This is a genomic window from Dokdonia sp. Dokd-P16, from assembly GCF_003095655.1.
Taxonomy (GTDB): Bacteria; Bacteroidota; Bacteroidia; order Flavobacteriales; family Flavobacteriaceae; genus Dokdonia.
Genome location: NZ_CP029151.1, coordinates 3,341,697 through 3,457,039 on the forward strand (window position 1 = coordinate 3,341,697; position 115,343 = coordinate 3,457,039).

Below are 115,343 nucleotides of genomic sequence, written 5' to 3' on the forward strand. Positions count from 1 at the left end.
GGAATCTGTGCGTACCATATGGATACATGGTACAATAGAAATCTCAGTCATAATCATAGCAGGTTGCGCAGGCATGGTACTAGGTAATTCAATTTTATTTCCTAAAACATACACACGCCTAGAATCATTTAAAAGAGGAATGAAAAATGGTCTCAAAATAGTAGTAAGTACTATACCTCTTTTTGTGATAGCAGGCTTTCTAGAAGGGTTTGTAACAAGACACACAGAAATGCCAGACTGGCTTGCTATTGTAATCATCGCAAGCTCTCTCGCTTTAATCATATTTTATTACGTGTACTACCCTATTAAAAAACATAAAGAAGAAGCTACTAGACTAGCGCTTGTTCCTAATCTTGAAAATTTATAATTAATGACCTTAACTAAACTAGTGGAATTTAGAAAACAGCGTGAGCTAGGCCAGATCATAAGTGATACATTCACCTTTTTACGCCGCAATGCAAAACCACTTCTTAATGTACTTGTGCGCACGTGTGCTATCCCTTTTATTCTCCTCATAGTTGCTGTAGGATTCTATACCAACGCTACGGCAGGCGCAAATTTCTTAACAAGTTTTGGTGATGGATCAGATATGAGCAGCTTCTTCATCTCGGTTGCATGCCTTGCCATTGTAGGTATTATATACAACTCAATGCTTTATGGAAGCGTTTCTGAATATATAAAAGCTTACATCGCTGGAGGTGACGTTCCAGATCCTACTACTGTAGTAGCTACTATTAAGTCAAAAACTGGAACCTTTTTAGGTCTAGGCTTTTCAAACTTATTAATCATACTAGTTGTAGCATTAGTTCCTGTAGGACTAGGTGGTGCCATATTTGCAACAGGATCTGAGGCGGTAGGTGTCTTGGTTGTCATACTAGCTATCTTTCCATTACTTTATGTGTATGTAAAGCTTAGTGTCATCTTTCCTGCACTTATAGACAAGAATCTTAGTATAAAGGAAGCTATAAAAGAGAGTTCAAGCTTGATTAAAAATGAATGGTGGATGACGTTTATAACGCTTATCATCATTGGTTTTTTAATTGGGGTAATTGGCTTTGTTTTTCAAGTTCCCGTGGTTATTTATACGCTTATTAAGACCATAACAAGTGTGCAATCTGGCTCTATGGGTGATCCAGCAGCACTTTTTGATAATGTTTATCTTGTGTTGCAGGTTCTTGCATCTGCAATGAACTATATCTTATACACTATACTCGCTATCTCTACAAACTTCATTTATTTTAACCTTAACGAGCGCAAAAATCAAACGGGAAGTCTTGATCAGATAAACAATATAGGCAGCACTAATGCGTAAACTGTGGTTGCTATGTATGCTGTTTCTATGTTCGCTTTGCGCGAAAGCTACCGCTATACAACAAACTCAAGAAGAAACTACTACAGAGGAAGTCGTTGAAGAGGAAGTAATCTATCCCGAAAACACCTATCATGATCCTCGTGGTATTCTTACTTATGATAATGGAACAGTAACACCGCTTCCCATCTCTGAAAATAGTCTTGATGAGTACAAACAAGACGACGAATTTAATTACAAAGAAGCGACTCCAGAAGATACCTGGTGGTCACGTTTCAAAAGAAAAATTGATGATCTATATAACGCTTTCATACGCTGGCTTACTGGTGGTAACGAAGCAACAGGTGTCTGGGCAGTCATAGTAGAACTTCTACCCTACTTATTAATTGTAGGTTTACTCGTATTCTTTGTATGGCTATTTATGAAAATAGATAGCGGTTCCTTATTAATGGAAAAAATAAAAGCTCCTGAAACGTTACTCTCAGATGATGAGGAGCTCATCCAGCGACCAGACCTTGATCAATTAATAGAACAGGCTATTGCTGCTGGTAATTACAGATTAGCTGTGCGTTTTTATTATCTACGTGTACTTCAGAAAATGAGTACTCAAGATCTTATAGATTGGCAAGTACAGAAAACAAATCATGACTATTTATTCGAAATAGAAGACCTAAACTTAAGAAACCAGTTCAGAAAAGTGACAGATATTTACGACTATATCTGGTATGGAAATTTTGAGGTCGATGAGACCGCTTTCGCGAAAGCAAAAACATCTTTCACCCAAATAAATAATCAGCTATGAGCAATAAATTTAAAGTAATTGCCGGTGTGCTGCTACTTGCTCTTGCACTCGTTATTTATATGGAGTCAAGTACTAAGGAAGATATAAACTGGTATCCAAGTTATACGAAGACAGATAAAATCCCTTACGGTACATACGTTTTACACGATCTGCTTGAAAATAACTGGCAAAAAGATAAGTTTAAGGAAGTACGTATACCTCCTTATGAGTTTATGTCAGATAGCACGGATGCGCGTGGTACTTATTTATTTGTAAATGATTACATCCTCTTTAGTGAAGATGAATCACTCAAACTTTTATCATGGGTAAGTGAGGGTAATACTTTATTTATTGCAGCAAGAGGTATAGGCGAGACTATACTAGATACCTTATCTCTAGAAACTGATCTTTATTATGATTATGATAATTTTGAGCGCAAGCCTCTTGTAAACCTTGTAAATCCAAGTTTACGAAGAGCAGCTCCGTATTATCATGATGTAGAGACCACTGCTGGCTTTTTTGAAGAGGTAGATACCACAAATACGGTTGCCCTAGGAGAATTTGGCCTTATGGTTAATAAAGACACCATAACTGTAGCAGAACCTAGAATAAATTTTGTGAAGCAGGATTTTGGTAAAGGTGAGATTATCATCCATCTTATGCCTGAGACGTTTACTAACTATTTTATACTGAGAGGGGATAATTACACATACACAAAAAATGCGCTCTCCTATCTCGATCAGGATGATGTACTATACTGGGATAATCACTATAAAAATGGTAAAACTATTTATACGAGTCCGCTGTATATATTTTTTCAAAATAGATATTTAAAGTGGGCATATTACATCTTGCTCATAGGTGCCTTTTTGTGGGTAGTTTTTGAAGGAAGACGCAAGCAACGAGCCATCCCTATTATAAAACCACTACCTAACCAGACGCTCACATTTACAAAGACTATTGCCGGCATGTATCTTGACAAGAAAGATCACAAGAGCATCGTAAGTCATCAAATAAGTCATTTCCTAGAATTCATACGCAGTAATTATGCTCTAGACACTAATGTAATAAGTGAAGGTTTTATCAATAAGCTAGCATCTAAAAGTGGCAACACACTAGAGCAAACTAAATTACTGATTAATTATATGGTGGGTTTAAGAGCTAAACAAATCATAAGTCAGGAAGAATTATTAGAACTTAATAAACGTATAGAAGCATTTAAAAATCAAAAATAATGGACGATATCACACCACAAGATCCAGAAAATACAACAGAAGGAATCACTAATGCTACTCCTACTCCATCGCAAGATGTAAATCAAGCAGAAGAAGGAATTGCGTTTACTAATAGAATTCCATTAGAAGAACTACGCAACGCCGCCGAAGCAATACGAGCAGAGCTTGGTAAAATTATTATTGGGCAACACGAATTTATAGAGCTCCTCATTGTTGCTTTACTTTCTGATGGTCACGTACTCATAGAAGGAGTTCCTGGTATTGCAAAGACAGTAACGGCAAAGTTATTTGCAAGGACTCTAGACACACAGTTTGGACGTATACAGTTTACGCCAGATCTGATGCCAAGTGATGTATTAGGAACTTCTATTCTTAATATGAAAACGAGCGAATTCGAATTCAAAAAAGGCCCTATATTTTCAAACATCGTCCTTATTGATGAGATTAACCGTGCACCAGCCAAGACGCAAGCTGCACTTTTTGAATCTATGGAAGAACGCCAGATTACTATAGATGGCACAAAATATACCATGGAACCTCCTTTTATGGTACTTGCAACTCAAAACCCAGTAGAGCAAGAAGGAACATACGCTCTACCAGAAGCACAGCTAGACCGTTTTCTATTTAAGATTAAAGTAGATTACCCTACACTAGAACAAGAAGTTGCCATACTGCAGAGTCATCATGATCGTAAAGGTGGCGCTCCACAGAAAGGTATTAAGGCGGTACTTAATCCAGCTAAGCTTGCAGATTTTAGAAAGCAAACACAAGAAGTCCTTATAGAAGAAAAGATTTTAAACTACGTCGCAGAGATTGTTGTAAAATCTAGAACGCATCCACATTTATACCTAGGAGGTTCTCCTCGAGCATCACTAGCAATCATGAACGCTTCAAAAGCATTTGCTGCTATTTCGGGTAGAGACTTTGTGATTCCAGAAGATGTAAAACGTGCAGTTATACCAGTAATGCGTCACCGTTTAATACTCTCTCCAGAGCGTGAAATGGAAGGAATGACCACAGAACAAGTTATCGATATGATTGTTCAATCTGTAGAAATACCAAGATAGTATTGGCTATTATAAGATTTATAAAAGGTTTTTTTGTTCACCAGCGTTTGTTTTATGCACTGGGAGTTATCGGTGTGCTTTATTTGATTTCCTACTGGTTTAATGGCCTCTTTGGAATTACTAATATCTTATTGCTTTTACTGGTGCTCGCATTTTTTGTGGATGCATTAGTTCTTTTTCGCGCAAGCGGAAAAATAAAAGGTGTGAGAGAGCTACCAGAAAAATTCTCAAATAGTGATGCAAACGAGCTTCCTGTCATCCTTGAGAATAAATATCCGTTTGCAGTTACCCTTGATATTATAGATGAAATACCAGAACAGTTTCAAAAACGTGATTTTAGTAAAGTAATTGAGATACCAGCACGAGAGACAAGGTCATTTTCATATTCCTTACGTCCTACAGAGCGTGGAGAGTATACCTTTGGGCATCTTAATGTGTACGTGAGTACCAAGCTTAAACTTGTAAAACGTCGCTACCGCTTTGAGAAAGACCAGATGGTAAAGGTGTATCCATCTTTTATACAGATGAAAAAGTATGCATTTCTTGCCCTAGACAATAGACTTACTATGCACGGCATGAAAAAAATACGCCGTCTAGGACATACGATGGAGTTTGAGCAAATTAAAGATTACGTCCCTGGTGATGATGCTCGTACCATTAACTGGAAAGCAACTGCAAAACGCGCTAGCCTGATGGTAAATCAGTTTCAAGACGAGAAGTCACAACCTGTATATGCACTCATAGACGCTAGCCGCGTGATGAAGATGCCTTTTAAAGGATTGACACTTTTAGACTATGCAATTAATAGTACGCTAGCATTTTCTAATATTGCCTTAAAGAAAAAAGACAAAGTGGGCATGCTCACCTTTGCAGAGTCTATTAAAAATCACCTTCCTGCGAGTAGTAAGAAAACTCACTTGCAGACTATTCTAGAGGTGCTTTACAATATAGATACTAGGTTTTTAGATAGTGATTACGGTGCGTTATACAACCAAGTAAAACGTAAAATCACCCAGCGTAGCTTACTATTATTGTATACTAATTTTGAGCACATAACAGCACTTGAAAGACAGTTACCTTATTTAAAAGCGCTTTCGCGAAAACATGTCTTGGTGGTTATCTTTTTCCAAAACACAGAACTTGACCAGCTCATTGCAACACCTGCCGAAACACTTCCCGAGGTGTATCATAAAACGATTGCCCAAAAAGCAGATCTTGATAAAAAAGTAATGGTTGCACGACTTGAACAATACGGTATTCAAACCATATTAACTAAGCCAGATGACCTTACAGTAAATACTATTAATAAATATCTAGAGATTAAAGCAAGAGGCCTATTATAATCTGCCGATTTTTGCATTAGAATTCGGATAGACGAAGTCTTCTATATATATTTGTCCCTTAACTAAAATCACAACAAATGTCGTTGTCACCACTTCAAGCCATCTCACCTATTGATGGTCGTTATGCCTCAAAAACAGAAACTTTAGCTCCTTTCTTTTCTGAAGCCGCACTTATCAAATACAGAGTAAAAGTAGAAGTAGAATATTTTATCGCCTTGTGTGAGCTACCACTTCCGCAACTTGAAGATGTAGATAAAAGTGTCTTTACCGCTTTGCGCGAAATTTACCAAGACTTCACTACAGAAGACGCGCAGGCCATAAAAGACATTGAGAAAGTAACAAACCACGATGTAAAAGCGGTAGAATACTTTATCAAAGAAAAATTTGATGCACTTGACCTTGCATCTTACAAGGAGTTTATCCACTTTGGGTTAACATCTCAAGATATTAATAATACTGCAATCCCGATGTCTCTTAAGGACGCGATGAATCAAGTATACATTCCAGAATTATTGGAGGTTGTAGATCATCTTAAGCAGCTTGTAGATGAGTGGGCAAACATTCCTTTACTAGCTCGTACACACGGACAACCTGCTTCTCCTACTCGACTAGGAAAAGAAATTGAGGTTTTTGTAGTACGTATAGAAGAGCAACTTAATTTATTAAATGATATTCCTAGTGCTGCAAAGTTTGGTGGTGCTACAGGAAACTTCAATGCACATAAAGTAGCATATCCATCTATAGATTGGAGAGCATTTGGTAAATCATTTGTACATGACACGCTAAAAATGCACCACTCCTTTCCTACTACGCAAATAGAGCACTATGATCACATGGCTGCATTATTTGATGGACTTAAGCGTATTAATACGATTTTAATAGATCTTGATCGTGATTTCTGGACCTATGTATCTATGGATTACTTCAAGCAGAAAATTAAAGCTGGAGAAGTAGGTTCTAGCGCCATGCCGCATAAAGTGAACCCAATTGACTTTGAAAACAGTGAAGGGAACTTAGGTATTGCAAACGCTATTTTTGAGCACCTTTCTGCAAAGCTTCCTATCTCAAGACTACAAAGAGATCTTACGGATAGTACGGTATTAAGAAACATAGGTGTTCCATTAGGACATACATTAATAGGATTACGTTCTACCGTAAAAGGATTGAACAAACTATTAATAAACGAAGAAAAAATCGCTGCCGATCTTGAGAATAACTGGGCTGTAGTAGCTGAGGCTATCCAGACTATTTTAAGAAGAGAAGGATATCCTAATCCTTATGAAGCACTTAAAGCACTTACTAGAGTAAACAGTAAGATTACAAAGAAGTCTATGGCTGAGTTTGTGGATACACTTGAGGTAAGCGCGGCAATTAAGAAAGAATTAAAAGCAATTACTCCTCAAAATTATACTGGGATATAGTAGTTCGCTTTCGCGAAAGCGTTATAAAATTACAAAAGGGATGAGCACAATGCTTATCCCTTTTTTTTATGTATCAGGAAAATCGCAACTATACTATAAACCAAAGTACCGTAGAGACAATAAGTCCTACGATTGCGATAATTGAAGTCATGACTGTCCATGACTTAAATGTTTCTTTCTCTGTTAAACCTAGGTATTGCTTTACAAGCCAGAAGCCACTGTCATTTACATGAGAAAATATACTAGCACCTGAAGCTATTGCAATCACAAGTACTGCTAGCTGTGGCGCACTAGTTTCTGTTAGTCCTAACAACGGAGCTGTTATTCCAGCAGCTGTAATCATAGCAACCGTTGCACTACCTTGTAACACTCTTACAATAGCCGCAACGAGAAAACCGAAAACCACAGGAGGAAAGAAGTCTCCACTTAAACTTTCGGCAATCATTGTGCCTGCACCCGTATCTATCAATATTTGTTTAAAAGCTCCACCAGCACCCGTTAGTAAAATAATAACTCCAGCTGGATAGAGAGATTTTGTAGAAATATCAAGAAGCTCATCTCTAGTAAATCCTTTCTTAATTCCTAAGAAGTACCAAGCAACTACATTTGCAATGATGAGTGCCACAAATGGATGACCTAGTAAATCTGCTCCAAAAATGAGCCAACTAGGTAAAGTTCCTTCATCAAATAGCGGACTATTAAGTACGGTATTACACACGATTAAGAAAATAGGAATCGCAATTATAAGTAAAATGGTGCCGGCACTTGGTGCATTTGCGGGTACTTCCATTTCGGTCACCATATCTTCTGGTGATGTGATGTGCATTCTATTTGATAAATATCTTGCAAGCAACGGCCCAGCAATAACTGCAGCAGGTAAGCCAGCTAAAAATCCGAATATTATAACATAGCCAAGATCGGCACCTAAAATTTCGGCTACAGCAATAGGTCCTGGTGTAGGTGGTATGAAAGTATGCGTGATTGCTAATCCCGCAAGCAGCGGAATAGCATAGAGCAGTAAGGATTTTCCCGTTTTCTTCTGGAGTGCATATACGATTGGCATTAAAATGATAAATGCTACATCAAAAAATACAGGAATAGCCACAAAGAAACCTGTGAGCATGATTGCCCAAGGAGATTTATCTATTCCAAATTTCTTAAGTAAAGATTCTGCTAGTCGTTGTGCTCCACCTGAGCGCTCTAAAATGGCACCAAATAAAGCTCCTAATCCTACAACAGTAGCAACAAAACCTAGCGTTCCTCCCATTCCGTTTTTTACAGAATCGAGTATAGATTTCGGTTCCATACCAGCAACAACGCCCACAACGACACAAGTAATTAGTAATGCTAGAAATGCTTGTATCTTTAGTCGTAAAATAAGAAACAATAGCACTGAAATCCCCAGTATAACTGCCGCTAGTAATTGATAATCCATAAACCTATTGTTCTATAATTTGTTGTATTTTTCTAATGATGTCTTCTTTTGCTAAGGTCGCTTCCACATGAACACCATAATGGGGTACTTCTAGTGTATCAAACTGCGATTGCAGTAATGAAGGATCAAAGAAATGATTCTTTCTTGAAGCTAGGCGTTTGCTCAGTGCTTCAAAATTTGCATCAAGATAGATAAAGTTTTGTTTTGCTTTCGCGAAAGCAGATTCAGAAAATAGACGTTCTCTATAAACCTCCTTAAGTGCAGAGCAAGCAAGTACCGCTCCTTTATCACTTGACCACTGCTGTATCTCTAGTGCTAGACTATCGAGCCACGGCCATCTGTCGTCATCTTGCAATGGTGTGCCAGATGCCATTTTATCAACATTAGTTTGAGGATGAAAATCATCTGCATCATAAAATGGAATCTTTAATTGCTCTGATAACATCTTACCTATCGTACTTTTTCCGCAACCGGAAACGCCCATAACTATGTATACATTCTTCATTAAAATAAGGTATTTACTCCACCGCTTGCGCTATGAGGAATGTGCAGATTGATTCCTAATGCTGGATTGAGCTTCTCTATAAAGTATGCAGATAGTAATGTAGACTCGACCTCTACATTCTGATGAATAAAAAAGTGAACTTTACGCAAACCTAGACTCACCCAATACGTTAACCGCTCCACCCAAGCGTCTAGCCGAGCATAGTCGCTAGGATGATTTGCTCCTACATATCGTATAAAAGCCTCTCCATTTGTAAGACGCATATGCATAATATCGCGACGCCCAGCGGTATCTACGAGCACATTTGCCATGTTGCGTTCTTCAAGTAAAAGATAAAGACGCTCTGCCACTTCTGGATTGTTAAACCAATCTGTATGACGAAACTCTAAAGCAATAGGGAGATCTTCTGGCCAGTGATTTACAAAATTATCAACCCTGTCAAAATCTTTAGGCTGGAAGTTGTTATGCATTTGTAAAAACACAGTACCAAGCTTTTCCTTAAGGATTGTTGCGTGTTCTACATACTCTGGAATAAAGTCTTGTGAATCTATAAGCCGCTTGCGATGGCTTATCATATTTGTGATTTTAGGAAAGAATTTAAAACCCTCTGGAACCTTATCATACCACTTCTGAAATTGCTCCTTCGGAAATAACCTATAAAACGTAGCGTTAAGCTCTATACTATTAAACTGGCTTGCGTAATAACCGAGCTCATCTTTCGTACCTCTAGGATAAAAGCCTTTAAGCTCTGCTTTATTCCACTTTGCGCAACCTACGTAGACTTGTAATTCTTTGTTTTCCGCTTGCGCGAATGCATTTTCAATAACACCCCTAGTATCAGGATGATCAGGAGGTAATGTAAAATCAATTAACTCTGGTTGCTCAACTACGCCAAATTTCATAAACTCTATTTTGTGTAGCTAAGATAAGGTTACTGATGGAATTGAGGAGAAGACATCGAGATATGACTTTTAATACAAACCGCATTATTTATAGCATACACAAAAAAGCCGATTCATAATTTTATGAATCGGCTTTTTTTATTTTACGCTTTCGCGAAAACGGGCTATTATTTAATATATACTGTCTTTTTATTTACAAACTCCTGAATACCGTCTATGGAAAGTTCGCGTCCATATCCTGAAATTTTTGTTCCCCCAAAAGGAAGATTAGGATTACTCTTTACCATATCATTTACAAACACAGCTCCATCCTCAAACTGCGGAATCAATGTTTCCATACGTTCTTGACTCTCTGTAAAAATGGATACTCCTAGGCCAAAATCAGATTGGTTTACGAGATTTAATGCCTCCTCGTCAGATTTAAATGTAGTAACTCCTATTACAGGCCCGAAGGTTTCTTCTTTAAATATTGTCATCTCTGGTGTTACTCCCGTGACAATTGTTGGCTCAAAATAAGCTTTCTGTCTGTGACCACCTATTAGGACTTTTGCACCTTCGGCAATGGATTTATTGAGTTGATCTTCTAGCTCTTCGGCGAGGTCTTCACGTGCCATCACTCCTATGTAGGTATCTTCTTCCATAGGGTCACCAGATTTTAATTCTGTTACCGCTTTCGCGAAAGCTTCTAAAAACTTGTTTTCAATACTTTCATGAATTATAAGTCTCTTCCCAGCGATACAACTCTGCCCCGTATTTTGAAAGCGCGCTTGCACACACGTTTGTACCGTTTCCTCAAAATTACAATCATCAAAAACTACTAGAGCATTACTACCTCCTAACTCAAGAACAGATTTTTTAATCTCGCTTGCTGCTGTGCTTGCTACGGCAGCTCCTGCAGGCTTACTACCTGTAAGCGTTATTGCCTTAATACGAGAATCTCGGACGATATTTTCAATACGCTCACTACCTACCGCCATGTTTTGAAAACACCCCTTAGGAAGTCCTGCACGTTCAAATACTTTTTGAATATTTTCTGCACTTTGCATTACATTACTTGCATGCTTCAACACACCTATATTACCTGCCATAAGTGCTGGAGCAATGAATCTAAACACTTGCCAGAATGGGTAATTCCATGGCATTACAGCAAGTACAACTCCTATAGGTTCATATCGCACATAACTTTTTGAAGCATCTGTTTTTATCTCCTTAGGTGCTAGTTGTGATGGTGCATTTTCTGCATAATATTCACATACCCAGGCACACTTTTCTACTTCGGCAATGGCTTGAGAGATAGGTTTACCCATTTCCTTAGTCATCATCTCTGCATATTCGTGAGCATTTTTTCTTAGTTCTTTTGCTACATTATTAAGGTGTTGTGAGCGCTCTGCAAAAGTGGTATTGCGCCAAGAGAGAAACGTTTGTTGTGCATTTTCAATTTTGTTTTCTATCTCTTCTAAGTTAAGTGCTTTAATCTTGGCCACTTCAATTCCATCGTACGGATTTGTAGATACTATATTCATAGGTCATTTTTTTATAAAGTTAATACGCGTGTACTGTTTAATGAGAAAGCTTAAGAGCATTTTAACTCCCTTGTACTAAAAGGTCTTAACAAAATGTGAATTGATAAGGTTTTAAGAATAAATGCAGGAAAGAGCAGTATTTTTAGATAACCAATCAAAACTATGTCCTTACAAAATACAAAAACGTCTGTTACCGAAGCATTTCAAGATGCTGTAAGCAATTTTATCGATCAGCTACCACAAATAGCAATGGGTATTCTTATTGTCGTCTTGGGAATTTTAATTGCTGGGTGGATAGGTAGATTTGCTAGAAGAAGAATTTCTGCTAGAACTGAGGATCCTCTAATGAGTAAGTTTTTAGGTACGGCTATTAGATATACATTTATTATTATAGCTATAATGCTTGCACTGAGAGCTGCAGGTCTAGGCGGTATTGCTGCTGGAATCCTAACAGCAGCCGGAGCGAGTGCAGTTGTTCTAGGATTTGCTTTTAAAGATATAGGAGAAAATTTTATTGCAGGAATTATACTTGCCTTTAATAGACCCTTTGATGTTGATGATACTGTTGAGATAGGATCAAACTTTGGTAAAGTAAAAACTTTAGATCTTAGATACACAAAGTTAAAAACCTTTGATGGTAAAGACGTTTACATCCCCAATAGTGATGTACTTACTGAACCTGTTACAAATTATACAGAAGATGGCTTCTTTAGATGGGATTTTATAATCGGGATTGCATATGAGGATAATATAGAAGGAGCAAAAGAAACAGTATTACGAGCGCTAGCTAATGAACCTAACGTAATTAATGATGAGATACATGAAAACTTTGTCATTGAAGATGAACTTGCTACAAGTACAGTAAATTTAAAAGTATTCTTTTGGGTAGATACTAAAGACTTTAGAAAACAAGCTTTGATTACAAAAGGGAATGTAGTTCGCAATGTAAAAGAAGCACTAGAAGATGCTGGGTATTATATGCCTGCAGATATACAAGAAATTAAACTTTATGGCGGCGTGAAAGAATTTCCGCTTAGCCTTCGTCAGCAAGCTGACAAATAATAACTATCTTAATTAAAAATAAATACTATGGAAGTAATATTTGAATACCACGACGTAACTGCAAGTGCAGAATTAGAAGCTTTCGCGAAAGCGGAATTGAAAAAGTTAAGTGATAAATATCAATTTGCACATAGAGCAGATGTTTTTTTTAAAACTGAAAATACATCAAGTGATCAAACTGGAAAAATAGCTGGAGTACAAATAAGTATGCCTGGTCCAAGGTTGTTTGCCGAACATAGCTCTGATGATTTTTACCCATCACTAAAGGAAGCTATAGGTGAAGTAGAACGCCAACTTAGAAAAAAGAAAGAAAAAATGCAGTCTCACCACTAATATTAATCACCATGCCAACTGATATGACACTAGCAACAGATAATAATGAATTAATAGTAATATACTCTTCTGAATCAAGTATTGGGAAACAAACACTTGGTTATGCAAAAAGTAGCGATGCAAAACTCAATTTAATCAATATTGCAGAAGCAGGACTTACTGGAACGCAGTGGAGTGAAGTGGCAGATTTACTCGGTGCGAGCATAGACGAACTAGTTTCTAAAGACCATCCAGATGTAGATGACTTTGCTAAAGATGCAACAATGAGTGATGATCACTGGATTAAGTTTATACAGAATAATCCAAACGCTATTCAAAACCCTATATTAATACAGGGTAAACGAGCAAAGCAAATCACGACACCGTCGCAAGCTATGCAATTTATCGACGTTGACTCTGCCGGTCTTGAAAAACACAATGTAGGTGATAAACCAGAAATATCATCTAATACTGATGGTGAACACCAAGTAAATTAAATAAAATTAGTACAAATATAAAGAGCCACATATTTTATATGTGGCTCTTTTTTTATTAAAAACGTTTAAACTATTCTCCTTTAAAAGTATCTTCATTAAAGTCTCCATTAAAGGTGAAAGACTCTTGTTTTTTTCTTGAACGTTTTTTTGTTTCTTCTCCTTGTAAGTCTTCGGGAAGTTTATCAACATCTCCACCATAATATCCTACTGCTATACAAGTAGCTATATGGTAATTATCTGGGACGTTAAACTCAGACATTGCTTTCTTATAATTGACACCTGCCATTTGATGCAATGCTATGCCCATGTGCTGTGCTTGCGCAGATACGTTACCCATAAAAAGACCTAAGTCATGTAAGGCATGAAAACTCTCTTTATCATCATCATTAGTTTTTTTGTATCCACCTAGAAATAATGCCTGAGCATTTTTTGCCCATGATTGATTGAACTCATCAAGGCAACTAAAAATACGATCAAAAGCAGGAGTACCTTTTATTCCCCATATAATCAACCAGGGTTGTAGATTATTAGAACTAGCAGCCCATCTACCAGCTTCAAACATAGTACGCAGTTCCTCTTCTTTTATCACATCGCTAGAAAAAACCCTTGGACTCCATCTAGTTGCTAAAATTGGTAGTATTTCAAATTCAGTATTTGCTTTTTTCATAACTCTTTTTTTTACAAAAATATTTTTATGAATCAATATAGCTCACTTATTTAATAATAATTAACAAATACCAAAATTAAATTTAGACTATCGCAACAATTAAGGATTTCATTAACAATAATGTAATAAATGCTGTGATTTTTTATCACAAATACTAGAATCTTTACTTTGTGTTAAGTTTGTGATAATAAGGCGTTAATAATTGCTAAATCCCTTGAATAAGACATATATATTGGTATTTTTGCGGCTTGAATATTGTCAAAACAAATACTTTATTATGAAAAAAATTTCACTTGCTATAGTTGCCCTTGTTGGAATGCAATTAGCATCAAATGCACAAGAAACACTTGATACTCCTACAAACGACTTTAATAAGTGGTCTGTTGAGCTTACTGGTGGTGTAAACAAACCTGTAAGACCAGTTGCTTCTGGATTTTACTCAAACACTCCTTCTCTTTATACTGTAACTGGTGGAGCGAGATACATGTTCAACGAAAAATTTGGACTTAAAGGAGGTGTTGCTTACAACAGCTTCAAAAATGATGATGATAGCCGCGAATTTGATACTGCACTTTACAACTTTTCTTTAGAAGGTGTTGTAAACGCTGGTAATATTCTTGGTTTTAGAGAGTGGACAGATACTTTTAATGTACTTGTACATGGAGGTATGGGATATTCTGCACTAACAACTGACGCTCCTGCTGTTGAAAGAGATTTCGGCGATGCAGATCAAATGTTAAGCTTTATGGTTGGTGTAACTCCACAAATTAAACTTTCAAACAGAATCGCACTTGTTGCTGATCTTACTGCTGTAGGTAACGTACGTCAAGACTTAACTTTCAATGGTACTCCAGCTGGAGGAACTAGAGGATTTGATGGTTTTTATGTAAATGCTACTGCAGGTATTAACATATACTTAGGTAAAGCTGAGAAGCATGCAGATTTCTATTCTAGTGCAAACACTACAAAAGAAGAACTTGCAGACTTACAAAACCGTCTTACTAAAGTAGAGACTGATCTTATCGATACTGATCAAGATGGTGTTGCTGATTACTTAGATCGTGAGCCTAACACAATTTCTGGTGTAGCTGTAAACACTAAAGGTATCGCTGTAGACAAAAATGGAAATGGAGTTCCTGATGAATTAGAATCTTCTTTAGATGTACGTTACGCTAAGAAAGGTGATATCGTTACAACTCAACCAGAAATGAAAACTGGTGGAGACGTTATCAAGAAACTTATCAATGAAGGGTACGTAAATGTATACTTCCAGTTCAATAGCACTAAGCCTGAAACTTATAGCTTAGAGTCAATTAACTACCTAATCAAGTACATGTCTGAGAATTCAGGTGCATCTGCTCAATTAGTTGGATATGCTGACGAAATTGGAAATACATCTTCTAACCAAGGTCTTTCTGAAAGAAGAGCTCAAAAAGTAAAAGATATCATGGTAGCTGCAGGAATTTCTGCTAGCCGTCTTACTGCAACTGGAAACGGTGAAGATGCATCTGTAGATAAAAATTCTGCTCCTGCACGTCAGTTAGTACGTAGAGTTACTTTTAAACTTAACTAGTCGCAAGATTATTTTAAGTGTTAATTGCAGAGCCTCCGATTTATCGGGGGCTTTGCTCGTTAATAAAGTATTGAGAAGTTATGGTATATCAATTGCTAAGCGTCTAATCATTGCTTAACTTTAAATAAAAACAAAGTGTTATGAATGATAGACCAAACGATATTAAAAGGATTAGACCGGAAATACCTAAGGCAAGAGTACATGACCAAATGAGTAGTGAAGAGCGCTTTCAGAATGCTACGCTTAGACCCATCGTAAAGCTTCAAAATCCGCTACTTATAGAAGTATTTAAGTCATACATTATAAAGAGAAAGAATGTCTTTCATAATTTGAGTTTAGAAAAACGACTACTGTATATTGAAAATGCAGTAAATAAGGATATGAAATTTCGTAATAGTGTGCGAGGTATGATTGTAGGTCACTTTACTGTAGATGAATATCTACAATATAATATAGATTCCTCGGCTTACAATAAACGTATCGCCAACTTAATAAGGGAACGCCTCATAAGTCAAGTTCAACTCTTTGACAAACCTAAAGAAACAATAGACATCTTATAGTTATGCAAATACCAACAGACGTACCTAAACCGCAAAATAATAGCCCTATAGATCCTTCATCACCTATAGAGCTATTAATATTTATAGTACTACCAGTCCTGTTGATTATTGTTTACTTCGTAAACAGAAAAAGGGTCAAAAATAAAAACCAGCAGAAATAAAACTAGAGTAATGATTCCCCATTGAGATCGGTAGTCAGCACATCACTCATATAATCAAAAAATGGTCTCAGTAACCTAAAGTGACTCAAGGCTATCTTTGTGAAATCTGGAGAAGTAATTTCTTTATCAGTAAAATTCTTCCTTACTACAAAGTTCTTAAGCCTGATTAAATCAATATTTGGATCATTTACGTCAAAACCTCTAGGTGCTGTCTTGACAGGATTCCATGCATCAAAGGAACCTCCAAACGCTTTCGCGAAAGCGGTATCAGAAAGAATCTCACGTATCTCACTAGCATCCATTTGAAATTCTGTGCGTATACGTTTTAAATCGGCTGGTTCTGGATTGAAAAAACCGCCTGCTATTGCAGATTTATTACCAGGCTCAATTCTTAAATAATATCCACCTCGACGGTGTGCTCCTACTCTACTAAAACTTGCAGAACGATGCACATTATAAGGAGTTTTGTCATTACTAAACCTCACATCCCTATTAATACGAAAGACCTTGAGTTTCTCAATTTCGTCAGTCTCATTAAGTCCATCTACTATAGATGCATAAACTTGCTTTAAGGCTTTCTCACTAGCCTGATAATCTTTCTTGTGCTCTGTCATCCAATCACGTGTATTATTCTCTCGTAAGGATTCTAGAAAAGATAAAGTAGATTGAGGTATCGAAGTAGTCATATATTGTTTTTGCTGAATTACTAAATTAGTTATCTAATAGTAGAGTTGCAATCCTTTACCTTAAGTAAGGGATGCATTATCAAATGTAATGGCATTAAAAAACCATCACATAAATGTGATGGTTTTAATATTGTCAATTTGATAATAAATTATGCATGTTGTAAATCATGCTTTCCCTCTTTAATTTCCTCAATCAACTTTGCATTAAATGCTGGTAAATCATCTGGATTTCTACTTGTTACTAACGCTTCATCAACTACAACCTCCTTATCGACCCACAGAGCTCCTGCATTTTCTAAGTCAGTTTTAATACTATTAAATGAAGTCATTGTTCTTCCTTTTACCACATCTGCCTCAATTAATAATTGTGGTGCGTGGCAAATTGCTGCTACTGGCTTACTTTGCTTGAAAAAGTCTCTAATAAAGATGAGCGCGTCATCATTACGTCTTAATTTATCAGGATTGATAACTCCTCCTGGTAACATTAGTGCATTATAATCCTTTGCACTTACATTATCTAATGTATCTGTTACATCATAAGAATTAGACCAATTTCCATCTGCCCATCCTTTTATAGTTCCAGCTTTCTCACTTATTATATCTACAGTGAATCCTTCGGCTTTCATTGCCTCCATTGGTGATTTTAACTCACTTTCTTCAAATCCGTCTGTTGCTAATATTGCTACTCTCTTATTCATAATCTTTCTATCTTTTAGTTATACAATTAATTATGATACAAAGATACTAGGACACTCTAACTGCGGCCGTTAAAGAGATTATAACAAAAACAAGCTTTGGGTTAAACCTTTATTAATACAATGGACAATCTGTTAAGATTGTTAAATCTGGACATTTTGAAGTAATAATCCGCTGGCTTGAGCAATTCTTGTCAATTTAATATCATTGCTAGCGTCTAGCGTTTTCTTGAAGAAATCTAAATCCACATTACCCTCGCCTATATCAAAAAGCATTCCCATCATTAATCTTATTTGATGCCTCTTAAAACCTTTACCGCTTACGCGAAAGGCAAAACTTTCCTTAGGAAAAAAATTTGCCGTATATAAATCATTGGGCACTATAACAGATGAAGATATATTACCAATAGTCTTTGTTTCTGGGTTAGGCTTATAAGTATATGACCTAAAGTCATGTTCTCCTTCAAATAATCGCGCAGCCTCTTTCATCAACTCAATATCAAGTGATCCAGCGATATTAATCATATATGGAGCAGCAAATGGATGATTTTTTTCTCCGTAAGAAAATAGATAAACATACTCCTTAGCTATAGGAGCATCCATCACATTAAATTTCTTATCTACTTGTGTTATCTCGAGACACCTAATATCTTGAGGTAAATTATCATTAAGGAGCTTGAGAAATCCTTCCTCAGGGAGCGGACTATCATTTAAAAACAACTCAACATAAGCCACATTTGCCGAAACCTTTGCGTCTGTTCTTCCAGAAGCGAGGAATTTAAAGTTTTTACGATCTAATACATATGAAAAAGTGCGTTCCATCATACGTTCTACAGTAAGAACATCTGGCTGTTTCTGCCAGCCATGATAACGAAATCCTAGGTATTGAATCTTAAGAAGGTAATAAAAGCGCTTATCAAACATTCTTCAAAAGTAATTGCCTTACACCAATTAAAGTTTGATAATTAAAAAATAATTGTAAATTAAAACACAATTAATCAAAAACCAATCTCTATGACGACTTCTCAAAAACCCTCCACGCTATTTTGGGTAATAGCAATTGTATTACTCCTATGGAATTTTATGGGAGCAAGTGCTTTTATAGTAGACAATTTCTTTACAGATACACTCACCGGCACTTATAATGAGGAGCAAATGGCTGCTATAAGTTCAACACCTATATGGTCAAAAATATTATACGGCATTTCGACAATAGGGGGTCTCCTTGCTGCTATATTATTGATTACTAGAAGAACAAAAGCTGTTCAAGTATATGCTATATCTCTTATAGCTGTAATTATACATACAGTATACAATATAGGTTTTGCAAGCGCTATGGAACTTTTTGGCGTGGGCGAAGGACTCATATTTCCACTCGTCATTATTGTACTTGCGATTTTTGAATATTGGTGGAGTCGTTATAGCGCATCAAAAGGATGGCTCAAGTAAGCTCCAGCGCACATCATTTGAAGAGCTATCACAATTAATGCGGTAGCTCTTTTTGTTTGTTATGGATTCACAATCAGTATTTTTAACTTATGAAGCATATCAATGGATTTTTAGCTACGCCACCACTTTGGACACAAACAGCATTTGGCCTTTCCCAGTTTGAAATGCCTAGCATTAATCTTTCAACATTCATTGCGCAGCCTATTCCTTCTAAACTTAGATTAGGCCATCAAATTGAATTTATATTCAAACAACTCTTAGACCACACAGAGCGCTACACAGTGCTAGCACACAATATTCAGATTTTAAGAGGTAAGAACACTATTGGAGAATTAGATTTTATAGTAGAAGACCGCTTTCGCGAAAGCAAAAAAATCCACATTGAACTTACCTACAAATTCTATATTCTGGATGACACGATTAAAGAGCCTATACATAGACTTATAGGACCCAATAGAAAAGACAGTTTTTTTACCAAAATGGAAAAAACGAGAGATAAACAGTTACCTCTTATTTTTACTCCAGAAGGTCGATCTACTCTCTCAACAATTAATATTAATCCTGACGAATTAGAGCAACAAACCTATTTTCTTGCGCAGCTCTTTAAACCTTACGGCAAGTTATCAACTATTATTGAGCCACTTAACGAGCAGTGTATTGTTGGATATTGGATACGTATGGAAGATTTCAACAACTGTGATTTTAAGCGATACTCTTTTTATATAGCACTCAAAAATGAGTGGCTGCATGAGCCCCATCTAGATAGAGATTACATAGACCATAAAAATGTACTTAAACTCATAGTTGATAAACATATCGATAAAAGAGCACCGCTATTATGGGTCAAAAAGGAAAATAATATGCTAGAAAAATGCTTTGTAGTTTGGTGGTAAAATTGCTAATTCTTAAGTTTAAAGGAGTCTTAGAGTGCAATTTATAAACAGTCAACTTTCAGTATAAATTATAGTTACTAGAAAAGTGAATTTTTATAATTTGGAATTAAAACAATTCATATTGAAAAAATACCCTTTCGACCCTTCCGTAAAACATCAACTTATTATAGCCTTAGGCATGGCTTTATGGATTTTTACATTTCTATATTTTACGGAGCCACTTGATGTTTCTCAGTTACATGATAGTGAACGTCTATTTATCTTATCACTTTACGGTCTTCTGGGCGCACTTTGCTATGTTACCATACTTCCATTTCAATACTGGCTATTTAAAAAAACTAAAAACCAATGGTTACTCATTAACGAGATTAGTTTTTTTCTTGTGTTTGTTATTTGGTCATTTGTCGTAATGCGTAGTTTTTACATGTATGTAGTAGTACGTGGCGAACCTAATCCATACTCTCTTTACTACTATCTAACTTCTATTTTTCTTCCATCAGTTCTTACTATTTTCCCTATAGTTCTTATAGGACGTTTTGGTTTTGGAAAGTATAAACAAAAGCAGATTGAAGAGCAAAAAATAGAAATAAAAGGTGATGGTAATTATGAAGGAATCAGGTTATTCCCATCAGATTTAATAGCATTAGAAGCGTCAGATAATTATGTAGAAATTCATTTTCAAGACAATGGTGCATATAGAAAACAATTAATTAGAGCTCGATTATCTCACCTAGAAAAATCACTGCCTAGTATGATGAGAACGCATCGCTCTTATTTGATAAATCCATCGCATTTTTTATCCTATAAAACAGAAACTGGTAAGTTAGGTCTCGTTCTCTCGCATGAAATCTTTATACCCGTGTCTAAAACTTTTGCACTTAGCACAAAAGAAGCCTTAAATTTTACCACAAACTAAGGACATCTCACCCCAAAGCACTGTATTTATTGAGTTTGTTGATTTTGTAATTCTAGATTTGTCTCATCAAGTATTTAGAATTAATCTTTAAAATCATCTATTATGAAAACACTTATCACACTTTCAGTAGCCGTTTTTTTTCTTTTTTCAGCTTTCGCGAAAGCGCAATCTACTCAAACGTGCAACTGCGTGAAGGAACTCTCTTTTATTAATGAACAAATAAAGGAAATGACTTCATTTAAGAAACAAATGAAAGGAGATAAACTCTCAGAATACACAACCACCATAAAAAAATTAGAGCGAGAAGTAACTGAACAAATGAATGTGACAGATTGCTTTTCTAAGCTCAACACGCTACTATCTGTTGTAAAGGACAAACATGCTCACATACGCCATATGAAGCCTGTAATCACCTCCGAAATGGTAGATGAGAATGTAGCATTGAACCGTTTTCGCGAAAGCGAACTATTTAAGAATCATCCTAAGACCAGTACAAGTATTGAAGAGCTTATCGCAACATTATCTGAGAAGTCTTTTGAAAGTCTAGAAGGTATTTATGAAAGAAAAGATTCTATGACCGTAGGCGTTATTAAGAAAGGTGATGCTTATGAAGGAGTTGTACTTACCTCTAGTAATAAAGGCTGGATTCCTGGGCAAATCGCTTACAGAATTACTCCAAATGGCGAAAATATGTATGATGTACTTACAAGCGATATTCCAGGCGGTAAGTTAAGATATGTGAGAGGTTTATTACATTCTAATGGACGTCTATGGCATCTTAAAAAAGAAGCAACAAATATGATTTCTGAGGTAAAGCAAGACCAAGCCGACTGGGAATTTAAACAACTTACGCCAGACACGCAGTATGTATATATGGGTACTTTTTCTAATAACGAAGAAAAAGTAAGTGCTTACAAGAAATTTTATGAAGAAACAAAAGATAAGTTTACTGCAAAAAATATTATCGTAGATCTACGTGATAATTCTGGAGGTAATTCTAAATATTCAGATCCATTTTATAAAATATTTAAAAAGAACAAAATGAATGTTTATGTTGTTACAAACTTCTGGTGTGGAAGTAATGGTGAGCAATTTACTCTAAAATTAAAAGGATTAAAAAACGCAAAACATCTAGGACAGAGAACTTATGGAGCTCTTGCTTATGGTTCTAATTATGGAAATCTAATTGAATCACCATCTGGTCATTTTGCAATATACCCTACAGATATGAATTTTCATAAATTTATCAATTATGAATATGTAGGTGTACAACCAGAAATCAAATTAAGTTTTGATAAGAACTGGATTACTCAAACCTTAGAAATTATAGCAAATAACAACTAATTAAGTGTGATAGCTGGTCAACTGGAGAAGTAGTATTGTTGCTACTTCTCCATTGATTTTTTATTTATGTCTGGAGATAAGAGTTTTCTCTACGTCACGTAAATGGAAACCTTTTGCTTGTAATAACACCATGATGTGAAAAAGAAGATCTGCACTTTCATTTAAGAATAAGTGATCATTATCATCCTTTGCTTCTATTACAACCTCTACTGCTTCTTCTCCTACTTTTTGAGCTACCTTATTGATACCGCTATTAAAAAGTGATGCTATATATGAGTCCGCGTTGTCCTTATTATTCCAACGATCTTCTATAATTTCTTCTAGCTCGGTTAAAAAACTGAAGTTACTTTTATTGCGCTCTCCCCAGCAGGTATCTGTTCCTTTGTGACACGTAGGTCCTTGTGGTGTTACCTGGATAAGCAGTGCATCATTATCACAATCGTTCTTAATGTTATCTAGCAATAAGTAATTTTTAGTCTCCTCTCCCTTTGTCCATAGACGTTGTTTAGAGCGACTAAAGAATGTTACTTTATTTGTAGCAATTGTTTTCTCATAAGCTTCATTATTCATAAAACCTAGCATCAAGACATTCTTAGTTCTTGAATCTTGAATGATTGCTGGTACGAGACCATTCTCGTATTTTTTAAAATCTATTTCCATTACTTTTTTTTATGAACGAGTGTTATGATCTCATCGCTATTCCTTGCGAAGTTAACTCTTGTTTTAAATCTGTTATTTCTATTTCTTTAAAGTGAAACACACTTGCCGCTAGTGCTGCGTCTGCTTTACCTTCTATAAAAGTATCTGCAAAGTGTTGCATGTTTCCCGCACCACCACTTGCGATAATCGGTATATTTAAACTTTCAGAAAGTCTTGCTAGTGCTTCATTTGCAAATCCGTCTTTTGTACCATCATTATCCATTGAGGTAAATAAGATTTCTCCTGCTCCACGAGTTTCTACCTCTTTTGCCCAATCAAAAAGATTTAGTTCTGTAGGTACTTTACCGCCTACTAAATGTACTATCCACTCGCCATCTATAAACTTTGCATCTATAGCTACTACGATACACTGAGAACCAAATTTTGCTACTAATTCATTTATTAATTCTGGTCTTTTTACGGCACTAGAATTAATAGAAACTTTATCTGCTCCATTTTGTAATAAGATATCTACATCTTCTACAGATGAGATTCCTCCTCCCACTGTAAATGGGATATTTACTTGTGAAGCTACTCGCAATACTAGGTCTGCAAGGGTCTTACGACGTTCTTCTGTTGCAGATATATCTAGAAAAACAAGCTCATCTGCACCAGTGTTAGAGTACAGCTTTGCAAGCTCTACTGGATCACCAGCATCGCGCAAGTTTACAAAGTTAGTTCCTTTTACAGTTCTACCATTTTTAATATCAAGACAAGGGATAATTCGTTTTGTAATCACGCGGAACGTCTAAAAGATTAGTATTTAAGGATGCAAATTTAAATAAAAGTGCCGCTACTACCCCACAAAATGAAAACTGCTTTTCCAAACTCTGCCAATTATTACCTCATATTCACAAAGTCATATTAAATGTATAATAATGCGGTGTTAAGTAATGCATTACCATCTACAATATCAATTACTTTTAAATTCTAAACATAAAATTTTAAATTATGATTAAGATCATAGGAGTAATAGCGCTTGTTGCAGGAGCAATAATGCTAGTGCTAGGCGTTATGGGAATATTTGGAAGTTTGAGTACAGGGATGAGCCCGTGGGCATTTACTATACTTGGTGTAGTATTTTTCTTTGCAGGGATCTCATTACTTAAACATAGAAAAGATACTGATACTATTGCATCTGAAAAATGAACAAAGCAAAAAATGGTGTAAATTAGTACTTAAAAAACAACCATTATGACAGTACGACCATTCCATCTTGCTATTCCTGTAGATAACGTAGAGAAAGCCAGAGTTTTTTATAGAGATATATTAAATCTACCTGAGGGCCGCAGCAGCGATCACTGGGTAGATTTTAATTTTTTTGGACACCAGCTAGTGATTCATTATAAAGAAAAATCAATAGTAGATGAAGTTCACAATGAGGTGGATGGTAAAGCTGTGCCTGTTCCTCATTTTGGAGTGGTTTTAGAATGGAATCAATTTCAAAAATTTGCTGAGGAAATTGCACCCCACGTTACTTTTGTAATAGCTCCTTATACTCGCTTTGAAGGACTTGTAGGAGAACAGTCAACTATGTTTTTTTATGACCCTTGCGGTAATGCATTAGAATTTAAAGCCTTTAAAGATGATTCTCAAATCTTTGCAACATAATATATGCAATCAATAAAACCTGGATTACTTAGACAAGCCTTTGTTATTTTCCTAATTATACTATTAGGATGGCTTATTTTTAAAGAAATGGCAACCTATCTCTCAGGAGTATTGGGAGCAATCACGCTATTTGTACTAATGCGCAAATGGCAGGGCTATCTTGTAAAAAAACGTAAGTGGAATCCAGGTGTCGCAGCCGGATTGTTAATGACGGCTTCTTTTCTTGTAATCCTTCTCCCTATCGCTGGACTTGTACTTATGCTTACTTCTAAAATAAGTAAGGCTGTAGAAAACAGCGGAAAAGTTATAGATATCGTAAAAACGGAATTATCATCTTTAGAGGCTAGATTTGGGATGGATCTCGCTAGTTCGATAGATACAAGCTCCATTACAGAATGGGTTAGTAATAATCTTCAAGGCCTCGTAGGAAGTACGTTTAATATCTTTATCGCTATAGGAATCATGTACTTTATGCTTTACTATATGCTCACTAATAGAAGAACATTTAGAGAGTCTCTGTTAGAATATATACCTCTTGGCGATAAAAACTTAAAATTAATAGGAAAAGACAGTGTAGATCTTGTAAAGTCTAATGCAATCGGGATACCGCTAGTAGCGCTCTTGCAAGGCGCTGTAGCGCTTATAGGTTTCTTAATTTTAGGTGTAGAAGATCCTTTTTTCTGGTTTGCCATAGTAACCGTTGGTTCTATGATACCCTTTGTAGGTACCGCCTTAGGAATTATACCCGTTTGTATTATCTTATACGCGGCTGGTGATGTTTGGCAGTCTATTGTACTTGCCTTGTACGGTATTATCGTCGTGGGATCTACAGATAATTTATTTAGGCTAGTGATACAGAAACGACTTGCAGATGTACATCCGCTAGTAACAATTATTGGAGTCATTGTAGGTGTCCCTCTTTTCGGTTTTATCGGTTTGATTTTTGGACCTATAGTAGTTAGTATTTTTCTACTTATCGTTAAGATTTATAAGCATGAATATGGCAAAGAGATTTCTAATAAAGAAACCGAAGTACTTTAAAAAGCTGTAAATAGGATGGTTACGCTTTCGCGAAAGCGTGATTAAGATCATTCTTTGGGTTTTATTCAAAATTCCTATCTTTCACTTCCCAAAGCAAACCATCATTACATGCAAATATTAGGCATAGACATAGGCGGAACCGGAATTAAAGGAGTTCCCGTAGATCTTGAAAATCAAGAATATCTAGGAGAACGTTTTAGAATAGAAACACCGCGTCCCGCAAAACCCAAGGCTATTGCAAAGTGTGTGCAAGAACTTGTCAAGCATTTTAATTGGACAGGTCCCATAGGTGTAGGTTTTCCTACAGTAGTGGTTGATGGTAAAGCCATGGCTTACGGCAACATGCATAAAAGCTGGCAAGGTGTTCAAATAGACGAGCTTTTTACAGAAAAAACAGGACTTCCATGCTCTGCTATAAATGATGCAGATGCAGCCGGCCTTGCAGAAGTAAGATATGGTGCCGGAAAAGATCTAAAGGGCCTTGTAGCGGTAATAACCGTAGGAACGGGAATAGGTTCTGGGTTATTTTATAATGGCCAACTCATCCCTAATTTTGAATTAGGTCGTATACCTTACAAGAAAAAACCTATTGAGCAATATGCAGCAAACTCTGTGCGCAAAGCAGAAGAGTTGACCTACAAAGAATGGGCAGAGCGTTTCAATTTTTTTCTTAAAAATGTAGAGTTAATGTGCACTCCTAACCACTACATCATAGGTGGTGGCATAAGCAAGCATATGGGAGAATTTGAGAAATATCTTACTACAGACATACCTATTGTCGCTGCCAAAACCAAAAACCATGCTGGTATCATAGGTGCAGCTTGTGGGTATCTTGATAAAATAGCACGCAAGTAACTTCAATAGCCATTTTCTAGTAGATTATTCTCAGTTTACACTTCGCACGTGCTAGCACGATTTCTTTTGTTTACTTTTAAAGCGTAACAACTTTAAATCAACCAAAAGAATGCGTTTATTACTTACACTTACTACCCTACTATTAAGTTGTCTTAATGCACTTGCTCAAACTGGCAGTGTAGATATGGATTACTACCTTCCTAAAGATGTAACTTATAATCAATCCATCCCTACGCCAGAAAGCATTATAGGCTATACTCCTGGAGAGTGGCATGTAAGCCACGATAAACTTTCTGAGTACATGCGCACACTAGCAGCTGCTAGTGATAGAATTACAATAGAAAACAGAGCTAAAACTTTTGAGGGACGCCCTATTCTTTTACTTACAATTACTTCTCCTAGCAATCATAACAACATAGAAGCCATACGCGCAGAGCACGTAAAACTTACAGAAAACGGTAGCAGTTCTTTAAATACTAGTGATATGCCTATTGTAGTATACCAAGGACTTTCTATACATGGTAATGAGCCTTCTGGAGCAAATGCTGGACTTGTAGCTGCCTACTATCTTGCCGCTGCACAAGGCCCTAAAATTGATGATTTACTTAAAAACACAGTCATCCTTTTTGATCCTTCCTTTAATCCTGACGGTTTACAACGCTTTGCATACTGGGCAAACACCAATAAGAGTATAAACATCAATCCTGATCCACAAGATCGTGAATATAATGAGGTATGGCCTGGCGGACGTACAAACCACTACTGGTTTGACATGAACCGCGACTGGCTTCCTGTACAACTTCCAGAATCTCGTGCTCGCATCAATACCTTCCACAATTGGTATCCTAATATACTTACAGATCACCACGAGATGGGATCTAACAGCAGCTTCTTTTTTCAACCAGGTATACAATCACGTACGCATCCACTTACTCCTGCTTTAAATCAAGAACTCACAAAACAAATAGGAAACTATCACGCTGCAGCACTAGATAAAATAGGTAGCTTCTACTATACAGAAGAAAGCTTTGATGATTTTTACTATGGAAAAGGATCTACGTTTCCAGATATTAATGGAGGTATTGGGATTCTTTTTGAACAAGGAAGTAGCCGCGGTCACGCTCAAGAAACAGACAATGGATTACTAGAATTTAAATTTACCATACGCAATCAGTTTACTGCTATCTTATCCACATTAGAAGCAGCTCAAGGAATGCGCTCAAAATTACTAGACTATCAGCGCGATTTCTTTAATAACGCTCGAGGCGAAAAAGCCAATGGTGCCTACGTTTTCGGGAGTGAGAAAGATGCTAGTAGCTCTTACCACCTTGCCGAAATACTAAAACGTCATAAAATTAAAGTGCATGAAGTAGCTAAAGATTTTACCGAAGGTAATAGCAAATTCAAAAAAGGAATGAGCTATATGGTTCCAAAAAATCAGAGACAAAGCCGCCTTATAAAAGCAATGTTTGAAAAACGAACTACATTTCAAGACAGCTTGTTTTATGATATTAGCGCTTGGTCTTTCCCACTAGCTTTTGGTGTAGACTTCTCAGAAAACGCATCTTTAAATAATGCTGGAAATGAGATTCAAGAGTTATCTATGAAGCCAACGCCAACCGTAGCTTCAAGTACCTATGCATATTTGATGGAATGGCATGACTACTATACTCCTAAGGCACTTAACAGTATCTTAAATAAAGGAATAAGAGCAAAAGTTGGTATGGAGCAATTCAGCTTAGAAGGTGCTACTTATGATTATGGAACTATTATGATTCCTGTGCAAAATCAATCATTGAATCCGCAAGAGTTAAATGCCTTTGTAAATGAGGTAGCTCAAGATGCTCATGTAACCATCAAAGCTGTAAGCACCGGACTTACGCAAGGAATAGATCTGGGTAGTAATCAGTTTAGAGTGCTTAAGCCTGCAAAAGTTGCCATTATTGTAGGAGAAGGCATCAACCCGTACGATGCAGGAGAAATCTGGCATCTCTTTGATACACGTTATAATATGCGTATCACAAAACTCGACACTAAGAGTTTAGGACGCACAGACCTCTCTCAATACACAGATATCATTCTACCTAATCTTTGGGGAAGCGCTATAGATAAAGGCACTACAGAAGATATTAAACAGTGGGTACGTGATGGTGGTACACTTATAGGTTATAAAAATGTAGCCAACTGGTTCAAGGGTAACAAAATGCTGAATATTTCTTTTGAGGAAACAAAAAATCCTGCTAAGAATGTGAGCTTTGAGCAGCGCAGAGATTTTAGCGGTGCCCAGGTCATAGGAGGAGCCATCTTTGAAGCAAAGCAAGATAGATCTCATCCTATTAACTTTGGATATACAGGAGATAAAGTTTCCTTGTTTAGAAACACTACTATTTTTGTGAAAGCAGATTCTACTAGTTATAAAAATCCAATACAATACACAAAATCACCATTACAAGCAGGTTACATTTCAAAAATCAACTTAAAAGCAATCCCAGAAACTAGACCTTTTGTACATCAAAGTACTGGACGTGGAGAGGTGATTTTATTTACAGATAATACAAACTTTAGAGCATTCTGGTATGGTACCAATAAATTATTAATGAACGCTATCTTCTTTGGTAGCGAGATGTAATCGTAATATTTAATTTATTTTAAAACATATCAGTAATCAAAATGAAAATAGATCTTTCTAATAAAACCTCTACCCAACTTCGCTCTAATCTTAACTTGATTACAGTGATTATTGTTGCCTTGCTTATCGTGATATCATTTCTTATTGGTATCTCGATTTACGGGATTACTACAAGAGAAGACTCAAATTCTTTTATAGGTACACTAGTAGTTGGTATTTCTTGCTTAGGTACAGTACCATTGCAGTTTATTATGAGAAAGGCTATCAAAAAAGAATTGAAATCAAGAGGAGAGATTGTTTAAACGTTACGCTTTCGCGAAAGCGTACTCAATTCAATTATTTTTATAACTTTACACATAGTATGATATTATTCACAACATATACATTCATCTCGTGTGCAACGCTGCGCCAGACTTGATATGTTGTCACTATATGATTATAAAGAGTAACAATACAAAAGAGTCCGGCCACCACGCTGGACTCTTTACTTTTATGGTCTAGCGTAGGTCTTTACCATCTAATCTACTATTTATGAAAACACTACTACGCAACTATACAAATACTTTTAAAGGGCTATCTAGAGAAATCTGGTGGCTATCGCTCATCACATTGATAAACAGAGCGGGTGCGATGGTGATTCCTTTTCTTTCTATTTATTTAAATAAAGATCTCCATTTTAGTCTACCAGATGTTGCATGGATCATGACATCTTATGGTCTTGGGTCTTTTGCAGGAGCATGGCTAGGCGGTAAATTATGTGATGTTATAGGTTATTATAAAGTCATCCTTGTTAGTTTAATTTTTACCGGAATAAACTTTTTATGGGTATTGCACGTTGAGACTTTCTGGATAATGTGTTTCTCATTTTTTATCCTCATGGCACTAGCAGATATGGGGCGTCCTGCATTTTTTGTAGCGCTTAGTGCCTACTCAAAACCAGAAAATAAAACACGTTCGCTTACACTAATACGACTTGCTATTAATCTAGGTTTTTCTGTAGGGCCCGCTGTGGGAGGAATTCTCATTGCTACCGCAGGATATGATGCACTATTCTATGTAGACGGCTTGACGTGTCTCTTTGCTGCAATCTTGATGACTCAAGTATTAAATCCTAAAAAGACGAAGGAACTTGATAAAGAGGTCATGATTGAAAACCCTAAAAAACCTTTACTTGACACGCCTTATGTGCTGTTTCTCGTTGCGCTTGCACTATTTGGGATTGTCTTTGTACAATACTTTTCGACAGTGCCATTATATTATAAAGATGAATATAAGCTTGGTGAGGATGCCATAGGACTCATTCTTGCTCTTAACGGTATTTTGATTGTAGTGTTTGAAATGCCACTCATCGCCTGGATGGAAAAGAAAAACCTCTCTAACGTACAAAGCACCATCTTGGGATTACTCATGACAGGTGCTAGTTTTGTGTTATTACTATGGGAAACATGGGTAGGTATTATAGTCATTGGGATGATTATCGCAACCTTCGGGGAGATGATTTCTTTTCCATTTAGTAATAAATTTGCTTTAGATCGCTCAAAGTTAGGTAGACAAGGTGCTTACATGGGTGTTTACAGCATGTCATTTTCGGTAGCGCATATTTTTGGGCACAATAGTGGTATGCAAATCACAGAAGCATTTGGTTTTCAAACAACGTGGATATTTTTAATAGGACTCACGCTTATCGCTTGGCTATTGTTATATATTGTTAAGCGCATGCTTGCAAATGAAACACCGCCAGAACCTGTATCTTTAACTTCAAAATAAGATTTATGAGAATTATTATTATCATTTTAAGTGCACTCTTGGTACAAGCATGCAATACTAATAAAGACGATCAAAACTCATTACAAGATCATATTACAAATGAAAATAACGCTTTCGCGAAAGCGCAACCTGTATTAGATACATCTAGGTACAACGTAGCTTTCTTAATTATGGATGGCACTTTTAATACGGAACTCACGGCGCCTTTTGATATTTTCCAGCACACGATTTACAGAGATAGCATTAAAGCGATGAATGTATTTACAGTTGCAAATACACTGGATCCTATTAAAACATTTGAAGATATGTACCTCCTACCCGATTTTGATTACACGCAAGAAGATACGCCTAAGATCGACATCTTAGTTATCCCTAGCGCAGAGCATCACCTAGATACAGATCTAGATGATGAGACGATGATTTCTTTTGTTCAAAAAGTAGATAAGGAAGCACTCTTTATGACTTCTCATTGTGATGGTGCTTTTGTGCTTGCAAAGGCTGGACTTCTCAATGATAAAGTCTCCACTACTTTCCCGAGTGATATAGATAAAATGAGAGCTAAGTTTCCAGCGCTTGATATTAGAAAAGAAACCCTATTTGTTCACGATGGAAAATACATTACCTCTGCTGGTGGTGCCAAAAGTTTTGAGGCAGCACTCTACCTTACAGAGCATTTATATGGTGCAGAAATAGCACGTTCACTAGCAGGTGGATTAGTGATAGACTGGAATCTCGATACCGTCCCACACACGATTATTCACTAAAAAAGAGCTATGAAAGAACAAAATATTAATACTATTATTTTTGATCTAGGCGGTGTACTTATAGACTGGAGTCCAGAATACGTTTATCTCAAAGAATTTAGAGGAGATCGAGCAAAAATGAATTGGTTTCTTAATCACGTGTGCGCATGGGATTGGAATGTTAATCAAGACGCTGGCTATTCTCTAGAGAAAGCTACTCAAGAACGTATTGCAATGTTTCCAGAATATGAAAGGCTCATAAAAATGTATTATGGTCGATGGGAAGAAATGCTAGGTTTTACTCATGAGGGTACACTACAAATTCTTAAAGAACTTATAGATAATCCCGACTATAGAGTGCTTGCGCTTACTAACTGGAGTGGAGAGACCTTTCCTATTGCGCTTAAAAAATTTCCTTGGTTGCAATGGTTTGAAGGAATTCTAGTCTCTGGTGATGAGGGAACTCGCAAACCTTTTAGAGATATCTATGATCTTATGCTAGATCGTTATAAAATTGAGCCGTCTCAAGCTATATTTATAGATGATAGTCTTAAAAATGTTCAAGGCTGTGAGGTATCAGGAATAACAGGCATTCATTTTACAGATGCACAAACACTTGCGGTCCAACTTAGATCAAAAGGAGTACACGTAACACTATTAGAAAAATAACTATTACATATGATTAAAATATATCACAATCCTCGCTGCTCAAAGAGCAGACAAGGTCTAGCATTGCTAGAAGAGTCCGGAAAAGAATTTGAAGTAATAAAATATCTTGATAATCCTCTCTATGAAACAGCGCTTACGTCTCTTATTGATATGCTTGATATAGCTCCTAAGGAACTCGTAAGAAAAGGCGAATCTATCTGGAAAAAAAACTATAAAGGAAAAGAACTTAGTGATACAGAAGTTATAGCCGCTATGTCTCAACATCCTAAATTAATAGAGCGTCCCATTGTAGTTCTCGGAAAAAAGGCCGTTATTGGACGACCTCTAGAAAATATAGAAAAGCTCTTGAGCTTATAATTTTAAAAATAAATAATATGAAAATAATTATCGCATTAGTACTCTTTGCCTTTGTTGGAATATCAAATGTTCAAGCACAAAGTCCAAGCTTGAGTGCTGTAAATAAAGAAAAAGTAAGTGAGATTGACATGCTTACACAGAAACTCAATCTTAGCTCAGAACAAGTAGCAAATATTTCTAAAACTATAAAAGCATTTAAATCTACAGAAGATAGACTTAGAGCTGGAGGTCTTAGCGCAGCAGATAAGCAAGAAGAACTTGCTAAACTTGCCAAGCGTAAAGACGGTAACATGCAAACGTTTTTAACTAAAGAGCAATATGCTATATACAGCAGTCTCATAAAACAGTAATAAAAAACTACCTCATAATAACATCCAGATGTTCAGGCATCTGGATGTTCTGTTTTACAACAGCTTGTCATCATCATATCTGGAAAGCTAGGATATACATTATTGTTACGTATAATTATGTTATCTTGACTCACTTATAAAAACAAAATGACTCTGTGAGTCCCAATCCCTTTAAAATTATAGGCGTAGGCGCCACTTTCTCCCCTAACCTCAAAGCAAACTTGTACGAGGCTGCTAGACTATGTATTCATTTTAATGCAACGTTAGTAGTGATTCACGTAGGTGATCATACAGATGAGAAACATCACTCTTTTAAAAAGTTACTCACTAGCTTTCATGAAGAAGGTCTTGAATCTGAAATAGTATTTAAGCCTGGAGATCCTGTTAAGGTGATGATAGAAGCTGCTAGTACATTAAAAATTGATTTACTCATTGTGGGTGCGCTACAAAGAGAAAATCTTGTCAATTACTACTTAGGTTCTATCGCTAGAAAAATAACCCGTGGAGCTTCATGCTCTGTACTTTTACTTATCAATCCCTCTGTAACTCGTATTCCATGTAAACATGTGGTAGTAAATGGGCTTGAAGATCCAAAAACAGAACAAACTATAACCACTGCATTTTATGTTGCTCACGGTCTGAGTGCAGATAAAATGACCATCGTAGAAGAAATTACTGAGAGTGAAATTCACGTAAATGTAGATGACGACAACTCACTGCGCCGAGCAAATATTGCTAAGGAAAAACTGCGTAGACGAGAGGAAAGCAGAGTACAGCAAATTATAAATAAAGTTCCTCAAGAAATACAGCAACGTGTAGATGCACGGTCACAAGCCATTTTCGGAAAACGAGGATACTCCATCGGTCATTATGCAGAGGTCGTAAGAGCAGATTTATTAATCATGAATGCCCCATCAAAAACATCATTTTGGGATCGTTTATTTCCACATGATATTGAGCATATTCTCACAGAACTCCCTACAGATGTATTAATTGTACGATGAGTCCAAAAGAGAATTCTATAAATAATTTTTTTAAAACGCTTCCGCGAAATATTTTTTCAGGCTTCGTGGTAAGTCTTATTGCACTACCATTAGGTCTAGGTCTTGCTATGGCTAGTGAGGCTCCACCTATCTCAGGAATTATCACTGCTGTTGTAGGAGGAATATTAGTATCCATACTTGGCGGTAGTAATGTAACTATCACAGGACCCGGAAATGGTCTTGTGGGAGTAGTACTTATAGCAATTACAGCTTTAGGGTTGGAAAGCACATATGCTGCTATTATTTGCTCTGGAGGACTACTTATGTTATTAGGTTTTCTTCGTATGGGAAAACTAGCAGATTTCTTTCCCTCTTCTGCCATACAAGGGATGCTAGCCGCCATCGGTCTTATTATCCTAGGAAAGCAATTCCACATCATGCTGGGTAATAAAATTACTCGTGACGGGAGCATTGACTATCTACTGGAAATCCCAAATTCAATTATTGGCGTTTTCAGCTACACAGATACAGGACTCATCTTTGCTGCTATATTTGGCGTAGGCAGTCTTGCAATCATGATTTTTTATGGAAAAATCAGAAACAAATATTTACAACTCGTTCCTGCACCTATGTGGATTGTGTTGCTTTCTATAGGTTTTAGTTACTATTATGAATTGGTGCTAGGTTTACCTAACCCTATTGCTCAAGAATATATGATTAGTGGTATCCCAGCACTAGGAGATATCGTAGCTGACTTGAAAAAACCAGATTTCAATCCAGTTGGGACTTTTACCTTCTGGACTAGTGTCTTGTCACTTACCCTCATCGCAAGTATAGAATCGTTGCTTAGTATCAAAGCAGTAGATAAGCTTGATCCTCTCAAACGTAGATCAAATATTAATCGTGACTTAAAAGCCTTAGGTCTTGCGACTGTAGGCTCAGGGTTTTTAGGTGGTCTTAACGTAGTTACTGTAATTGCTAGAAGTTCTGTAAATGTAAATAATGGAGGTACTAATAGAAGTGCCAACTTTAGCCACGCTACATTCTTAGTCATTTTTATTGCACTATTTAGTACACAACTTACGCGTATTCCCTTACCAGCTTTAATGGCTATTCTTGTGTATACTGGATATAAACTTGCATCGCCTGTAGTTGTAAGAAAGATGTTTACTATTGGTAAGGAGCAAGTACTTATTTTCTTTGTTACGCTATTAACTACTTTGTTTGTAGATCTTATATCTGGTATTCTAGCAGGTATTGTCATCACATTTGTCATTCATATTCTTTTAAATAAAAGCACAGGGCTATTTCTTAGAAACATGTTTAAGCCTAACGTGTTGATGTTTCAAGAAACGGGAGACAAAGGAGGGAGTAACTATTATGTGAGTGTAAAACACTTTTGCACTTTTTTAAACTTTTACAAACTCAAACAAAAGCTCGAAGCTATTCCCGAGAGTCAAGATGTGGTGGTAGATTTTTCAAAATGTAGCTTTGTAGATCATACAGTCATGGAGAATCTTCACGACTTTCAAGAAGTATTCAGTAAAAAAGGCGGGCACTTTGAGGTTGTAGGTCTCGATATGCATGATACAGACTCTGCTCATCCTTTTGCACTGCGCAAGATGATAACAGTGCCTAAAATGTTTACAAAGAGTAAAACTAAACGCCAAGTATCGCTTGAAGAGCTTGCCCAAAGCTACAATCTAGAATATCATCCAGAAAAAAATGAAGATGTTCATGAGCTTACAGATTTTCTTTATTTCCAAACAAAACATATAAATCACTCATATAACGAGTTTAAGGATAATGATAATGTGCTGCATCTCTTTGATATCATTTACTCCGAAGGAGAATTTATTGCACAAGGAACCGTACGCTCAACTATGATTACGATAGACTTGCCTACTCCTATTCCGTCATTTACAATAGATAAAGAAGGATTTTTAGAGAAGTTTTATGCGATAACAGGTTGGAATGACATTAACATCGATGGCCATACAGATTTTTCTAATCGATTCTTTTTATTAGGAGAAAACGAGTACGCCATTAAGAGTTTCTTTTCTAATGAGCTTATTCATTTCTTAGAAAGTAATCCTTACTACCATATAGAATCAAAAGGAGATCAGCTGCTTATCTTTAATAAAGAGCGACCAGCAACTATTAAAGAAATTAAAGCGTTGCTAGATTATGCTAGAAGATTACAGCAAGTTATCCATAATATTACTGGAGAACTTGTAGCGGTTATTTAAAACAACAAAGCCATCCCGTCAGGATGGCTTTGTTGTTTTATAAAGTATACTGCTTACGCATCTTTATGCATAAAAGATTGTTTTGCAAGTAATACCTCTTCTGTTTCTACATGCTCATCATCCGGTACACAGCAATCTACTGGACATACTGCAGCACATTGTGGCTCGTCATGAAAACCTTTACACTCCGTACACTTATCTGGAATGATATAATAAATCTCATCACTCACAGGTTGTTGTGCTTCATTTGCATCTACTTCTTTACCGTTAGGTAAGATCACATTTCCTTCTAGGTCTGTTCCATCTGCATAGCGCCAGTCATCTGCACCTTCATAAATGGCAGTGTTAGGACACTCAGGCTCGCAAGCTCCACAGTTTATACATTCGTCTGTTATGATAATTGCCATAGTTTTCTTTTTGGGTAACTTTGCACAAAAATAACGCCTAGACACCGATTTGCCAAAACCTATGACGCTTCAACTACGAATTAACGCTTTTATTGAGCTAGGAAAATTTTTAAGTCAGTTTACACGTGACTCCATTACCCAGAAAGAGGGAGTATTACATAACGATCTCTTCTTTGACGGAATGCAGCATCAATTTAAATTAGCCAGTGAAAATAACGGCTGGTTTACTAAAGAAAATATACTATTTGCACTAGAGGGCTGGGCACAATCACTTACTCAAGAAAAACTTACGGAGTGGCTTGATGGTTATGATACCGCTTTCGCGAAAGCGCAATCACAACAAACCGTTGCCGTAATCATGGCAGGTAATATTCCATTAGTAGGGTTTCATGACTTTATGTGTGTATTAATTGCTGGGCATAAATTTGTAGGAAAACAATCGTCAAATGATAGGCATCTCCTACCCTTTCTCGCCAAATATCTAGAATATGTAGCGCCTGCTTTTAAAGAAACCATAAGCTTCACCGAAGATAAATTACCGGCATACGATGCTGTAATTGCGACTGGAAGCGACAACACGGCAAGATATTTTGAATATTATTTTGGTAAAAAGCCTAACATCATCCGTAAAAACAGAAATTCTGTTGCCGTACTTACTGGTAATGAAACAGAAGATGAACTTGTTGCACTAGGTGAAGATATATTTAGGTATTACGGTTTAGGATGCCGTAATGTATCAAAATTATATGTACCACAAGATTACAATTTTGATGCCTTTTTTAAAGCTATTTATCACTGGAGTGATATTATGAATGGTGCAAAATATGCCAATAATTATGATTACAACAAGGCGGTATATCTAATGAGCCTTTTTGAACTCTTAGAGAATGGTTTCTTAATGCTTAAGGAAGATGGAAGCTACGGCTCACCTATCGCGACTTTATTTTATGAGAAATATGAGTCTCTAGAAAGCCTAGTCGAAAAGCTTGAAATAGATAAAGATCGTATTCAATGTGTTGTAGGGAATACAGCACTAAAAGGAAAGTTTAAAGAGCTCACTCCTATTGGAAAAACTCAGAAACCTGAGCTTTATGATTATGCAGATGGGGTTGATACTATTACATTTTTGACAACATTATAGCCAATATTTTATCAATTTATCTGTGGGTTTTTCTAACGATTTGGGCATCTTTGTAAAGCACAAAACGCATAAAAACGCACACCATGAAGAAGCACAACTTTAGCGCAGGACCTTGTATATTACCTCAGGATGTTTTTAAAGAAGCATCACAGGCTATATTAGACTTTAATGATTCTGGACTTTCTATTCTAGAGATTTCCCACAGAAGTAAAGATTTTGTAGATGTAATGGACGAGGCTAGAAATCTAGCACTAGAATTACTAGGCTTAGAAGGCAAAGGCTATAAAGCACTTTTTTTACAAGGTGGAGCGAGTATGCAATTTTTAATGGTCGCTTATAATCTGCTAGAAACTAAGGCTGGTTATATAAATACTGGAACTTGGAGTGATAAGGCTATTAAGGAAGCTAAACTTTTTGGAGAAGTTGCTGAGGTTGCATCTAGTAAAGAGGCAAATTTCAATTACATCCCTAAAGGATTTATACTTCCAGAAAACTTAGACTATCTACACCTCACGAGTAACAACACCATTTTTGGGACACAAATAAAGCATTTTCCAGAGGTAGATTGTCCTCTTATATGTGATATGAGTAGTGACATCTTTTCTAGAGAGATTGATTTTAATCAATTTGACTTAATCTATGCAGGTGCTCAGAAAAATATGGGACCAGCAGGAACTACACTTATTGTAGTAAGAGAAGATATTCTTGGTAAGGTGACTCGCAAGATTCCATCTATGCTGGATTATCAAACGCACATAAGCAAAGGAAGTATGTTTAATACGCCTCCTGTATATGCAGTATATATCTCAATGCTTACTATGCGCTGGTTGAAAGAACAAGGTGGCATAAAAGCGATTGAAGAAATCAATAATAAAAAGGCAACACTACTTTATAGTGAGATAGAACTTAATCCACTATTCAAAGGGTTTGCTGCCAAGGAAGATCGTTCTACCATGAACGCCACCTTCTCACTTACAGATGGTGATCTTAAAGATGCCTTTGATGCTATGTGGAAAGAAGCAGGAATCAATGGTCTAAATGGGCACAGAAGTGTAGGCGGCTACAGAGCTTCTATGTATAATGCTTTATCTATGGATAGCGTAGGTGTACTAGTAGACGTAATGAGCGAACTTGAAAGAAAAGCTTAGATCCACAAGGACAAAACAACAATATTAAACCGCATATAATAGCATTTACGATGAAAGTATTAGCAAACGACGGAATATCACAAACGGGAGTAGACGCTCTTACAGCTGGAGGATTTGAAGTAATTACAACAAATGTTGCTCAGGACCAACTGGAAAACTACATTAATGAAAAACAGATTGATGTTATTTTAGTAAGAAGTGCTACCACAGTACGTAAGGAACTTATTGACGCTTGTCCATCCATAAAAATCATAGGACGTGGCGGCGTAGGAATGGATAATATTGATGTGCAATATGCCAGAGATAAGGGACTCCATGTAATTAATACACCTGCAGCATCGTCTGCATCTGTGGCAGAGCTCGTATTTGCTCACTTGTTTAATGGAGTTCGTTTCTTATTTGATTCTAACCGTAACATGCCACTTGAAGGTGACACAAAATTTAAAGGATTAAAGAAAGCTTACGCAAAAGGAACAGAGCTACGTGGTAAAACACTAGGTGTAATTGGTTTTGGACGTATAGGTCAAGAAACTGCAAAAATTGCTTTGGGAGTGGGAATGAAAGTTATCTTTCATGATCCCTTTACAGAAAAAGCGACAGTTACTGTTCCTTTCTTTGACGGACAGTCAGTAACGTTTGATCTTACTTCTGTATCAAAAGAGGAAGTTTTAAAATCTGCAGATTTTATAACACTTCATGTTCCTGCACAAAAGGACTATGTAATAGGTAAAGCAGAGTTTGATCTTATGAAAGATGGCGCTGCACTAGTAAACGCTGCAAGAGGTGGAGTTATAGATGAAGTAGCACTTGTAGCTGCTTTAGATAGCAACAAACTTTCATTTGCAGGTTTAGACGTTTTTGAAAATGAACCTACTCCAGCGGTACAAGTACTTATGAATCCTAAAGTAAGTTTAACTCCACACATTGGAGCTGCGACTGGTGGAGCTCAAGATCGTATAGGTACAGAACTAGCAGAGCAAATCATCAAAATCCTTAAATAACAGCACCTTTTATAAATGCAGTAAACTCGAACATTTGATGTAAAATTTACTGTTTATCGTCTCAAAACTGTTTATAATCGACAAGATTCTAAAAAAACCATCCAAACGGGTGGTTTTTTTATGTCAGCAATTTTAGAACTTATAATATTTTGTACCTTGACTCTTGTAAACATTAAAAAAATAACAAAGATGGCAGGATTATTAGATTTATTAAATAGTGATATAGGAAAATCTCTTATTAGTGGAGCAAGTGCAAAATCAGGACAATCTGAAGGTGCAACTGCGCAGGTATTAAGCATGGCACTTCCAGTACTTATGGGAGCTATGAAGAAAAACGTACAGACACCAGAAGGAGCAGCTGGTTTAATGGGCGCTTTATCTGGAAAACATGGTGGTGGTATCTTAGACCAACTTGGAGACATTATGGGTAACGGAGGACCTAGTGACGACGTAGTAAATGATGGTGCTGGAATTTTAGGACACCTTTTAGGAAACAAACAACCTGCTGTTGAAAATGCATTGAGTAGTAAGTCTGGTGTAGATGCCGGATCTGTAGCTCAAATTTTAAAAGTTGCTGCGCCTATCCTTATGGGAGTATTAGGAAAGCAAACTAAAGAAAATAACGTAAGTGATGGTACTGGTATGAGTGCTTTATTAGGTAGCATGCTAGGTGGTCAACCTCAAGAAAACCAAAGCTTAATCACTACCCTACTTGATGCAGATGGAGATGGAAGCATCTTAGATGACGTAGCAGGAATGGTACTAGGAAGCAATAAAAAAGAAGGTGGTATCGGAGGCCTTCTTGGAGGACTTTTTGGAAAATAATCCATTAAACACCCCTATTCATATATAAAGAGTGCCTGAAAAGGCACTCTTTTTTTGTTCCCTCATTGAGACGTCTCACTTGCTCATTATAGGTTTAAATAGAGGTTACTGCTTAGTAAGTTTACACGGTCTAATAATTAGTACTATCGTTAATACTACGATAAAACAAACCTGTATCACAGGTAAAACCTTTAACTTTAAGATTATGAAAAAGATAATTTACTTAGCAATTCTTACCGCAACCATAATAGGCTGTGCAACTACAAGTGGTACAAAAGATATAGGCAATACTGCAGATAATGCATCAGACACAGTACGCATTGCAAATGATAGCCTAGAATATGAAATTATTATCATAGAACCAGGCTTCAATACATGGCTAGTCACACAACGCCCTAGAGGATTTTATGGACAGTTTTTCTTAGAAAATAAAAACAGATTTTATGTTACTGAGTATAACAATAGAGTAAATAATATTTCTCAATACGATCCAAATCTATATATCCAGCGCATAGATTACAATTCAAATACCGATTATGGCTATGAAGTTAATTACCTATTATATAATTGGTTTGAATTTTTTCAAGAACGCAACAATCAGAAACTACGATAATCGTATTTTTGCAGCGTTATGAAAGACTTTAAAAAACGCTGGGAAATCACTCAAAACTGGCAATTTATACATATTATTCTTGGCTTGATAGCGGCTCTTTTTTCGGCATATTTAATAGCTCGAGCTATTTATGTGCCGGCATATGACACTTCTGTACCCGTTGCAACGATTTTACTTAGCCTACCTATAGCATTCTTAATTATATGGATAACGCTTTGGCTATTTAAAAAGCTCTATTCAAGATGGGGAGTTACTTATCGTTGGGAGCTCGTAGCCATATTTCTTGCATTTGCTGTAACTGGTTCAACAGCTGGACGTCTTTCTAATCCCTTAATGGATCTTATAGGCTTAAGTAAAGATGTTACAACGGGTTGGATTTATTGGCCTGTTAGAATCTTGTTAATTTTTCCCATTTATCAAGTGCTTTTAGTGATATTTGGCTGGATATTTGGCCAGTATGCGTTCTTCAAAGCGTTTGCTACTAAAATGGTCTCAAGAATGGGACTGGGATTTTTATTTCCAAAGAAAGCTTGAAAAAAGAAAACACCATTATTATAAGACTTATAGCATTATTTACAATGCTTGTTTTCTTGTTGCCTGCTGTAGTTTCTTTTTCTCACAGCACAGCAGACCATGAACATTATGATACCTGTAAATTCACAGGAGATGTGCATGTTCATGAATCAAAACTAGATTGTGATCTTGGTGATTTACATATTGTAAAAGCTGGAGTTTACGCTTTCGCGAAAGCGTACCAATCACCCACCATACATATCTCAAAAGAAGTAGATGTTTTATTACAGACATCATACACAACTACCATCTTAAGTTCCTCAGATCGTGGTCCCCCGTTTTGATAATTATTGAATTACATTCAATAATTATCAAAACAATTTTATATGAAATTTTATTTATGGCTTAGCATTGCCTTGCTGAGTATTACGAGTACAGCACAAGAGTGTACCTATACCCTATCTGGTTATATTATAGACCTGCATGATAATGAAGTATTATCTGGTGCAACTATTATAGTTGCCGGGTCTGAAGATGCTGTGATGACTGATAGCCTAGGCAAATATGTTATTACAGGACTTTGTGCAAACAATTACACGCTACAAGTGTCGCATCCTGCATGTGAAACTCAAATAGTAAAAGTAGATGTAAACAGCAATACTACTCGTAATATCAACATGGAACATCACCTAGAGTCACTAGGCGATGTCGAAGTTGTAGCACATGCTCATAAAAGTAAAAGCCGCACAGCGACAGAAGCTGTTGTAAACCATGATTTTCTAGAAAGTAACAGTGCAGCCTCACTAGGTGATGCGCTTAAAAATCTAAGCGGTGTCACTTCATTAAACACAGGTAACTCTGTAGTAAAACCAGTAATACAAGGACTACACTCTAGTAGGGTTGTTCTTATTACAGAAGGTACGCGTTTACAAGATCAAGAATGGGGTGTAGAACATGCTCCAAATATTGATGTGAATGCAGCTGGAGAAGTAACTGTTATTAAAGGAGCTGCCGGTTTACAATATGGCGGTGATGCTATAGGTGGTACTATCATTATAGAACCAGAGCAGGTGCCTGTAAAAGATACTATTTTTGGGAGAACTATTATTACCGGCGCGACCAATGGTCGTGGAGGTTCTATTACAACTTCATTGATAAAGTCTTATAACAATGGCTGGTACGGAGGCATAAACGGGACTTTAAAACGTTTCGGAGATGCAGAAGCACCAGATTATGTATTAAGTAATACAGCACTTTCAGAGAAAGATATATCTGTACGTTTAGGAGTTAATAAATACCGTTACGGTGTGGAGGGTAGTTACTCGATTTTTGACAAAGAGTCTGGTATTTTACGATCATCACACGTAGGTAATGCTGCAGATCTCTCGGTTGCAATAAATAGCCAAGAGCCATTTGTGGTAGAGCCATTTACATACGATATTGAGGCCCCTAGACAAGAAGTAACACACCAGATAGCAAAACTTAAATCATTCTATCGCTTTGATAACTTTGGAAAATTAAGCGCTCAAGTAGATTACCAGCGCAACAACAGACTAGAGTTTGATATACGTCGCGATAGTGATGACTTAAGACCTTCTATTGATTTACAACTAGAAACTTTTGGAGGGAAAATAGACTTTGATTATACGGCAGATAATTCCATCACTGCAAAAGTGGGAGTATCTGGTAATTATCAAGATCATTTTCCTGATCCGTCTACCGGAGTGAGAAGACTTATCCCAGATTACCAAGCTTTTGATTTTGGTGTATATGCGTTAGGTTCTAAAAACTTTGGTAAATGGACTTTAGAAGCTGGTGCTAGATTTGATTATAACCGCATCAATGCAGAAAAGTTTTATGCAACAAGCTTATGGGAAGACCGAGGTTATGATGTTCAATTCCCTCAGTTTGAGCGGGAAGAATTTCAGAATCAAATCTTTGTCAAACCTGAGTTTGAGTATAACAACTTTTCGGCAACTGCTGGAGCCTCTTATGAGGTAAATGATGCGACTACAGTTTCCTTAAACTATGCGCTGGCTTCACGCTCGCCTAATGTATCAGAATTATTTTCTGATGGATTACACCAGAGTGCTGCCCGTATAGAACTAGGTGATCTAAGTTTTAATCAAGAAGTCGCAAATAAAATTTCATTGAATTTTACAAGATCTACAGATACTTGGAGTTTTACTATTGCCCCGTTTGCAAACTTTATTGAGGATTTTATCCTTATAGAGCCTACAGGCGTACAGCAAACTATAAGAGGTAGTTTTCCTGTATGGGAGTATAGACAGACACAAGCAAGACTGTTAGGTTTTGACATAGATAACAATGTTCAGGTAACAGATCGTTTTGAATTTTCTAACCAGTTTTCACTGGTAAAAGGAAAGGATAAAACTTTAGACCGTGCTTTAATTAATATGCCTTCGGCAAGTACTCGTAATACGATTACATACCATATTCCAGAGGTAAATAACTTAAAGCTGTCACTTGAAAGTAACTATGTATTTCGTCAAAATGAATTTCCAGATACAAATTTTGACGTTTTTATACCAGAAACAAACACTACAGAGTTAGTAGATATAAGTACACCTCCCGATGCTTATCATTTACTCAACTTTAGAAGCTCTATTGATTTTGCAATAAATGAAAAGAGTAAACTAAATGTAGGTTTGATGGTAAATAATCTATTTGACACCTCTTATAGGGAGTACTTAAATCGCCAGCGCTATTTTGCAGATGATCTAGGTAGAAATGTATTATTACAACTTAAAATTAATTATTAAATCTACGCTTTCGCGAAAGCGTAACAACACACAAACAATGAAAAACTTTAGAAATTACACACTTATCGCCCTTACTGCTATTAGCCTTGCAGCTTGTTCTAGTGATGATGATGCAGACATTCCAGAAATTATAAATGAAGAAGAGGTAATCACTACGGTAACTCTCACTCTTCAATCTGGCTCAGAAACAATAGTACTTAGATCACAAGATCTTGATGGAGATGGTCCTAATGCACCTACAGTAACAGTATCTGGTGACTTAGATGTAAGTACTGTCTACAATGGTAGTATTGAGTTTCTGAATGAAACAGAAAGCCCAGCCGAGGATATCACCGAAGAAGTAGTAGAAGAATCTGATGAGCACCAAGTATTCTATACTCCTAGTACAGGTCTTGACGCTGCTGTGACTTATGAGGATTTTGATGGTAACGGTAATCCACTAGGTACTATTGTAACCTTTACTACAGGAGATACAGCAGGTGAAGGTACACTTACTGTAACTTTACGCCACGAGCCTAATAAGCCTAACGATGGTTCGTTAAGTGATGCTGGTGGTGAGACTGATGTTCAAGTAACATTTCCAGTTACAGTAGAATAGTATTTTTACTTTATAAAAAAAATGGATAGCGTTTACACGCTATCCATTTTTTTTTGATATATCTATAAATTATTGCTGTGGTGGTGCTCCTCCACCTTCCTGTTCTGGTTTTTCAAAAAGACTCATCACCGCTCTTCCCAAAAACTCTGTCACATCACCAGCTATAAGTCCTTCTATTCCATATTGATTTACGGCAACATCTGCTGCAAGTCCATGAAAATAAACTCCCATCATAGCGGCTTCCATGGGGTGGTAACCTTGAGCTATATGTCCAGTAATTACTCCCGTAAGTACATCTCCAGTACCAGCAGTAGATAATCCAGGATTTCCAGTAGTATTTATATAAAGTCTCATATCATAAACAGTAATGGTATGAGCTCCTTTAATTACGATGATGACATTATGATTTTTAGCAAATTTTGCCGTTTTCTCTAGTTTATCAAAGTCGTCATCCCACTTGCCTATTAAACGTTCAAGCTCACCTGGGTGTGGCGTAAAAATAGATAATGGAGGTACTTGCTCCATAAGTGATGGTCGCTTTGAGATAATATTAATCGCGTCTGCATCTATCACTAATGGCTGTTTTTGCTTTTTTAAGAAAGACTCCATTGCTCTTACCGTTTTCTCATCGGTTCCCATTCCTGGGCCTATTGCAATAGCATTTGCTTCGGTTTGAAAATCTATCTCTTCAAACACTTTTCCATTATAGTTATCGGTCTCCACCATTACTTCTGGAAGTGCCGTTTGTAATATGGGAACTCCTATTTGCGGTACATAAGCAGTTACAAGACCACTACCCGCTCTTAAAGCAGCTTTACTAGCAAGTTGCACTGCACCCATCTTTCCAAAACTACCACCTATAATTAAGCTATGACCATACATTCCCTTATGTGAATATTGTGATCTTCCCTTGTACATCTGTTGGATTTCTGGTTTTGATATAAGTGTTACATCCGTAGGAGTTTTTGCTAGAAATTCTGGATCTAGTCCTATATCTATGGTATCCCACATATTAATATACTTACCTGTTTCTGGTAAGAAAAAAGCAAGTTTTGGTGACATAAAACTAAGTACAAACGTAGCGTGTACTATAACATCATCTTTATCTGCTCCTCTATCTGTGTACATCCCAGACGGAATATCGATAGAAAGTGTGTAAGCCTTAGACTCATTGATTTTTACAAAAAGTGCTTTTACCCAATCATCTGGACATCTATTTAAGCCTATCCCAAAGATTCCATCTACCACAATATCTTGTGGAGTGATTACTGGAAAGTCTTCGGCACTTTTAATGATTTCTGGCCATTTTTTTACTTCGCTCTTGAGGGCATCATACGCTTTTAAAAAATCTGGAGATCGCTTATCATTACAGTGTACTATATAAGTATCTACATTATAGCCATTCTTAAGGAGTAAACGCGCTATTACAAGTGCATCACCACCATTATTACCTATACCACAAAATACTTTTATAGGCACCGGCTGCCCTTGTAAACGCTGGTTCATCCACTCATAAACGTACCCACCGGCACGTTCCATGAGATTATAAGATGGAATCCCTTCTTTTTCAATGGTTGCTTTATCTGCTTCGTAAATTTGTTTGGCGCTGTATATTTTCATTTAGCTATAATTAGGTGTATTCTTCATCTTCATGAAGAAAAATGTTCTTTAATTCATTAAATATTCACGAAAGTAAACGTCAAATTATCACATTATCAGTATCGTGCTAGAAGTAAGACTAGAATTGTCATATCCTCAAAACTAGGAGTTGCATCTTGTCTCCTTAGGTAAATGTACTACATTTAACATATCACAAACAAGATGAGAACAACACAATACACTTCGATTTTCTTGATTACCACTATTACTATTGGTACGATTACCCCGTTGGGGTTATAGTCGTACATATTATCTATCTATTACTTGCGCGAGCAAGGATCTCTTCCACACACAAATTAATTAGTTTATTCATTCCATTTTCGCTTTCGCGAAAATGTAAAATTGCATACTATGCGCGTATTAAAATTTGGAGGCACTTCTGTGGGGAGTGTTAAAAATATAGAAAAAGTAATTGCTATTGTAAACAAACAAGCAGCGTCACATCCAGTAGCTGTAGTTGTTTCGGCAGTGGGTGGGATTACAGATTTATTACTAAAAGCCGGAACGCTTGCTGCTCAAAAAGATGAAACCTATAAAGATGTGTTTTTAGAAATACACCAAAAATACACAGCTTTTGCAAAAGCACTTACCGAAGGTGATGCCATAGTAATGGCTGATATAGGTGCGCTTATGTCGCACTTAGACGACTTACTCAAAGGTATTTTCTTAATCAACGAGCTTTCTCCTAAAACACTAGACAAGCTCGCTGCTTTTGGTGAACTTACAAGTAGTCGTATCATAACGGCAGCCTTCAACCATCAAGGGATTGAAGCCACATTAAAAGACAGTAGACAACTTATCATTACCGATGGCACTCATACCAAAGCCAGTGTATTGTATGATCGCACTAATGAAAATATCAAGGAATTTTTCGCGAAAGCGTCACAAAACATTACCATCCTAGGAGGATTCATCGCAAGCACTGCTACGGGAGAAACAAGTACGCTAGGCCGCGGCGGCTCAGACTTTACTGCGGCTATTATTGCAGCTGCGCTAGAGGTTGACCAACTAGAAATATGGACAGATGTGAGTGGGATGTTCTCTGCAAATCCGAAGCTTGTAAAACAGGCAAAACCTATACGTGACATATCATATCACGAGGCGATGGAGTTATCGCATTTTGGAGCAAAGGTGCTCTACCCTCCTACTATTGTCCCTGCGCTTAGTAAAAACATTCCTATTTACATAAAAAATACGATGGCTCCAGATGAAGCTGGAACTCGTATAGGAGAGCAAGAAGGAAGTAATGGAAACCCTATCAAGGGAATTTCTCATATAAGTGATGTTGCACTACTCACGCTAGAAGGCGCAGGAATGGTGGGTATTTCTGGAATTTCAAAACGCCTTTTTGAAGTACTCTCTTTACAGCAGGTTAATGTGATACTCATTACCCAAGCATCGAGCGAACATAGCATTTGTATAGGTGTTATGGAAGCAGACGCTTTAAGAGCTAAGACTGCGATTGAAACAGAATTTGCATACGAATTATCTCTACGTAAGATTGACCCGGTGATTGTTGAGACTTCTCTTGCCATTATTGCACTCGTAGGAGAATCTATGAAAAGTCATCAAGGTATTTCTGGAAAAATGTTCTCTACACTTGGCAAAAACAACGTAAATATACGCGCCATTGCACAAGGAGCGAGTGAGAAAAATATCTCTGCAGTAATTGCCGAGAAAGATGTAAAGAAAGCGCTTAACAGCTTGCACGAAGTCTTCTTTGAAGGAAACAGAAAGCAAATCAACCTCTTTATTACTGGTGTAGGAAATGTGGGAGCAAAACTTCTAGATCAGATTAACAGTCAGAAAAAATATTTAAAAGACCACCTTAACCTTAACATCAGAGTACTAGGACTTTCTAATAGTAGAACGATGCTCGTCTCAGAACAAGCTATTGATTTAGATAATTGGGAAGAGGCGCTTGCTCAAGGTGAAAAGGCAGATATTGTACGCTTTCGCGAAAACGTAATTGCTCTCAACCAGCGCAACTCGGTTTTTGTAGATATTACTGCAAATGAACCTGTGGCAATGGCATATGAAGAATACTTGAGAAATAGCATCGCAGTAGTTGCATGTAATAAAATTGCCGCTGCTGGAAAACAAGAATATTACGCAAATCTTAAACGATTGAGCAGAAAATATAATGCTCCCTTTAAGTTTGAAACCAATGTAGGCGCTGGTTTACCTATCATAGATACCTTACAAAATCTTATTGCGTCTGGTGATAGTATTACTAAAGTACAAGCTGTACTTTCTGGAAGTCTAAACTTTGTTTTTAATAACTTTAAAAGTGGTGGTAGTTTTTATGATGTGGTACAGCAAGCCAAAGAAGAAGGCTATACAGAGCCAGATCCTCGTATTGATTTGAGTGGTGTAGATGTAGCTCGTAAAATCCTAATACTCGCAAGAGAAAGCGGACTTGAATTAGAGCTAGAAGATATTGTGAACACACCATTTCTTACAGCAAATAACTTGGAAAGCACAGACGTTCCTCACTTCTTTGAAACACTTAAAGAAGATGCAGCACACTTTGAAAAACTAGTTGCCGACGCTACAGCAGCAGGTAAACGCCTTAAATATGTAGCACAGTTGGACAATGGTAAAGCAAGTGTAGGCTTACAGTCTGTAGGTGCAGATAGTCCGTTTTACAACCTTGAAGGGTCTGACAATATTGTCTTATTTTACACGGCACGCTACCCAGAGCAGCCGCTCATTGTAAAAGGTGCAGGTGCAGGTGGTGATGTTACCGCCAGCGGACTCTTTAGTGATATAATAAGACTTAGATAATAATTGTATGTCTCAAGAAATACATAAAAAAGCCACGGTACAAAGCCTTGATATTCCTACTGCGATACGCGTATTTTGTCCCGCTACAGTGGCAAATGTAAACTGTGGTTTTGATTCGTTAGGCTTTGCCCTCGAAGGTATAGGTGACGAGATGGTTTTTAGAAAAACCGAAAGTCGCGGTGTAACGATCAAAAAAATTACTGGTGACACACTCCCTATGGAAGCTCATAATAATGTTGCTGGTGTAGCGGGTAATGCCATGCTAGAAGGTATTGATGCAGATTTTGGAGTTGAGATAGAAATTCATAAAAAGATACGCCCTGGTTCTGGAATAGGTAGCAGTAGCGCCAGCGCAGCAGGAGCTGTGTATGGTATTAATCAGTTTTTAGAACAGCCATTATCTAATCTTGAACTCACGCGCTACGCTATGAAAGGTGAAGCACTGGCGAGTGGTAACGAGCATGCAGATAATGTAGCACCTTGTATTTATGGTGGTACCACGCTCGTTACTGGCTACAATCCATTTAAGGTAATTGCATTACCTCCCATGGATACGGTTTTCGTCGGGATTTTACATCCTCATATCACTATCAAAACTAAAGAAGCAAGAGAGATTTTACCCACGCACGTGCCTCTCAAGGATGCCATTGCACAATCGCAACATCTGGCAGGCTTTGTTGCCTCGCTCTATGAGTGGGATAAGGAATTATTTAATGAGAGTATCAAAGATGTACTCGTAGAGCCACATCGCAAGCAATTGATTCCGCATTTTGATGAGATTAAAGCGATTTCTCAAAAAAGTGGATGCATAGCCTTTGGTATTTCTGGAAGCGGACCAAGTATGTTTTGTCTCGCTTTCGCGAAAGCGGACATAGATCAATATCTATCTGAAAGTACCGCACTTTATGAACGTAACGGACTTCAAGTAGACAGCTACTCCAGCCGAATTTCTGGTGAAGGTTGTATAGTGATTAAATAGTCATTAGTAATCTACCGCAAAACAAAAGCCCGAGCAATTGCTCGGGCTTTACTAATTAATATAACTAAGATTAAGGATTACTCCTTCTGTCCATACTTCTCTGCATAACGCTTTGCAAGCTTGGTCTGGTGAGACTCTAAACTTATATCACGTCCTTGGATAAATGCTCTCGAAAGAATATTTCCTCTCATGTCTAGTGCATTTCCTTCACTTATGAATAAAGTTGCATCTTTTCCTACCTCAAGAGTCCCAACAGTGTTTGAAACTCCCATTATTTTTGCAGGATTCATGGTAATCATTTTAAGTGCATCTTCATCACTCATACCAAATTGAGTAACCTGTCCTGCATAAAAAGGAAGATTACGCACTTGCCAGTACTCTGAGTCGTATCCTAGCGCTACAGTAACCCCAGCATCTGTAAGTAGCTTTGGTAACTTATATGGTAAATCATAATCATGATCCTCCATAGATGGGAGTTCTTGTACACGTTGTAAAATTACTGGCATGTTTGCCGCTACAAGTTCTGCAGTTACTTTGTAAGACTGGTATCCTCCCACAAGAACTACATTTTTGAGATTCATCTCCTTTGCAAATGCAATCACATCAAGTATTTGCTTCTGATCATTTGCAGAGACATATACATTTTGAGTTCCATCAAAAACACCACGCATCGCTTCAAAAGGAAGGTTTTTTGAGGTGTTTCCTTTTCCATAAGCACGTGCATTATTGAAAAAAGTTTTGATTTCATTTACATCTTTACTGTAATCTTTATTTGGTTTATAACCTGGCTCCTCACCTAACCACCAGCGACCACGGCGCATCGTACTAGGCCATTCCATAAAGATACCTTCGTCGGTTTTATAAGCTGCATCTTCCCAGTTCCATGCATCAAGTTGAACAAGAGACGAAGAACCGGAAATAGTACCACCCACAGGACGAATTTGCGCCATAAGTACGCCGTTTGGTCTCATGCTCTCTACTACTTTAGATTCTGCATTGTAAGCGATAATACCACGTACGTGCGGTATTAACTCGCCTATCTCATCATCATCATTAGATTGTCTCACGGCTGCTGCTTCTACAAGACCTAATGTAGTGTTTGTAGCTATAAATCCAGGATACACATGTTTTCCAGCAGCATTAATTATCTCTCCTTTGGTTGCTGTAGCTCCACTTTGGATTGTACTTATTTTACCGTTTTCAAAAACGATTGTCGCATTTTCTACTACGGTTCCATTACCTACGTGAGCGGTTGCTCCTGTAATAGTGTAGGCAGCAGCTTGCGCTGAGGCCGGTGTTTGTTGTGCGCTTGCAGTTGCTCCTAAAAGGAAAACAACGGCTACTAATAGTTGTTGTAGTGTCTTCATCTTAGTAAAGTGTTTGTTCTGTATCACAATGCATACGTTGTTTTTCTTTCTTTTTGGCAGGTTGCGTTTGTAAGCCTTTATTCTTTTCTGCAAGCATCATTGCAGTAAGTTGTGCTTTCTCGCGCTGTACGGTTTTACGAAGTTCTTCGTCCTTTTTCATATCGAAAAATACTTTTCCTTCTATAATCGTTTTCTCTGCTCTCGCTTTTATACTAAGTGGATGATCCGTCCATATGACAACATCTCCATCTTTACCAGGCTTTAAACTACCTGCGCGATCATCCATGTGTAATAGTTTTGCTGGATTAAGAGTTACCATCTTCCAAGCATCCTCCTCAGAGATACCACCGTATTTGTGGATTTTTGCAGCTTCTTGATTAAGACGTCTAGACATCTCACCATCATCTGAGTTGATAGCAACGGTTACTCCTGCTCTATGCATGATAGCTGCATTGTAAGGAATAGCATCATTTACCTCATACTTATATGCCCACCAGTCTGAGAATGTTGATCCTCCTACACCATGTTCTGCCATTTTATCGGCAACTTTATATCCTTCAAGAATGTGTGTGAATGTATTGATATGGAAGCCAAACTGCTCTGCCACCTTCATGGTCATATTAATTTCACTTTGCACATAGGAGTGACAAGAAATTAAGCGATCCATATTAAGAATGTCTACAATAGTCTCCATCTCCTCATCCATGCGATACGGCTGGCCGCTCTTTTTCTTTGCTTCGTATTCTTTTCCTCTTGTAAAGTAGTCCACAAATACTTGCTCTACTCCCATTCTCGTTTGTGGGAATCTTGAGAAACTATTCCAATTTGCTTGCTTTACATTCTCACCTAGGGCAAATTTGATAAATTTCTTATCTGAAATCACCAACTCATTGATAGACGCTCCCCATTTTAATTTCATTACTGCGCTCTGTCCTCCAATAGGGTTTGCAGATCCGTGTAATAATTGAATAGCTGTAACTCCACCAGCAAGGTTTCGGTAAATATCAGAATCGTCTGGGTTAACTACATCACTCATGCGAACCTCTGCCGTAGAGTTGTGACCAGACTCGTTGATTGCAAATGCAGCAATGTGAGAGTGCTCATCTATAATACCAGAAGTAACATGCTTACCTGTGCCATCTACTACCATAGCACCACGAGCAGAAAGGTTTTTACCTACTGCACTGATTTTTCCGTCTTTTATTAAAACATCTGTATTTTCTAGAATACCTTCTGCTTCATTTGTCCACACAGTGGCATTTGTGATTAAAATATCCTGTTGTGTTGGTCTTGTTTCAAAACCAAACGCCATATTAGGGAAGGTAAGTGGCATAACCGTAAGAGGTTTGTCCTCTTCTTTCTTATCGTCTTTATCATCACTCTTAGCTAGTGCTTTCTTAGTAGAAGTAAAGTTTTTCTCAGAACCATCTGCAAGAATTGCTTTACCGCTTAGACCATCTGCAGATGCTCTTGCTACAAGACGTACAAATTTTCCTTCGTTTTGAGGGAACGTTACTGTTACCCATTCATCGCTATATGAAAATTCGCTTTTTACATCTTCTGTTCCTTTTTTGAGACTAGCTTTTACTTTTTCTGTTGAATTTTTAATCTCAAGCTCATATGCTGCTCCATCAATATTCATGGTATAAACACCGTCAATATTAACTGTGTTCATATCCTTGATTACTGTTTTGTTACCTTGAATCCAGTGCTCATAAAGCTCCGTGTCCTTTTCAAATACTTCTCCAGAAGTAATCATAAAGTTTGCCCACGCACCTGATTTAAGTACTCCAAGCTCACCGCTCTTTCCAATCATTGTTGCTGGAATAGTAGTAAGTGCTTCTAACGCTCTTTCCTTAGAAAGACCATACTTGATTGCCTTCATCAAGTGGTCTTTAAAATCTTTTGGAGATTTATGTGAGAATGTAGTAAGTGCAAATGTTACTCCTGCATCTTGTAATGCTTTAGGGTTTGTAGGTGCTTGATTCCAATGTTTCATATCAGAAAGCGCTACATATTCGGCGGCATATGGGTTTTCCATATCGTAGGCATCTGGAAATTTAAGTGGGAGAATCATCTTACGATTCATCGCCTTCACTTCTCCGATACGCTTATACTCATCACCACCGGCAACAATCACGTAGTCGATTCCAAACTGGTCTCCTAGTTTATCAATACGAAGGTCATCATATAAGCCATCACCTTCAAAAAACTGCGGAAGCCCTTTGTTTCGCGAAAGCGCCTCTAAAGAAAGATCCTTAGTATCTATATTTCCTTTCTCATACCAGTCTAAATCGTGTTGTAACTGGCGTAATAATGCTGTTGCACCCATCTTAGACGATGGGTATGACTGACGTGAGGTTACACTCTTATCAAATGAGAAATACTGACCAAGGCGATCTTCTATCACGCGGTTTGCAGTATTTCCATCATTATTAAGTGCGATAAGCGCTCCTGTACCACGTGCAATACCATCATGTTGATGTGTTGCAACTACGCCAAAACCAGCTTCAAGATACTCAGATGCTTTTTTTGAATCATATGTAAAATCTTGATACCCGTCTTGCTCAGACATAATGTGATCATTCCAGTAACCACCCTCGCGAGAGTTATCATATTGTGAAGCGCGTCCAGATCCTCCTGCACGCTTAGGCTTAGCGATACCAAAATTAGTATAGATGTCTACAAAAGATGGATAGACATGTTTACCATTAAGATCTACAACAATAGCATTTTGTGCGTATGATGAAGATTTGCCTACAGAGACCACTTTTCCATCTTGCACTACAAGTGTTCCTTTTTTAATAGTTTCTGTGGGTGTAGTGTGGATGGTGGCGTTTGTAAACACCGTGTAATTTTGGTTTTTGGACTTGACACCAGCATTTGCTGGAAAGTAATCTTGCCCATACATCGTAAATGAGCAACTTACTAGCCCAAAGACAAGTAATTTTTTAAAGAACATAGGTTGAAAGTTTAGATCCTAAAGATAGCTACCGTGTTAACGTTCTATTAAGGTTTAGGAAACTTTTAAGAGACTTTTAACATCAGAAAGTATTTGGAAAACGCTGATCATAGTTTACAAGCAGCGCTACCATATAGCTATAACTCTTTAATCCACCTGGCTGATTATTAGCCTTTAAGTAATTGCTGTAAAACAAATCAAACAGTGGTTCTAGCGGATTATCCATCGCATCCCAGAAATCTCTAGAATCTTGATAATTTACTAAAATACCAGGATTAAGACGTGCTTTCAAATCTTCTCCTAATTCCTTATCACGGCTGTACACATCATTGAGCGCATAGCGCAACGCAAAAATACTTCCTGAATATTGAAAATATAAATCCTCGTTATTAAGCGTTGCCATCACTGCGATAAAGTTGGCTTCATTTTCCTTTGCAAAACCGAGCTGATGTGCCTGTTCATGTGAGGAAATCACTGGCCATCGATGAGCCGGCACCATTCCATTAACTTGCGCTTCATTAGTAATAGGATTGAGATAACCGCTATAACCCATAATAGAGAGCGGATATCTTAACAGCGAATTCTTTATACTCTTAGGCGGATAACTAAGCTTTGGGAACTGAGTTTTAAGCGTCTCATAACCATTAATCGTTCCGGTAAAGATTTCTTGTAAACAAGCATTTTTACCCTCTGTGTTGTCACAATAGACCACTCGGCTATTTTCATCTTCGGCGAGTTGATTATGAAGGCTATTACTATTTATGATTAACTTTTTTGTAAGTTCTACTAGCTCTTCGGTAGTGTATTCATTATCAATCCCTAAAGATTCATGAAGTGGTAACCTGTTATAATTCATCCCCCAAAGCACGTTAAACGCACCGTATACTATCGAAACGATGGCTAGCGTCTTTAAAAGAAAGGTTTTAAATCCTCTAAACTTGTTTTTTATGAGTAGTACAATTTCGCGCAAACCGAGCACAATAAGCACCGCATACATGATATCACCAAATGAAAACGGCAACCAGCCAAAAGCATACCGTGACGCCTTTGAAATGATGGGATACAATCCGTTGCTATAATATTGCTCAACCAGCTGCGGAAAACTCGCAAACCAGCGAACTAGCAGCATCTGCGGAATCAATAGTAAGCCAACAATCAATAATGTTTTATGGTTTTTCAATGGAAATGCGCTCTTTATAGTCTTCCGTAAATTTATGATAAGTTATTTGATTTGTGAGGGTGTGAGTGGTTTGATGTGATGTGGCGTGCTCACTCGAACTCAAAACATCTTCCCTAACCTTATGCATTCCTCTCAGTCGTTCCTCACTCGTCGGATGCAAGAAAGAGGGGAATTTATTTGTATTCTTACTCGCATGTCAACATCTCCCCTAACCCCTCTTCGAAGAGGGGAATTGAAAAGTTCTTTTTGCGCAGCAAAAAAAACTCAACAACCACAACAGTGTCCCTCTTTGAAGAGGGAGTCAGGAGGATGTAACGCATAGTGCATGAAAATGGCTTACTCAAACGCAAAACATCTCCACTAACCTTATGCATTCCTCTCGGTCGTTCCTCACTCGTCGGATGCAAGGAAGAGGGGAATTTGTTTGTCTGCTCACTCGCATGTCTACATCTCCCCTAACCCCTCTTCGAAGAGGGGAATTAATAAGTCCTTTTTGCGCAGCAAAAAAACTTAAACTCCACAACAGTGTCCCTCTTTGAAGAGGGAGTCAGGGAGATGTTACGCATAGTGCATGAAAATGGCTCACTCGAACGCAAAACATCTCCCCTAACCCCTCTTCGAAGAGGGGAAATAAAGAAGTCCTTTTTGCGTAGCAAAAAAAAACTCAACAACCACAACAGTGTCCCTCTTTGAAGAGGGAGTCAGGGAGATGTAATTCCTAGTGCATGAAAATGGCTCACTCGAACCCAACATCTCCCCTTACCCCTCTTCCAAGAGGGGAAATAAAGAAGTCCTTTTTTGCAAAGCAAAAAAACTTAAACCGCAACAGTGTCCCTCTTTGAAGAGGGAGTCAGGGAGATGTTACGTACAGTACATCAACCAAAACTTCCCTAGAGAAGTAAATAATAAACTTGAATTAAAATTTCAGACTACGAGATAGTAAATTGTATTTTAGTGCAAAAATTAAATAGATGGAGGGAGTTCTTGAGTTTTTAGGTAATATCTCATGGTGGATGTGGCTGATTTTGGTAGTGGTTATTGTTGCTATAAGAGATATATTTTTTAATAAAAAGCATATCATCACGCGCAACTTCCCTGTGGTAGGGCATTTTAGGTATATGCTTGAAAGTATTGGACCAGAGTTACGCCAGTATATTGTGGCCAATAACCGTGAGGAACTTCCTTTTAATCGTATAGAGCGCGGGTGGATTTATGCCTCTGCCAAAAATGAAAATAACTACGAAGGTTTTGGTACCGACCGTGATATTAATCAGTCGCATTATATCTTTATCAATAATGCCATGATGCCTTATAAGGTAGAGGAAAATCACCCTAATGCAAAAGACCCTTACTTCCTTGCGTGTGCAAAAGTGATGGGCGCTGGTAGAAGAAAACGACCATATAGACCTAGCTCTATTATCAACGTGAGTGCTATGAGTTTTGGTAGCCTTTCGGCGAAAGCTGTAGAGTCCTTAAATCGAGGTTGTGCAAAAGCATACGCTTATCACAATACCGGTGAGGGCGGCCTCTCTCCTTACCATAAAAAAGGTGGAGATGTGGTGTTTCATTTTGGAACAGGATATTTTGGTGTACGCACAAAGGATGGCGGATTCTCAATGCCAAAAATGAAAAAACTTGTGGACGAAAATCCACAAGTACGCGCCATAGAAGTAAAACTCTCACAAGGAGCAAAACCTGGAAAAGGAGGCGTACTCCCTGGATCAAAAATCACAAAAGAAATTGCCGAAATACGCGGTGTGGAAGTGGGCAAGGATGTACTCTCTCCTCCTAACCACAAGGCATTTTCTAATGTACCAGAATTGGTTAACTTTGTAGAAAGTATCGCTCATGAAACAGGACTCCCAGTAGGAATTAAAGCTGCCATTGGAAAACTTGATGCGTGGCGCGAACTAGCAAAAATAATGGCAACCACCGGCAAAGGACCAGATTTTATCACCATTGATGGTGGTGAAGGTGGTACAGGCGCTGCTCCACCAAGTTTTGCAGATCATGTGGCGCTACCGTGGGTATATGGATTCTCAGATATTTATAAGATTTTTAAGGAGTACCAGCTCACAGAGCGTGTAGTATTTATAGGCTCAGGAAAGTTAGGCTTCCCAGCTAAAGCCGCCATGGCTTTTGCGATGGGTGTAGACTGTATTAATGTTGCCCGTGAGGCCATGCTTGCCGTAGGTTGTATACAAGCCAAGGTGTGCCATAACAACACCTGCCCTTCTGGTGTTGCGACTCAAAACAAGTGGTTACAACGCGGTATAGACATCCCAGATAAGGCAGAGCGCACACATTATTACTTTAAAAATTTCAAGAAAGAACTACTAGAAATCACTCGCGCCTGCGGCTATGAACATCCTTGCCAGCTCACCATGGACGATGTAGATATTAACCTAGGAGATAAAAACCTTACCCAGACCCTAGCAGATGTGTATGGATACAATAAAGTAGTCGTACCATTTAAAGGAGCCGCTACCCTCATGGCATGCCCAGATCTAGGAGGTAATTATAACAAAGCACAAGTTGCAGACGAAATTGATATGAAAGACGTGCGTTATTAAAAGTACGCTTTCGCGAAAATGTGAACTCAAATCACATAATTACATTAAATATCACAGAAATGCGGAAAACCGTATGTAAATAATAAAAAGGAGTTGTAAGTTTAACAACTCCTTTTTTGGTTTTAAGAAGTGGCTGATGTTTCCAGCAGACTGTTATTTTAATAATGAATATGGGTAATTTTGAAAGCTCTATGCGCAGTGCACAACTCTCAAATTCATTGTATATTTAGAGGAAACGAACAAGACCATAAATTAAAGCAAATCAGCAATACCGACAGCTATCGGGAGCCGCACTCGCTTTATGCAGTGGCCTGTTAGCATACATTTGAACAAATCAATGAACATATTCAATAAAGCCAAATCATTTTTAGAAAAAGACAATTTTGACAATGTTCGAATTGACAAACTAACATTAAATGACAAAAAGTATGAGCAAACTACTGATACTGTTTGGTTTGTACCAAATAATATTGAGCAATGTATAAGAGCTACTGAAAAACTTAATATTGAACATATTCATTTACAAACTTATACTCTCGATTTTCTAAATGATAAAAGATTAAAAAATGTCAAAGGAATATACATTCAATTTGAGATTGACGATTTAAGTCCATTAATGAATTTTCACCAATTAACTCATCTTAGAATATCTGAGGATAATAATAAAGTTTTTGATTTTTCGAACTTCCCTAATTTGATATTCTTAAATGGTATTGGACCAAAAAAATATGTAAATTTTGAAAAACTAACAAAGCTCAAACACGCATATATGAGGAATTATAGAAAAAGGGACTTTTCAGAATTCTCAAACTTTCCAGACCTAAGAACACTTGAAATCTATTCTGGTGCTTGCGAAAATTTAAATGGATTATCTGGTTTAAAAAAATTAGAAGAATTAAAATTAGAAAAGTGTCCTAAATTAATATCTCTAAATGGAATTGATGAAACTAATGTTGATTTAAAATTATTACACCTAAGAAACTGTAAAAAGCTTCAAGAAGTTTCATCTTTAAGTGAATTAACAAATATTACTGATTTAATGATCTCGGAAGTGAACGAATTAGATTCTTTCCAGTTTTTGTCATCGTTAACAAAAATTCAAAATTTACATATAAATCCATTATTGATTGGAGTTAAAAAAGATGATTACTACCCATTAGTTGACAAATTGCAGAGTATTGGTAAATTAGAACAGCTTAAAAAATGGGAAAAATTAGATGATTATTTAAATAAAAAGATTGACATTGAACAATTTAAAAAAGAGAAAACATCTGATTTACAATCAATACTCAATCATTTATCAATAAAAGATTGGACTGGAAAATATGAAGATGGTCTTGATCAATACAATCTTAAAAATTGCAAAAAAGCTGAAAAAATAATATCAAAATTAATTAGCAAACTTGAGACAAATAATGATATGAGCGAAAAAGAAAAAGTCGAACATATTAAGTTAAGTGTTTTGGAATTCAATAAACTTAACGATAGTTTAGATGGTTGCTTTATTGAAACAGGAGAAAGGGAAGAACTCTGTGATATATTTGACAACATTGCTGATTCGATAGGAATTGACATACAAAATTATGAAGATGGAATAGCCAGCGAATGGAGAGATTGGTAAAAAAACGTATGCTAACAAAGAACTGAGTTACAAAATAAACCTTTTTAAGCTAATCTCAATCTAAACATTTCATCATAGAATCTTGTTGACGTGATGACAGCACAAACTTGTTTAAGAGTTCATTTGTAATTATGATAAGTGCTAGCGTTCTGCTCATATTGTTCTCTTGCTATTCTTTCTATCATTCACTGTTCCTAAAATCCCAAAACTCTCAATACCGTAACAAAACTGCCGATTTACGTACTAACTAATAACTATGTAAATCTCCAAAACATTATAAACTAAAATCATGTATCCATTATCACTCACCAACCGCATATTATATGGCATTACCATACTCATATCACTGGTGGTACTTATGGATTTTGCTTTACCTGGAGCTCGGTATTCGGAGGATGTGGTTTCCGTATCTAGAAACAAAGAAAAATATTATAATGCTGGTGGAAACTCGCACAACACTTACCAAGTAGTGACTGCTACTCGTCAGTTTTCGGTTTCAAAAGATGTTGCAACCACTTTGGAGGGTAACCAAATTGATTATGCGCTGTCTTTGCTTTTTAAAGAAGTTAATGAGTATAAGCTAGCTACGTCAGAGAAGAGCCACCTCTATTCTTTTAGAGTAGTTTCTGGGCTGGTACTTCCACTGCTTGTCCTTCTCGCTTTAGGCATCAGTTATGGCTTTAAAAAAGACTTAAGCATCTTAGTCTTTGTCTTGCAGGTATTAACTGCAGGGAATCTTGTTATGCTGTTGCTTTAGTGTGCTTTACAGCGTACTATATTTCGTCAATTATAATGATATCAAGTTTATAACCTGTTCTTATCAATGTGCTGAATTAATGAGAAAATGATGTTGAATTGTCACATTTTCGCGAAAGCGTATTTTATAATATTCTGCCTAAATTAACGATTAATAATACAGTCTAAAATCAAGGAGCTTGCAGAGTTTGTAGTGTTTTTGAAACATCTCTTCTACCACTTCTTTAAAGTCTTCATTTTCTTGAAACATATTAAAAAACACTCTATCTATAGTGTCTGTGCTAGACAATAAACTATTGCTAGATCCATAGCCAGAGATAGCACGGGCACCGGTAACATCAAGAAAATATTGCGATTCTTCGTCAGTTAAATTGAGTGCTTTTTTATTTGAAAAATGGATGATTTTACCTGTCATTCTTCCTTCAAAAATTTCGGCAATTTCCTCAATGCTGTAGTAATAATCATTGAGCATGATATTATTAGCCTGGCCTGGCATAATGAGGTAAATGAGTTCATAATCTTTAAAGTTATGATCATCATACACCAGCGTGTTTAGACTTTCCTCCAGCCCTTCTATGGTGTCGCAAGTCTTATAGATACTAGCAATTCCTTGCTTTAGAGCGATATCTTCGAGTGTTGTCACCACCTCTGTGACAACCTCCTGATCGACATCCGGAACTGCCTCGAGACAATAAATAAATTTTTCTGCTGCTACTGTGGGGATGATGCTGGCAAAGATATCCTTCATATTAATTAATATTCTTACACGATCTCCATACTCAATTACAGAGGGATTTATAAGAGATGTTATGTTTGTGCTATAGCTTACAAAAATAAAAGAAAACAATCTTAGCAGCTGTTAAAGACTGTCTTAAAAATGGCACCTATATTCAATCGTAAGAAGCTCATAAATTGTTTGGACATATTCTTAGAATATAATATTATTAGATTAATAAGAACATCATGTGATGAATACCTATGTTGTTGTTTTTATGCTTTCGCGAAAGCATAACTTAATCTTTTTAAGTAATGTAAGTAGTATATAATTTATTTTTAATATTTTTATCTATTAGCTTATCTTATAAGTTGTTATACCCCATCTAAGAGAGATTTTATGCCTAATAATACCCGTATTATAGACGTTAACAAAAAGCCTACTTATCAAGAATTAGAAAGGCAAATAGCTGAATTAAAGTCTGAAAGGAAACAGGGTTATAAAGAGCTCTTTGATAATTCTACAATCTCTATTTGGAATGAAGATTTTACGCTAGTTTTTGAAGAAATAGAAAGGCTCAAAACACTAGAGATTCCAAATATTAAAAAATATTTAAAGAAAAATCCCGACGTACTATATTCTTTAATACAAAAATTGAAAATTAATAGTGTTAATAGGGCTACTTTAAAACTATTTAAAGCAGAAAATAATCAAGATTTTTTTCACAATCTTCAAAATACTTTTGGACACGGAGCAGATAAGGTGTTCTTAAGACTTATAGTAGCAATATGGAAAAATAAAAAAACATTTAATTCTGAAGTAAATTACAAAACCTTGAAGGGTGATGAGTTTGAAGCATTATTTTCTATACGTATTCCTCAAACTTTATTAGAACAAAAAACAGTACCTGTCACAATACAAAGTATCAGTGCGCTAAAAGAGGCTGAATCTGCAAAAAAAGACTCCATCTTAAAGTTACAACAGGCCCAAAAGTTAGGTAAAATGGGAAGCTGGGAATGGGAGTGGGATACTGATACTGCTTACTGGTCTAATGAAATGTATGAAATTTATGGTGTAAAAAGAGGAGAATTTAAACCTACAAGTAATAATGTACGCGACTTAATCTTGCCGGAAGATAGAGCTAAAGTGAAGAATGTGATCAAAAGGCTTTTTAATGATGAAGCTATGGAAGCATTCGAATTTAGAATTGTAAGATCAAACAACGAAATAAGATATTTAAGTATTCTAGGTATAGAAATCATTGGGGGTAAAGCTTTTGGTGTTACACAAGATATAACTGATAGAAAAATAATAGAGATTGATCTGGATGCGGCACAGACGCTAGCAAAAGTAGGAAGTTGGTTCTTTAATATCGCGACTGGTAAAATAAAATGGTCCAAAGCCATGTTTAATATTTGGGGATTTAAGCCTTGCCAAGGTGCTCCTACATATGATGAATTAGTTAAACGAGTTCATCCTGATGATTTGAGATTATGGAATATCTCTGTACAGAAAGCTATCACACTTGGGATTCCTTATGATATAGAACACAAAATCTATCTTCCTAATGGAATAGAAAAGACTGTAAGGGGTATATGTGAGCCCGTAGTTTGTCCCAACGGTAATGTTATAAGTTTGAAGGGGACAGGTCAAGATATTACTGAACAAAAACTTATAGATGCAGAGCTTATAAGTGCTAAGGAAAAAGCAGAAAAAAGTAAAAACCACCTCAATAATATTATTAATAATATAGGAGATCCAGTCTTTGTAAAAGATGACCAAAGTAGATTGCTTATAGTCAATGAAGCGTTTTGCAAACTTTTTGGATTTAAGAGAGATAATATTATCGGTAAGACACTTGCAGAGGAAGTATCAGCTTCTGAAAGAGAATCATTTTTAAGTATTGATAGACAATTAATACTTGATGGAATTGAAAATATAGCCGAAGAATCAATTACCATTAGAGATGGAGAAACTCAAAGAATTTCTACGAGAAAAACGCGATTTATAGATACAGAAGGAAAAATTTTTATCGTGGGAGTTATACACGACATTACAGAGCGTTTTAATACAGGAAATGTTATAAGAGAAGCAAAAGAACGTGCAGAAGAGAATGAAGAACGCTTTCGCCTATTAATGCTTAACCTTGAAGCTGGTGTTGTTGTTCACGCTCCCGACACTTCTGTGGTTCAAAACAACCATAGAGCATCAGAAATATTAGGCTTAGATAAAAACTATTTACAAGGTAAAAATCCTTTTAATGCTGGTTTGGAGTTTGTTAACCCTGATTCCTCTCCAATACCATTTGCAGAATATCCCGTAAACAAAATTGCAGGAAGTAAAGAACCTGTTAAAGATCAAATAGCAGGGCTTATAAGAGCAGATAAAAATGAAATTAAGTGGCTTACAATAAATGGTTTTCCAGTACTAAATAGTATAGGTGAAGTCATAGAAATAGTTACTGTTTTTATTGATATTACCGAACAACGACAAAATGAGAAAGACAAGTTTGCAGCCAAATTATTACTAGATAAAACAGCAAAAGAATTAACCGATGCTCAGGCACTAGCCAAAATTGGAAGTTGGCTAGTAAAACCTTCTGGTATGAAGATGGAGTGGTCTAAAGAAATGTACCATATATGGGGCTTCGATTACAGAGACGGTCATCCAGACTATAAAAAGGTAGTAGAAAGGGTTCATCCAGATGATATAGCTATCCTCAAAGATGCAGTTGACAAGGCGATTAGTAAAGGAACACCTTACAATATAGAATATAGAATTTGTATCCCAAATCAACCAGAAAAAACAATAAGAGCAATATGCCAACCTATAATGGATGATGCCGGAAATGTCATAAGTCTTGCAGGAACAAATCAAGATATCACACAACAAAAATTATTATCTAAAGAATTAATAAGTGCCAAGGAAAAAGCGGAAGAAAGCGATAGATTAAAGTCGGCATTTCTTGCTAATTTGAGTCATGAGATGCGGACACCAATGAACGGTATATTAGGTTTCTCAGAATTATTAAGGAGAAAAAATATTTCTGATGAAAAGAAGGATATTTATTTAGAACTTATAGAGAAAGAAGGGCACCGTCTTTTAAGTTTTATATCAAACATTGTAGATATCTCTAAGATTGAATCAAATATCATAAATATAGATAGCTCCCATGTAAATGTTAATAATCTTATAGATGATCTATTTTCAAAATATCATATAAAATTAGAGAATACAGGCGTTGAACTTCTAGCATGTAAAGGATTTGAAAATGCAGATAGTTTTATAGAAACCGATGAAAATAAACTAGTCCAGATCATTTCTAACTTATTAGAAAACGCAATAAAATTTACGAAAGAAGGTACTATAGAATTTGGTTATTCGTTAAGTGGAGATAACCTTAAATTCTTTGTGAAGGACTCTGGTATTGGGATTGAAAAGGAAGAACAAGAGAATATATTCAACAGGTTTACACAAGGTAGACGAGAGCAAACTCATAATCTCGGTGTAGGGCTTGGATTATCAATTGTAAAAGGCCTCATAAAACTTCTAGATGGTGATGTGTGGATTAATTCTCAACTAGGAGAAGGATCAACATTTTACTTTACAATTCCATATAAAAAAGTAATAAACAAAACTGCTTTACCAAATACTTTTAATGAAACCACCTTAGAGAATGGTGATTTTACGATTTTAATAGCAGAGGATGATAATTTAAGTTTTCTTTATGTACAGGCCTGTCTTTCTGATTATGACTGTACTATTTTACGAGCTATCAATGGTAAAGAGGCTGTTGAGCTAGTGCACAAAAATTGTAATATCGATTTAGTGTTGATGGATATTAATATGCCTATCATGGATGGTAATGAAGCGTTAGAAGAAATAAGAAAAACCAATAAAGAGATAACAATAATTGCTCAGACAGGTCTTGCTATGTCTGGAGACAAAGAAAAAATGCTCAATGCAGGTTTTGATGATTATATTTCCAAACCTATTTCTACAGCACAACTAATTAGTACAATAAACAAACATTTAAAAATAACAACCTAGTATAAATTTCTCATTTATAATAAAAACTCTTTTATTTGGCATAAGTTTTTTTTGTAAAATAAAGCATACTTTCTTTGTTCATAAATACTTCTACTACTTACACCAAGTAGTCTGCTTCACTAAAAATCTTTACAATCTTCCTCTCCCCAAGTATCAAGACTTCTTAAAATAGCTTCTAGAGAAGCTCCTCTTTCTGTAAGACTATATTCTACTCTAGGTGGTACTACTGGAAAGACCTTCCTAACAACGAGCCCATCTTTTTCTAATTCGCGCACGGTTTGTGTAAACATTTTATTGGAAATCCCTGGCACTTTCTTCTGTAATACTCCAGAACGTAATGCACCTTCTATTAAATGAAATAAAACCAGTGGTTTCCATTTGGTACCTATTAAATTCATAGTATAATTAAGCGGACAGGCAATTTTATTACTCATTTATTAAATTTTAAATATCTTAAAATCAATATTTTACTCTTTTAGTTATGTATATAACGTTTTGGTGAGTTATTGACATTAGGATCAATATAGTCTAATTTTGAAAAAAATAAAATTTATGAGCACTATAAAAAATTATCCAAAATCATTTTCTCACATTGGTTTATCTGTTCCAGATATCAAAAAAGCGGTTGAGTTTTACTCAGAGGTTATGGGATGGTATATTATTATGCCTCCATCTATCGTAAAAAAGGAAAAAGATACAGCTATAGGACAGATGTGTATTGACGTTTTTGGCGACGACTGGGAAACTTTTGAAATTGCTCACCTATCTACTTCTAATGGTATAGGAGTAGAGTTATTTTCGTTCCCTCACGGTGTAAAAGAAGCTCCAGAATTTAATCCTTTTAACACAGGACTTTTTCACTTTTGCGTTCAAGACCCAAATATTGAAGAACTCATTGAAAAAATTGTTTCTTATGGAGGAAAGCAAAGAATGCCTATAAGAGAATACTATCCAAAAGATAAGCCTTATAAAATGTGCTACGTAGAAGATCCTTTTGGAATTGTATTTGAAATATACACTCACAGTTATGAGTTAACATATTCTTCTGGTGCTTACACAGAATAAAAACTCATATATAGTTTTAAAACAAAAAGCTCCGCTGTTACCAGCGGAGCTTTTTATAGTTTAAAAAGATTACTACTTAAGCAGCGTTCTCCTTTTTTATTAAGTTAAGAGCACTTCCTTCACGATACCATGCTATCTGAGCATCATTGTACGTGTGGTTTACTTTAATAGTATCCTTACTTCCGTCTGCGTGCACAAGCTCTACTGTAAGAGGCTTATCTGGTGCAAAACTTGCAATATCTATAAAGTTGAAAGTATCATCTTCTTGGATCAAGTCGTAATCAGACTCAACAGAGAAGGTAAGACCTAACATTCCTTGTTTCTTAAGGTTTGTCTCGTGTATACGTGCAAAAGATTTTACAATCACAGCAGCTACCCCTAAGTGGCGAGGCTCCATAGCAGCATGCTCACGTGAAGAACCTTCACCATAGTTATGATCTCCTACTACCACAGTTTTAATTCCCGCTTTCTTATAAGCACGTGCAGTATCTGGTACTCCACCAAATTCTCCATCCATCTGGTTCTTAACAAAGTTTGTTTTCTTACCAAACGCATTTACAGCACCTATTAAACAGTTGTTAGAAATGTTATCTAAGTGACCTCTATAACGTAACCATGGTCCAGCCATAGAAATGTGATCTGTAGTACATTTCCCAAAAGCTTTAATAAGCAATTTCATTCCCTGCATCTCACTATCAAGAATAGGCTCAAAAGGAGTTAATAACTCAAGACGTTCTGAGTCTGCAGCTACTTTTACAATCACACCACTACCATCTTCTACTGGAGCGAGGTAACCGTTATCCTTAACTTCAAATCCTTTTGGAGGAAGCTCCCATCCTGTAGGCTCGTCAAACATAACCTCTTGACCATCTTCATTAAGAAGCGTATCTGTTATAGGATTAAAATCTAGACGTCCAGATATTGCAATTGCCGCAGTAACTTCTGGTGAAGCTACAAAGGCGTGTGTATTAGGGTTACCATCTGCACGCTTTGCAAAGTTTCTATTGAATGAGTGTACAATACTGTTTTTAGGAGCATTTTTTGGATCACTATAACGTGCCCATTGCCCGATACATGGTCCACAAGCATTTGTAAAAATCTTAGCATCTAGTTTTTCAAAGATTCCTAAGATTCCATCACGCTCTGTAGTGTAGCGCACAAGTTCAGATCCTGGATTAATACCAAGTTCTGATTTCATTTTTATTCCTTTATCTAGTGCTTGTTGAGCAATAGATGAAGCTCTAGAAAGATCCTCATAAGAAGAGTTTGTACAAGAACCTATAAGTCCCCACTCTACATTAAGAGGCCATTCATTTTTAGTAGCTTTCTCAGTCATATCCTTTCCTACAGTTGTAGAAAGATCTGGCGTAAAAGGTCCGTTAAGTAATGGCCCTAACTCAGAAAGGTCAATATCAATTACCTGATCAAAATACTGCTCAGGATTTGCATATACTTCTTTATCTGCTGTAAGGTATTCTCTTACATCATTTGCTGCGTCTGCAACATCTGCACGGTCTGTAGCACGTAAGTAACGCTCCATAGACTCATCATAACCAAAGGTAGAAGTTGTTGCTCCTATCTCTGCTCCCATGTTACAGATAGTTCCTTTACCAGTACAAGACATTGCCGTAGCTCCAGGGCCGAAATATTCTACAATTGCTCCAGTTCCTCCTTTTGCAGTAAGAATCTCAGCTACTTTAAGAATAACGTCTTTAGGCGCTGTCCATCCAGAAAGTTTTCCTGTAAGTCTAACTCCTATTAATTTAGGAAATTTAAGTTCCCAAGCCATTCCAGCCATCACATCTACAGCATCTGCTCCACCTACACCTATCGCAACCATTCCTAGTCCGCCAGCGTTTACAGTGTGAGAGTCTGTACCTATCATCATTCCACCTGGGAAAGCATAGTTTTCAAGAACTACTTGGTGTATAATACCTGCTCCTGGCTTCCAGAAACCGATACCATATTTATTAGAAACAGATTCTAAGAAGTTAAAAACCTCACTAGATACATCGTTTGCGTTCTTAAGATCCTTTTCAGCACCTTCTTTTGCTTGAATCAGGTGATCACAGTGTACCGTAGTTGGCACTGCAACTTTATCTTTTCCAGCTTGCATAAATTGTAATAATGCCATCTGTGCAGTAGCATCTTGACAAGCGATACGATCTGGAGCAAAGTCTACATAATCCTTACCACGAGTAAACGCTTTAGAAGCTTTTCCCTCCCAGAGGTGAGAATATAAAATCTTTTCAGAAAGTGTCAAGGGCTTACCTACAAGGTCACGAGCGGCGTCTACACGCTCAGTCATATTTGCATAAACCTTCTTGATCATATCAATATCAAATGCCATATATAATGTATTAGGGTTGTTAAATAGTACCGCTTAATTTTGCGGTTCACGAAAATACAAAATACCTCAAAGAATAACAATAGCTGTAAGCCCCATAGTTAGCCGCCAGAGCGTATTGATAAACCATCTTAAATACTGCGAAGTAATTGCCAGATTCAAAAAAAGAAGTGGCTCAAATTATCAAATTGACAATTTAACCCTTATAATATTTGCTCATTGTAGTATTACGCTTTCGCGAAAATGTGATTTTATTGAATATAATACTACTCATATATATCAAGGCTACCTAAAAAGCATGAAAACCGAAGTAAAATTGACATTCATGATTCCCTTTCAATAATCATAAAATCATATAAAATAGAAATAGCCATTATATCAGGAAATGGATATAATGGCTTAGGATTTTTCGCACCTTAGCGCATAAATATATCGTGATTAAAAGACTACTTCCGTAGGTGTCTCACTGTCAAGATTACAGCATCACTTTTTCGCGAAAGCGCATTAAAATAAGCTTTTGATAATATCTTCTATACTCAAACCTTCTGCTTCTGCCTTATAATTTTTTATCATTCGGTGACGAAGTATACCAGTTGCTACTGCCTGAACATCCTCAATATCTGGCGAGAACTTACCGTGTACAGCGGCATGAGTTTTTGCTCCTAGGATTAAGTTTTGTGATGCTCTTGGCCCCGCTCCCCAGTCTATGTAATCATTTACAATTTGAGCTGCTTTGTCTGTCTTAGGTCGAGTTTTACTTACAAGATTCACAGCATATTCAATTACATTGTCTGCCACTGGAATACGTCTTACTAGCTGCTGAAAGTCTATAATCTCTTGTGCATTTAACAATGCATTTACCGTAGGTTTTGCCGCAGATGTTGTTGCCTTTACCACATCTACCTCTTCTTGAAACGAAGGGTAATCGAGGTTGATAGAAAACATAAAACGGTCTAATTGCGCCTCAGGTAATGGATAGGTTCCCTCCTGTTCTATTGGGTTTTGAGTAGCCAGCACAAAGTAAGGAAGTGATAACGGGTACCGCTCTCCAGCAACTGTCACCACGCGTTCTTGCATTGCTTCTAGAAGCGCAGCCTGCGTTTTTGGAGGAGTACGGTTAATCTCATCTGCAAGGACAATATTTGAAAATATAGGTCCTTTTATAAACTTAAACTTACGAGATTCATCTAGAATTTCAGAACCTAGAATATCACTAGGCATTAAATCTGGTGTAAACTGTATTCTTTTAAAATCAAGTCCAAGAGTCGTTGCTATGGTATTCACCATCAAGGTTTTTGCGAGCCCAGGAACACCTATAAGTAAGGCGTGACCTCCAGAAAATATAGACAAAAGAATCTCGTCAATTACCTTATCTTGACCTACAATAATCTTTGAAATTTCTGCTTTTAAAATCTTGTGTTTCTCTACTAGATTCTTGATAGCCGCAACGTCAGACATAAATATCTTTTATTTTTTTAACCAATTACTTACAAACTCGCAATCACGATTTTCACCGTTGATCTTAATGTAAGTCTCTACAATTTTTTCTTTTTGCCACTTCTCTATTGCAGCAATTTGCTTTTCTTGTAGTGCAAGATCTTTGATTTTGATGTAATCTTTTACGTAATCTGCTTTGTGCTCTTCAAGGCGGTTATCTACCGTGTAGATTAAAAATTGCTTTGTACCAGTTCTTGTTTGATCTGTGTAAACTAGAGATACTTCTTCATCTGCTAGGTTACTTACCTTAGGATAAATATCTGGATCAAGTCTACCTAGTTCAAAACGTTTATCTAGTGTTTGAGGATTAGTAAGTATACCTCCCTCAAATTTTGTTTCTTTCTCATCAGAAAATTCTTTGGCAGCTTCTTCAAAAGTAAGTTCGCCATCTATGATGCGTTTTCTCACTTTATTTACAAGATCTTTTGCTTCCTCTTCTTGGGCTTCTTTAATTTCTGGTACAATTAATATATGTCTAATGTCCTTGCGCTCTCCTTTTGTTTTTTCTACAGTTACAATGTGAAAACCAAATTCTGTCTCAAATGGCTCACTCACTTCTCCATCTTGTAAACTAAAGGCTACATCTCTAAATTCTTTTACTAAAGGTGTTTTACGATCTATCACCATTAAACCTCCATCTGGTCTTGAAGCTGCATCATCTGTGTACAGTACCGCTTTTGTAGCAAAGCTACTTCCATTCTCAAGAATATCTCTACGGAACCCTTTAAGACGGTCTATAACCTTCTGGCGCTCTTCTTCGGTAGCTTTAGGCTCAATTACAATACGTGCAATCTCTAGCTCTACTCCAAAAGTAGGAAGCTCATCTGCTGGTATCTTATTAAAAAATGTTTTAATCTCGTCTGGAGTAACATCTACAGATTCAATTATCTTCTGATTCATGCGGTCAGAAAGTATAACATTCTTTCTAATGCTAAATAACTCGGCACGTAAGTCTGCCATATTCTCTTTTCTGTAAAACTCAACTACCTTCTGCTCAGAACCTAGTTGTGAAGCAAAACGTTGTACCATCTGATCTACCTCAGAATTCACACGGCTATCTTGCACTACGATACTATCTTGAACAGCCTGGTGTGTAAGAAGTTTACTTTCTAGCAAGCTTCCTAGAACTTGGCAAGATGTAATATCTGCCGAAGCTTGACCTCTTTGCTTTATCTCAATAAGACTTTGATCAATATCACTTTCTAGAATCAAATAGTCACCTACTACCCCAGCTACACCATCTACCTTAAATTTCTTAAAGGGAGTTTTTACAGTATCCTTTTGAACCGCTACTGTTGTCTCAGTTACCGTTGTAACTTCTGGAGTTACTGTTGTTTCTTGTGCAAAACCTAGCTGTGTTGCTGCAAGCAGCACTACTATATTAATTGTAAATTTCAAATTGTTTGTTTTTAATAGCATCATCCTTAATCTCCTTTTCAAGCTTTTGTATAAGCGCTAATTTCCTTTTATTCTTAATAATTTGATTGATTGTTGGTCTTACATATTCCAACGGTGCATTTTCACCGCGCTCAAGCGTGCTTTTTACAGCTACCAAATATAATCCTAATGAGTCTCGCAGTTGTAAGAAATTTGTTTTTTTTAACAAGTTGTTTGCATTCTCCTTGTTTATAGCATTTATTTGATCAATAACGACACGTCTTTTTATCCAGACTGAGTCATTCAAGAAAAAATTCTTGTATTGAAACTTTAGTGAATCTAAGGCATATTTATCCTTTTCATCAGTACCGGTAAAATAAGATTTAAGCAATTTTAGATTTTGATAATCCTCATCTACTTGAATAAATTTAAACTGAACTAACGGCTCATTAAGTAAAAAGTTTACTTTATTGTTCTCATAAAAATTCATTGCCTCGCTGTCTGAAACAACACTATCTAATTGCTTATTAATAAGTGCATCTTTATAAAAACGCGTGTACAAATCACTTCGATATGATGAGACGAGCGCCTCAAACTCTTCTTGATCTTCTTTTGGTAAATTTCTCAATGCTCCATCAAGTAGTAGCTGACTTGTAGCCCAAGTATTGATGTAATTTTGAACAAAGGCCGCGCTATCACTCACCACATTTTTTGCCATGACATCTTCAATAGTGCGCTTTGACAATGTATGATTATTCACCCTAGCGACTATAGTTTCTGTGTCATCACTTTTAAAATAGCGACAACTCACCATAGACAGTGAGACTATTGTAAACAAAAGAAACACAGCCACTCTAGTGTTTTTAATTCTCATATTTCGTTATTAATGTTTTCAAAACTTCTTTATTTACAGTGATTGTGCTTTTATCTCTTAAATCCATTACAAACTTATTTTCCAGCTCCTTCTGATAGTCACTTATAACTACGCCTCTTACGTCCTTTAGCAATTGATCTTTTGCCTCTGTGATGGTAGATACGTTATAAACTATAAAATTATCTCCATCTTCTATTAGATCACTCACTCCTTTAGATAGATGATGTCCTTCTGGCAATTCTTCTTGAGTTAAAACTCTACTAGATAATAGCACAGGAGTGTCACTCTTACTTTTTAAAGATAATACGGCTTCGTCTGGCGAGATGCCTTTAGAAATAATTTTTCTATAATTTTTTGCTAAACTCTTACTTTTTGTAGTACATACTGTAGCCTCATAAGTCTTTACACTTCTATAATCTTCTTTATTTCTTAAGAAGAATTCTTGTAGACCTATACTATCTTGCTGAGCTTTTTTCCAGATATTAGTTTCCAGTAAATCAAATAACAATAAACCTTCTTTGTATTCTTTTAATATATCGGCAAAATCCTGATCTTCCTCTTCCAGGTGCTCCAAATGATAATTTTTAAGTACAACACTAACAAAAGATTGAATTCCCTCTTCTACAAACTGACTCCTAGACCTAAAATTATTACGTGGATACTTCGACAATAAATAGTCGGCTACCATTTTATAGGTGTATGTAGCTTTCTTTTTACCTAAAGTAAATGCCACATTACTTAATGCCGGTTCGTTATTAAGAACAATCTTAGTTTCAGAATATTTCTCTGGGAAGAGACTTTCTAAATATGATTGCAATCCTTCATCAAGAACTACATTATATCTATTTCTCAACTTATTGTCTAACTTGTCTGATATTACTTGTGCTCTAGCATCTCTTGTAACTTTATTGGTAAGTGCAACTCGAGCATCCAAATAGGTTGGCATAGGAGTTTTAGACAATAATTTTATGATATGCCATCCAAATTCAGTTTTAAAAGGTTGCGAAACAGAACCAATGTTTTCAAGTGAAAATGCTGTTTTTTCAAAAGCAGCACTACTCAATTGTCCTTGCTCAAACTCTTCTAGCTTCCCTCCTTTTCTGTATGACACCCTGTCGTCACTGTAATTTAATGCTAGTGTCTCAAAAGAAGCGCCCTCTTTTAATAGCTTAGATACCTCATTAATTCTTTGCTCAGGAATAATTGTACTATCATTTTGAGTTAAAGCCACCATAATATGAGCAACCTGCACTTTCCCTGCTGACTTACGAACGGCAATAGGCTGTACAATGTGATATCCAAAACTGGTTCTAAAAGGCTTAGAAACTTCATTAATTGCGGTATTATAGGCAGCATTCTCAAATGGATACACCATTTTAAAGGCTTTAAACCATCCTAGATCACCTCCATTCTTTTTAGCAGATGGATCTTCACTTAACGCTCTTGCTACTTTTTCAAAGTTTTCACCATTAATTATACGTGCTCTCGCTTGAGTAATGTTTCGGTAGGCCACTAGCGTATCGCTAGGTGAAGCATCAGGGCTCACTCTCACAAGAATGTGACGTGCATTAAGTTCATTTACAGTTCTATCGTAAGCTTCCTTTACAAGCTCTTCTGTAACCTTGACGTCATTGAGATAGTTTTTTGCAAGTTGTGCACGATAAGCAGATAACTCATCTTGATAAGACTTTTTATTATCAAGTCCCAATCTGTAGGCCTCTTGGACTTTGAGTTTGTAATCTATAAAAAGCTTTAGATAATCTTCTGGAGCATTAGACTCATCTTCTTTTATGAGTTCGCTATTTTTCTCATAAACCCTCGTAAACTCTTCACTATTAATAACTTCATTATTTATGGTAAGAAGAATATCTTTTTGAGCGTGAGCAAACGAAAATCCACAAAGGAAAATAAGCAATAAAAAAAGGTGCTTCATAGTGTATTAAGTATGTGCAAAAATAAGTATTATGAACTGTTGTACCATAGCAACGAGATTATAGAAAATTTAGTACCTACTGAGCTAGGTAGAACATATATGCTATATTTTTGCTAGAAATTAAATCAAATTATGTCTACTGAAGAACGACTTAAACTAATCTGGGATTTTAGAGGTCCAGACGCACACAAAATTGCTTTGCATCACGAGATTCACTTAAAGGAGTATGCAGCTGCACAGGCATTAAATACACCCATAACAGGTACTCAACAAGTTACAGAAGACCACAGCATTGCATTTTTAGTGGTAGATAGAGAGGCGATGAAGCCCGTAAGAGATGCGCTTAAGCCTCACCGCGGGCAGCTATTTACTTAAAAATAACCACTTGGCATAGATATTGTCTTCTATCACATATATTTGCACGCGCAAATGATAATCTTAATAAATACTATACAATGAAAAAAATCGTACTTGGAATGTTTGTAGTGCTATTTACAGCAACCGCTTTTGCTCAAAGCAAAGTAGGAACTGTAGATGCCGACTTTATCCTCACAAAAATGCCTGAGCTTACAGGAGCAAATGAAAAAGTAAAAGCTTATAATCTTGATCTTGAAACACAAATGAAAGCAAAGATTGAAGACTATGAAGCTAAGGTAAAATTATACCAAAGCGGTCAAGCAACTTTTACAGATGCAGACAAGAAAACTAAACAAGGAGAAATCATTGCTCTTGAAGAAGATATCTCAAAATTTCGTCAGAATGGTGCACAGCTTTTACAATTAAAGCAATCTGAAGTTGTACAACCACTTTACAAGAAAATAGGAGAAATGGTAACTGTAGTAGCAAAAGAACAAGGTTACTCACACATTCTTACTATAGGTAACAATAACAACTTTGCATATGCAGATCCAGCAGCAGATATTACAATGGCTGTTCTTGCAAAACTAGGAATCACAGTAGAAGAGTAATCTTCCACTACACTTTATAAAAAAGCCGCTTCTACTAGATAGAAGCGGCTTTTTTATGTGATTACTTGTCAAGTATACTCTTAATGTCTGGCTTAAAATAATTAGGCCCCTTAAGCACTTTTCCATCTTCACGATAGATAGGCTTACCATCTGCTCCTAGTTTACTCATATTAGAACGCTGTATTTCATTAAAGACCTCTTCAATTTTATCTTGCATCCCATGCTCGATGATTGTTCCACATAATATGTAAAGCATATCCCCTAGTGCATCTGCCACCTCTACGAGATCACCAGCGTTTGCAGCTTCTAGATATTCTTCATTTTCCTCTTTCATGAGGTTAAAGCGCAGCTCATTTTTCGATAGCGGGAGATTTGCAGTAGGTTTATCTTTTCGATCAAGACCATAAGTGTCATGAAATAATGTTACGGCGGCTATTTTATTTTTCATAAAGGATTTTGTTTTGTTACGCTTTCGCGAAAGCGTACTCAGTCGTATTTTTACAACTCCTAAAATACTTTAAATGTTTAGTACTGGTCAGATTATATTTGTTGTTTTTTTTATTGTGGCTTTCATCCTTCTTATGGTATGGAGTTACAGGAAGGATTTATCCCTACACAAAAAGCAATACAAAGGAAGTAAGTGGGTGCTTGTAGGATTTATGGGTTTTATAGCGCTACTTGTCATTATCAAACTGGCTCTCAAGCCATAAATTATATAACTGCGCCATGCTGTAAAAGCTACAGCTATAAAATATAAAAGCCCGCATGTAGCGGGCTTTTATATCGAAAAGAGACGAGTGTTATGCCTTAAACAATGGTCTATGCCCCATCATCTCGTTTACACTTGCTGCAACGTTTGCAAGTACTTCATCATTATCGTGATGTTGTATTGCTTTATCTATAAAGTTTGCAATCTCGTGCATATCACCTTCTACAAGACCTCGAGTGGTCACTGCAGCTGTACCTATACGTATACCAGAAGTAACAAATGGTGACTTATCATCAAATGGTACCATGTTTTTATTTACTGTAATATCTGCTTTTCCTAGTGCTTCTTCGGCTGCTTTTCCTGTCACATCTTTGTTGCGAAGGTCTATAAGCATCATGTGGTTATCTGTACCTCCAGAGATAATATCATATCCTTTAAGTACAAGTGCATCTGCTAGCATTGTTGCATTTTTCTTAACCTGCACCATATAATGTAAAAACTCATCTGTAAGTGCTTCTCCAAAGGCGATTGCCTTTGCTCCTATCACATGCATTAATGGCCCTCCCTGGTTACCTGGAAAAATACCACTATCTAATAATGAAGACATCATTCTTAGATTTCCATTCTTTAATTTGATTCCAAAAGGATTTTCAAAATCTTTCCCCATCATGATCATTCCGCCGCGAGGTCCTCGTAACGTTTTATGCGTCGTAGTAGTTACCACGTGACAGTGTGGGATAGGATCTGCAATGATTCCTTTTGCAATAAGTCCTGCTGGGTGAGCAACATCTGCTAGAAGGATTGCACCTACTGAGTCTGCAATTTCGCGAAAGCGTTTATAATCTATCTCACGAGAGTAAGCAGAAGCTCCAGCGATAATCATCTTAGGCTGCTCCTTTGTTGCTATCTCTTGAATTTTATCATAATTAAGTAGTCCCGTCTCCTTCTCTACTCCATAAAAAACTGGATTATATAAACGTCCAGAAAAGTTTACTGGAGATCCATGAGTAAGGTGACCACCGTGTGCAAGATCAAAACCTAAAAATTTATCTCCTGGCTTTAAACAAGCATGGAATACTGCTGTGTTTGCTTGTGATCCAGAGTGTGGTTGTACATTTGCATATTCCGCTCCAAAGAGTTCCTTTGCGCGCTCTATAGCAAGTGTCTCCACCTCGTCTACTACTTCACAACCACCGTAATATCTTTTTCCCGGGTATCCTTCGGCATATTTGTTTGTTAACACAGAACCTGCAGCTTCCATTACTTGGTCACTTACAAAGTTCTCTGAAGCAATAAGCTCAAGTCCGTTTAATTGGCGTTCTTTTTCTTCTTGGATTAGGTCAAAAATGGCAGTATCACGTTGCATAGTAAAATTGTTTGTTAAAGTGATACAAAAATACTACAAAGACTTTTTAAGTATGCGATAAATCCTATATTTGAAGAGAGAATTACAAACAACTTATCAAAATATAGACAATGCCACTATCTGCTAACGATCCCTCTAGAAAAACTTGGCTCGAAACGCCAAAAAATACAGATTTCCCAATACAGAATATTCCTTTTGGTGTATTCTTAACTCGTGATGACGTTATTACAATAGGGACGCGTATAGGAGATTACGCAATAGATCTTGGTGCTTTACACCAGTTAGGTTACTTTGAAGGTATCCCACTTACAGATGATATCTTTTTACAAGACACGCTCAATGATTTTATTGCAGATGGTCGTAAAACATGGAGACTAGTACGTAACCGCATTGCCGAAATTTTTGAAGAAACCAATGAATCTTTACGTGGTAATCAGAAAGATCGAGATGTTGTAATTTTTAAAATGGAAGAAGTTGAGATGCAATTACCTGTACAAATAGGTGATTATACAGACTTCTACTCAAGCATAGAACACGCTACAAATGTAGGGACCATGTTCCGCGGTGAGGAAAATGCTTTGATGCCTAACTGGCTGCACTTACCTGTTGCTTATCATGGGAGAAGTTCTTCTGTAATACCATCGGGAATTCCGGTACACCGTCCTAATGGTCAGAAATTACCTAACGGAGCTACAGAACCTATATTTGGCCCATCAAGACTAGTAGATTTTGAACTAGAGATGGCTTTTATTACTACAGATGCAAACATTTTAGGTGAATCTATCACTACTGCAGATGCCGAGGAAAATATATTTGGACTTGTACTCTTTAATGACTGGAGTGCTCGTGATATTCAAAAATGGGAATATGTGCCACTAGGGCCTTTCCTAGCAAAAAACTTTGCCTCTTCAATCTCTCCGTGGATTGTAACACTAGATGCGCTTGAGCCTTTTAGAGTAGAAAGCCCTAAGCCTAAAAAAGAATTACTTCCTTACTTACAATATGAAGGAAAGAAAAGTTTTGACATTAATCTTGAAGTAGCATTACAACCAGAAGGAAAGAAAGAAACTACGGTTTGTAAATCTAACTTTAAGTACATGTACTGGAACATGAGCCAGCAACTAGCACACCATACGGTAAATGGATGTCCTGTAAATGCTGGAGACATGATGGGAAGTGGTACACTTTCTGGAAAAACACCAGACTCTTACGGATCTATGCTCGAGTTATCATGGAGAGGAGAAAAGCCTATTAAACTTGAAGAAGGTGGTGATCGTAAGTTTATTGAAGATAATGACACTGTAATTATACGTGGTTACTCTAAAACAAAAGATTATCCTCGCATAGGTTTTGGCGAAGTTTCGACAAAATTACTTCCTGTATTTGAGCCTAAAACTAAATAGTGAAGCGTCTATAAATGATTAAAACGATTGCTTTATACTTAGTCATGTTACTAGCGGTAGCCTTTTATGCTAGCGCCTTTTACTTAGGCTATTTACTTCTTACTCTCATCTTTGGTAACCTTATAAGTATCGTTATCATCTTAAGTTGCGCTGCATGGTACTTTGTAAGAGACTTTAGAAAGAAAAGAAGAGCAAGATTGCTTTAAATTATAGAATCACGCTTTCGCGAAAGCATATAAAACAAAGAAAAGGTTAGCTGCACAGCTAGCCTTTTTTGATTCAGGATATTAAGGAAAGCTTTATAAACATGTATAGCAATCACCTATTATAGCAGAAAATTCTCGAACAACTACAAATATTCTTGTTGACAAAATAAAAGTTAAATACCTGATTGATTATGTTATTTACCAAATCCTTAACTATCTAAAGAAGGAAAACCGTATAGATTTGAAGTTCTAACTAATTTTATAATTCATTCATCATGAAGCAATTAATCACTTTATCATTACTATTATTTTGTGCTACTATGTTTGCACAAGAACAGTTTGAAAAATCAAATTTTTCAGAATTAAAATTAAACGGGCTCTCTACCGCCTTAGGTACAATCGAAGTAGAATTTGAAAGAACCATTAATGAAAACTCTTCTTTTGGGACATCATTATTTACCACTTTTAATGACTCCGGCGCAGCTTTTTCATATGATTATGACAGTGGTATCACCGGTTTTTATAGACGCTATTTAAGCAAGAAATATGCAAGCGGACTTTTTGTCGAAGGATTTACAATGTTTCACAGTACCAAAATCCTTGAGCCTAATGCTACACCAGATACAGATAATAATTTACTTCTAGGTTTAGGCGCAGGTTACAAGTGGATTTCAAAAGAAGGAATCATTTTACAAGCAAATTTTGGAATGGGAAGAAACGTTTTTGAAACCAACCAAGATAAAGTGAGTGGTAGAGCTGGAATCAGTATAGGCTATCGTTTCAAGTAATTTTACTAAAAAACGATGCTTGTAAAAATATGTCTATGTTAGATGTGCACTATTAACTCTACAGTAGCATCTCGCAGGTATAAATTTTACAGAATCACGCTTTCGCGAAAGCGTAAAAAACAAAGAAAAGGTTAGCTACACAGCTAGCCTTTTTTGATTCAGTCTGGTGCTAAAAAATCTACAAGCAAGTATAGCAATCACCTTCTAAAGCAAAGAGTTGTTGAATTTCGCTAGGGTTTAATGCATTTTTATACACTCTAAGATCATCTACATGACCTAAGAAGTCCTGGCCCAGTGTATATTCATTTAATGCGCTACTGCCTATATCAAGCGTGGCGCTGATTACCTCATTACGTAGAATCCCGTCTCTGTAAAGTTTTACAGTATTTGTAGCATCTACGGTAATTGCTAGATGATGCCAGTCTGTATTCATCCAGTCTACATCTACCTCATTGTTCCAGTCTTCATCTATAATTTCAAAATTATCAGTAAAAAACACTGGTGTATTCAAGGTAGAAACACCTATGGCAAATCCTTCTTGACTTGCATCTGTACCCTTCTGAAACATAATTTCTAGATCTCCAGAGGTTGTGTTTTGCATTTTAAACCATACACTCACAGTATACTCTTCACCTTGTACAATACTATTTTCTGCAGTGACAGGAATAGTAAAAGAATCTTGATTAAAACTAATGGCGCAGTGATCTGACCCATCCCTATCCACTACACATTCATTTGCCGCAGCGCTGTTTACGTAACCACTTATAAGCTCTACGGGATACTCAGATAAAGGCATATAAATCACAAGATCATTAAGATAATCTTGCGGGTTACTACAACAGTCTACTACTGTAAGATTAATGAAAATAATTTTAAACTCACTAGCATCACTTAAAAGTGTAGCTCTTACCCAAAGCAGCTCCGGACTAGTAGCTGTGGTATAATTAGTAGGATTTGATATTGCGTTCGTTTGATTGCTGGCATCCTCTTGGGTGCGGTAGTAAGCGATGTCTACTTCTGAGGTGTCACAACCTAAAAGTGTTTCTGTTAAATCAAAGGTAGCCTCACCATCTTGACCATTATCGCACACGTTAAGTACAGCACTTACAAAACAATCTAATGGCTCTTGAAAGCAATTTCGCTGGAGTGTCATTACATCATCACCTTTCTCCAATAATAGCGTCTCTTCATCACATTGCGTTACCGTCCAGTTCCCTCCTATTTCTGAATTTAAAATAGGCAGATTATAAAAGCTGAGTCTAACACCTGCTGCTGTTGTAGATGTATTCCAACCAGCATCTGCAATTACATTAGTGTCAAAATATAAAAGGTAATTATTTGCACCAAAAGAAAATACATAGTTACTAAGTGTATCCTCATTATTAAAAGAAGTTATTTGCCAGTAACAAGTCATGAGAAAATCATTTACCTCACTCTCTACACATACATCTTCCTCAAAATAATAAATATCCTCTTCATCACAACTTAAAGAAGCCTCTACAAGCGCAGATGATAACGCACTATGGCTTGACATCTCCTCGGTACTATCATCATGAGCTCTCATCACAATAGGAAAGTTTACAGCTGCTACAAGATTAGTTTCTTGCATGGTATTTACAAATGATAGTAACTCTCTATCGCTTTGTACACTCACTACATTTGTAATTGTAAATTCTGGATCAAAAGTGCTAAAGCCAAGCGGATATACAAAATCGACGCACTCTATATCTGCATCATTCTGGGTAGCTTGTCCACAAGTTTCTACAAGCTCATCGAAGGCGGACTGTGACGCAACAACTACTTGCTCATGTGTAGCCGTTGTTACTGTGATAGGAAAGTCAATAGTATAATCGTCTGCATTTCCTTGTTGCTCAAAAAGTTCTGCTACCGTTTCAAAGTCGTCAGTGTGGTTTACTACAACATCTGCACTATTTATAGTAACCGTAACTGGCAGTATAAGTTCTAAGCAAGGTGCTCTATCAATAATATCATCATGAGAGCCATCATTAAGAGCAACATTATACATTAATTGCATTAACTGTGCGCTAGCGTTATCCTCTATCCCTCCTTGAATTGTGCTTTCTTCGAGAAGATCATCTTGACAACCTATAGTCATACACAATAGTGCCAGCAACATTAGTCGCTGTAAATGTCTTAATAATGAGTATGATATGGTTTTCATTTTTTTCTGGCGTACTGCAATAATAAAACAACTTTAAAGAAAAAACTCCTACCCCATTTAAGTTATTATTTACATTTCTCTATTATTGCACTCGATGAAGAAAGAAGATAACAAAGGTGTTTGCCACGAGACTATATATAATAGAGTCTTTAAAGCGCATTCTAAAAATCTGTTTAATTTTCTTTATTACAAATTTGGGAACAACTACAATCCCGAAGATAAAGTACAAGAGGCCTTTATTAAGCTTTGGGAAAACTGCGCAAAAGTTTCTGAAGAGAAGGCAAAAAGCTATCTATTTACTATAGCAAATAACCTCACGCTTAACGCCTATGCACATCAGAAGGTGGTATTAAAATTTAAAAAGAATACCCCTAAAGATTATACAAATGAGACTCCAGAATTTGTACTTGAAGAACAAGAGTACCAGCAAAAACTTGAAAAAGCGATTGCAAATCTCACAGAGGCGCAGCGCACAGCTTTTTTACTAAACCGCGTAGAAGGAAAAAAGCACAAGGAAATTGCAGCGCTCTTAGGTATCTCTACAAAGGCAGTAGAAAAAAGAATTTACGGCGCTTTAAAAAAATTAAAAATAGAAATCACAGAGCTCAGGTAGGAAATATAACAACAACCTTGTTACATATATAGTAACGCTATGGAAAAAGAACAATTAATAAGTAAATGGCTCGATAACGAGCTTAGCGAGAGTGAGCTTCAAGCTTTTAAAAATCTTGAAGAGTACGATGACTACACGCGTATTTCTGATACCGTTAAACATCTAGAGATTCCTACTTACAACGTAGATAAACAACTTGAGGCGCTACATACACGTGTTAATGCTAAAAAATCTAAAGTGATTGCGTTAAAACCTTTCTTACGTGTCGCAGCAGTACTTATCCTATTTATAGGGGTTTACTATGCACTATCACTGAGATCTTCTAGTTCTGATCATTACACACAAACTGCTCAAAAAGAGTCCATCACTTTACCAGATAACTCCACAGTAATGCTTAACGCAATGTCTTCACTTACTTATGATAAAGATACGTGGGAAGCGCAACGCAATGTATCTTTAGAAGGAGAAGCTTATTTTAAAGTGGCAAAGGGAACTACTTTTAATGTGAAAACTTCAAATGGAACCGTAACGGTATTAGGGACACAATTTAATATCAAAAATAGAGATGAATATTTTGACGTAATATGTTATGAAGGTTCTGTAAAAGTAACAACCACAACTCAAGAAGTAATATTAAAAGCTGGAGACCGCTTTCGCGAAAGCGTACTTATAACAGGAACTACAATCCCAAGCACTCCAAAATCACCGTCTTGGATACGTAATGAAAGTTCCTTTGAAAAAACTCCCTTAAGAGAAGTTATTGCAGAATTAGAAAGACAATATCAAGTACATGTTAATGTAGACGAAGTATTTGCTCAAGAGCTTTACACAGGAACATTTACACACGATAATATAGATATTGCTCTCAAATCTATAAGTCTACCTTTTAATTTAACCTATACCAAAGAGGAAAAAAAGGTAACTTTAGCTCGTGATTAAAAAAGTTTTCTCAATACTTTTTCCTATAATATTCTTTTTATTTTTTTCTGATGTAAGATCTCAAGAGAATAATAGCGAGAGAATACCTCTAGTTGCTGTTTTAAAAAGCATCGAGACAAGGTATGACGTAAGGTTTTCATATGTAGATGAACTCGTTTCTTCCATTAAAATACCACGTATTTCAAATGATAAAACTCTTGACGAGGCGCTCCTTTTTATAACCAACTATACAGGCTATGATTTTGATAAACTTAATAATCGTTTTATAGTTTTAAGAGATCTCAATCGTCCTAGCGAAATTCAAGAACTCGATAATATTTACATTGCTTCCCTACTTACTTCTGGAATATCTAAATCTAGCTCTGGGGTTACTATAATAGCTCCAAAGCAATTTGGTATTCTCCCTGGAGTCATAGAGCCAGATGTACTACAAACAGTCCAAGCCTTACCAGGAATTATAAGCACCGATGAGACCGTATCTGATCTAAATATACGTGGAGGAACAAATGATCAAAACCTGATACTTTGGGATGGCATTAAAATGTATCAATCTGGACATTTTTTCGGACTCATATCTGCATTTAATCCATATTTAACTAAACGAGTTGAAGTCATAAAAAATGGCACAAGTGCACGGTATGGCGATGGTGTTTCTGGAGTACTCAAAATAGGACTAGAGGACAGCCTGTCTAATGAAAAAAGTGGAAGCATAAGTGCAAACTTGCTGCATGTAAAAGGGTTTGCTAGACTACCGCTCACAAAAAAATCTACTTTACTCCTATCTGCTAGAAGATCTCATACAGATATAACTGAAACGCCTACATACAGCAATTATACGAATCGTATTTTTCAAGATACAGATCTAGAAATGAGCGAAAATCTTCCCGTTTCTGCATCAAATATTAACTTCTTTTTTTATGATATTAGTGCAAAATACATCTACAACATAAGCGATCGTGATTACCTAAGTGTAAGCGCTACTACACTGTTTAACAAGTTAGAATACAATGAAAACACTACGGCTGCAGGAGTCTTTGCTCGTAGTGGTATAAATCAAGGAAATCGAGGTTTAAAAATTAAATATGCAAGACAGTGGAATCCACAATTTAAAACTGATCTTAATTTATATGCATCAAACTACAATCTAAAATCACGTAATTTTAATATAGAAAATAACCAGCAACTTGACCAAGAAAACGAAGTTCTTGACTTAGGTTTCACATTAAATACACATTTAAAGCTGAGTGATAATTTTAGGTGGGAAAATGGGTATCAATTTACAGAGATAGGAACTAGAAACCTCGCACAAACTAACAACCCGATATTTTTTAGAAATGAAAAAAATGTTACTCGCACTCAAGCCCTATTTACAGAGCTTTCTTTTCTCTCTAGCAACAATACCACACAATTTACTGTGGGCTCCAGAGCAAGCTACCTAAAGCGTTTTAACAAGCTTATTGTAGAGCCTAGACTACGTTTTAGTCAACGGTTTTTAAATTACTTTAAGATAAGTGCTCTTGGCGAGTTTAAAAACCAATCTATTTTTCAAATTATTGATCAGCCTAATGATTTTTTAGGACTTGAACGAAGAAGATGGGTCGCGGCAAATGAAGATAACTTACCTATATTAAGAAGCAAGCAAGCATCTGTAAGCCTAGATTACACTAGAAATAAATGGTTATTTAGTGTGGAGGGATATGTAAAAGAAGTCGCAGGAATTTCCTCGAGAAGCCAAGGTTTTCAGAACCAATTTCAATTTACAAATGCTACTGGATCCTATGATGTTACAGGGCTTGACTTTCTTACAAGCAAGCGGTTTAAATCTTTTACTAGTTGGCTCAGTTATTCCTATTCAAAAAACAACTATACTTTTGACGCACTAAATGAAAGCCGCAGATTCCCTAACAACAAAGACATTAGACATTCTGTAAGCGCAGGAACTTCGTATAGTCTGGAACGTTTTAAACTTTCGCTAGGATTTAATTGGCGCTCTGGAACACCATTCACACGCCCACAAAATCAAAGTATTCTACAAAATAATCAGATCGTTTATGAGAGACCTAACTCTTCATTATCAGATAGCTTTCTGAGATTTGATATCTCTACCATATACAATTTTAAAATACTTAAGAATGATGCTCAAATAGGCGCATCTATCTGGAATCTGTTTAACAACAATAATATCCTAAATACCTATTATCTTGTTGACAGTGAGAATGAAGTGCAGCAAATGACTGTAAAATCACTGGGCTTTACACCAAACCTTAGTTTTCAGTATAACTTTTAGTAAGTAATTGCGGCTGCTACGTGCTTTCCAGCTAGTTTAACTCTACCATTTAAAAAGTCTAGCTCGATAAGAAAATTACATTGCACTACTACGCCTCCTAGTTGCTCAATAAGAGCTACCACGGCAGCAGCAGTTCCTCCTGTAGCTAAAACATCATCATGCAATAATACTTTATCTCCAGGTTTGATAGCATCCCTATGCATCTCAAGAACATCTGTACCATATTCTAGAGCGTACTCCTGTGATATTTTTTCGGAGGGTAATTTATTAGGCTTTCTTACGGGCACAAATCCAGCGTTTAGTCTTTTTGCTAATAAGGTACCAAAGAAGAAACCTCTCGCCTCGATCCCTACTACTACATCAATATTAGTTTCTGGAACGAGTGTGTATAAAATCTCTTCCGCTTTCGCGAAAGCGTTTGCATCACCCAACAGTGGAGTTATGTCTTTAAAAGTAATTCCTTCTTTAGGAAAATCTTCAATATCTCTTATGTAATCTGAAATTTGTATCTAGTAAAGTTACCATTTTGAATTAAATCCTTTGAGACCGCTATCTTAATTATTAATTCTATTTGTGTAATTATTTGACTTCAAGTTTGATAGAAAAATATCAAAAAATAATTGCAATATTTATTTGATTTTATTTGTTTAAATGAAACAAACAGTTGTATATTTGCACCCCGAAACGAACGAGTAATTGTTCTTTTCAATTAGGCCTCGTGGCGCAACTGAATAGCGCACTTGATTACGGCTCAAGAGGTTACTGGTTTGAATCCAGTCGAGGTCACGAATAGCTTTGCAAAAAGCACCATAACTGCGCTAATCCTAGGATTAGCGCAGTTTTTTATTTTATATGGTTTTGTTTAATATCATTTAACTGCAAGCTTAATGGCAGTTATTAGGTAAGTAAAAATAAGAGTGGCAGTTTTTACTGCCATTTACTTAATTTTCTTATTTAAAATCCACTACACACTGATATACAGTCATTTAATTCTTATATTAACCTAATGACTTTATTATGCGTACTTCAAAAACCTTTTCTATTAGTTTCTGGCTAGACACTAAAAATGCAAAAAATGACGAATGTCCTATTTATGCACGTGTCAATGTCAATAAAAAGAGATTGAGCATCAGTCTCAAAAGGAAAATTCCAATCGAGAGTTGGAACTCAACTACTAAAAGATATCGAGGAAACTCTTCACAAGCAAAAGACTTTAATCGTTATTTAGAACTTTCAAAGTCAAGATTATTTAATTGCTATCAAGAATTACTTAATGAAGGAAAAGTGATTACCAGCAAAGCAATCAAAGATCGCTTTCTTAAAGACGATAGTCAATCTCATTCACTGCAAGAGCTTATTGCCTACCATACTAAAAAAATAGAGAGAACATTAACTCCTGGAACTATTAAAAACTTCGGAGTAACTGAGAAGTATATTAATAAGTTTCTGATACAGGAAAGGAATAAAGATATTTTATTAAGTGAATTAAATTTTCAATTTCTTTCTGACTTCTCTACATTTTTAAGTGCCTACTATCCTCAAGGCCATCCAAAGGCAATGAGCCATAACACGGTAATGAAGCATATCCAGCGTCTACGTAAAATGGTAACACTAGCATATAATCTAGAATGGATAGATAATGATCCCTTTAGAAGGTGGAAAATGACCTTTGAGAAGGTAGACAGAGAGTTTCTATCAAATAATGAGTTACTACTTATTAAGGATTATAAATTCAAATCCATGCGCTTGGACCGCGTAAGAGATCTGTTTGTTTTTAGTTGTTATACTGGCTTGTCTTTTATAGATATAAAACAATTGACTAAGGACAATATTTGGTTAGATGATACTGATACATGGATAAGTACATTTCGCCAAAAGACGAATACTAAGATTAAAATTCCTGTATTAGAACAAGCGCAAAGTATACTTGATAAGTATGAAGTTCACCCAGTCACTCAAGTCTCAGGTAGTTTACTGCCTATTATTACCAATGAAAAAGCAAATCTCTATCTCAAAGAGATAGCTAGTAAAGTAAATATCGAAAAAAACCTAACCTTTCATATGGCTCGCCACACCTTTGCTACAACCATTGCCCTAAGTAATGGTATGCCTATTGAAACTGTTTCGAAGATATTAGGTCACTCTAAAATTACTACGACTCAGATTTATGCTCGAGTAATGGATCATAAGATTAAAGAGGATATGGAGGCCGTTCAAGCTAGAATCAATAGCAAAACAAAAGAGCTTCAAGCAACTTCAATATCTAGAAATGTTATTGATACTTCCCCGTTAAATTTGTCTGAACTGACAAAAGATGAACTTATTGTAAAATTAAAAGAGGCTCTTGAACAGGCTAATAACTAGTAATTTCTACTTACATGCAGCTTATAATCGCTGTATTAACCTATTCATCAGATTAGTGTTTTTTGTGAGGATTCTACATGAACCCGTCATTCCCTCCCGATAAGTGATTTTCTTATTGGTTGTTGTATTTAAAGCATTATCAAATGACGCTAATACCACATAGTTAGAATCCTCATTAAGTACCGAAGACATTTCAATCACCTTACCTTTTAAAAAACCAAACTGCCTTTGTTCATAGTTATCTAAATCTATTTCAACAACCTGACCTAAACTTATACTACCATAATTAGTTGGAGGAATTTCTATTTCAGCAATAAATTGTCGGTTTTCATTAATGTTCTCTATTATGAAAATCTCTTTATTTGCTAGTATTATAGAATGATCGCTAAGCCTGTCCAGAAAATGAACTCTTCCTTCTGACTTAGCTTTAACCAGGTGATTATCCTCCCAAACTTCAATGGCAGCAATAAAATTCTCGATACTGTGATTAAAGGCACTTTGTCTACTCTTATCTACTAAATGATAATTAAGTCCTGCTATCGCCCTATCTGAAAGTAATACGGAAGATTGCAGTTGGCTGTTTGAGATGGCAACGATGTTGTCATTCAGCTTTTGTCTAGCAAGTAGTGTTTCCTTCTTAGTTCTCTCATAATCGATTGCCGATACTATTCCTTTGTTAAACAACTGCGCATATCGCTGTTCATTTTGTTCGGCAAGCGATAATTCTAATAAGACTTGATTTTTGGTATTCTCCAATACATCTACATTAATACTTCTCTCTTTATGACGATTGTTGAGCTTGTTCAGCTTGGCTTTGTGAATATCAATCTTTTGAGAATTGATATAAAGAAAGTAATTATTTTGAAGTATGTCCAATTGTTTTCTCAATGAACCTAGCCTTAGTGTATTGAGAGTTCTAAAACTCTCTTGATTGAGATTAAGATGTAAACCAACGAGTTGTTCGCTTTCGCGAAAGCTTAAACTATTCAATATTTGTTTTGCTAAACCTACATCTTCAAAACTTGCATTAGAGCGCAAAACTAGTAGAGTTTGATTTGCTAAAACCACTTCTCCATTATTAACAAGTAACCTCTCTATAGTTCCGCCCATTCTCGACACTATACTTTCAGGGGGGACTAACGTCGTTATTTTCGCCTTTCCTTGAACAATAACAGGGTATTTTACTAATAGAGAAAAGAATAATAGACCTACCAGTATGAAAACAATGAAAATATAGCTACGTCCCACAAATGTTATTGGTATAGATTCTATAAATTCTTTAGACTCTATATCTGACTCTTCTATAAATGTAGTTTGCCCTCCCATTATTTGCTTAGCTGTAGTTGATCCTTGATAAGGTTATAATAATTAGCTCTTTGAGCTACTAGCTGGGAATGGGTTCCTTTTTCTACAACAGCACCATCATGTAGAACAATTATTTGGTCTGCATTAATTACTGTACTCAATCTGTGTGCAATAATGACAACAGTTTTATTTTGAAAAAAATTTGATAATCTATTTGTAATTATGCGCTCGTTATCTGTGTCCAGCGCGCTAGTAGCTTCATCAAAAAACAAATAGTTTGGGTTTTTATAAACTGCTCTAGCTATCAGAATTCGTTGATATTGACCACTACTTAAACTCATAGATTCTTTGCCTATCATGGTGGATAGACCAGAAGGAAGATCATTGACAAAGTTTTCCATATTTGATACTCTCACTGCATTTTTGAGATTTTCTTTATTGACATAATTATTACTAAGAGTAATATTATAGCGAATTGTATCATTGAATATATGACTATCTTGAAGGATAACACCGCATTGAGATCTCCACTTTCTATGAGATAAATGATGTAATGATGTTTCTCCTAATCGTATTGTTCCTTTGTAAGTATCGTAATAACGTAAAAGTAATTTAAGTAAAGTGGTCTTCCCACTCCCACTATGACCTACAATAGCCGTAACCTTGTTCTTTGGAATTGTGAGACTCAAATTTTTAATCGTCCAATTCTTTATTCCTCGATATCTGAAACTAATATCTTCTAACAGAATATCATCAAGCTCTAACAGCTCATTATTGACTTTTGAGAGTTGTATTTCTTCTTCATCAAGATTATGTATTTCTGCTATCCTATTATATGAGATTTGAGCATCTTGAAAATCCCTTGAAAAGTTAATTAAAAGATTTAATGGCGTATTTAATTGTCCCACTATATAAGAGATAGCCAGCATAGCACCTAGAGTAATTTGTGAATTGATAACGAGCTTTGCAGCAATTACAATAATTACTAGATTCTTGATTTCATTTAAAAATCCGGCTCCTGCATCTTGATATTGTGTAACTTTTAGTTCGCTTACATTTAATTTATAAAGTTTAGCTTGAATCTGTTCCCAAGACTGTCTCTGTGCTCTTTCAATACCATAAAGCTTAATGTCTTGCATTGCGTTAATAAGCTCTAGCATTTTACTATTATCCTGACTCTGTACTTTAAATTGTTTATTATCAATCAATCTCCTTTTTTTTAAAAAGAATATAATCCATAAACAATAGCATAAACTACCAACAAGAAATAATGCAAATATTTGAAAACTGTAATAAGCTAATACAACACCCAAAACCAATATTGTCACAACAGAAAATATAACATCAAGTGATGAGACTGCCACAAAGTTCTGTATTCTTCTGTGATCATTAATTCTTTGTAATAAATCTCCAGTAAGTTTATTGTCAAAGAATGAAATAGGCAATCTCATTAACTTTCTAATAAAACTAGAAACCATGGCAACATTAACTCTCACGCTTATATGAAGTAAAATCCAATTCCTTGTAAGTTGGATAGCCATACGCCCCAAATAAAGAAATATTTGAGCTCCTAAAATAATATAAACAAAGTTTAAGTCTTGCCCTCTAATTCCAATATCAACTATACTTTGAGTTAGAAAGGGTACTAATGCTTGTAATAAACTACCAATTAATAGACCAATTACTAACTGCCATATGTATTTCTTATACTGAACCATATAGCTAAAGACAGTTGTCTTTGATGCTATTCCAAAATCTTTTGAATTGTTACTTGTCCTAAAACCTATGGGCTTCTCAATCAACAAGGCAACTCCTTCAGGTTTAACTTCATTTGAGTTACCCCAGTGTCGTTTAAACACATTTTCGTCAAGCTTGAGTAATCCCACTGACGGATCTGCTATTAGGTAAGTTGTTTTTCCAAATTTAGATTGGATTCCATATAGTACTACAAAATGATTTTGGTCCCAATGAAGAATCATCGGAAATGGTGCCTTTTTAATTTCAGCTAGTGATAGCTTAACCACTAAAGAATTATAGCCAAGCTCTTCAACAGCTTGAGAAAGAAAATGGAGATTTGTACCGTTGCGATTAGTTTCTGAAATATCTCTTAGCCTCTGTAAGCTAATTTCTTCTCCGTAATGTTTTGAGACCATACGCAAGCAAGCTGGCCCACAGTCTTTAGACTCAAGTTGTGAATAGAAAGAGAAATTTTTCACATTTAGATGATTGCTTTTGCAAATACTAATCTTTTAAAACAAAGTCTTGGTGACCTGTCTGCCAAAAAGCAAAAGAAAAAACATCTGCATACTCTTGATAATATTTTATTTTCTCGTCGACTGTTCCGTGACCAGCGTCTTTGTCTATGCGAAACAGAATTGGTTTGCTAGAGATAGAAAATTCTTGAGCCCTTGCAGCAAATTTGCCTGGCATCCATTTTGGCACTCTTGGATCATTTTCTCCTGCAGTGAGGAGTATGGCAGGATATTTAATATTCTTTTCTAAACTTAAATAAGGATCCATATTTATTAATCCACTTACTTGAGCAGCATCTTTAATCGTACCATATTCGAGCATATTTGATCCTCCTCCTCCTTTTCTTGCTTCACTTCTCAGAGGATTCATAATTGGAACTTCTGCAATAGCTGCTGCAAATAAATCTGGTCTATCCGTAACAGCTTTTCCAATCATTATCCCGCCGGCACTAGAACTATAAATTGCAATTTTATCCTTTGATGTAAAACCCTCATTTATCATATATTCTGCAGAGGCAATTAGATCTTTCCAAGTATTCTCTTTTTTATTCATCATTCCATCTTGATGCCATTGCTCTCCTTTCTCACCTCCTCCGCGCACGTGAGGAATACAGAGTATTCCACCAAGTTCTACCCAATGTAAAAATGTCGTAGAGTAAAACGGCTCTAAGGATGTTCCATATGATCCATATCCATAAAATAATGTTGGACTAGCTTCTTTAGGTTTTGCATCTTCATTGTAGATGATAGATAATGGAACCAATACGCCATCATGTGATACTACTTCTACTTCTCTTGATCTTATATTATTAAATTCAGGATAACTGGCTTTATCGCTTAATGGACTTAATTCAAAAACATTAGATTGAGTATGATATAAATATCGTTGATTATCCATTGTCCATCCTGATAAGCTTATGAAAATTGATTGTTCGTCTGATGGATTATTTTTTAATGAAATTGAACCTACATTCATAGGTAGTTCAATATTTAAACTTTCTCCATTTACACATTTATATAACTTTGAAGAGACGCCATTTTTTGTAGTTGTGAAATAAATTTCGTCACCATTAATTATAAAGCTTTGTAATATTTCGCCCTCGACTGGTTTGCAAATAAGTTCTGCTTTCGCGAAAGCAAAGTTTTCACTATTCACTTTATAGAGTGCATTTGATTCGAAATCTCGATTACTCTTAAATATATATATTCCTTTAAGAAAGCGTCCAGAATCAGTGTATAACAAATCATCTTTATCGTGTAATTTGGTCCAATTTGGAGTCCCTTTTGAAAATTCATTAATATCAGAAACATACGCTTCCCAAAAATTTTCAACGGTTGCTATGTAACCTATTATATATGGGTCATTACTGTTATAAAGCTTCGCTATAGGATAAACTCCCTTAGCATCAATATGAATATCTTTTTGAAGCCCTGTCCCAAAGACTCTTGTTAGAGATTTACTTGAAGCTCCTAGCCTATAAAGCACACTGTAATTGAGGTCTGATTCCTGCTCACCAAACTGTAAAAATGTAAAACCAGAATTGTCAGGTAACCAGGAAATACCAAGAAAGGATTCTGGTCTTGCTCTGGATATAACATCTGCTACTAGCGATTGATTAGAAACAGTCATGACGATTAAATCTGATATTTCCTTACCCGAGTTAGTGATGGCAATTACCACCTTTTTACCATCCCAAGATGGTTTAAAATAACTAATCACATTATTATCCACTTCACTATTAAAAGCTTTTGGATCATACAGCAACACCTCCTTGGCTTTATAGCTCTCTTTAAAGTAAAGACATGCTATATTTTCATTCTTTGTTCTCTTTAAATAGAAATGATTCCCATTTGCAATTATTTTGTTTTCAATTATAATTTCATCTATTCTATCCTCGTAAGCTATTAAAGTCTTGAGCATTTCATCTCTTCCAGAAATTCTATTTAATGTATTTATAGCAAGCTTATTTTGAACGTTGTACCAATCAGTATTGATAGTATCATTTTCATTCTCAAGATTCTGATAAGGATCTAATATAGTATGTGAGAAATACGTATTAGTGCTATCGCCTTTCTCAATAATGGGATATGTGAGAGCTATTTCCTGAGAAGAACAAGAAATACTAGCAAAAAAGAATACCGTGAGTATCCCAATTTTTGAAAGAAAACACCCTAAGTTATTTCTCAACATAGAGTGTTTAAGATTTTGACATTTAGTTTGCATTGCCGTGTCTAGGTGGTTTGATTTTATCCTTGTCGATGGTTCCATCGGCGCCAGTACCGCCAAAGATCTTTTCTGGATTCTTGATTTCTTTGTTTTTGAAATCATTAATTGATGTTGTTTTCATAATAGAGTGTTTTAATTATTCGATTACAAATTATGCTATTTTAATAGCAAACAACCTTAAATAACTCTATATGAAGTCGTTATTTATAAATTACGTATTATCAGCTACATCTTTTTCCCGCATCTTCTTCAAGTAAAAGGAAGGTTTCATCTGAGTATACTTAAAGAACGCCTTTGAAAAAGCTTCGCTATTTTTAAATCCTACTTCTTCACCTAGTGCCTTAATTTTGTAGTTGATCAATATAGGTTCTTCATCTAACCGCTTTAGTATATGCTCAACTCTGAGATCATTAATATAATTAGAGAAGTTTTTTCCTTGTGTTTTATTAATGACACGTGATACGTAAGTAGAATTTGAACCTATTTCTTTTGCCAGCTTATTCAGGGATATATCTTCATCAGTGAATCGTAGGTTCTCTTCAAAAATTTTCAGTTTTTCAACTATTAACACCTCAATCTCGTCTGCAATCGAAGCTTTGCTAGCTAGCGTGACAATTTTATGGTGTTCTCTTTTGGTTTGTAGTTCTTTAAAGAGTCTTGCATTTTTTATACTTCTTCTATAGAAGTATACTAAGGGTATGATCAGAATAATTAAACAAATTCCAAATACATAAGACATTATGGATGTGCGCTTATTTTTACCATTAAGCTTTGCAATTAAATCTTTCTGATCTTCAATGAGTTCAGGGGTCTCATACTTTCTTATAATTGTTTGGTTTAAATATTCTCTATTCCTAGCAAGGGAACTGTCAACTATTAGAAGCTGTCTTATGTAATCAAGTTCTTTTCCTGGGGAGTTCTTCTTACGATAATGAGTAACCAAATACTCATAAACCTCGCGCAGTTCCGGATACTCTTCATTATTTTTTCTGAAAATAGAATCTACTTTCTGATAGTAGAAAATACCAAGTGAAGATTTATTGTTTCTAAAAGCAACTTGCCCCAAGTAGTAATTTGTAATTGATTCCTTAAATGGATCCATAGGATTACTTTTTAACTTTAAAAAAGCCCTCTGTGATTCAATATAATTTGATGTTAGATACAAGTTTACTGCTTCAGCGTGTCGGAAATCAGACAAAAAATGAGTGTCTTGACCTTCGGTTGCTTCTTGAATTCCTTTCTGAATATAAATATTTGAAGAATCGTATTTCTTGTTTCTCTGATAGGAGAGTGACAAATTATATAACGTAATTAAATAATCTTCCCTATACTCACCATCTGATATTTCTAATGACTCTAAGAGATCAAAGTGTTCTTTATAGATTTCAAGAGCTTCTTCATAATTACCCCAGCGGTTTTTAAGAGCTCCTATGACCTGAGTTATTTCAATAAGTTGATAAGCGTTCCCTTTTTCTTTGGCAGAGTCGTATGCCTTTAAATAATTATCAAGTGCACTTTCATAATCACCTATTGCATAGTAGTTATAACCTTTTAATGAATAACCAATACTAGGATATGAATCACTATTTACTTCAGACGAGTATTGAATAATACTATCGGCAAATAAGATGTTTTTTTCTACTGTATAAATTCTTGCTAGAAGATCAAACGAACGCACCAACTCAAGCTTATTCTTCGAACCTTTTGCTTTTTGATTATAAGCAATCGCAATCTTCTCTGCCGTCTCTGTATTCTCAAAATTATTCCAAAAATCGTCCATTAATACCTCGAAAGATTTGCCCTTCAAACTATCTAAGTATTTGGTGTGGCTTTTCTGGCCTAATAAAATAAGCGTAGGAGTGAGTAATAACAAAAGGATGACTAATAGCCGTAAATGGAACATTTGTTCTTATTCTAAGGCATCAAAAACAGCTAAACAATAATGGTTTTAATCGCTGAATATATGCCTCTGGTATAGAGTATGGTTATGATTGTTTCTGTAATTTAATTATTATTTTAAAAGTTTTATTACATTTTAAACAATAATCACTTGATTATCAGGCATTTTCTTACAAAAATAATAATTCGGACGTAATTCATAAATAACGATGCTCTTTAAGCCCTCGTTTTATAAATCAATAGTTTTGGTCGTACTCACCCTATAAAATATGTGGACACTTATATTAATTTACAGCAAAACTAAAATTGGTGACAATTGCATCTATCTTACAGGAATTTCAAATTAATCTAGTCGATAAAAGAGATTTAGAAGAAGATAAATTACGTCAAGTTTTGGACTTGATGAATTTGAGCCAACAGTGTCTTTGTAACTTAAGAGATTTTATAAGCAGAAATAATTTTACCTCTAGTCAACAAGAAATTCATTTTTTTAAAACCCAAAAACAAATACCTCAAACAGAACTAGTTTTTCAAGCGAGCTTAAAACACTTTATGTTTAACATTCCACAATGTGAAAAAGAATCACAGCTTTCATTTTGTGACAAAGAACTCAAGAAACTTAATTTATATTTCACTAAACATAATGAGTTTATAAATTATATGCGTCTAGGCAGAAAAGATTTAGACTTTTACTATTTCATTAGACCTTCAGAAGTTGTTGGCTTTGAATACTCAGAACCCTTTTTTAGAGATCCTATATTTTCATCAAGTAGAGATTTATGTTTGAGCAGATTAACTGCATATAAGCGTTTTGCAGACTTCATAATAGATTATAAATCTAAGTTAACTCAAATCTCTAGTCATAAAGCGTTAAACAAATCTTGTCCATCTAATTTAGAATGGACAGGATCTAAAGCAGCAATTACAGAATTAATTTATGCGCTACATAGTAATCGAATCATTAATAATGGTACGGTTGAAATTAAAGAAATCGCTAGAGCATTTTCAAGTATGTTTAATTATGAAGTGGGCGACATCTATAAAACCTATTCAGAAATAAAAGCACGAAAAATGAGCAGAACAAAATTTTTAGACGATCTCTCGGTTAGTCTTCTGTCTCAAATAAACAATTCAGAAAGTTAAAATTAGTCCCGTACTCGGTTGACCTCCTGATTTAAAAACTATAACGGATATTTATTAAGTTACGCTTTCGCGAAAGCATAACACACCCTACAAAACACTTTATAAATCACTATTTACCAATGTGTTAAACTTTAACCATAGTAGGGTCAAACTAGTGAACAAAACTAGATAATAAGCAACAGATTTGTGGAATAGAAGTCAAATCAGGTCAAAGAGTAGCAATGAGAAACGAGAGTGTTTAAGTTGGCTCTTTTACCACAATCCACTTTATCATGCCAACAAATATTATTACAACAGACGATTTAAGGGAATTCAAAATGGAATTGCTCGATGATATTAAAAAGCTACTATCCAAAAAGGGTTCAGGTAACCTCAAGAGATATCTCAAATCTTCTGAAGTCATCGAGATGTTAAGAATAAGCCCAGGTACATTACAAACCTTGCGAATTAATGGAACCCTTCCTTTTACTAAAATAGGAGGCATTCTCTTTTACGATAGTGAAGATATTGGAAATATAATGGAAGCTAATAAAGTTAAAATTAACCAAGGATGAATTATATAAAGCTTCTAAACAGCGCTTTTGAAAAATTCTACACGGATGATCGCCTTAATCCATCTCATATTAGCTTGTACATGGCTCTTTTTCAAGAGTGGAATAGTAGTCGTTTTTCTACAGAATTCTATGTAAGTAGACTGCACGTCATGCGTGCTGCAAAAATAGGCTCTAAGTCTACATATCATCGATGCATTACAGACTTGGATTCTTGGGGCTATCTCTTCTACTTCCCTTCCCATAACCCATATAAGGGTAGCAAATTGAAGATGGCCATTTTATGTTCTACTACTGAAACAGTACAGGGACAGTACAATCCCGTATTAGAACAAGTTGCAGCACAGTACCATCCCAAAACTGTACCTGAAACAAAACAGCACAGTCCCAGTTATGAACAAGCTCAAGACGAGTACCGTCCCATGAATGGACAAGCACTGGTATCTAAAACAAACAATACTAAACAAGAAAACTTAACTAAACAGTCAAAGGACTGGCAGACACTTATTTCATTTTTTGTAGATAAAGGTTTTGATGCCGTAGAAGCAAAAAAATTCTATCAATACTATAAGCAACGAGAATGGAAAACAAGCGATGGAAAGCCTATTCGTGATTGGCGTGCACTTGCTATTAGCTGGATGGATCGCGCAGAAATTTTTGCATCAAAAACAAAACAAAACCTAAGTCAGGTGTCCCAAATACAGGACAACTTGCGAACCACTAAATACAAAGATTATGGACAACCCCTCTAAAATCATCGAAGGAGCTGTTGAATATTCTATTGGTAAGTTTGATGGAAAAAGTGTCGTTTATGATTTTCCTAAAATCTTAATCTATCTCAATGCAAAAGGAAAACTCCTTTTTGGACAAAAATTTAAGATCTATGAGGAAGACAAAGATATTTTGCTCAAGCTCTGCTCCTATTTTATCAAAGATAAAGTTAACTGTAAAGCATATGGTATTGATCTAGAAAAAGGAATCTTACTTAGTGGCCCCGTAGGCTGTGGTAAGACTAGTTTAATGAAATTATTACGCTATATCGTACCGTTTCAGAGACCTTATGAGATAATTCCATGCAGGAATGTTGTTTTTGGTTTTAATTGTATCGGATTCAAGACCATCGAAGATTATGGTAACACTAAATTCTTTTGCTTTGATGATTTAGGTATAGAACCTGCTGGGCGCTTCTATGGTAAGGATTTGAATGTAATGGGTGAAATTCTTCTCTCCAGATACGATCTCTACAAACAAACAAAGCATAACCTAAAAACACACGTAACTACAAATCTCAATGCAGAAGAGCTTGAAAAGCTTTACGGAGATCGAGTACGCAGTCGGATGCGAGAACTATTTAATTTAATTGCCTTCGATGAGAGAGCTGTAGATAAAAGGGTGTGATTTATTTATCACGTATCATTTTGAATATGGTTGACACTATTTCTAGAATACTATTGACGAGTGATACAAAGAACTGATCCATAATTATAATTTGATGTGATTATTTAAACTTCTATAAATTGCTTTTGCAATATGTGTTGGGCTCTCATCATTAGAAAGAAATCTCTCCTCATCCCAATTACTCAAAAATCCCAACTCGATTAATATTGCAGGTACATGAGAGTTACTATCTCTCAGTATTTGAAAATTTCCAAACTTGACTCCCCTACTCTCAAATCCCAATATTATTTTAAAAGACTTCTGCAACCTATAAGCAAGCCAAGTAGCTTCATGAGAATATTTAGATTTCTCATTGGAAACATAAACTTCTACTCCTCTCGCATTTGGATTATCGGAATGATTACAATGCAAAGACACGAATAAATCTGCCTTTATTGTTTTAGCTAGTTTCGTTCTATGTGATAACGAAATTAAAGTGTCACGATACCTCGTGAGATAAATATCAAGCGGTTCTCCTAATTTCTTATTAATGGCTACTATTTCTTCCGCTATTGAAAGAACAATATCTTTTTCAAGCACTCCATTTGGTCCAACCGCACCAGAGTCAAATCCACCATGCCCAGGATCGATTACAATTCTTCTTTTTTCATTTTCGCCTTGAGCTAAAACAACACAAAACTGAAGTAGTAAAAACACAAAACTGACGTTTTTGAACACTTTTTTCAATTCAGATTTTCTTTTTTCAAGCATATCAAAATCTATTCTCATTATAATTTGAACTCATTTAATATCAAATAGATGCAAATGAATTTAAAATTAATTTTAATTACAAATAATTGATTTTCAGTTATTTACAATCAAATATATGTAAATTTCAATTATCGAAAACAAACTAAATATCTAAAGCATTTCATTATGAAAAAATCAATTTATCTAGCAACTTTTCTATCGTTGTTATCGTCGTCACTTTTTGCACAAATAGGAGGTATTGAAGACTCTGTAAATGATGTGGGAGATACCATAAGAACCATTTTTCCCATTCTCCTAGGTGTAATATTCTTAGTAGGCTTTCTATTTAATGCAGGTCACTTCTTTGGTGAAAACGCAGATCTTAAAAAAGGAATTACAAGAGTCCTAGTATTTGTACTTATAGCAGGAGCTGTTGTAGGCATATTTACTTATTTGATAAGCATCGTTGTGTAATGAAGCGCTTTGAAATTTATAAGAATATTAGAAAGCGGGCAATCATTTTTGGATTGCCCATTTCCCTATTTGCTTTAATGATGGTCTCCATTCTAGCCTCTTTACTGGTTATCATCTTCTCATTCAGTTTTCCTACAGTGATAGGTGCAATGTTTTTAAATGCTGCATTATATATCGCCCTAGGTCGTGTTAATAGCAAACCTCACCTATTCCAAATCGGCAATTCCTTTCCTCTAATTATCAGCAATAAGAAAAACTCAACAATTGATTATGAAGAAGATTGACTTTGCTGGATACAATCCAATCGTAGATATTCAAGACAATATCATTTTTGCAAACAACGGTAATGTCGTGTTGTGTTATGAAGGAATTCTTCCAGAGATTTACTCGCTATCTGAAAAGGATTTTGAAGATATGCACGGCTCCTGGTTTCAAGCGCTCAAGTCACTACCTACAGGCACTGTTGTTCATAAACAAGATATCTACTTAAAAAAAGATTATGACGCTAGTGAGTTGCCTAACACCACCTTCTTAGAACAGGCAACACATAAGCACTTCACGGGAAGAGAACATATGTCTCATCGCTGCTTCATTTACTTCACTCTCACAAAAAATAAGACGCTAAATAATGCCAAGTATATTAATCCATTAAAGAAAACTGAAAAGGGAGTTGTTCAAAAAATGGACAACTCCGTTTCAAGATTTATAGGAGCTGTTAATGATTCTATATCATTCATTAATAATAGTAGAAAGATGAAATTTATTTCGCTTAAAGCGAAAGAGATACAGGACCTAACAAACGATTATTTTAATGGATTCAATCAAGGCTTTGATACAGATATACTATTAGAAAAGAAAAGCGTCAATATAGGCGAAAACTATTTTGATGCCCTTGCCATCAATAGCGAACTGTGCTTTGGCGAAAGTGTACAGAGTAGCAAAACCAATGAGAAATTCACGTCTGACGATTTTGTATTTCATCAAGGGTTTATTGATGGTCTAGGGCTTACGCTTAATGAGAACCATATTGTTAATCAGATTCTATATCTAGACGACAAACAAAAATGGCGAAAGCTCCTTGACAAAAAAGTAGAAGAGCTTAATAAAAGTTCCAATTTTGGCTCTCAGAATAAAGTCGTTCTCAAAAAAATTGAACATATCTTAAACCAAATCAATGCCGATGATAATGCTCGAATCATACGCGGGCATCTCAATGTAATATACTGGGATAAGAATCCAGAAAACCTTGCGCAAATAGGTTCTAGAATCAAAACTGAATTTAAAGAACTTGATATCATTCCCTATTACCCTCGTGGAGAAGAACGCAAAAATTACATTTTAAATAGTTACTGCTGCTTCTCTTCTAATTTCTCAAACGCAGATTTATATGTAACAGACCTAAAACACGCATTATGTTTATTTATAAACAACACAAACTATAAATCTGATGAAACTGGGATAATCTTCAACGATAGACAGTACAACATTCCTGTATTGAAGGATGTTTGGGATGAGCGTAAAAAAAGAATTAAAGCTAGAAATTTTGCCATTTTTGCTCCTACCGGTGAAGGGAAATCATTTTTGGCGAATAATATACTCCGACAGTATTTTGAAAGCGGAGTACGTTTAGTCATTATTGACTTAGGAGGTTCTTATACAAAATTTGCAAAGTTATACCCAGAGCAGTACACCGTATTACGCTATGAGAGCGGTAAAAACTTGGGCATCAATCCATTTTATATTAGTCATAAGGATGATCTTTCTCCTGAACGTTTAGAGGATTTATCCATCTTCTTATTTGAGCTATTTGGATCAGATTTAAAAGTCACAAAAGCACAATCTGTATCCGTTAAGAAGATTTTACAGCACTATTATAGTAATATCCTTGATAACCACTCTCTTGATGGTTTCTATAGTTTTATAGAAGATAATCAAGCTCATCTACTTAGTGATTTAAAAATCCATCCTGACTACTTTAATGTCATAGGCTTCTTGCATGTGATGTCAGAGTATGTTGGCGATGGTCTATATAGTTTTCTATTTGAGATAAGTGAAGACCAAACCTACAAGATTGAAGACAAGCGCCTCATCGTTTTTGAACTAGATGAAGTAAAGGATAATAAAGAAATTCTTTCTGTAATGCTTAAGCTCATTAAATCTGCAATCCAACGAACCATATGGAAGAATCGTGCAGAGAAAGGTATCATACTATTTGATGAGTTTGCAAAGCAACTGAAATTTGACAATGTCCTCGAAAGTGTTGAATTCTACTATCAAGCCATACGTAAGCAAAATGGAGCTATTGGGATTATTCTACAATCTATCAACCAACTACCTGATAATTCTACTTCTGCTAGTATTCTTGAAAATACTCAAGTAGTCTACAGCCTTAATAATGAAAAAGGGTATGATGAATTAGTAAAACGGCTGAACCTCTCAAGCCACGATCTTAATCAATTAAAGTCTATTAGAAATAACCTTACTGGCCCTCGAAAGTATACAGAGATGTTTATCAAGATTGGAAAGGAAAGTAACATTTTCCGTCTTGAAGTTCCAAAAGAAGTCTATGCAGCCTACCTCACTGATGGTAAAGAAAACGAGGAAATCATGAAGCTTTTTGAAAAGCATCTCGATATGCAAAAAGCAATTATTGAATTCACATCTAAAACATAATATTATGAAAGTAAAAATTATCACATTGGCAATAGCTGTTCTTTTCAGCTTCAACTTGAAAGCTCAGGGAGCTCCTGTGTATGACAACACGAACTTTGTTAGTCTAGTAAAGTCCCTTATCGAATCTGCAAAACAAACATCGCAACTATTAAAAACTGTACAGTTTTTAAAACAACAAAAAGAGAACTTAGAAAAGGTTAATAGCGTAATTCAACAATTAAAAGCTGTGCAGGAGATCACTAATAATAACCAGCACCTCATTAACGTCATGCAAGATGACTTATATGAAATTTTGAACTCCCCTTTTATCAAGGCTGATGAGATTACAAGAGTTTCAAATTCCTTCAGTTCAATTGTAGAAAATTCACTAGACACCATGGACTTTATCGACCAGATATTGTCGAGTGACTTCCTCAAGATGAGTGATGCAGATCGCGCAGATATTCTCAAACAAAAGGAGCTTGAGTCCAAGGAGATGGTATCTAATATCACTGTCAAAACTAAACGCTATCAAGACATCATATCATTTAGGAAAATGCAGGATAAGATTAATAATCGCGAAACAGGTTATTGATATGACCGATTTACTCCTTGTAGGTTTTGGGTTAGAATATGTGGATGCGGTTTTCCAAACCATCCAGAATAGTAGCTTCTCTCAATATACAATTGCAGGCATGAAAACTCTTGCTATACTCTTCTTTCTTGTCAATATACTCAAGAAATATAATGAAGGAATTGCAGACAAGGATGGTTATTCTTGGGGATTAAGTCCTGGAGAACTTGCTAAAAATTTTGCTATTGTAGTGCTTGTCATATTTTCGACGCAAGTCTTAGGCTTCTTTGATGCAATCTTAGTGTCTGTAGAAGGTCAGTACAGAAGCACGGCTCCTGCATTACTTCCTTTACAAATGCAAGACATACCCATCGAGGAAGATATAAGTCTAATCGATGCTGCTACAAACGCAATGACCCTTCTATACGAGCTTCTAGTAACTCCGCTCTACGGTTTTAAAATGCTAGCATTTATCGCAGGGATGATTTTGTGGATATTAGATCTCTTTATCTATCCCCTATTTCTAGCAGAACGCTTTTTCCTTCTTGGCATTATGCAAGCCTTCTTTCCTCTTGTGATAAGTCTCGCTGTATTTGAAAAATTTAGGTCACTGGCTTATAACTTTTTTAAACTATACGCTGCTGTCTATATGCTTGTCCCTGCATTCTTTCTTGTCAATGTATTTGTAAATGCTATTTATACAGAAATCAACTCCAATTTCTGGAGTGAGCTTTTTGGAACAGATACCGCTCAAGGTTTTTTTGCTCCGGTAGTTCAGCTAGGCTCTGTAGGTTTTATCGTTTTTCTCAAATTCAAACTCTACAAGCGTGCTACTTCATTCACGCTACGTCTATTCAGCAATTAAATCTGTTATACTATGAAAACACCTTATAAGAATATAACTTCAGTGCTCAAGCTCAACCGTATTATTGTACTGAGTGTAATTGTATGCTCACTTGCCTCAAGTTCCTTCTCACTATGGATGGCATATAATACTAATGAGAAAGCGCTTAACAATGCTTTTGCAATCAATACAGATGGAAGTGTCATACCGCTTAAACTAGTCACGCAGAAAGCAAATTTCCAAGTAGAAGCCCTGGCACATTTAGAACTCTTTCACCGCTATTTCTACAATATAGATGCTAGCAACTATGAGATTAATTTAGAAAAGGCTTTATGGCTAGGGAATAGCTCTGTAGACAATATTTACAGGCAAAAGAAATCTGATGGCGTATACAACAGATTATTACAATACTCTCTTGTTCAAAAAGTGTTACAAATTGAGTCACAATTAAAAGAAGAACACGGAGCATACACTTTTACTACAACCACCTCTTTTGAAATAAACCGAGGTACCATCGTAGATAGTTATGAACTCATAACTACGGGCTCATTAATAGTTGTGAATAGGAACTTCCCCAATAATCCTCACGGACTTTTAATCACAGATTACTTTGAAAGTAGTCTAAAAAAAATAAACAATGAAAATTGAAAAAAACAAAATCGTATTTGCCTCAGTTCTTGCTGTCATCTTCATATTCCTTATAGCATATTCAATGCTATTAATGGGAGATGATGATATGGAGAGTGACAATCTTGAGCAATATCTTATCCCAGATATAAGTGACAATCAAAAAGAATACACTTCCAAGTTAGATGCTATTAATGATTTAAAAAAAGTCCGCGAGAACAACGCACCCAGCATCTATGATGAAAAGCTTATTGACTCACTAGGTTTTTACGATCCAGACTTACCCGAGAAAGAAAAAGAGCGTATCGTAGATAGCATTTACAATGCAGGTAACATAATCTATTCAGATAGGAATTACAGCAGTATAAAGGCAAAAAGAAATATTACAAAAAAGTCAAAAATTGATAGCGCTGAACAAGAAAGAGAACGAAAGATTAAAGTTAAAGAACTAGGTCTGGAGCATCAGCTCTTCTTTGCTGCAGCTCCAAAGCCCAATGTATCAGACAATTCAGGTACGACAGATAAAGCTATCTATGTTGTAGTTGATGGCAGCCAAGTAGTACAATCTAATTCTCGCATCCGTATGCGATTAATAAAGGATGCTATAATAAATGATAAGAGAATAGCTAAGAATACCCCTATTTATGGCTTTATAAGCTTCCAACCCAATCGGGTGCTTATATCTATTGAGGCTATAAATCACGCTCCTACTAGTTTAAAAGCTTTTGATTTACAGGATGGTAGTGAAGGCATCTACATAGAGAACAACTTCCGAGCAGAAGTAACTAGTGAGGTCGTAGAGGATGTGCTTCAGGATATAAATATTCCTAGCGTTCCACAAGTGAGTGGTATTACAAAACTCTTAAAACAGAAAAATCGTAACCTAAAAGTTACCGTACTGAACAATTATAAATTAATCCTTAAACCAAGCTTATGAAAACTGTGATACTTATAATGATCGTTGGATTTTCCGCTTTCGCGAAAGCGCAACAAACCTTACCACTAGATACCATTTATGCAAATGAATTTAAGAACGTAGCTCTCTTTTTTCCTGAACCAATCCGGCAAGGAATTACAGGCTCAGACAATTTTGTATTTACCTTCAATAGAGAAAAAGAACAATACTTTGGTTTACTGCAGGCGAAGCCAGGAAAAGAAAGTAATCTACTGGTAATCAATAACAAAGGCGCAATTTTTTCGTATCTTATACGCTATAAATCAGCACTTAGCAAGCTTAATTACTTTGTAGAAACATCAGAAAGTATAGGTAATGAAAATCCAAAGCTTTCAAAGGTTGACCAAGCTATAACAAAAGAAGCAGATATTAATAATAATAATACGTTCTACTACAATAAGTTTTGTGCCTATTTATTAGAAAAGAATCAGAGAATAGGAAGAATAAAAAATGTCAAAGAGAATATCGTATTGAGTGTCGAAAATATCGTTTTTGATAAAAATGAGCTTTACTTTGAAATACAAATCGAAAACAATTCAAGCCTAGATTATGATCTCAATTTTTTAAACCTCTCTATTGAAACGAGACAAAAAGGAAAGAAAAAATCTTTGCAAAGTATTGTCATAAAGCCCATGTACAAATTTGGACTACCATCCAGAATTGAAGCGAATCAAAAAACGAAGCTAATTTATGTCGTTCCAATGTTTTCGCTGAGTGATGACAGAAGAGCTGTATTAGAATTAAACGAACTCAATGGAGAACGAAATATTAAACTTAACGTATCACATAGATTTATTAATAATCCTAACTAATCCATTATGAAATCATTTATCGCCGTTGCAATCTCTCTCTTATTTATCTCCTGTTCTGAAGATGTAAACCTCTCCCCTTCTAAAACTGCAGAAATAGTAGTTGAAAGCTTTTATCACAGAGATAACAATACCTTGAAAAAACACACTACAGCAGAAGGATTTACAAACCTAATGAGCATTCAAAACTTGTTTCTGAAAGACAAAAATTCAGCTACAGCATTTAAGCTTATAAACGAAACCGTTGATGGCGAAATTGCTTGGGTACAATACTCCGTCGCTTACGACCCTAAGCCAAGTGTTTTTAAGTTAGTAAAAGAAAATGGCAGCTGGAAAGTTACTCATAAAGGACCTCGGGATAACGGGCCTTTTTGATTACTCAAACATCCCCCTAACCTCCTCATAAATTTGCTCAAAATTCTCTGCAAGATCAATTTCACTATACTGCGTTAAGCCATCAGGAAGCCCGCGCTCTATTTTCTGTAAGCTAAATTGCACTCGTTTATCCTTACCATCTGCATAGGTTATAAACTCCCCTTGCTTGAGTCTAAAAAATATGTCTGCTCTTATCTTAGGTATCTCCTTTTCTCCAGTGGTTACTCTAGTATCAAAATCTAGGTTATGTCCCCTACTCACACTCTTGGTGGGGTCTTTGATGATTTCAAAAAAGCGTTCATAATATTTAGCGGTATCAGGATCATTCACTTTACCAAAGAACTGATACGACAGATTACTTAAAATTGCTTTACTCGCTTTATCTCCATACATCATATCATTTTGAATCTTATCCTGCATCACATATACAGTGGCTATATCATAACTTCTAAGCGTCGCCGGAATGCGATGCATATTAAGCAGGCGTATCGTAGGAGCCTCTTCCATTAATAGAAAAGAAGGCTGCTGTTTCCTAACACTCATTTGCTTTGTGATGGTATGTATAATGGTCGCAATCACAGGAGCATATGAGCTTTCATATTTTGGATTATTGACTATAGAAATTACTGCACGATTATCTCCGTGATTTAAGTTTAGAGGAACTTCATCTGCAGATAGTGTCATAAAGATTCGCTGTGTGCTTATTCGCTTGAGTGCATTGGCCAGAGTGCTCTTTACTCCTGCTGTTTGTCGTTCTGAGTCTTTACCACTTATAAATGCATCTGCCATAGCTCTAGAAGTAGTATTACTTTCTAGAAAATCAATCAGACTTGGGGTATCGAGTAGCTGGTAGACGGCTATTACGTGGGGCAATGTGCAATACTGAGGATAAGATACTTTTAGTTTCCAGATTAATCCACCTATCAAGCCCTCTGCTGCGTCATTGAAAAATTTAGTAGTACCCGTTGCTCCAGATTCTCTTTGCTCTAATAAATTCTCAATAAGGACACGAGAAACCTCATTCACGCTCTCCTCGTTCTCTAAGTATCTTGGAGCTATAGGATTTACCCGGTGGATGATTTTATCAAAGGAAATGATCTTAAAAGGGATATTACTATCCCTATAAAGTGGATAAGCCATTTCTGTCAGTTCAAAATCCTTATAGTCGTGTATGATTCCACAAAAGTTTTCTTTTCTAAAGTGTTTTAAAAATCCATACACTACACTCTCCGTTTTACCACTTCCTGCAGAGCCAATAATGGACACCCCACGCTTAATATTATCGATCTTAAATTTCCCTCTATCCGTAAGGAAACTCACTTGATATTTGCTGTCAGTAAATTGCTTCTTCTTAGATGTATTCCAGAAAACATATCCTATTACATTGAGAAGTAGCAAAGGACAAACGTAGTACAGTAAAACAAGTAGGACTTCAAATTGGTCCTTCAAGAACCAATACAAACCAGCAATTCCTATTAAGCCAATAATAAAACCATAACGCGAGAGCTTATTGACAGTAAAAGTAAAAAGTGTAAATAAACCAATCACGTATACTATGGTTGTGAGAGTTTCAAATTCCATAACATTCATTTTTTATATTCCTATCGAACTTGAGCGTATTGCCACTTCTGCCCCTCGACGTAATCTTTTGAAGATTCTCAATGCAAGTTGCGCTTGGCTTGTAGGGATTGTGGGGATTACCGGAACACCCGTAGCACTCATTAACTTAAACGCAGCAGCTTTTTCGTTAGGTGGTAATTGGAATAACGCTGCCATATAAAGGTTTGGGTTTTTTACGAAGTCCTTCCTAGCTTTGTAAGTCTCAGCAAAGTTGCGTTTGTATGCAAAAGTATTGTCAAATGTTTTTTCCGCTTTCGCGAAAAAGGCATCTCTATCAAAACCCCGTTTTACCATCTTACCGTTCATTTCTATCTCAGAAGATTTATACTTACTTCCAGGGGAGAGACTATATGAGTTAGACATATCCTTTCTACTTACTATGATGTGAATATGGCTCTGCTCTCCTCCTTTTTGCATTCCCTGAACAATTCTTTTCCCATCTTGTTGATGTGGAGCTTCCTTTTCCAATTTTGCGATTTCACGTTTTAATAGTTTTACATTCCCTTCCAGTGTTCCGTTTTCTATTCGTCGTATTTCATTTTTTAATTCCAGAATTTTAGAAGCAAATGGTTGGTTCTCTTTCACTTCGATATCGGTACCCTTAAAGCTTCGTTGATGTTCTATTTTAGCAAAATACTTTATGTCATTTACGATCACAGGTCTCCCATTAATTTCACGATTAAACGATGATGCATAATCCTTCATTAGCTCTCGCGTATATCGCTTTAAATCTTGAGAATTATTTGCTAATTTTTGTAATTCATATTTCGATGGGCTTACTGTGATTGAGTAAAATTTAGGTTCTCTTTTCTTTAGTTTCGCTCCATTTCCATCGATCTCTTTTACTACTTCTTCTGCAGAAATTTCCTCACCATATTGATTAAAGAAGTGTTCCATTTCTCCAGGATTTAAACCTTCATTTTCTTTCTCCAGATACCCCACAAAATCTGCCGAACTTTGAGAGTAATCTCCGCCTAATTTCTGAGCTGTAATTGATACGTACATAGCGCTCGATTTTAATCGGTATTTGTTGAATTCTGCTTTTCGCGAAAGCGTACTTGCTTTTTCTCTACTACATCATTTTGAGCATCATAGACTTCAAATAACGACTGCATCATGACAGCGGTAGGTTTAGTTTGTGTCTTCTCAACATCACGCATGATGGCAATTACAGCATTGATACGCTTTAATAATTTTGTTTCAATAGTCCTTCCAGTAGGCCCTAATTTTTCCTTTGGAGAGATCTCATTGTAGAAGAAAAAATCGAGCATGTGCTCCATAGTTTCCGTATGCGTTTTGAAGTGTGTTTTGGAAAATGTTTGAAAGCGCTTCGCTACTTTTCTTTTGAATCTAATTGTGATGAATGAGTCCATTTCTTTCGCTTTTTTGGAGATTTGACGTAAATCCATCCCTAATTACAAGTGCTAACAAGGCATTTGACGTAAAACAGCGAATTACGAAAGAACTAACAAATTATAAACAGCCGTATTTACTGGTGTTTATAAACAAAAAGGAGTGTTTAACATCGCGTAGCGTGTTACCCTCTTGCTACTCCTTTTCGTCACGCCCAAGCGTGACAAAATTTCGTACAATCTGGATCAAAAGCCAATTGTTATTTTAGGAAAAAAATTCCTAGTATGTAAAATATAGATGGATACTGTTACCGGCGAAAGTGTAATAATGGATAACAATATGTAATAATTCATGCTGAATATCAGCAAACTAAAGATACTAAATTTACTTTACTAAAAGTGTACAATAAAAAAAGCTCCAAATAAATGGAGCCTTGTTGATTTACTTCTATCCTCAAATTGTAAACACATATTTATAAGTATATAAATTCCGCTGTGCTTCTTCTTCTATTGTTTTTTCAAATGAAGTATTATGTTCTTGGATGTATTTTCTAATATCTTCTCCAAACTTCTGCTTTACATCCTTTCTAGAATTTTCTAAAATTCTATGCTTCGCGTCCTCATTTAAGTCGTTAAAATTGAGATGTATCATAGCTCAATATTCATTAGGTAACATTAACGTACCATCTACAAAAAACAACCGTAATTCATCCAGTGGAAAATCTGTAAAATCATAAGAATGACTTTCCAAAATATTGTCATTCCCATCTCCATAAGTAATGATTGCTTCCTTTTTTAAAATGTCTTGTTGGCTCGTTTTAAAACGTTTAAAGTCTATAGTAATAAAGTAACTTTTATCAAGTAAACTTTTACCGATAATGGAGGAGTCTGTAAGTAACCAAAAGCAATTTGCTTTATTTACTAAATGAAGTATTCCTTCTGTATATTTTGTTCCAAACAATGGGAGCGTATATATATTTTCTGAACCAGAAAATTGTTTTAATTCGAGCTCTAATTCTTTACCTTGCGTGTTCATAATTTTCTACTTTAATCTTAGTTAATAATGAAAAAGAGAGCGCATCCTTCGACGGTTACGCCCTCTTTGCTTTATAATATTATTTGTCATTTTTACTACCTAATAATAGAATTTCATCTGCCACTACTTCTGTAACATAGCGTTGGTTTCCATCTTCCGTAGTATAAGTCCTAGTTTTGAGTTTTCCCGAAATCCCAACTTCCTTACCCTTTACGACATAGTTCTCTACAATTTCTGCAGTCTTTCCCCAGGCTACCACCGTATGCCAGTTAGTATCTGTTTGCTTTTCGCCTTTAGCATCTTTGTAATTCTCATTTGTAGCTACCGAAAAACGGGCTACCTTTTTCCCACTTTCTAGATTTGTGATTGTTGGCTCTTGTCCTACGTTCCCGATTAACTGTACGTGATTTTTAATAGTGCTCATGATAAAATATTTAAGTGATTAATAATTCCCCTACTGATTTGAAATAACTCAATTTTAAGGGGTGTTTGTTCTTTTCTTCTGTGCATAGCACAATGGATCAAGTGGGTCTTGTCCAGACTTTTCGTAAATAAATCAGGAGTGTTTGCGACGTAGTAAAACCCTTGGGTTTTCAAGGAAGTAGAAACCTTATTTTTTACTAAAACTCGTATAGTCTTGACAAGTTCCATAAGGACATTAGCAATTCTCTTAAATCCGGATGTGTTTGAGCGTACCGACAGTTAAGCGAGATAAGCAGCTGGATTTATTTTAGAATTGGTTATGTCGTGCCTGTTTTTCGCTGTACCGAAAAACAACTAAGGCTTTATCCATTATAAACCCCTTAAAATCTGCAAGGAGTTAGTTTGATTTTTAAGAAGTTTTGAGGAAGCACTCAAGAAGGGCTTGCCAAAAATTATGTAAAGAAAATTAAAGTAAATCCTTTCCGTTTAAAGGCGGACGCTATTCACAATATTCGCTCAGGAATGAAGTGTTCCTATCGAGCTTGTGAGAATGGATTAACGCAATGGAAAGCTAAGATTGGGGATTGTGTCCAAGATCTTGTAGTGAAGCTCTTTTTCTGTAGTGAAGCTTTCGCGAAATGAAAGGGAATGGGCTGAGCGGATTATTAATACCCATCTATCTCTTTTGGTAGGATTATAAAGCGGACTTAATTTCTAAGATGGAGATTGAGAATGAAGCCCTTCGACTTCGCTCAGGACAGGCTTTTCTGCCATTTTTAGGCAGGTTCAGCGTAATGGCAATCGGAATCTTCGACATTTTGTCCAAGACCTTGAAGTGAAGCTCTTTTTCTGTAATGAAGCTTTCGCGAAATGAAGGGAAATGTGCTGAACGGATTATTAATATCAATCTATCTCTTTTAGTAGGATTAAAAGCGGACTTAATTTCTAAGATGGAGATTGAGAATGGAACCCTTCAACTTTGCTCAGAACAGGCTTTTCTGCCATTTTCAGGCAGGTTCAGTGCAATGGCAATCGGAATCTTCGACATTGTGTCAAAGACCTTGAAGTGAAGCTCTTTTTCTGTAGTGAAGCATTTGCGAAATGAAGGGAAATGGGCTGAGCGACGTTACTTATTTCAAACCTAATAACATCTAAAATCACCGAACTCTATAATTTTAAAGTTTTAGTTTTGAGAGATTTGAAAGATTTATATGATTTGTCGGCATACATGTATTAGCTTATATTTAGAATATAATTTCAATCTAAATCACGACATAAATGTATGCTATATTTGAATACATTTGCCATTGCAAACTCTTAATAAATAACGAAAATGAGCAATACCAATCTAGTACTAACTAAGACAGATAAGAAAATTCTTAATATGATGTCAAAAGGTTTGTTGTACAATGAAATATCCAAAAAACTAGCTGCTGACAGTAAAGGACCTAAAAGCAATTCTTATATCGAGAAGCTGATTAAGAAGCTCAAGAAAAATTACAAAGCCAAAACATCATTTCAGTTGGCTATACTGCTCTACGCTGATGGTGTTCTAGATTAGACTACTTAATTTGATCAAGCAAGGGTTGTAATTCAGGATATTCAACTTTAGTAATGGCGTCTTCTCCATCTAGATGGTATTTACGGCCATTCAGTTCTTTACTTACAGGATAAGTTACTAAGCTTTTATCCTCATAGGCATAGTTGAAAAATGACTCTATATCTTTTTGATTCAGATTGGGGTCTAGCCAATCTTTCTCATTTGATTCGTCTAGTAATACTACCTGGCGCTTCCCTCCTTCTTTATTGTGTATTGCTGCAAATAGTGGACTTGCTTCTCTTGTTAGCAATGTAAATGTGACAAAACCACTTCGGGTTATTGTATAAATCCCAGCAATGCTTAAATGCTTTTGATCTTCTCTTTCAAAATAAAATGGATAGCTAGTCTTATCAAGTTTGTGAGGTTCATAAAAACCTGTTACTGGAACTATACAACGTTTGGTCATTATGGAATCTTTATATAGCCAGTAATCAAATGCCTTTTCAGATTGAGCATTGAGTGCTCCTCCCGTATATCGTCCTAAACTTTTATAATAATCGTTCACATCATTTCCAGTCCATTGAGGCTTGATGATACCCCATAAGGCCGGATGCAGTAAACCTGGCTTAGGGCATATGTCTAAGCCGCTGTCCATACCTATGATAAGCATAGGCGGAAAAGAAAAACCATTTATATGATAGCTCGTAAAGTCACCATCTTCTATATCGAGATTAGGATCACGCTGCACATTATAGCGTTTTTCCATATCAGGAACGGTTAGTTTATTTGAGGTCTTGTAACACATAGCTTTTTCTTTAATACTCCTTCTAAAGTTATCATTTTATAGATTAATTAATCTATAACTATATAAATTAATTTATAAGTTTATAAGTCAACTGCCATTCTGTAGTAGTCAAACCAGCTTTCTATTGATGTCTATGCGCCAATAAAATTGGAGGTTTACCGTCAAATGGATTTCCCTGACCACCAATGGTTCTAGATCCCTCTCCCATAGTGGCAGCTCGCCGTACTACGCTATCACCAAATCGTTTGCGCAGTTCATCCATTGCATTGTAAAGATTTACTGTTTTGTTCGTATTCTCAAACATATCAATTTGATAGTTTCCTTCTGCTAGTCCAGCAAATCGTACACCTACAAGTCTTATTAATACTCTTCTGTCATAGAGCTTATTAAAGAGGTCTAACACGGTAGGAATTAGAATATGATCTGCAGCTGTGTGTGGTATCTTAAGTTGCTTAGAATAGGTCTGAAAATCAGAATAGCGAACTTTCACTGTGATTACTGAGGTAAGTTTATTTCCGCGCCTTAATTGATAGGCTAGGTTTTCTGCCATAGCAGTTATTGTTGTAGAAATCACTACTTGATCAAATGTATCCTTTCCATAAGTTCGCTCACTAGAAATTGACTTACGCTCATGAAATGGTTTAATGGGACTATCATCAATGCCACAGCAACGCTCCCAAATCGTTCTTCCATTTTTACCAAAAACAGAAATCATACGCTCCACTGGCATTTGTTGTACCAGGCCTACATTTCGAATTCCTAGAAGTGAGAACGTTTTAAAGGTCTTATCCCCTACCATTGGAATTTTCTTGATGGATAAAGGGGCAAGAAAAACCTTTTCTAGCCCATTGGCAACATTCATTTGATT

General features: G+C 36.1%; 108 protein-coding genes and 1 tRNA gene (2 of these 109 cut by a window edge). 68 read left to right on the forward strand and 41 right to left on the reverse strand.

Features of this window, described 5'->3' with window-relative positions; all coding sequences use genetic code 11:
- The 7 genes from DCS32_RS14845 to purB all read left to right on the forward strand — a co-directional run.
- Positions 1 to 367 carry the 3' portion of a stage II sporulation protein M gene (locus tag DCS32_RS14845; protein ID WP_108878991.1) on the forward strand. The gene continues 626 nt to the left of window position 1, outside the view, so only the last 367 of its 993 coding nucleotides appear in the window; its start codon lies beyond the left edge, outside the window; its stop codon occupies positions 365 to 367.
- A 3-nt stretch (positions 368 to 370) separates the two neighbouring features.
- Positions 371 to 1,312 (forward strand): glycerophosphoryl diester phosphodiesterase membrane domain-containing protein, encoded by a 942-nt coding sequence (locus tag DCS32_RS14850; protein ID WP_108878992.1) that lies wholly within the window; start codon positions 371 to 373, stop codon positions 1,310 to 1,312.
- Complete coding sequence (locus DCS32_RS14855; protein ID WP_108878993.1) at positions 1,305 to 2,111, forward strand: DUF4129 domain-containing protein; 807 nt, start codon at positions 1,305 to 1,307, stop codon at positions 2,109 to 2,111. Before DCS32_RS14850 ends, DCS32_RS14855 begins: the two co-directional genes overlap by 8 nt.
- Positions 2,108 to 3,325, forward strand: a complete 1,218-nt coding sequence (locus tag DCS32_RS14860) for a DUF4350 domain-containing protein (protein ID WP_108878994.1) — start codon at positions 2,108 to 2,110, stop codon at positions 3,323 to 3,325. The genes DCS32_RS14855 and DCS32_RS14860 overlap by 4 nt, the downstream gene beginning before the upstream one ends.
- Positions 3,325 to 4,392, forward strand: a complete 1,068-nt coding sequence (locus DCS32_RS14865; protein ID WP_108878995.1) for an AAA family ATPase — start codon at positions 3,325 to 3,327, stop codon at positions 4,390 to 4,392. The genes DCS32_RS14860 and DCS32_RS14865 overlap by 1 nt, the downstream gene beginning before the upstream one ends.
- A gap of 2 nt (positions 4,393 to 4,394) precedes the next feature.
- Positions 4,395 to 5,735: a DUF58 domain-containing protein gene (locus DCS32_RS14870; protein ID WP_108878996.1), complete on the forward strand. Its 1,341-nt coding sequence runs from the start codon at positions 4,395 to 4,397 to the stop codon at positions 5,733 to 5,735.
- Positions 5,736 to 5,812: 77 nt separating this feature from the next.
- Positions 5,813 to 7,156, forward strand: coding sequence for an adenylosuccinate lyase (gene purB / locus DCS32_RS14875; protein ID WP_108878997.1), 1,344 nt, complete (start codon positions 5,813 to 5,815; stop codon positions 7,154 to 7,156).
- An 88-nt stretch (positions 7,157 to 7,244) separates the two neighbouring features.
- Here purB and DCS32_RS14880 read toward each other — a convergent pair whose 3' ends face one another.
- The 4 genes from DCS32_RS14880 to DCS32_RS14895 form a co-directional block, all read right to left on the reverse strand.
- Entirely contained in the window at positions 7,245 to 8,591 is a 1,347-nt protein-coding gene (locus DCS32_RS14880; protein WP_108878998.1) for a GntP family permease, read from the reverse strand.
- Positions 8,592 to 8,595: 4 nt separating this feature from the next.
- Positions 8,596 to 9,096 (reverse strand): gluconokinase, encoded by a 501-nt coding sequence (locus DCS32_RS14885; RefSeq protein WP_108878999.1) that lies wholly within the window; start codon positions 9,094 to 9,096, stop codon positions 8,596 to 8,598.
- Positions 9,096 to 9,998: a DUF72 domain-containing protein gene (locus DCS32_RS14890; protein ID WP_108879000.1), complete on the reverse strand. Its 903-nt coding sequence runs from the start codon at positions 9,996 to 9,998 to the stop codon at positions 9,096 to 9,098. Before DCS32_RS14890 ends, DCS32_RS14885 begins: the two co-directional genes overlap by 1 nt.
- A 167-nt stretch (positions 9,999 to 10,165) precedes the next feature.
- Entirely contained in the window at positions 10,166 to 11,521 is a 1,356-nt protein-coding gene (locus tag DCS32_RS14895; protein WP_108879001.1) for an NAD-dependent succinate-semialdehyde dehydrogenase, read from the reverse strand.
- A 162-nt stretch (positions 11,522 to 11,683) separates the two neighbouring features.
- On the opposite strand from DCS32_RS14895, the gene DCS32_RS14900 reads away from it, so the two are divergent.
- The 3 genes from DCS32_RS14900 to DCS32_RS14910 are packed head-to-tail and all read left to right on the forward strand — an operon-like array spanning position 11,684 to position 13,392.
- The gene (locus DCS32_RS14900; RefSeq protein WP_108879002.1) at positions 11,684 to 12,583 is read left to right on the forward strand and encodes a mechanosensitive ion channel family protein; all 900 of its coding nucleotides are present in this window, start codon (positions 11,684 to 11,686) and stop codon (positions 12,581 to 12,583) included.
- Between the two features lie 27 nt (positions 12,584 to 12,610).
- Entirely contained in the window at positions 12,611 to 12,916 is a 306-nt protein-coding gene (hpf, locus tag DCS32_RS14905) for a ribosome hibernation-promoting factor, HPF/YfiA family (protein ID WP_108879003.1), read from the forward strand.
- Positions 12,917 to 12,927: 11 nt separating this feature from the next.
- Positions 12,928 to 13,392 (forward strand): arsenate reductase family protein, encoded by a 465-nt coding sequence (locus DCS32_RS14910; protein ID WP_108879004.1) that lies wholly within the window; start codon positions 12,928 to 12,930, stop codon positions 13,390 to 13,392.
- A gap of 70 nt (positions 13,393 to 13,462) precedes the next feature.
- On the opposite strand, the gene DCS32_RS14915 is transcribed toward DCS32_RS14910, so the two are convergent.
- On the reverse strand, positions 13,463 to 14,059 hold the full coding sequence (locus DCS32_RS14915) for a nitroreductase family protein (protein WP_108879005.1): 597 nt from the start codon (positions 14,057 to 14,059) through the stop codon (positions 13,463 to 13,465).
- Between the two features lie 277 nt (positions 14,060 to 14,336).
- Between DCS32_RS14915 and DCS32_RS14920 the strand changes: the two genes are divergently transcribed.
- A complete protein-coding gene (locus DCS32_RS14920) occupies positions 14,337 to 15,632 on the forward strand; it encodes an OmpA family protein (protein WP_108879006.1) in 1,296 nt (431 codons plus the stop codon).
- 140 nt (positions 15,633 to 15,772) lie between these two features.
- Positions 15,773 to 16,192 (forward strand): glyoxalase, encoded by a 420-nt coding sequence (locus tag DCS32_RS14925; protein ID WP_108879007.1) that lies wholly within the window; start codon positions 15,773 to 15,775, stop codon positions 16,190 to 16,192.
- 163 nt (positions 16,193 to 16,355) lie between these two features.
- Here DCS32_RS14925 and DCS32_RS14935 read toward each other — a convergent pair whose 3' ends face one another.
- The 3 genes from DCS32_RS14935 to DCS32_RS14945 form a co-directional block, all read right to left on the reverse strand.
- Complete coding sequence (locus DCS32_RS14935; RefSeq protein ID WP_108879009.1) at positions 16,356 to 17,039, reverse strand: DUF2461 domain-containing protein; 684 nt, start codon at positions 17,037 to 17,039, stop codon at positions 16,356 to 16,358.
- A gap of 149 nt (positions 17,040 to 17,188) precedes the next feature.
- Complete coding sequence (locus DCS32_RS14940; protein WP_108879010.1) at positions 17,189 to 17,737, reverse strand: type 1 glutamine amidotransferase domain-containing protein; 549 nt, start codon at positions 17,735 to 17,737, stop codon at positions 17,189 to 17,191.
- A gap of 141 nt (positions 17,738 to 17,878) precedes the next feature.
- Positions 17,879 to 18,658 carry a tRNA pseudouridine synthase A gene (locus DCS32_RS14945; RefSeq protein ID WP_108879011.1) on the reverse strand — a complete coding sequence of 260 codons (780 nt, stop codon included), beginning with the start codon at positions 18,656 to 18,658 and terminating at the stop codon, positions 17,879 to 17,881.
- A 90-nt stretch (positions 18,659 to 18,748) separates the two neighbouring features.
- Between DCS32_RS14945 and DCS32_RS14950 the strand changes: the two genes are divergently transcribed.
- From DCS32_RS14950 to DCS32_RS14965, 4 genes are all read left to right on the forward strand, one after another.
- Positions 18,749 to 19,183, forward strand: coding sequence for a hypothetical protein (locus tag DCS32_RS14950; protein WP_108879012.1), 435 nt, complete (start codon positions 18,749 to 18,751; stop codon positions 19,181 to 19,183).
- A gap of 89 nt (positions 19,184 to 19,272) precedes the next feature.
- Positions 19,273 to 20,076, forward strand: coding sequence for a DUF1853 family protein (locus DCS32_RS14955; RefSeq protein ID WP_108879013.1), 804 nt, complete (start codon positions 19,273 to 19,275; stop codon positions 20,074 to 20,076).
- Positions 20,077 to 20,197: 121 nt separating this feature from the next.
- Positions 20,198 to 20,992: a LytTR family DNA-binding domain-containing protein gene (locus DCS32_RS14960; protein WP_108879014.1), complete on the forward strand. Its 795-nt coding sequence runs from the start codon at positions 20,198 to 20,200 to the stop codon at positions 20,990 to 20,992.
- A 102-nt stretch (positions 20,993 to 21,094) separates the two neighbouring features.
- Positions 21,095 to 22,336: a S41 family peptidase gene (locus DCS32_RS14965; RefSeq protein ID WP_108879015.1), complete on the forward strand. Its 1,242-nt coding sequence runs from the start codon at positions 21,095 to 21,097 to the stop codon at positions 22,334 to 22,336.
- Between the two features lie 60 nt (positions 22,337 to 22,396).
- Here DCS32_RS14965 and hisIE read toward each other — a convergent pair whose 3' ends face one another.
- Together hisIE and hisF are read right to left on the reverse strand one after the other, a co-directional pair.
- Positions 22,397 to 22,996: a bifunctional phosphoribosyl-AMP cyclohydrolase/phosphoribosyl-ATP diphosphatase HisIE gene (hisIE, locus tag DCS32_RS14970; protein WP_108879016.1), complete on the reverse strand. Its 600-nt coding sequence runs from the start codon at positions 22,994 to 22,996 to the stop codon at positions 22,397 to 22,399.
- A 22-nt stretch (positions 22,997 to 23,018) separates the two neighbouring features.
- Positions 23,019 to 23,774, reverse strand: a complete 756-nt coding sequence (hisF, locus tag DCS32_RS14975; protein ID WP_108879017.1) for an imidazole glycerol phosphate synthase subunit HisF — start codon at positions 23,772 to 23,774, stop codon at positions 23,019 to 23,021.
- A 212-nt stretch (positions 23,775 to 23,986) separates the two neighbouring features.
- Here hisF and DCS32_RS14980 point away from each other — a divergent pair, with 212 nt between their 5' ends.
- The 13 genes from DCS32_RS14980 to DCS32_RS15040 all read left to right on the forward strand — a co-directional run bounded on the left by DCS32_RS14980 (position 23,987) and on the right by DCS32_RS15040 (position 36,289).
- A complete protein-coding gene (locus tag DCS32_RS14980; protein WP_013751953.1) occupies positions 23,987 to 24,184 on the forward strand; it encodes a hypothetical protein in 198 nt (65 codons plus the stop codon).
- 45 nt (positions 24,185 to 24,229) lie between these two features.
- A complete protein-coding gene (locus tag DCS32_RS14985) occupies positions 24,230 to 24,646 on the forward strand; it encodes a VOC family protein (RefSeq protein WP_108879018.1) in 417 nt (138 codons plus the stop codon).
- A 3-nt stretch (positions 24,647 to 24,649) separates the two neighbouring features.
- Complete coding sequence (locus DCS32_RS14990) at positions 24,650 to 25,687, forward strand: AI-2E family transporter (protein ID WP_108879019.1); 1,038 nt, start codon at positions 24,650 to 24,652, stop codon at positions 25,685 to 25,687.
- A gap of 108 nt (positions 25,688 to 25,795) precedes the next feature.
- A complete protein-coding gene (ppgK, locus tag DCS32_RS14995) occupies positions 25,796 to 26,542 on the forward strand; it encodes a polyphosphate--glucose phosphotransferase (RefSeq protein ID WP_108879020.1) in 747 nt (248 codons plus the stop codon).
- 109 nt (positions 26,543 to 26,651) lie between these two features.
- The gene (locus tag DCS32_RS15000; protein WP_108879021.1) at positions 26,652 to 29,171 is read left to right on the forward strand and encodes a M14 family zinc carboxypeptidase; all 2,520 of its coding nucleotides are present in this window, start codon (positions 26,652 to 26,654) and stop codon (positions 29,169 to 29,171) included.
- A 41-nt stretch (positions 29,172 to 29,212) separates the two neighbouring features.
- Entirely contained in the window at positions 29,213 to 29,473 is a 261-nt protein-coding gene (locus DCS32_RS15005; RefSeq protein WP_108879022.1) for a hypothetical protein, read from the forward strand.
- Between the two features lie 229 nt (positions 29,474 to 29,702).
- Positions 29,703 to 30,938: an MDR family MFS transporter gene (locus DCS32_RS15010; RefSeq protein WP_108879023.1), complete on the forward strand. Its 1,236-nt coding sequence runs from the start codon at positions 29,703 to 29,705 to the stop codon at positions 30,936 to 30,938.
- Positions 30,939 to 30,943: 5 nt separating this feature from the next.
- Positions 30,944 to 31,702 (forward strand): DJ-1/PfpI family protein, encoded by a 759-nt coding sequence (locus DCS32_RS15015; RefSeq protein ID WP_108879024.1) that lies wholly within the window; start codon positions 30,944 to 30,946, stop codon positions 31,700 to 31,702.
- Positions 31,703 to 31,711: 9 nt separating this feature from the next.
- On the forward strand, positions 31,712 to 32,350 hold the full coding sequence (locus tag DCS32_RS15020; protein ID WP_108879025.1) for an HAD family hydrolase: 639 nt from the start codon (positions 31,712 to 31,714) through the stop codon (positions 32,348 to 32,350).
- A 9-nt stretch (positions 32,351 to 32,359) separates the two neighbouring features.
- Complete coding sequence (gene arsC / locus DCS32_RS15025; RefSeq protein WP_108879026.1) at positions 32,360 to 32,707, forward strand: arsenate reductase (glutaredoxin); 348 nt, start codon at positions 32,360 to 32,362, stop codon at positions 32,705 to 32,707.
- A gap of 17 nt (positions 32,708 to 32,724) precedes the next feature.
- A complete protein-coding gene (locus DCS32_RS15030; RefSeq protein ID WP_108879027.1) occupies positions 32,725 to 33,057 on the forward strand; it encodes a hypothetical protein in 333 nt (110 codons plus the stop codon).
- A gap of 155 nt (positions 33,058 to 33,212) precedes the next feature.
- Positions 33,213 to 34,061 carry a universal stress protein gene (locus DCS32_RS15035; RefSeq protein WP_108879028.1) on the forward strand — a complete coding sequence of 283 codons (849 nt, stop codon included), beginning with the start codon at positions 33,213 to 33,215 and terminating at the stop codon, positions 34,059 to 34,061.
- Entirely contained in the window at positions 34,058 to 36,289 is a 2,232-nt protein-coding gene (locus DCS32_RS15040) for a SulP family inorganic anion transporter (protein ID WP_108879029.1), read from the forward strand. The genes DCS32_RS15035 and DCS32_RS15040 overlap by 4 nt, the downstream gene beginning before the upstream one ends.
- A gap of 53 nt (positions 36,290 to 36,342) precedes the next feature.
- Here the strand turns inward: DCS32_RS15040 and DCS32_RS15045 are convergent, their stop codons facing one another.
- On the reverse strand, positions 36,343 to 36,696 hold the full coding sequence (locus DCS32_RS15045) for a 4Fe-4S dicluster domain-containing protein (RefSeq protein WP_108879030.1): 354 nt from the start codon (positions 36,694 to 36,696) through the stop codon (positions 36,343 to 36,345).
- A gap of 61 nt (positions 36,697 to 36,757) precedes the next feature.
- Between DCS32_RS15045 and DCS32_RS15050 the strand changes: the two genes are divergently transcribed.
- The 9 genes from DCS32_RS15050 (at position 36,758) to DCS32_RS15090 (ending at position 45,318) form a co-directional block, all read left to right on the forward strand.
- On the forward strand, positions 36,758 to 37,837 hold the full coding sequence (locus tag DCS32_RS15050) for an acyl-CoA reductase (RefSeq protein WP_108879031.1): 1,080 nt from the start codon (positions 36,758 to 36,760) through the stop codon (positions 37,835 to 37,837).
- Between the two features lie 83 nt (positions 37,838 to 37,920).
- Complete coding sequence (gene serC / locus DCS32_RS15055) at positions 37,921 to 38,985, forward strand: 3-phosphoserine/phosphohydroxythreonine transaminase (RefSeq protein WP_108879032.1); 1,065 nt, start codon at positions 37,921 to 37,923, stop codon at positions 38,983 to 38,985.
- A 50-nt stretch (positions 38,986 to 39,035) separates the two neighbouring features.
- Positions 39,036 to 39,986 (forward strand): D-2-hydroxyacid dehydrogenase, encoded by a 951-nt coding sequence (locus tag DCS32_RS15060; protein WP_108879033.1) that lies wholly within the window; start codon positions 39,036 to 39,038, stop codon positions 39,984 to 39,986.
- Between the two features lie 189 nt (positions 39,987 to 40,175).
- Positions 40,176 to 40,811: a DUF937 domain-containing protein gene (locus tag DCS32_RS15065; RefSeq protein ID WP_108879310.1), complete on the forward strand. Its 636-nt coding sequence runs from the start codon at positions 40,176 to 40,178 to the stop codon at positions 40,809 to 40,811.
- 205 nt (positions 40,812 to 41,016) lie between these two features.
- Positions 41,017 to 41,424 (forward strand): DUF6146 family protein, encoded by a 408-nt coding sequence (locus DCS32_RS15070; RefSeq protein WP_108879311.1) that lies wholly within the window; start codon positions 41,017 to 41,019, stop codon positions 41,422 to 41,424.
- Positions 41,425 to 41,442: 18 nt separating this feature from the next.
- Positions 41,443 to 41,958, forward strand: a complete 516-nt coding sequence (locus DCS32_RS15075) for a DUF6787 family protein (RefSeq protein ID WP_108879034.1) — start codon at positions 41,443 to 41,445, stop codon at positions 41,956 to 41,958.
- Positions 41,955 to 42,281 (forward strand): hypothetical protein, encoded by a 327-nt coding sequence (locus DCS32_RS15080; protein WP_108879035.1) that lies wholly within the window; start codon positions 41,955 to 41,957, stop codon positions 42,279 to 42,281. The genes DCS32_RS15075 and DCS32_RS15080 overlap by 4 nt, the downstream gene beginning before the upstream one ends.
- Before the next feature lie 42 nt (positions 42,282 to 42,323).
- Positions 42,324 to 44,720 (forward strand): TonB-dependent receptor, encoded by a 2,397-nt coding sequence (locus DCS32_RS15085; protein WP_108879036.1) that lies wholly within the window; start codon positions 42,324 to 42,326, stop codon positions 44,718 to 44,720.
- 37 nt (positions 44,721 to 44,757) lie between these two features.
- The gene (locus DCS32_RS15090; RefSeq protein WP_108879312.1) at positions 44,758 to 45,318 is read left to right on the forward strand and encodes a type 1 periplasmic binding fold superfamily protein; all 561 of its coding nucleotides are present in this window, start codon (positions 44,758 to 44,760) and stop codon (positions 45,316 to 45,318) included.
- A 69-nt stretch (positions 45,319 to 45,387) separates the two neighbouring features.
- On the opposite strand, the gene DCS32_RS15095 is transcribed toward DCS32_RS15090, so the two are convergent.
- Entirely contained in the window at positions 45,388 to 46,938 is a 1,551-nt protein-coding gene (locus tag DCS32_RS15095; protein WP_108879037.1) for an NAD(P)H-hydrate dehydratase, read from the reverse strand.
- A gap of 390 nt (positions 46,939 to 47,328) precedes the next feature.
- Between DCS32_RS15095 and thrA the strand changes: the two genes are divergently transcribed.
- Together thrA and DCS32_RS15105 are read left to right on the forward strand one after the other, a co-directional pair.
- A complete protein-coding gene (gene thrA / locus DCS32_RS15100; RefSeq protein WP_108879038.1) occupies positions 47,329 to 49,764 on the forward strand; it encodes a bifunctional aspartate kinase/homoserine dehydrogenase I in 2,436 nt (811 codons plus the stop codon).
- Positions 49,765 to 49,771: 7 nt separating this feature from the next.
- Positions 49,772 to 50,743 (forward strand): homoserine kinase, encoded by a 972-nt coding sequence (locus DCS32_RS15105; RefSeq protein ID WP_108879039.1) that lies wholly within the window; start codon positions 49,772 to 49,774, stop codon positions 50,741 to 50,743.
- A 77-nt stretch (positions 50,744 to 50,820) separates the two neighbouring features.
- On the opposite strand, the gene DCS32_RS15110 is transcribed toward DCS32_RS15105, so the two are convergent.
- The 3 genes from DCS32_RS15110 to DCS32_RS15120 form a co-directional block, all read right to left on the reverse strand.
- Positions 50,821 to 52,110, reverse strand: a complete 1,290-nt coding sequence (locus DCS32_RS15110) for an amidohydrolase family protein (RefSeq protein ID WP_204161785.1) — start codon at positions 52,108 to 52,110, stop codon at positions 50,821 to 50,823.
- 1 nt (position 52,111) lies between these two features.
- A complete protein-coding gene (locus DCS32_RS15115; RefSeq protein ID WP_108879041.1) occupies positions 52,112 to 55,072 on the reverse strand; it encodes an amidohydrolase family protein in 2,961 nt (986 codons plus the stop codon).
- An 82-nt stretch (positions 55,073 to 55,154) separates the two neighbouring features.
- The gene (locus DCS32_RS15120; protein ID WP_108879042.1) at positions 55,155 to 56,252 is read right to left on the reverse strand and encodes a DUF3810 domain-containing protein; all 1,098 of its coding nucleotides are present in this window, start codon (positions 56,250 to 56,252) and stop codon (positions 55,155 to 55,157) included.
- Positions 56,253 to 57,223: 971 nt separating this feature from the next.
- Here DCS32_RS15120 and DCS32_RS15125 point away from each other — a divergent pair.
- From DCS32_RS15125 to DCS32_RS15135, 3 genes are all read left to right on the forward strand, one after another.
- Entirely contained in the window at positions 57,224 to 58,825 is a 1,602-nt protein-coding gene (locus tag DCS32_RS15125) for an FMN-binding glutamate synthase family protein (protein WP_108879043.1), read from the forward strand.
- Positions 58,826 to 59,162: 337 nt separating this feature from the next.
- Positions 59,163 to 60,446, forward strand: a complete 1,284-nt coding sequence (locus DCS32_RS15130; RefSeq protein ID WP_108879044.1) for a DUF5713 family protein — start codon at positions 59,163 to 59,165, stop codon at positions 60,444 to 60,446.
- Positions 60,447 to 60,735: 289 nt separating this feature from the next.
- A complete protein-coding gene (locus DCS32_RS15135) occupies positions 60,736 to 61,203 on the forward strand; it encodes a hypothetical protein (protein ID WP_108879045.1) in 468 nt (155 codons plus the stop codon).
- A gap of 150 nt (positions 61,204 to 61,353) precedes the next feature.
- Here the strand turns inward: DCS32_RS15135 and DCS32_RS15140 are convergent, their stop codons facing one another.
- Positions 61,354 to 61,950: a DUF6642 family protein gene (locus DCS32_RS15140; RefSeq protein ID WP_108879313.1), complete on the reverse strand. Its 597-nt coding sequence runs from the start codon at positions 61,948 to 61,950 to the stop codon at positions 61,354 to 61,356.
- A gap of 366 nt (positions 61,951 to 62,316) precedes the next feature.
- Between DCS32_RS15140 and DCS32_RS15145 the strand changes: the two genes are divergently transcribed.
- Positions 62,317 to 65,967, forward strand: a complete 3,651-nt coding sequence (locus DCS32_RS15145; protein WP_108879046.1) for a PAS domain-containing protein — start codon at positions 62,317 to 62,319, stop codon at positions 65,965 to 65,967.
- Between the two features lie 119 nt (positions 65,968 to 66,086).
- On the opposite strand, the gene DCS32_RS15150 is transcribed toward DCS32_RS15145, so the two are convergent.
- A complete protein-coding gene (locus DCS32_RS15150; RefSeq protein ID WP_108879047.1) occupies positions 66,087 to 66,401 on the reverse strand; it encodes a winged helix-turn-helix transcriptional regulator in 315 nt (104 codons plus the stop codon).
- Positions 66,402 to 66,519: 118 nt separating this feature from the next.
- Here DCS32_RS15150 and DCS32_RS15155 point away from each other — a divergent pair, with 118 nt between their 5' ends.
- On the forward strand, positions 66,520 to 67,032 hold the full coding sequence (locus tag DCS32_RS15155; protein ID WP_108879048.1) for a lactoylglutathione lyase family protein: 513 nt from the start codon (positions 66,520 to 66,522) through the stop codon (positions 67,030 to 67,032).
- A gap of 76 nt (positions 67,033 to 67,108) precedes the next feature.
- Here the strand turns inward: DCS32_RS15155 and DCS32_RS15160 are convergent, their stop codons facing one another.
- The 5 genes from DCS32_RS15160 to DCS32_RS15180 form a co-directional block, all read right to left on the reverse strand.
- Positions 67,109 to 69,382 carry an aconitate hydratase gene (locus DCS32_RS15160; protein ID WP_108879049.1) on the reverse strand — a complete coding sequence of 758 codons (2,274 nt, stop codon included), beginning with the start codon at positions 69,380 to 69,382 and terminating at the stop codon, positions 67,109 to 67,111.
- A 501-nt stretch (positions 69,383 to 69,883) separates the two neighbouring features.
- Positions 69,884 to 70,837 (reverse strand): AAA family ATPase, encoded by a 954-nt coding sequence (locus tag DCS32_RS15165; RefSeq protein WP_108879050.1) that lies wholly within the window; start codon positions 70,835 to 70,837, stop codon positions 69,884 to 69,886.
- A 9-nt stretch (positions 70,838 to 70,846) separates the two neighbouring features.
- Positions 70,847 to 72,298 carry a peptidylprolyl isomerase gene (locus DCS32_RS15170; RefSeq protein ID WP_108879051.1) on the reverse strand — a complete coding sequence of 484 codons (1,452 nt, stop codon included), beginning with the start codon at positions 72,296 to 72,298 and terminating at the stop codon, positions 70,847 to 70,849.
- Positions 72,258 to 73,127: a peptidylprolyl isomerase gene (locus DCS32_RS15175; protein ID WP_108879052.1), complete on the reverse strand. Its 870-nt coding sequence runs from the start codon at positions 73,125 to 73,127 to the stop codon at positions 72,258 to 72,260. The genes DCS32_RS15170 and DCS32_RS15175 overlap by 41 nt, the downstream gene beginning before the upstream one ends.
- Positions 73,117 to 75,060 (reverse strand): peptidylprolyl isomerase, encoded by a 1,944-nt coding sequence (locus DCS32_RS15180; RefSeq protein ID WP_108879053.1) that lies wholly within the window; start codon positions 75,058 to 75,060, stop codon positions 73,117 to 73,119. Before DCS32_RS15180 ends, DCS32_RS15175 begins: the two co-directional genes overlap by 11 nt.
- Before the next feature lie 132 nt (positions 75,061 to 75,192).
- On the opposite strand from DCS32_RS15180, the gene DCS32_RS15185 reads away from it, so the two are divergent.
- Positions 75,193 to 75,435, forward strand: coding sequence for a hypothetical protein (locus DCS32_RS15185; protein ID WP_108879054.1), 243 nt, complete (start codon positions 75,193 to 75,195; stop codon positions 75,433 to 75,435).
- Between the two features lie 80 nt (positions 75,436 to 75,515).
- Positions 75,516 to 76,028, forward strand: a complete 513-nt coding sequence (locus DCS32_RS15190) for an OmpH family outer membrane protein (RefSeq protein ID WP_108879055.1) — start codon at positions 75,516 to 75,518, stop codon at positions 76,026 to 76,028.
- Positions 76,029 to 76,089: 61 nt separating this feature from the next.
- Here DCS32_RS15190 and DCS32_RS15195 read toward each other — a convergent pair whose 3' ends face one another.
- The gene (locus tag DCS32_RS15195) at positions 76,090 to 76,476 is read right to left on the reverse strand and encodes a nucleoside triphosphate pyrophosphohydrolase family protein (RefSeq protein WP_013751908.1); all 387 of its coding nucleotides are present in this window, start codon (positions 76,474 to 76,476) and stop codon (positions 76,090 to 76,092) included.
- 352 nt (positions 76,477 to 76,828) lie between these two features.
- Entirely contained in the window at positions 76,829 to 78,103 is a 1,275-nt protein-coding gene (glyA, locus tag DCS32_RS15205; protein ID WP_108879057.1) for a serine hydroxymethyltransferase, read from the reverse strand.
- A gap of 110 nt (positions 78,104 to 78,213) precedes the next feature.
- Between glyA and fahA the strand changes: the two genes are divergently transcribed.
- The 3 genes from fahA (at position 78,214) to DCS32_RS15220 (ending at position 80,500) form a co-directional block, all read left to right on the forward strand.
- Positions 78,214 to 79,506, forward strand: a complete 1,293-nt coding sequence (fahA, locus tag DCS32_RS15210; RefSeq protein ID WP_108879058.1) for a fumarylacetoacetase — start codon at positions 78,214 to 78,216, stop codon at positions 79,504 to 79,506.
- 14 nt (positions 79,507 to 79,520) lie between these two features.
- A complete protein-coding gene (locus tag DCS32_RS15215) occupies positions 79,521 to 79,712 on the forward strand; it encodes a hypothetical protein (protein ID WP_108879059.1) in 192 nt (63 codons plus the stop codon).
- Positions 79,713 to 79,987: 275 nt separating this feature from the next.
- Positions 79,988 to 80,500: a DUF3575 domain-containing protein gene (locus DCS32_RS15220; protein WP_108879060.1), complete on the forward strand. Its 513-nt coding sequence runs from the start codon at positions 79,988 to 79,990 to the stop codon at positions 80,498 to 80,500.
- A gap of 178 nt (positions 80,501 to 80,678) precedes the next feature.
- On the opposite strand, the gene DCS32_RS15225 is transcribed toward DCS32_RS15220, so the two are convergent.
- On the reverse strand, positions 80,679 to 82,682 hold the full coding sequence (locus tag DCS32_RS15225; protein ID WP_108879061.1) for a LamG domain-containing protein: 2,004 nt from the start codon (positions 82,680 to 82,682) through the stop codon (positions 80,679 to 80,681).
- A 94-nt stretch (positions 82,683 to 82,776) separates the two neighbouring features.
- On the opposite strand from DCS32_RS15225, the gene DCS32_RS15230 reads away from it, so the two are divergent.
- From DCS32_RS15230 to DCS32_RS15240, 3 genes are read left to right on the forward strand one after another with little or no spacing between them, the layout of a single operon-like run.
- On the forward strand, positions 82,777 to 83,295 hold the full coding sequence (locus DCS32_RS15230) for an RNA polymerase sigma factor (protein WP_108879062.1): 519 nt from the start codon (positions 82,777 to 82,779) through the stop codon (positions 83,293 to 83,295).
- 39 nt (positions 83,296 to 83,334) lie between these two features.
- The gene (locus tag DCS32_RS15235) at positions 83,335 to 84,234 is read left to right on the forward strand and encodes a FecR family protein (RefSeq protein WP_108879063.1); all 900 of its coding nucleotides are present in this window, start codon (positions 83,335 to 83,337) and stop codon (positions 84,232 to 84,234) included.
- Positions 84,227 to 86,521 (forward strand): TonB-dependent receptor plug domain-containing protein, encoded by a 2,295-nt coding sequence (locus tag DCS32_RS15240; RefSeq protein WP_108879064.1) that lies wholly within the window; start codon positions 84,227 to 84,229, stop codon positions 86,519 to 86,521. The genes DCS32_RS15235 and DCS32_RS15240 overlap by 8 nt, the downstream gene beginning before the upstream one ends.
- Here the strand turns inward: DCS32_RS15240 and DCS32_RS15245 are convergent.
- Complete coding sequence (locus DCS32_RS15245) at positions 86,518 to 87,030, reverse strand: adenine phosphoribosyltransferase (protein WP_108879065.1); 513 nt, start codon at positions 87,028 to 87,030, stop codon at positions 86,518 to 86,520. The genes DCS32_RS15240 and DCS32_RS15245 overlap by 4 nt on opposite strands.
- A 203-nt stretch (positions 87,031 to 87,233) precedes the next feature.
- Here DCS32_RS15245 and DCS32_RS15250 point away from each other — a divergent pair.
- Positions 87,234 to 87,307: transfer RNA gene (locus DCS32_RS15250), tRNA-Arg, on the forward strand.
- Positions 87,308 to 87,538: 231 nt separating this feature from the next.
- Positions 87,539 to 88,885, forward strand: a complete 1,347-nt coding sequence (locus tag DCS32_RS15255) for a site-specific integrase (RefSeq protein ID WP_108879066.1) — start codon at positions 87,539 to 87,541, stop codon at positions 88,883 to 88,885.
- A gap of 21 nt (positions 88,886 to 88,906) precedes the next feature.
- Here the strand turns inward: DCS32_RS15255 and DCS32_RS15260 are convergent, their stop codons facing one another.
- From DCS32_RS15260 to DCS32_RS15275, 5 genes are all read right to left on the reverse strand, one after another.
- A complete protein-coding gene (locus DCS32_RS15260; protein ID WP_108879067.1) occupies positions 88,907 to 90,211 on the reverse strand; it encodes an HlyD family secretion protein in 1,305 nt (434 codons plus the stop codon).
- The gene (locus DCS32_RS15265) at positions 90,211 to 92,406 is read right to left on the reverse strand and encodes a peptidase domain-containing ABC transporter (protein WP_108879068.1); all 2,196 of its coding nucleotides are present in this window, start codon (positions 92,404 to 92,406) and stop codon (positions 90,211 to 90,213) included. The genes DCS32_RS15260 and DCS32_RS15265 overlap by 1 nt, the downstream gene beginning before the upstream one ends.
- A 25-nt stretch (positions 92,407 to 92,431) precedes the next feature.
- The gene (locus tag DCS32_RS15270) at positions 92,432 to 94,633 is read right to left on the reverse strand and encodes a prolyl oligopeptidase family serine peptidase (protein WP_162533671.1); all 2,202 of its coding nucleotides are present in this window, start codon (positions 94,631 to 94,633) and stop codon (positions 92,432 to 92,434) included.
- 22 nt (positions 94,634 to 94,655) lie between these two features.
- Positions 94,656 to 94,790: a hypothetical protein gene (locus tag DCS32_RS16305; RefSeq protein ID WP_262497445.1), complete on the reverse strand. Its 135-nt coding sequence runs from the start codon at positions 94,788 to 94,790 to the stop codon at positions 94,656 to 94,658.
- 90 nt (positions 94,791 to 94,880) lie between these two features.
- A complete protein-coding gene (locus tag DCS32_RS15275; protein ID WP_162533672.1) occupies positions 94,881 to 96,449 on the reverse strand; it encodes a helix-turn-helix domain-containing protein in 1,569 nt (522 codons plus the stop codon).
- 428 nt (positions 96,450 to 96,877) lie between these two features.
- On the opposite strand from DCS32_RS15275, the gene DCS32_RS15280 reads away from it, so the two are divergent.
- The 4 genes from DCS32_RS15280 to DCS32_RS15295 all read left to right on the forward strand — a co-directional run bounded on the left by DCS32_RS15280 (position 96,878) and on the right by DCS32_RS15295 (position 99,660).
- Positions 96,878 to 97,711 carry an RteC domain-containing protein gene (locus DCS32_RS15280; RefSeq protein WP_108879071.1) on the forward strand — a complete coding sequence of 278 codons (834 nt, stop codon included), beginning with the start codon at positions 96,878 to 96,880 and terminating at the stop codon, positions 97,709 to 97,711.
- Positions 97,712 to 97,983: 272 nt separating this feature from the next.
- The gene (locus DCS32_RS15285; protein WP_108879072.1) at positions 97,984 to 98,265 is read left to right on the forward strand and encodes a helix-turn-helix domain-containing protein; all 282 of its coding nucleotides are present in this window, start codon (positions 97,984 to 97,986) and stop codon (positions 98,263 to 98,265) included.
- Positions 98,262 to 99,014, forward strand: coding sequence for a hypothetical protein (locus DCS32_RS15290; RefSeq protein WP_108879073.1), 753 nt, complete (start codon positions 98,262 to 98,264; stop codon positions 99,012 to 99,014). Before DCS32_RS15285 ends, DCS32_RS15290 begins: the two co-directional genes overlap by 4 nt.
- Positions 98,998 to 99,660 (forward strand): ATPase, encoded by a 663-nt coding sequence (locus DCS32_RS15295; protein ID WP_108879074.1) that lies wholly within the window; start codon positions 98,998 to 99,000, stop codon positions 99,658 to 99,660. Before DCS32_RS15290 ends, DCS32_RS15295 begins: the two co-directional genes overlap by 17 nt.
- 84 nt (positions 99,661 to 99,744) lie before the next feature.
- Here the strand turns inward: DCS32_RS15295 and DCS32_RS15300 are convergent, their stop codons facing one another.
- A complete protein-coding gene (locus tag DCS32_RS15300; RefSeq protein ID WP_239057531.1) occupies positions 99,745 to 100,428 on the reverse strand; it encodes an N-acetylmuramoyl-L-alanine amidase in 684 nt (227 codons plus the stop codon).
- Between the two features lie 147 nt (positions 100,429 to 100,575).
- On the opposite strand from DCS32_RS15300, the gene DCS32_RS15305 reads away from it, so the two are divergent.
- Entirely contained in the window at positions 100,576 to 100,863 is a 288-nt protein-coding gene (locus DCS32_RS15305) for a hypothetical protein (protein ID WP_108879075.1), read from the forward strand.
- A 16-nt stretch (positions 100,864 to 100,879) separates the two neighbouring features.
- Here DCS32_RS15305 and DCS32_RS16330 read toward each other — a convergent pair whose 3' ends face one another.
- Positions 100,880 to 101,062 carry a hypothetical protein gene (locus DCS32_RS16330; RefSeq protein WP_162533673.1) on the reverse strand — a complete coding sequence of 61 codons (183 nt, stop codon included), beginning with the start codon at positions 101,060 to 101,062 and terminating at the stop codon, positions 100,880 to 100,882.
- 71 nt (positions 101,063 to 101,133) lie between these two features.
- Between DCS32_RS16330 and DCS32_RS15315 the strand changes: the two genes are divergently transcribed.
- The 7 genes from DCS32_RS15315 to DCS32_RS15345 are packed head-to-tail and all read left to right on the forward strand — an operon-like array spanning position 101,134 to position 107,699.
- Complete coding sequence (locus DCS32_RS15315) at positions 101,134 to 103,536, forward strand: TraG family conjugative transposon ATPase (RefSeq protein WP_108879077.1); 2,403 nt, start codon at positions 101,134 to 101,136, stop codon at positions 103,534 to 103,536.
- 4 nt (positions 103,537 to 103,540) lie between these two features.
- Positions 103,541 to 104,110 carry a conjugal transfer protein gene (locus DCS32_RS15320; protein ID WP_108879078.1) on the forward strand — a complete coding sequence of 190 codons (570 nt, stop codon included), beginning with the start codon at positions 103,541 to 103,543 and terminating at the stop codon, positions 104,108 to 104,110.
- A 1-nt stretch (position 104,111) separates the two neighbouring features.
- Positions 104,112 to 104,954: a hypothetical protein gene (locus DCS32_RS15325; RefSeq protein WP_108879079.1), complete on the forward strand. Its 843-nt coding sequence runs from the start codon at positions 104,112 to 104,114 to the stop codon at positions 104,952 to 104,954.
- Positions 104,955 to 104,966: 12 nt separating this feature from the next.
- Positions 104,967 to 105,581, forward strand: a complete 615-nt coding sequence (locus DCS32_RS15330) for a conjugal transfer protein TraK (RefSeq protein WP_108879080.1) — start codon at positions 104,967 to 104,969, stop codon at positions 105,579 to 105,581.
- Positions 105,571 to 106,497: a conjugative transposon protein TraM gene (gene traM, locus DCS32_RS15335; RefSeq protein ID WP_108879081.1), complete on the forward strand. Its 927-nt coding sequence runs from the start codon at positions 105,571 to 105,573 to the stop codon at positions 106,495 to 106,497. Before DCS32_RS15330 ends, traM begins: the two co-directional genes overlap by 11 nt.
- Positions 106,494 to 107,327, forward strand: coding sequence for a DUF4138 domain-containing protein (locus DCS32_RS15340; protein WP_108879082.1), 834 nt, complete (start codon positions 106,494 to 106,496; stop codon positions 107,325 to 107,327). Before traM ends, DCS32_RS15340 begins: the two co-directional genes overlap by 4 nt.
- A gap of 6 nt (positions 107,328 to 107,333) precedes the next feature.
- Positions 107,334 to 107,699 carry a hypothetical protein gene (locus DCS32_RS15345; RefSeq protein ID WP_108879083.1) on the forward strand — a complete coding sequence of 122 codons (366 nt, stop codon included), beginning with the start codon at positions 107,334 to 107,336 and terminating at the stop codon, positions 107,697 to 107,699.
- Here DCS32_RS15345 and DCS32_RS15350 read toward each other — a convergent pair whose 3' ends face one another.
- The 6 genes from DCS32_RS15350 to DCS32_RS15375 all read right to left on the reverse strand — a co-directional run bounded on the left by DCS32_RS15350 (position 107,700) and on the right by DCS32_RS15375 (position 112,131).
- On the reverse strand, positions 107,700 to 109,280 hold the full coding sequence (locus DCS32_RS15350; protein ID WP_108879084.1) for a type IV secretory system conjugative DNA transfer family protein: 1,581 nt from the start codon (positions 109,278 to 109,280) through the stop codon (positions 107,700 to 107,702).
- Between the two features lie 12 nt (positions 109,281 to 109,292).
- Positions 109,293 to 110,324, reverse strand: coding sequence for a MobB family relaxase (gene mobB / locus DCS32_RS15355; RefSeq protein ID WP_108879085.1), 1,032 nt, complete (start codon positions 110,322 to 110,324; stop codon positions 109,293 to 109,295).
- An 11-nt stretch (positions 110,325 to 110,335) separates the two neighbouring features.
- On the reverse strand, positions 110,336 to 110,692 hold the full coding sequence (locus DCS32_RS15360; protein WP_108879086.1) for a BfmA/BtgA family mobilization protein: 357 nt from the start codon (positions 110,690 to 110,692) through the stop codon (positions 110,336 to 110,338).
- Positions 110,693 to 111,125: 433 nt separating this feature from the next.
- Positions 111,126 to 111,323: a hypothetical protein gene (locus DCS32_RS15365; protein ID WP_108879087.1), complete on the reverse strand. Its 198-nt coding sequence runs from the start codon at positions 111,321 to 111,323 to the stop codon at positions 111,126 to 111,128.
- A gap of 3 nt (positions 111,324 to 111,326) precedes the next feature.
- The gene (locus tag DCS32_RS15370) at positions 111,327 to 111,707 is read right to left on the reverse strand and encodes a DUF6876 family protein (RefSeq protein WP_108879088.1); all 381 of its coding nucleotides are present in this window, start codon (positions 111,705 to 111,707) and stop codon (positions 111,327 to 111,329) included.
- Between the two features lie 79 nt (positions 111,708 to 111,786).
- The gene (locus tag DCS32_RS15375; protein ID WP_108879089.1) at positions 111,787 to 112,131 is read right to left on the reverse strand and encodes a single-stranded DNA-binding protein; all 345 of its coding nucleotides are present in this window, start codon (positions 112,129 to 112,131) and stop codon (positions 111,787 to 111,789) included.
- Positions 112,132 to 113,463: 1,332 nt separating this feature from the next.
- Here DCS32_RS15375 and DCS32_RS15390 point away from each other — a divergent pair.
- Positions 113,464 to 113,691, forward strand: a complete 228-nt coding sequence (locus tag DCS32_RS15390) for a hypothetical protein (protein WP_108879092.1) — start codon at positions 113,464 to 113,466, stop codon at positions 113,689 to 113,691.
- A 1-nt stretch (position 113,692) separates the two neighbouring features.
- Here the strand turns inward: DCS32_RS15390 and DCS32_RS15395 are convergent, their stop codons facing one another.
- Together DCS32_RS15395 and dinB are read right to left on the reverse strand one after the other, a co-directional pair.
- Positions 113,693 to 114,475 (reverse strand): SOS response-associated peptidase, encoded by a 783-nt coding sequence (locus tag DCS32_RS15395; protein WP_108879093.1) that lies wholly within the window; start codon positions 114,473 to 114,475, stop codon positions 113,693 to 113,695.
- A gap of 121 nt (positions 114,476 to 114,596) precedes the next feature.
- On the reverse strand, positions 114,597 to 115,343 hold the 3' portion of the coding sequence (dinB, locus tag DCS32_RS15400) for a DNA polymerase IV (RefSeq protein WP_108879094.1). Its footprint extends 474 nt past the window's final position; the window shows 747 of its 1,221 coding nt (coding positions 475–1,221); its start codon lies off the right edge, out of view; its stop codon occupies positions 114,597 to 114,599.

What these genes read in the sequence shown, in the direction of transcription:
- DCS32_RS14850 (WP_108878992.1), top strand. Translation starts at nt 371, where the DNA reads ATGACCTTAACTAAACTAGTGGAATTTAGAAAACAGCGTGAGCTAGGC.
- DCS32_RS14855 (WP_108878993.1), top strand. Translation starts at nt 1,305, where the DNA reads ATGCGTAAACTGTGGTTGCTATGTATGCTGTTTCTATGTTCGCTTTGC.
- DCS32_RS14860 (WP_108878994.1), top strand. Translation starts at nt 2,108, where the DNA reads ATGAGCAATAAATTTAAAGTAATTGCCGGTGTGCTGCTACTTGCTCTT.
- DCS32_RS14865 (WP_108878995.1), top strand. Translation starts at nt 3,325, where the DNA reads ATGGACGATATCACACCACAAGATCCAGAAAATACAACAGAAGGAATC.
- purB (WP_108878997.1), top strand. Translation starts at nt 5,813, where the DNA reads ATGTCGTTGTCACCACTTCAAGCCATCTCACCTATTGATGGTCGTTAT.
- DCS32_RS14880 (WP_108878998.1), bottom strand. Translation starts at nt 8,591, where the DNA reads ATGGATTATCAATTACTAGCGGCAGTTATACTGGGGATTTCAGTGCTA.
- DCS32_RS14885 (WP_108878999.1), bottom strand. Translation starts at nt 9,096, where the DNA reads ATGAAGAATGTATACATAGTTATGGGCGTTTCCGGTTGCGGAAAAAGT.
- DCS32_RS14890 (WP_108879000.1), bottom strand. Translation starts at nt 9,998, where the DNA reads ATGAAATTTGGCGTAGTTGAGCAACCAGAGTTAATTGATTTTACATTA.
- DCS32_RS14895 (WP_108879001.1), bottom strand. Translation starts at nt 11,521, where the DNA reads ATGAATATAGTATCTACAAATCCGTACGATGGAATTGAAGTGGCCAAG.
- DCS32_RS14900 (WP_108879002.1), top strand. Translation starts at nt 11,684, where the DNA reads ATGTCCTTACAAAATACAAAAACGTCTGTTACCGAAGCATTTCAAGAT.
- hpf (WP_108879003.1), top strand. Translation starts at nt 12,611, where the DNA reads ATGGAAGTAATATTTGAATACCACGACGTAACTGCAAGTGCAGAATTA.
- DCS32_RS14910 (WP_108879004.1), top strand. Translation starts at nt 12,928, where the DNA reads ATGCCAACTGATATGACACTAGCAACAGATAATAATGAATTAATAGTA.
- DCS32_RS14915 (WP_108879005.1), bottom strand. Translation starts at nt 14,059, where the DNA reads ATGAAAAAAGCAAATACTGAATTTGAAATACTACCAATTTTAGCAACT.
- DCS32_RS14920 (WP_108879006.1), top strand. Translation starts at nt 14,337, where the DNA reads ATGAAAAAAATTTCACTTGCTATAGTTGCCCTTGTTGGAATGCAATTA.
- DCS32_RS14925 (WP_108879007.1), top strand. Translation starts at nt 15,773, where the DNA reads ATGAATGATAGACCAAACGATATTAAAAGGATTAGACCGGAAATACCT.
- DCS32_RS14935 (WP_108879009.1), bottom strand. Translation starts at nt 17,039, where the DNA reads ATGACTACTTCGATACCTCAATCTACTTTATCTTTTCTAGAATCCTTA.
- DCS32_RS14940 (WP_108879010.1), bottom strand. Translation starts at nt 17,737, where the DNA reads ATGAATAAGAGAGTAGCAATATTAGCAACAGACGGATTTGAAGAAAGT.
- DCS32_RS14945 (WP_108879011.1), bottom strand. Translation starts at nt 18,658, where the DNA reads ATGTTTGATAAGCGCTTTTATTACCTTCTTAAGATTCAATACCTAGGA.
- DCS32_RS14950 (WP_108879012.1), top strand. Translation starts at nt 18,749, where the DNA reads ATGACGACTTCTCAAAAACCCTCCACGCTATTTTGGGTAATAGCAATT.
- DCS32_RS14955 (WP_108879013.1), top strand. Translation starts at nt 19,273, where the DNA reads ATGAAGCATATCAATGGATTTTTAGCTACGCCACCACTTTGGACACAA.
- DCS32_RS14965 (WP_108879015.1), top strand. Translation starts at nt 21,095, where the DNA reads ATGAAAACACTTATCACACTTTCAGTAGCCGTTTTTTTTCTTTTTTCA.
- hisIE (WP_108879016.1), bottom strand. Translation starts at nt 22,996, where the DNA reads ATGGAAATAGATTTTAAAAAATACGAGAATGGTCTCGTACCAGCAATC.
- DCS32_RS14980 (WP_013751953.1), top strand. Translation starts at nt 23,987, where the DNA reads ATGATTAAGATCATAGGAGTAATAGCGCTTGTTGCAGGAGCAATAATG.
- DCS32_RS14985 (WP_108879018.1), top strand. Translation starts at nt 24,230, where the DNA reads ATGACAGTACGACCATTCCATCTTGCTATTCCTGTAGATAACGTAGAG.
- DCS32_RS14990 (WP_108879019.1), top strand. Translation starts at nt 24,650, where the DNA reads ATGCAATCAATAAAACCTGGATTACTTAGACAAGCCTTTGTTATTTTC.
- ppgK (WP_108879020.1), top strand. Translation starts at nt 25,796, where the DNA reads ATGCAAATATTAGGCATAGACATAGGCGGAACCGGAATTAAAGGAGTT.
- DCS32_RS15000 (WP_108879021.1), top strand. Translation starts at nt 26,652, where the DNA reads ATGCGTTTATTACTTACACTTACTACCCTACTATTAAGTTGTCTTAAT.
- DCS32_RS15005 (WP_108879022.1), top strand. Translation starts at nt 29,213, where the DNA reads ATGAAAATAGATCTTTCTAATAAAACCTCTACCCAACTTCGCTCTAAT.
- DCS32_RS15010 (WP_108879023.1), top strand. Translation starts at nt 29,703, where the DNA reads ATGAAAACACTACTACGCAACTATACAAATACTTTTAAAGGGCTATCT.
- DCS32_RS15015 (WP_108879024.1), top strand. Translation starts at nt 30,944, where the DNA reads ATGAGAATTATTATTATCATTTTAAGTGCACTCTTGGTACAAGCATGC.
- DCS32_RS15020 (WP_108879025.1), top strand. Translation starts at nt 31,712, where the DNA reads ATGAAAGAACAAAATATTAATACTATTATTTTTGATCTAGGCGGTGTA.
- arsC (WP_108879026.1), top strand. Translation starts at nt 32,360, where the DNA reads ATGATTAAAATATATCACAATCCTCGCTGCTCAAAGAGCAGACAAGGT.
- DCS32_RS15030 (WP_108879027.1), top strand. Translation starts at nt 32,725, where the DNA reads ATGAAAATAATTATCGCATTAGTACTCTTTGCCTTTGTTGGAATATCA.
- DCS32_RS15040 (WP_108879029.1), top strand. Translation starts at nt 34,058, where the DNA reads ATGAGTCCAAAAGAGAATTCTATAAATAATTTTTTTAAAACGCTTCCG.
- DCS32_RS15045 (WP_108879030.1), bottom strand. Translation starts at nt 36,696, where the DNA reads ATGGCAATTATCATAACAGACGAATGTATAAACTGTGGAGCTTGCGAG.
- DCS32_RS15050 (WP_108879031.1), top strand. Translation starts at nt 36,758, where the DNA reads ATGACGCTTCAACTACGAATTAACGCTTTTATTGAGCTAGGAAAATTT.
- serC (WP_108879032.1), top strand. Translation starts at nt 37,921, where the DNA reads ATGAAGAAGCACAACTTTAGCGCAGGACCTTGTATATTACCTCAGGAT.
- DCS32_RS15060 (WP_108879033.1), top strand. Translation starts at nt 39,036, where the DNA reads ATGAAAGTATTAGCAAACGACGGAATATCACAAACGGGAGTAGACGCT.
- DCS32_RS15065 (WP_108879310.1), top strand. Translation starts at nt 40,176, where the DNA reads ATGGCAGGATTATTAGATTTATTAAATAGTGATATAGGAAAATCTCTT.
- DCS32_RS15070 (WP_108879311.1), top strand. Translation starts at nt 41,017, where the DNA reads ATGAAAAAGATAATTTACTTAGCAATTCTTACCGCAACCATAATAGGC.
- DCS32_RS15075 (WP_108879034.1), top strand. Translation starts at nt 41,443, where the DNA reads ATGAAAGACTTTAAAAAACGCTGGGAAATCACTCAAAACTGGCAATTT.
- DCS32_RS15085 (WP_108879036.1), top strand. Translation starts at nt 42,324, where the DNA reads ATGAAATTTTATTTATGGCTTAGCATTGCCTTGCTGAGTATTACGAGT.
- DCS32_RS15090 (WP_108879312.1), top strand. Translation starts at nt 44,758, where the DNA reads ATGAAAAACTTTAGAAATTACACACTTATCGCCCTTACTGCTATTAGC.
- DCS32_RS15095 (WP_108879037.1), bottom strand. Translation starts at nt 46,938, where the DNA reads ATGAAAATATACAGCGCCAAACAAATTTACGAAGCAGATAAAGCAACC.
- thrA (WP_108879038.1), top strand. Translation starts at nt 47,329, where the DNA reads ATGCGCGTATTAAAATTTGGAGGCACTTCTGTGGGGAGTGTTAAAAAT.
- DCS32_RS15105 (WP_108879039.1), top strand. Translation starts at nt 49,772, where the DNA reads ATGTCTCAAGAAATACATAAAAAAGCCACGGTACAAAGCCTTGATATT.
- DCS32_RS15110 (WP_204161785.1), bottom strand. Translation starts at nt 52,110, where the DNA reads ATGAAGACACTACAACAACTATTAGTAGCCGTTGTTTTCCTTTTAGGA.
- DCS32_RS15115 (WP_108879041.1), bottom strand. Translation starts at nt 55,072, where the DNA reads ATGTTCTTTAAAAAATTACTTGTCTTTGGGCTAGTAAGTTGCTCATTT.
- DCS32_RS15125 (WP_108879043.1), top strand. Translation starts at nt 57,224, where the DNA reads ATGGAGGGAGTTCTTGAGTTTTTAGGTAATATCTCATGGTGGATGTGG.
- DCS32_RS15130 (WP_108879044.1), top strand. Translation starts at nt 59,163, where the DNA reads ATGAACATATTCAATAAAGCCAAATCATTTTTAGAAAAAGACAATTTT.
- DCS32_RS15135 (WP_108879045.1), top strand. Translation starts at nt 60,736, where the DNA reads ATGTATCCATTATCACTCACCAACCGCATATTATATGGCATTACCATA.
- DCS32_RS15140 (WP_108879313.1), bottom strand. Translation starts at nt 61,950, where the DNA reads ATGAAGGATATCTTTGCCAGCATCATCCCCACAGTAGCAGCAGAAAAA.
- DCS32_RS15145 (WP_108879046.1), top strand. Translation starts at nt 62,317, where the DNA reads ATGCCTAATAATACCCGTATTATAGACGTTAACAAAAAGCCTACTTAT.
- DCS32_RS15150 (WP_108879047.1), bottom strand. Translation starts at nt 66,401, where the DNA reads ATGAGTAATAAAATTGCCTGTCCGCTTAATTATACTATGAATTTAATA.
- DCS32_RS15155 (WP_108879048.1), top strand. Translation starts at nt 66,520, where the DNA reads ATGAGCACTATAAAAAATTATCCAAAATCATTTTCTCACATTGGTTTA.
- DCS32_RS15160 (WP_108879049.1), bottom strand. Translation starts at nt 69,382, where the DNA reads ATGGCATTTGATATTGATATGATCAAGAAGGTTTATGCAAATATGACT.
- DCS32_RS15165 (WP_108879050.1), bottom strand. Translation starts at nt 70,837, where the DNA reads ATGTCTGACGTTGCGGCTATCAAGAATCTAGTAGAGAAACACAAGATT.
- DCS32_RS15170 (WP_108879051.1), bottom strand. Translation starts at nt 72,298, where the DNA reads ATGATGCTATTAAAAACAAACAATTTGAAATTTACAATTAATATAGTA.
- DCS32_RS15175 (WP_108879052.1), bottom strand. Translation starts at nt 73,127, where the DNA reads ATGAGAATTAAAAACACTAGAGTGGCTGTGTTTCTTTTGTTTACAATA.
- DCS32_RS15180 (WP_108879053.1), bottom strand. Translation starts at nt 75,060, where the DNA reads ATGAAGCACCTTTTTTTATTGCTTATTTTCCTTTGTGGATTTTCGTTT.
- DCS32_RS15185 (WP_108879054.1), top strand. Translation starts at nt 75,193, where the DNA reads ATGTCTACTGAAGAACGACTTAAACTAATCTGGGATTTTAGAGGTCCA.
- DCS32_RS15190 (WP_108879055.1), top strand. Translation starts at nt 75,516, where the DNA reads ATGAAAAAAATCGTACTTGGAATGTTTGTAGTGCTATTTACAGCAACC.
- DCS32_RS15195 (WP_013751908.1), bottom strand. Translation starts at nt 76,476, where the DNA reads ATGAAAAATAAAATAGCCGCCGTAACATTATTTCATGACACTTATGGT.
- glyA (WP_108879057.1), bottom strand. Translation starts at nt 78,103, where the DNA reads ATGCAACGTGATACTGCCATTTTTGACCTAATCCAAGAAGAAAAAGAA.
- fahA (WP_108879058.1), top strand. Translation starts at nt 78,214, where the DNA reads ATGCCACTATCTGCTAACGATCCCTCTAGAAAAACTTGGCTCGAAACG.
- DCS32_RS15215 (WP_108879059.1), top strand. Translation starts at nt 79,521, where the DNA reads ATGATTAAAACGATTGCTTTATACTTAGTCATGTTACTAGCGGTAGCC.
- DCS32_RS15220 (WP_108879060.1), top strand. Translation starts at nt 79,988, where the DNA reads ATGAAGCAATTAATCACTTTATCATTACTATTATTTTGTGCTACTATG.
- DCS32_RS15225 (WP_108879061.1), bottom strand. Translation starts at nt 82,682, where the DNA reads ATGAAAACCATATCATACTCATTATTAAGACATTTACAGCGACTAATG.
- DCS32_RS15230 (WP_108879062.1), top strand. Translation starts at nt 82,777, where the DNA reads ATGAAGAAAGAAGATAACAAAGGTGTTTGCCACGAGACTATATATAAT.
- DCS32_RS15235 (WP_108879063.1), top strand. Translation starts at nt 83,335, where the DNA reads ATGGAAAAAGAACAATTAATAAGTAAATGGCTCGATAACGAGCTTAGC.
- DCS32_RS15255 (WP_108879066.1), top strand. Translation starts at nt 87,539, where the DNA reads ATGCGTACTTCAAAAACCTTTTCTATTAGTTTCTGGCTAGACACTAAA.
- DCS32_RS15260 (WP_108879067.1), bottom strand. Translation starts at nt 90,211, where the DNA reads ATGGGAGGGCAAACTACATTTATAGAAGAGTCAGATATAGAGTCTAAA.
- DCS32_RS15270 (WP_162533671.1), bottom strand. Translation starts at nt 94,633, where the DNA reads ATGTTGAGAAATAACTTAGGGTGTTTTCTTTCAAAAATTGGGATACTC.
- DCS32_RS16305 (WP_262497445.1), bottom strand. Translation starts at nt 94,790, where the DNA reads ATGAAAACAACATCAATTAATGATTTCAAAAACAAAGAAATCAAGAAT.
- DCS32_RS15275 (WP_162533672.1), bottom strand. Translation starts at nt 96,449, where the DNA reads ATGGACGATTTTTGGAATAATTTTGAGAATACAGAGACGGCAGAGAAG.
- DCS32_RS15285 (WP_108879072.1), top strand. Translation starts at nt 97,984, where the DNA reads ATGCCAACAAATATTATTACAACAGACGATTTAAGGGAATTCAAAATG.
- DCS32_RS15290 (WP_108879073.1), top strand. Translation starts at nt 98,262, where the DNA reads ATGAATTATATAAAGCTTCTAAACAGCGCTTTTGAAAAATTCTACACG.
- DCS32_RS15295 (WP_108879074.1), top strand. Translation starts at nt 98,998, where the DNA reads ATGGACAACCCCTCTAAAATCATCGAAGGAGCTGTTGAATATTCTATT.
- DCS32_RS15300 (WP_239057531.1), bottom strand. Translation starts at nt 100,428, where the DNA reads ATGAGAATAGATTTTGATATGCTTGAAAAAAGAAAATCTGAATTGAAA.
- DCS32_RS15305 (WP_108879075.1), top strand. Translation starts at nt 100,576, where the DNA reads ATGAAAAAATCAATTTATCTAGCAACTTTTCTATCGTTGTTATCGTCG.
- DCS32_RS15315 (WP_108879077.1), top strand. Translation starts at nt 101,134, where the DNA reads ATGAAGAAGATTGACTTTGCTGGATACAATCCAATCGTAGATATTCAA.
- DCS32_RS15320 (WP_108879078.1), top strand. Translation starts at nt 103,541, where the DNA reads ATGAAAGTAAAAATTATCACATTGGCAATAGCTGTTCTTTTCAGCTTC.
- DCS32_RS15325 (WP_108879079.1), top strand. Translation starts at nt 104,112, where the DNA reads ATGACCGATTTACTCCTTGTAGGTTTTGGGTTAGAATATGTGGATGCG.
- DCS32_RS15330 (WP_108879080.1), top strand. Translation starts at nt 104,967, where the DNA reads ATGAAAACACCTTATAAGAATATAACTTCAGTGCTCAAGCTCAACCGT.
- traM (WP_108879081.1), top strand. Translation starts at nt 105,571, where the DNA reads ATGAAAATTGAAAAAAACAAAATCGTATTTGCCTCAGTTCTTGCTGTC.
- DCS32_RS15340 (WP_108879082.1), top strand. Translation starts at nt 106,494, where the DNA reads ATGAAAACTGTGATACTTATAATGATCGTTGGATTTTCCGCTTTCGCG.
- DCS32_RS15345 (WP_108879083.1), top strand. Translation starts at nt 107,334, where the DNA reads ATGAAATCATTTATCGCCGTTGCAATCTCTCTCTTATTTATCTCCTGT.
- DCS32_RS15350 (WP_108879084.1), bottom strand. Translation starts at nt 109,280, where the DNA reads ATGGAATTTGAAACTCTCACAACCATAGTATACGTGATTGGTTTATTT.
- mobB (WP_108879085.1), bottom strand. Translation starts at nt 110,324, where the DNA reads ATGTACGTATCAATTACAGCTCAGAAATTAGGCGGAGATTACTCTCAA.
- DCS32_RS15360 (WP_108879086.1), bottom strand. Translation starts at nt 110,692, where the DNA reads ATGGACTCATTCATCACAATTAGATTCAAAAGAAAAGTAGCGAAGCGC.
- DCS32_RS15365 (WP_108879087.1), bottom strand. Translation starts at nt 111,323, where the DNA reads ATGATACATCTCAATTTTAACGACTTAAATGAGGACGCGAAGCATAGA.
- DCS32_RS15370 (WP_108879088.1), bottom strand. Translation starts at nt 111,707, where the DNA reads ATGAACACGCAAGGTAAAGAATTAGAGCTCGAATTAAAACAATTTTCT.
- DCS32_RS15375 (WP_108879089.1), bottom strand. Translation starts at nt 112,131, where the DNA reads ATGAGCACTATTAAAAATCACGTACAGTTAATCGGGAACGTAGGACAA.
- DCS32_RS15390 (WP_108879092.1), top strand. Translation starts at nt 113,464, where the DNA reads ATGAGCAATACCAATCTAGTACTAACTAAGACAGATAAGAAAATTCTT.
- DCS32_RS15395 (WP_108879093.1), bottom strand. Translation starts at nt 114,475, where the DNA reads ATGTGTTACAAGACCTCAAATAAACTAACCGTTCCTGATATGGAAAAA.